Annotated in this window: 96 protein-coding genes and 3 pseudogenes (2 of these 99 cut by a window edge); 41 read left to right on the forward strand and 58 right to left on the reverse strand. The window is 50.4% G+C overall.

Annotated elements, in window-relative coordinates:
- From NT073_RS15395 to NT073_RS15420, 6 genes are all read right to left on the reverse strand, one after another.
- Positions 1-419, reverse strand: the 5' end (the start) of a protein-coding gene (locus tag NT073_RS15395; protein ID WP_297375139.1) for a sialidase family protein. Its footprint begins 766 nt before the window's first position; 419 of the gene's 1,185 nt are visible here — the first part of the coding sequence; it begins with the start codon at positions 417-419; the stop codon falls past the left edge of the window.
- 16 nt (positions 420-435) lie between these two features.
- Positions 436-1,911, reverse strand: a complete 1,476-nt coding sequence (locus NT073_RS15400) for a RagB/SusD family nutrient uptake outer membrane protein (RefSeq protein ID WP_297375141.1) — start codon at positions 1,909-1,911, stop codon at positions 436-438.
- A gap of 5 nt (positions 1,912-1,916) precedes the next feature.
- Complete coding sequence (locus NT073_RS15405) at positions 1,917-4,961, reverse strand: TonB-dependent receptor (RefSeq protein ID WP_297375143.1); 3,045 nt, start codon at positions 4,959-4,961, stop codon at positions 1,917-1,919.
- Between the two features lie 65 nt (positions 4,962-5,026).
- Positions 5,027-5,437 carry a hypothetical protein gene (locus NT073_RS15410; protein WP_297375145.1) on the reverse strand — a complete coding sequence of 137 codons (411 nt, stop codon included), beginning with the start codon at positions 5,435-5,437 and terminating at the stop codon, positions 5,027-5,029.
- A gap of 34 nt (positions 5,438-5,471) precedes the next feature.
- Positions 5,472-5,960 (reverse strand): dihydrodipicolinate synthase family protein, encoded by a 489-nt coding sequence (locus NT073_RS15415; protein WP_297375147.1) that lies wholly within the window; start codon positions 5,958-5,960, stop codon positions 5,472-5,474.
- Between the two features lie 5 nt (positions 5,961-5,965).
- Positions 5,966-7,516, reverse strand: a complete 1,551-nt coding sequence (locus NT073_RS15420; protein ID WP_297375149.1) for a sodium:solute symporter — start codon at positions 7,514-7,516, stop codon at positions 5,966-5,968.
- Between the two features lie 271 nt (positions 7,517-7,787).
- Between NT073_RS15420 and NT073_RS15425 the strand changes: the two genes are divergently transcribed.
- Positions 7,788-8,648: an AraC family transcriptional regulator gene (locus tag NT073_RS15425; RefSeq protein ID WP_297375151.1), complete on the forward strand. Its 861-nt coding sequence runs from the start codon at positions 7,788-7,790 to the stop codon at positions 8,646-8,648.
- Positions 8,649-9,134: 486 nt separating this feature from the next.
- Here the strand turns inward: NT073_RS15425 and NT073_RS15430 are convergent, their stop codons facing one another.
- Positions 9,135-10,760, reverse strand: coding sequence for a PAS domain-containing sensor histidine kinase (locus tag NT073_RS15430; RefSeq protein ID WP_297375153.1), 1,626 nt, complete (start codon positions 10,758-10,760; stop codon positions 9,135-9,137).
- A gap of 1,147 nt (positions 10,761-11,907) precedes the next feature.
- On the opposite strand from NT073_RS15430, the gene NT073_RS15435 reads away from it, so the two are divergent.
- On the forward strand, positions 11,908-12,420 hold the full coding sequence (locus NT073_RS15435) for a BLUF domain-containing protein (RefSeq protein ID WP_297375156.1): 513 nt from the start codon (positions 11,908-11,910) through the stop codon (positions 12,418-12,420).
- 370 nt (positions 12,421-12,790) lie between these two features.
- On the opposite strand, the pseudogene NT073_RS15440 reads toward NT073_RS15435, so the two are convergent.
- From NT073_RS15440 to NT073_RS15455, 4 genes and pseudogenes are all read right to left on the reverse strand, one after another.
- Positions 12,791-12,968 (reverse strand): annotated as a pseudogene (locus tag NT073_RS15440) (integrase core domain-containing protein); the annotation flags it as partial.
- A gap of 424 nt (positions 12,969-13,392) precedes the next feature.
- On the reverse strand, positions 13,393-13,737 hold the full coding sequence (locus NT073_RS15445; protein ID WP_297375158.1) for a hypothetical protein: 345 nt from the start codon (positions 13,735-13,737) through the stop codon (positions 13,393-13,395).
- Positions 13,738-13,859: 122 nt separating this feature from the next.
- Positions 13,860-15,056 (reverse strand): serine hydrolase domain-containing protein, encoded by a 1,197-nt coding sequence (locus tag NT073_RS15450; protein ID WP_297375160.1) that lies wholly within the window; start codon positions 15,054-15,056, stop codon positions 13,860-13,862.
- Positions 15,057-15,099: 43 nt separating this feature from the next.
- Complete coding sequence (locus tag NT073_RS15455) at positions 15,100-15,930, reverse strand: helix-turn-helix transcriptional regulator (RefSeq protein ID WP_297375162.1); 831 nt, start codon at positions 15,928-15,930, stop codon at positions 15,100-15,102.
- 389 nt (positions 15,931-16,319) lie between these two features.
- Here NT073_RS15455 and NT073_RS15460 point away from each other — a divergent pair, with 389 nt between their 5' ends.
- Together NT073_RS15460 and NT073_RS15465 are read left to right on the forward strand one after the other, a co-directional pair.
- On the forward strand, positions 16,320-17,438 hold the full coding sequence (locus tag NT073_RS15460) for an AraC family transcriptional regulator (protein ID WP_297375164.1): 1,119 nt from the start codon (positions 16,320-16,322) through the stop codon (positions 17,436-17,438).
- 127 nt (positions 17,439-17,565) lie between these two features.
- Positions 17,566-19,182, forward strand: a complete 1,617-nt coding sequence (locus tag NT073_RS15465) for a DUF4932 domain-containing protein (RefSeq protein WP_297375166.1) — start codon at positions 17,566-17,568, stop codon at positions 19,180-19,182.
- Between the two features lie 819 nt (positions 19,183-20,001).
- On the opposite strand, the gene NT073_RS15470 is transcribed toward NT073_RS15465, so the two are convergent.
- Positions 20,002-20,859, reverse strand: coding sequence for a mechanosensitive ion channel family protein (locus tag NT073_RS15470; RefSeq protein WP_297375168.1), 858 nt, complete (start codon positions 20,857-20,859; stop codon positions 20,002-20,004).
- 105 nt (positions 20,860-20,964) lie between these two features.
- On the opposite strand from NT073_RS15470, the gene NT073_RS15475 reads away from it, so the two are divergent.
- The 3 genes from NT073_RS15475 (at position 20,965) to NT073_RS15485 (ending at position 23,119) form a co-directional block, all read left to right on the forward strand.
- On the forward strand, positions 20,965-22,131 hold the full coding sequence (locus NT073_RS15475; RefSeq protein ID WP_297377033.1) for a cysteine desulfurase family protein: 1,167 nt from the start codon (positions 20,965-20,967) through the stop codon (positions 22,129-22,131).
- Between the two features lie 91 nt (positions 22,132-22,222).
- Complete coding sequence (locus tag NT073_RS15480; protein WP_297375170.1) at positions 22,223-22,666, forward strand: hypothetical protein; 444 nt, start codon at positions 22,223-22,225, stop codon at positions 22,664-22,666.
- A 129-nt stretch (positions 22,667-22,795) separates the two neighbouring features.
- Positions 22,796-23,119, forward strand: coding sequence for a hypothetical protein (locus NT073_RS15485; RefSeq protein ID WP_297375172.1), 324 nt, complete (start codon positions 22,796-22,798; stop codon positions 23,117-23,119).
- Between the two features lie 89 nt (positions 23,120-23,208).
- Here NT073_RS15485 and NT073_RS15490 read toward each other — a convergent pair whose 3' ends face one another.
- The 6 genes from NT073_RS15490 to NT073_RS15515 form a co-directional block, all read right to left on the reverse strand.
- The gene (locus NT073_RS15490; RefSeq protein WP_297375174.1) at positions 23,209-23,922 is read right to left on the reverse strand and encodes a VIT1/CCC1 transporter family protein; all 714 of its coding nucleotides are present in this window, start codon (positions 23,920-23,922) and stop codon (positions 23,209-23,211) included.
- A 121-nt stretch (positions 23,923-24,043) separates the two neighbouring features.
- Positions 24,044-24,727, reverse strand: coding sequence for a PepSY-associated TM helix domain-containing protein (locus tag NT073_RS15495; protein WP_297375175.1), 684 nt, complete (start codon positions 24,725-24,727; stop codon positions 24,044-24,046).
- Positions 24,672-26,192, reverse strand: a complete 1,521-nt coding sequence (locus NT073_RS15500; RefSeq protein ID WP_297375177.1) for a DUF2271 domain-containing protein — start codon at positions 26,190-26,192, stop codon at positions 24,672-24,674. The genes NT073_RS15495 and NT073_RS15500 overlap by 56 nt, the downstream gene beginning before the upstream one ends.
- 269 nt (positions 26,193-26,461) lie before the next feature.
- Positions 26,462-26,857: a VOC family protein gene (locus NT073_RS15505; protein WP_297375179.1), complete on the reverse strand. Its 396-nt coding sequence runs from the start codon at positions 26,855-26,857 to the stop codon at positions 26,462-26,464.
- A 27-nt stretch (positions 26,858-26,884) separates the two neighbouring features.
- Entirely contained in the window at positions 26,885-28,198 is a 1,314-nt protein-coding gene (locus NT073_RS15510; RefSeq protein ID WP_297375181.1) for a TlpA disulfide reductase family protein, read from the reverse strand.
- Between the two features lie 91 nt (positions 28,199-28,289).
- A complete protein-coding gene (locus tag NT073_RS15515; RefSeq protein WP_297375183.1) occupies positions 28,290-28,889 on the reverse strand; it encodes an NAD(P)H-dependent oxidoreductase in 600 nt (199 codons plus the stop codon).
- Positions 28,890-29,023: 134 nt separating this feature from the next.
- Between NT073_RS15515 and NT073_RS15520 the strand changes: the two genes are divergently transcribed.
- Positions 29,024-29,392 carry a hypothetical protein gene (locus NT073_RS15520; RefSeq protein WP_297375185.1) on the forward strand — a complete coding sequence of 123 codons (369 nt, stop codon included), beginning with the start codon at positions 29,024-29,026 and terminating at the stop codon, positions 29,390-29,392.
- A 101-nt stretch (positions 29,393-29,493) separates the two neighbouring features.
- Here the strand turns inward: NT073_RS15520 and NT073_RS15525 are convergent, their stop codons facing one another.
- Complete coding sequence (locus NT073_RS15525) at positions 29,494-30,615, reverse strand: aminotransferase class V-fold PLP-dependent enzyme (RefSeq protein ID WP_297375187.1); 1,122 nt, start codon at positions 30,613-30,615, stop codon at positions 29,494-29,496.
- 138 nt (positions 30,616-30,753) lie between these two features.
- Here NT073_RS15525 and NT073_RS15530 point away from each other — a divergent pair, with 138 nt between their 5' ends.
- The 13 genes from NT073_RS15530 (at position 30,754) to NT073_RS15585 (ending at position 43,484) form a co-directional block, all read left to right on the forward strand.
- Positions 30,754-32,397, forward strand: coding sequence for a DUF1800 family protein (locus NT073_RS15530; protein ID WP_297375189.1), 1,644 nt, complete (start codon positions 30,754-30,756; stop codon positions 32,395-32,397).
- A gap of 48 nt (positions 32,398-32,445) precedes the next feature.
- Positions 32,446-33,954, forward strand: coding sequence for a DUF1501 domain-containing protein (locus tag NT073_RS15535; protein ID WP_297375191.1), 1,509 nt, complete (start codon positions 32,446-32,448; stop codon positions 33,952-33,954).
- Positions 33,955-34,065: 111 nt separating this feature from the next.
- Positions 34,066-34,905 carry a crotonase/enoyl-CoA hydratase family protein gene (locus NT073_RS15540; RefSeq protein ID WP_297375193.1) on the forward strand — a complete coding sequence of 280 codons (840 nt, stop codon included), beginning with the start codon at positions 34,066-34,068 and terminating at the stop codon, positions 34,903-34,905.
- A 20-nt stretch (positions 34,906-34,925) separates the two neighbouring features.
- The gene (locus NT073_RS15545; RefSeq protein WP_297375195.1) at positions 34,926-35,810 is read left to right on the forward strand and encodes an SDR family oxidoreductase; all 885 of its coding nucleotides are present in this window, start codon (positions 34,926-34,928) and stop codon (positions 35,808-35,810) included.
- A gap of 103 nt (positions 35,811-35,913) precedes the next feature.
- Positions 35,914-36,432, forward strand: a complete 519-nt coding sequence (locus NT073_RS15550) for a DUF4494 domain-containing protein (RefSeq protein WP_012926110.1) — start codon at positions 35,914-35,916, stop codon at positions 36,430-36,432.
- A gap of 114 nt (positions 36,433-36,546) precedes the next feature.
- Complete coding sequence (locus tag NT073_RS15555; RefSeq protein WP_297375197.1) at positions 36,547-36,996, forward strand: hypothetical protein; 450 nt, start codon at positions 36,547-36,549, stop codon at positions 36,994-36,996.
- Positions 36,997-37,074: 78 nt separating this feature from the next.
- Complete coding sequence (locus NT073_RS15560; protein ID WP_297375199.1) at positions 37,075-39,393, forward strand: TonB-dependent receptor; 2,319 nt, start codon at positions 37,075-37,077, stop codon at positions 39,391-39,393.
- The gene (locus NT073_RS15565; protein ID WP_297375201.1) at positions 39,393-39,959 is read left to right on the forward strand and encodes an AraC family transcriptional regulator; all 567 of its coding nucleotides are present in this window, start codon (positions 39,393-39,395) and stop codon (positions 39,957-39,959) included. Before NT073_RS15560 ends, NT073_RS15565 begins: the two co-directional genes overlap by 1 nt.
- 151 nt (positions 39,960-40,110) lie before the next feature.
- On the forward strand, positions 40,111-40,467 hold the full coding sequence (locus NT073_RS15570) for a four-helix bundle copper-binding protein (RefSeq protein WP_297375203.1): 357 nt from the start codon (positions 40,111-40,113) through the stop codon (positions 40,465-40,467).
- Positions 40,468-40,545: 78 nt separating this feature from the next.
- Positions 40,546-41,589 carry an exo-alpha-sialidase gene (locus NT073_RS15575; RefSeq protein WP_297375205.1) on the forward strand — a complete coding sequence of 348 codons (1,044 nt, stop codon included), beginning with the start codon at positions 40,546-40,548 and terminating at the stop codon, positions 41,587-41,589.
- A 16-nt stretch (positions 41,590-41,605) separates the two neighbouring features.
- Positions 41,606-42,025 (forward strand): hypothetical protein, encoded by a 420-nt coding sequence (locus NT073_RS33385; protein WP_366107366.1) that lies wholly within the window; start codon positions 41,606-41,608, stop codon positions 42,023-42,025.
- Positions 42,012-43,052: a hypothetical protein gene (locus NT073_RS15580; RefSeq protein ID WP_366107367.1), complete on the forward strand. Its 1,041-nt coding sequence runs from the start codon at positions 42,012-42,014 to the stop codon at positions 43,050-43,052. Before NT073_RS33385 ends, NT073_RS15580 begins: the two co-directional genes overlap by 14 nt.
- Before the next feature lie 66 nt (positions 43,053-43,118).
- Positions 43,119-43,484, forward strand: coding sequence for a heavy metal-associated domain-containing protein (locus NT073_RS15585; protein WP_297375207.1), 366 nt, complete (start codon positions 43,119-43,121; stop codon positions 43,482-43,484).
- A 71-nt stretch (positions 43,485-43,555) separates the two neighbouring features.
- On the opposite strand, the gene NT073_RS15590 is transcribed toward NT073_RS15585, so the two are convergent.
- Complete coding sequence (locus tag NT073_RS15590; RefSeq protein WP_297375209.1) at positions 43,556-43,936, reverse strand: hypothetical protein; 381 nt, start codon at positions 43,934-43,936, stop codon at positions 43,556-43,558.
- 115 nt (positions 43,937-44,051) lie between these two features.
- Here NT073_RS15590 and NT073_RS15595 point away from each other — a divergent pair, with 115 nt between their 5' ends.
- The gene (locus tag NT073_RS15595; RefSeq protein ID WP_297375211.1) at positions 44,052-44,759 is read left to right on the forward strand and encodes a prolyl oligopeptidase family serine peptidase; all 708 of its coding nucleotides are present in this window, start codon (positions 44,052-44,054) and stop codon (positions 44,757-44,759) included.
- Between the two features lie 11 nt (positions 44,760-44,770).
- The gene (gene kynU / locus NT073_RS15600) at positions 44,771-46,033 is read left to right on the forward strand and encodes a kynureninase (protein WP_297375213.1); all 1,263 of its coding nucleotides are present in this window, start codon (positions 44,771-44,773) and stop codon (positions 46,031-46,033) included.
- Between the two features lie 16 nt (positions 46,034-46,049).
- Here the strand turns inward: kynU and queG are convergent, their stop codons facing one another.
- The gene (queG, locus tag NT073_RS15605) at positions 46,050-46,976 is read right to left on the reverse strand and encodes a tRNA epoxyqueuosine(34) reductase QueG (RefSeq protein WP_297375215.1); all 927 of its coding nucleotides are present in this window, start codon (positions 46,974-46,976) and stop codon (positions 46,050-46,052) included.
- Positions 46,977-47,212: 236 nt separating this feature from the next.
- On the opposite strand from queG, the gene NT073_RS15610 reads away from it, so the two are divergent.
- The 7 genes from NT073_RS15610 (at position 47,213) to NT073_RS15640 (ending at position 55,404) form a co-directional block, all read left to right on the forward strand.
- A complete protein-coding gene (locus tag NT073_RS15610; RefSeq protein WP_297375217.1) occupies positions 47,213-47,833 on the forward strand; it encodes a nucleotide exchange factor GrpE in 621 nt (206 codons plus the stop codon).
- Between the two features lie 94 nt (positions 47,834-47,927).
- On the forward strand, positions 47,928-49,094 hold the full coding sequence (dnaJ, locus tag NT073_RS15615) for a molecular chaperone DnaJ (RefSeq protein ID WP_297375219.1): 1,167 nt from the start codon (positions 47,928-47,930) through the stop codon (positions 49,092-49,094).
- A gap of 615 nt (positions 49,095-49,709) precedes the next feature.
- Positions 49,710-50,186 (forward strand): phosphatidylglycerophosphatase A, encoded by a 477-nt coding sequence (locus NT073_RS15620; RefSeq protein ID WP_297375221.1) that lies wholly within the window; start codon positions 49,710-49,712, stop codon positions 50,184-50,186.
- A 5-nt stretch (positions 50,187-50,191) separates the two neighbouring features.
- Positions 50,192-50,569 carry a GtrA family protein gene (locus NT073_RS15625; protein ID WP_297375223.1) on the forward strand — a complete coding sequence of 126 codons (378 nt, stop codon included), beginning with the start codon at positions 50,192-50,194 and terminating at the stop codon, positions 50,567-50,569.
- Positions 50,566-53,133: a DUF5686 and carboxypeptidase-like regulatory domain-containing protein gene (locus NT073_RS15630; RefSeq protein ID WP_297375225.1), complete on the forward strand. Its 2,568-nt coding sequence runs from the start codon at positions 50,566-50,568 to the stop codon at positions 53,131-53,133. Before NT073_RS15625 ends, NT073_RS15630 begins: the two co-directional genes overlap by 4 nt.
- 18 nt (positions 53,134-53,151) lie before the next feature.
- Positions 53,152-54,438 carry a DUF4833 domain-containing protein gene (locus NT073_RS15635; RefSeq protein WP_297375227.1) on the forward strand — a complete coding sequence of 429 codons (1,287 nt, stop codon included), beginning with the start codon at positions 53,152-53,154 and terminating at the stop codon, positions 54,436-54,438.
- 30 nt (positions 54,439-54,468) lie between these two features.
- The gene (locus tag NT073_RS15640; RefSeq protein ID WP_297375229.1) at positions 54,469-55,404 is read left to right on the forward strand and encodes a phosphatase PAP2 family protein; all 936 of its coding nucleotides are present in this window, start codon (positions 54,469-54,471) and stop codon (positions 55,402-55,404) included.
- Positions 55,405-55,529: 125 nt separating this feature from the next.
- Here NT073_RS15640 and NT073_RS15645 read toward each other — a convergent pair whose 3' ends face one another.
- From NT073_RS15645 to pcaH, 12 genes and pseudogenes are all read right to left on the reverse strand, one after another.
- The gene (locus NT073_RS15645; protein ID WP_297375231.1) at positions 55,530-58,484 is read right to left on the reverse strand and encodes a DUF2723 domain-containing protein; all 2,955 of its coding nucleotides are present in this window, start codon (positions 58,482-58,484) and stop codon (positions 55,530-55,532) included.
- A 181-nt stretch (positions 58,485-58,665) separates the two neighbouring features.
- On the reverse strand, positions 58,666-60,219 hold the full coding sequence (locus tag NT073_RS15650) for a carboxylesterase family protein (protein ID WP_297375233.1): 1,554 nt from the start codon (positions 60,217-60,219) through the stop codon (positions 58,666-58,668).
- 96 nt (positions 60,220-60,315) lie between these two features.
- Entirely contained in the window at positions 60,316-61,203 is an 888-nt protein-coding gene (locus NT073_RS15655; RefSeq protein WP_297375235.1) for an alpha/beta hydrolase family protein, read from the reverse strand.
- 65 nt (positions 61,204-61,268) lie between these two features.
- Positions 61,269-62,222, reverse strand: a complete 954-nt coding sequence (locus tag NT073_RS15660) for an alpha/beta hydrolase (protein WP_297375237.1) — start codon at positions 62,220-62,222, stop codon at positions 61,269-61,271.
- Positions 62,223-62,251: 29 nt separating this feature from the next.
- On the reverse strand, positions 62,252-63,460 hold the full coding sequence (gene pcaF, locus NT073_RS15665; protein WP_297375239.1) for a 3-oxoadipyl-CoA thiolase: 1,209 nt from the start codon (positions 63,458-63,460) through the stop codon (positions 62,252-62,254).
- 74 nt (positions 63,461-63,534) lie between these two features.
- Entirely contained in the window at positions 63,535-64,902 is a 1,368-nt protein-coding gene (locus NT073_RS15670) for a 3-oxoacid CoA-transferase (protein WP_297375241.1), read from the reverse strand.
- Positions 64,899-66,116, reverse strand: a complete 1,218-nt coding sequence (locus tag NT073_RS15675) for a 4-hydroxybenzoate 3-monooxygenase (protein ID WP_297375243.1) — start codon at positions 66,114-66,116, stop codon at positions 64,899-64,901. Before NT073_RS15675 ends, NT073_RS15670 begins: the two co-directional genes overlap by 4 nt.
- Positions 66,113-66,490 carry a 4-carboxymuconolactone decarboxylase gene (pcaC, locus tag NT073_RS33390; protein ID WP_366107564.1) on the reverse strand — a complete coding sequence of 126 codons (378 nt, stop codon included), beginning with the start codon at positions 66,488-66,490 and terminating at the stop codon, positions 66,113-66,115. Before pcaC ends, NT073_RS15675 begins: the two co-directional genes overlap by 4 nt.
- Positions 66,491-66,493: 3 nt before the next feature.
- Positions 66,494-67,234 (reverse strand): annotated as a pseudogene (gene pcaD, locus NT073_RS15680) (3-oxoadipate enol-lactonase); the annotation flags it as partial.
- 57 nt (positions 67,235-67,291) lie between these two features.
- Positions 67,292-68,608, reverse strand: coding sequence for a 3-carboxy-cis,cis-muconate cycloisomerase (gene pcaB, locus NT073_RS15685; RefSeq protein ID WP_297375247.1), 1,317 nt, complete (start codon positions 68,606-68,608; stop codon positions 67,292-67,294).
- 15 nt (positions 68,609-68,623) lie between these two features.
- Positions 68,624-69,145, reverse strand: coding sequence for a protocatechuate 3,4-dioxygenase subunit alpha (locus tag NT073_RS15690; protein ID WP_297375249.1), 522 nt, complete (start codon positions 69,143-69,145; stop codon positions 68,624-68,626).
- 11 nt (positions 69,146-69,156) lie between these two features.
- Entirely contained in the window at positions 69,157-69,864 is a 708-nt protein-coding gene (gene pcaH / locus NT073_RS15695; RefSeq protein ID WP_297375251.1) for a protocatechuate 3,4-dioxygenase subunit beta, read from the reverse strand.
- A gap of 143 nt (positions 69,865-70,007) precedes the next feature.
- On the opposite strand from pcaH, the gene NT073_RS15700 reads away from it, so the two are divergent.
- Together NT073_RS15700 and NT073_RS15705 are read left to right on the forward strand one after the other, a co-directional pair.
- Positions 70,008-70,889 (forward strand): helix-turn-helix domain-containing protein, encoded by an 882-nt coding sequence (locus NT073_RS15700; protein ID WP_297375253.1) that lies wholly within the window; start codon positions 70,008-70,010, stop codon positions 70,887-70,889.
- A 114-nt stretch (positions 70,890-71,003) separates the two neighbouring features.
- Entirely contained in the window at positions 71,004-71,141 is a 138-nt protein-coding gene (locus NT073_RS15705) for a hypothetical protein (protein WP_297375255.1), read from the forward strand.
- Positions 71,142-71,168: 27 nt separating this feature from the next.
- Here the strand turns inward: NT073_RS15705 and NT073_RS15710 are convergent, their stop codons facing one another.
- Positions 71,169-71,411: a hypothetical protein gene (locus NT073_RS15710; protein ID WP_297375258.1), complete on the reverse strand. Its 243-nt coding sequence runs from the start codon at positions 71,409-71,411 to the stop codon at positions 71,169-71,171.
- A gap of 283 nt (positions 71,412-71,694) precedes the next feature.
- On the reverse strand, positions 71,695-71,895 hold the full coding sequence (locus NT073_RS15715) for an FAD-dependent monooxygenase (protein ID WP_297375260.1): 201 nt from the start codon (positions 71,893-71,895) through the stop codon (positions 71,695-71,697).
- On the opposite strand from NT073_RS15715, the gene NT073_RS15720 reads away from it, so the two are divergent.
- Positions 71,896-72,075: a hypothetical protein gene (locus NT073_RS15720; RefSeq protein ID WP_297375262.1), complete on the forward strand. Its 180-nt coding sequence runs from the start codon at positions 71,896-71,898 to the stop codon at positions 72,073-72,075. It begins immediately after the preceding gene.
- Between the two features lie 496 nt (positions 72,076-72,571).
- Here the strand turns inward: NT073_RS15720 and madM are convergent, their stop codons facing one another.
- The 3 genes from madM to NT073_RS15735 all read right to left on the reverse strand — a co-directional run bounded on the left by madM (position 72,572) and on the right by NT073_RS15735 (position 75,279).
- Positions 72,572-73,330, reverse strand: coding sequence for a malonate transporter subunit MadM (gene madM / locus NT073_RS15725; protein WP_297375264.1), 759 nt, complete (start codon positions 73,328-73,330; stop codon positions 72,572-72,574).
- On the reverse strand, positions 73,305-73,700 hold the full coding sequence (gene madL, locus NT073_RS15730) for a malonate transporter subunit MadL (protein ID WP_297375266.1): 396 nt from the start codon (positions 73,698-73,700) through the stop codon (positions 73,305-73,307). The genes madM and madL overlap by 26 nt, the downstream gene beginning before the upstream one ends.
- 94 nt (positions 73,701-73,794) lie before the next feature.
- A complete protein-coding gene (locus NT073_RS15735) occupies positions 73,795-75,279 on the reverse strand; it encodes an acyl-CoA synthetase (protein ID WP_297375268.1) in 1,485 nt (494 codons plus the stop codon).
- Positions 75,280-75,338: 59 nt separating this feature from the next.
- Between NT073_RS15735 and NT073_RS15740 the strand changes: the two genes are divergently transcribed.
- On the forward strand, positions 75,339-75,518 hold the full coding sequence (locus NT073_RS15740; protein ID WP_297375270.1) for a hypothetical protein: 180 nt from the start codon (positions 75,339-75,341) through the stop codon (positions 75,516-75,518).
- A pseudogene (locus NT073_RS33395) lies at positions 75,505-75,966 on the forward strand (type II toxin-antitoxin system VapC family toxin). Before NT073_RS15740 ends, NT073_RS33395 begins: the two are co-directional and overlap by 14 nt.
- Here NT073_RS33395 and NT073_RS15745 read toward each other — a convergent pair.
- From NT073_RS15745 to NT073_RS15815, 15 genes are all read right to left on the reverse strand, one after another.
- Positions 75,900-77,198 (reverse strand): MFS transporter, encoded by a 1,299-nt coding sequence (locus tag NT073_RS15745; protein WP_297375272.1) that lies wholly within the window; start codon positions 77,196-77,198, stop codon positions 75,900-75,902. The pseudogene NT073_RS33395 and the gene NT073_RS15745 overlap by 67 nt on opposite strands.
- 96 nt (positions 77,199-77,294) lie before the next feature.
- Positions 77,295-78,164: an amidohydrolase family protein gene (locus tag NT073_RS15750; protein ID WP_297375274.1), complete on the reverse strand. Its 870-nt coding sequence runs from the start codon at positions 78,162-78,164 to the stop codon at positions 77,295-77,297.
- Between the two features lie 106 nt (positions 78,165-78,270).
- Complete coding sequence (locus NT073_RS15755) at positions 78,271-79,398, reverse strand: alpha/beta hydrolase (protein ID WP_297375276.1); 1,128 nt, start codon at positions 79,396-79,398, stop codon at positions 78,271-78,273.
- Between the two features lie 110 nt (positions 79,399-79,508).
- Positions 79,509-80,618: a 5-methyltetrahydropteroyltriglutamate--homocysteine S-methyltransferase gene (locus NT073_RS15760; protein WP_297375278.1), complete on the reverse strand. Its 1,110-nt coding sequence runs from the start codon at positions 80,616-80,618 to the stop codon at positions 79,509-79,511.
- Between the two features lie 90 nt (positions 80,619-80,708).
- Complete coding sequence (locus NT073_RS15765) at positions 80,709-82,583, reverse strand: feruloyl-CoA synthase (RefSeq protein WP_297375280.1); 1,875 nt, start codon at positions 82,581-82,583, stop codon at positions 80,709-80,711.
- Between the two features lie 49 nt (positions 82,584-82,632).
- Positions 82,633-83,409: a crotonase/enoyl-CoA hydratase family protein gene (locus NT073_RS15770; protein ID WP_297375282.1), complete on the reverse strand. Its 777-nt coding sequence runs from the start codon at positions 83,407-83,409 to the stop codon at positions 82,633-82,635.
- A 24-nt stretch (positions 83,410-83,433) separates the two neighbouring features.
- The gene (locus NT073_RS15775; protein WP_297375283.1) at positions 83,434-83,976 is read right to left on the reverse strand and encodes a DUF3237 domain-containing protein; all 543 of its coding nucleotides are present in this window, start codon (positions 83,974-83,976) and stop codon (positions 83,434-83,436) included.
- Positions 83,977-84,179: 203 nt separating this feature from the next.
- Positions 84,180-87,428 (reverse strand): glycosyl hydrolase, encoded by a 3,249-nt coding sequence (locus NT073_RS15780; RefSeq protein ID WP_297375285.1) that lies wholly within the window; start codon positions 87,426-87,428, stop codon positions 84,180-84,182.
- A 68-nt stretch (positions 87,429-87,496) separates the two neighbouring features.
- On the reverse strand, positions 87,497-88,306 hold the full coding sequence (locus NT073_RS15785) for a heme ABC transporter ATP-binding protein (protein WP_297375287.1): 810 nt from the start codon (positions 88,304-88,306) through the stop codon (positions 87,497-87,499).
- Positions 88,269-89,336, reverse strand: coding sequence for an iron ABC transporter permease (locus tag NT073_RS15790; RefSeq protein ID WP_297375289.1), 1,068 nt, complete (start codon positions 89,334-89,336; stop codon positions 88,269-88,271). The genes NT073_RS15785 and NT073_RS15790 overlap by 38 nt, the downstream gene beginning before the upstream one ends.
- A 113-nt stretch (positions 89,337-89,449) precedes the next feature.
- The gene (locus NT073_RS15795; protein ID WP_297375291.1) at positions 89,450-90,313 is read right to left on the reverse strand and encodes an ABC transporter substrate-binding protein; all 864 of its coding nucleotides are present in this window, start codon (positions 90,311-90,313) and stop codon (positions 89,450-89,452) included.
- A 55-nt stretch (positions 90,314-90,368) separates the two neighbouring features.
- Positions 90,369-92,711, reverse strand: coding sequence for a TonB-dependent receptor (locus NT073_RS15800; RefSeq protein ID WP_297375293.1), 2,343 nt, complete (start codon positions 92,709-92,711; stop codon positions 90,369-90,371).
- A 160-nt stretch (positions 92,712-92,871) separates the two neighbouring features.
- Positions 92,872-93,411: a hypothetical protein gene (locus NT073_RS15805; protein ID WP_297375295.1), complete on the reverse strand. Its 540-nt coding sequence runs from the start codon at positions 93,409-93,411 to the stop codon at positions 92,872-92,874.
- Between the two features lie 99 nt (positions 93,412-93,510).
- Positions 93,511-96,705: a glycosyl hydrolase gene (locus tag NT073_RS15810; protein WP_297375297.1), complete on the reverse strand. Its 3,195-nt coding sequence runs from the start codon at positions 96,703-96,705 to the stop codon at positions 93,511-93,513.
- A 64-nt stretch (positions 96,706-96,769) separates the two neighbouring features.
- The gene (locus NT073_RS15815; RefSeq protein ID WP_297375299.1) at positions 96,770-99,835 is read right to left on the reverse strand and encodes a glycosyl hydrolase; all 3,066 of its coding nucleotides are present in this window, start codon (positions 99,833-99,835) and stop codon (positions 96,770-96,772) included.
- Between the two features lie 334 nt (positions 99,836-100,169).
- On the opposite strand from NT073_RS15815, the gene NT073_RS15820 reads away from it, so the two are divergent.
- The 3 genes from NT073_RS15820 (at position 100,170) to NT073_RS15830 (ending at position 107,111) form a co-directional block, all read left to right on the forward strand.
- A complete protein-coding gene (locus NT073_RS15820; RefSeq protein ID WP_297375300.1) occupies positions 100,170-102,584 on the forward strand; it encodes a TonB-dependent receptor in 2,415 nt (804 codons plus the stop codon).
- 82 nt (positions 102,585-102,666) lie between these two features.
- Positions 102,667-105,903, forward strand: a complete 3,237-nt coding sequence (locus tag NT073_RS15825; protein WP_297375302.1) for a glycosyl hydrolase — start codon at positions 102,667-102,669, stop codon at positions 105,901-105,903.
- 152 nt (positions 105,904-106,055) lie between these two features.
- Positions 106,056-107,111 carry a PepSY-associated TM helix domain-containing protein gene (locus tag NT073_RS15830; RefSeq protein WP_297375304.1) on the forward strand — a complete coding sequence of 352 codons (1,056 nt, stop codon included), beginning with the start codon at positions 106,056-106,058 and terminating at the stop codon, positions 107,109-107,111.
- Between the two features lie 56 nt (positions 107,112-107,167).
- On the opposite strand, the gene NT073_RS15835 is transcribed toward NT073_RS15830, so the two are convergent.
- The 3 genes from NT073_RS15835 to NT073_RS15845 form a co-directional block, all read right to left on the reverse strand.
- Positions 107,168-108,622 carry an adenosine deaminase gene (locus NT073_RS15835; RefSeq protein WP_297375306.1) on the reverse strand — a complete coding sequence of 485 codons (1,455 nt, stop codon included), beginning with the start codon at positions 108,620-108,622 and terminating at the stop codon, positions 107,168-107,170.
- 174 nt (positions 108,623-108,796) lie between these two features.
- Positions 108,797-109,675: a tetrahydrofolate dehydrogenase/cyclohydrolase catalytic domain-containing protein gene (locus tag NT073_RS15840; RefSeq protein ID WP_297375308.1), complete on the reverse strand. Its 879-nt coding sequence runs from the start codon at positions 109,673-109,675 to the stop codon at positions 108,797-108,799.
- 56 nt (positions 109,676-109,731) lie between these two features.
- Entirely contained in the window at positions 109,732-110,232 is a 501-nt protein-coding gene (locus NT073_RS15845) for a DUF4385 domain-containing protein (protein WP_297375310.1), read from the reverse strand.
- A 108-nt stretch (positions 110,233-110,340) separates the two neighbouring features.
- On the opposite strand from NT073_RS15845, the gene NT073_RS15850 reads away from it, so the two are divergent.
- Positions 110,341-110,880: a DUF1349 domain-containing protein gene (locus NT073_RS15850; RefSeq protein ID WP_297375312.1), complete on the forward strand. Its 540-nt coding sequence runs from the start codon at positions 110,341-110,343 to the stop codon at positions 110,878-110,880.
- Between the two features lie 8 nt (positions 110,881-110,888).
- Here NT073_RS15850 and NT073_RS15855 read toward each other — a convergent pair whose 3' ends face one another.
- Positions 110,889-111,527: a pyridoxamine 5'-phosphate oxidase family protein gene (locus tag NT073_RS15855; protein WP_297375314.1), complete on the reverse strand. Its 639-nt coding sequence runs from the start codon at positions 111,525-111,527 to the stop codon at positions 110,889-110,891.
- A 170-nt stretch (positions 111,528-111,697) separates the two neighbouring features.
- On the opposite strand from NT073_RS15855, the gene NT073_RS15860 reads away from it, so the two are divergent.
- Together NT073_RS15860 and NT073_RS15865 are read left to right on the forward strand one after the other, a co-directional pair.
- Positions 111,698-112,456 (forward strand): SOS response-associated peptidase, encoded by a 759-nt coding sequence (locus NT073_RS15860; protein ID WP_297375316.1) that lies wholly within the window; start codon positions 111,698-111,700, stop codon positions 112,454-112,456.
- Between the two features lie 238 nt (positions 112,457-112,694).
- Complete coding sequence (locus NT073_RS15865) at positions 112,695-115,256, forward strand: TonB-dependent receptor (protein WP_297377035.1); 2,562 nt, start codon at positions 112,695-112,697, stop codon at positions 115,254-115,256.
- A 55-nt stretch (positions 115,257-115,311) separates the two neighbouring features.
- Here NT073_RS15865 and NT073_RS15870 read toward each other — a convergent pair whose 3' ends face one another.
- On the reverse strand, positions 115,312-115,343 hold the 3' portion of the coding sequence (locus NT073_RS15870) for an ROK family protein (protein ID WP_297375318.1). It continues 889 nt past the right edge of the window; the window shows 32 of its 921 coding nt (coding positions 890-921); its start codon lies beyond the right edge, outside the window; it ends in the stop codon at positions 115,312-115,314.

Here is a 115,343-nt window from a genome sequence, read left to right on the forward strand (position 1 = left end):
CCGTTTTCTTTGTTGGTTGGTTTAGTCCAGGTATTTCCTCCGTCGGTCGATTTCCGGATGAGAACCGTACCATGATGCCGGTCTGGTCCCAGCAAATAGAGTTCCCCTCGATGAACAAACAGTGAACTCCAGAAGGCTCCATTGATTTCAGTTAGATAACGCCAGGTTTTCCCCTTGTTTTTTGACGAATAAACCCGCGTAACCGCTTGCTGCCATTCGGAACTTTTAGGCCCGAAAAAATCGTGCGAAGCCACATAATCCCCATTTGGCAGCGTCACCAAACTTGGGGAGCCGATGTATTTCTGAGATGAACTGGGTTCGTAGCAAACGATATCACCGGGAACGGTCTGAGCCAGCCCTGTAAACCAACCTGCCAACAGGCATGCCAGGAGAGTTACGTTACGTTTCATTGTTTTCATAACCTGCTGATATGGTTTAATAATTGGGGTTTTGTTTAATGGCCGGATCGGAATCAATGACAACCTGCGGAATTGGGAATAACAGATGGAAGGGCTGGGCATTTTTGCCTCTTGCCTTTGCGTCTGAAATGAATTTTCCGGTCCGTATTAGGTCCATTCGTCTGTGTCCTTCGTTGTAAAACTCGTGACCTCTTTCCAGAAGCATCATATCCCGAAATGCCTCTTTGGTTGCAACATTTTCCAGTTTCAGGGCTGGAAGACCGGCTCTTGATCTCACCTGATTAACCAGTTGAAGGGCTTCTGTACTTGGTCCGTTCAGTTCGTTGAGCGCTTCGGCACGGGACAATAAGATGTCGGCTAGTCTTATTTCGGGAATATCATTTCCATGCGCAGCCCCTACATTATTGGGATCAGACCAGTATTTGAATGAACGGATGTTGTCGCTACCACGAAGCTCAACGCGTTTATCTGAGGTATTCATATAATATGTAATCATCAAAATTCTTCGTTTATCAGCCGCATCAAACGTATCGTAGAACGTATCATAAATTCTGAATTCATTGGGCCAGTTGAGCCAGGTAGACTTAAAAACTTGACCCACTTCGGGTGCTGATTTGAAATCATCCGGAAAAGAAACGTTGCTCCAACTGTTGGCCGTCAGCCGATCAGACGAAGCGATGGCCGGTCTTACCCAAATGTATTCAGCGTTGTTTTCATTTTCGACTTTGAACATGTCTTTATATTCAGCGAATAAGGAATAGCTTTTAAATGAACTCAAAAACTGCGCAGAGACTGTATTGGCTTCAGTCCAGTTCTTTGTATTCAGGTAAAATTTTAGCAGATAGCCAGAAGCCGCAGCTTTATGGGCCCTGTACTTCTGAGCTTCCGCCCCCGGATTGGGTAGGTTTTCAAGCGCAAACTTCAGTTCAGTAGCGATGAATTGCTTAAGCTCGTCTTCTGACGCTCTTGGTAAACTCAATCCCTGCGACGTGCTGGTCCGCAAAGGCACTGTTCCAAAAAAGAAATACAGTTTGTAATAACTCACTGCCCGTAAAAACCGAGATTCGGCTTCGTATAAGACCTTCTCAGAGGCCGACAGGTTTGAGCCCGGAATGTTTTCAAGCAGAATATTGGCATTCCGTATGCACTGATAATAGGAATCCCAATTCTGTATGAGAAAGTCCATATTCGGGTCCCAGTTAAATTCTCTGAAATTCCGGATGGTCGCTTCGACATTGTCGCCACTCTGGTACAAAATATCCGTCATAAACTCCTGAGGCCCCAACACATAAATGGAATTATTGGCATTCATATTGGCGGCCTTAGCATAGGTCTCATACAGGACAGACGTCAGTCCTTCTTTTGTTTTCAGATAGTTTTCAGGCGCTAGTTGTGAAAACACCTCTTCTTTTAAGAAGCCTTGGCAACCGGTGAAAACCAGTGTATTGGCGACTAGTACGCCCACCAATATATTGTGTATCCCTTTTTTCATGATTTTCAAAGATTTACGTTTAGGCCAAACAGGATCGTTCTGGCCGTTGGAAATGCATTCCAATCGATTCTAACGCCACCACCGTTCGGATTTATTGACGGATCATAGCCTTTGTAACTAGTCCACATGGCCAGGTTTTGCCCGGTAACAAACACGCCCAACCCTCTTACCACTGAACTTTTGAAAGTAAAATCATAGCCTAATTTCACCGTATTCAACCGAAGGAAACTGGCATCTTCAACTGTATACGTATTCACTTCTTTCTTGCCCTGTCCCAGCGGATTGATAAAGGATGGGTAAACCGTTGACGGGTTTGATGAAGTCCAACGGTTCAGCAGGGGTTCCGACAGGCGGTTTCTAAGCAGGTTAGCCGGAAAATATGTATCGACCAGGTTATTGTTCAACATTTTTGCCCCCCAGGCGCCATCAAAGAAAATATTGAGATTGAACCCTTTATAGGTGAAGTTATTCGTCAATGACGCCATGAATTTGGGCGCTGGATTCCCGATGACCTGACGATCATCTGCATTGACGATCTTGTCCCCGTTCAGATCCCGATACTTGAAATCGCCCGGTTTCACGTTGTCTTTTGTCGACATAAGATCATCGCCGGTTTGCCATACGCCGTCTATTGTGTATCCGTAGAAGGAATACATAGGCAACCCTTCCCTAATGATCGCCAGGTTGGAGGTTCCACCTGCACTTCCGGTAAAAATGTTATCAATTCCACCAAGATTAAGTACTTTATTCGTCATCCAGGTCATGTTTAAGCTAGTTTCCCAGCTCAGTGGCCCCGACAGGTTGTTACTGCTGACCAACACTTCAAACCCACTATTGCGAACCGACCCTATGTTGGTCATCATGGATGTGAATCCTGTGGTACGGGGGATGGGCAAATTCAGGAGCATATCCCGGGTTGTTTTTGTGTACCAGTCTAAACTACCCGTGATTTTGTTACCCCAGAAACCAAAGTCCAGGCCGAAGTTCAACTGTTCCGACGTTTCCCATTTCAGGTCAGGATTTGGCAGTCGGTTGGGCGTGGTTGTGCTTACCTGCTGATTACCGATGACCGCTTTTTGCCCGGTGGTATACGTAGTGATTGACTGATAGTTGTCGATTGCCTGATTCCCGGTTTGCCCCCAACTGGATCGAAGTTTTAAGGAAGTAATATACTCCGCGTTCTTGATAAAGGCCTCATTTTCAAGCCGCCAGGCGAAAGCGACTGAAGGGAATACGCCATACTTATTATTTTCACCGAACCGGGAAGATCCATCAATTCGCAGGGAGGTAGTCAATAAGTATTTCTCAGCGATGTTATAGTTTACCCGCCCCAGGTAAGACAACAAACTATTTCTGGATCGCGAACTGGTTGCGATAAAACGAGTCGGGTCTCCCAGGCTAAGGTTGTCTGTTTTTGTGGCATCGGAGGGAAAGCCACTGGCCTGTGTTGTTTGATCGTTCGAGTTAAACTGCTGAGCCGTAGTACCAAAAAGAACATTCAGGTCCTGCCTACCAAACCGTTTCTTATAGCTCAGGGTAAATTCAGACAGAAAACTAGTGTTGGTTCCTGACAATACACTGGCAATACCTCCGTTTGCTCTTCCTTCGATGGTTTGTCTGTCCACATACGTATCCCGGCGTTGGGAGGCTATATCCCCCCCCAAGTTTAACCGGGCTGAAAAGGCGTTTAAAAATTTAAACTCTCCATAAATAGTGCCCAGCGTACGGTAAAGACTTGATAAAGAAGTCTTTCCGTTAGCAATGGCCAGCGGATTATCGATGTTCATGTTTTTCGAAAGAACATAGTTATTGCCCTGATCATAAATGGAAAGTGTGGGTTCGTAGGCGATAGCCGCGTAGATTATCCCCGCTCGTTCGTTCAGATCCATCCCGTTTGCTACGTAGGAATCAGCCACGTAAGATGAGGTTAGGTTTGTGCCAATTGTAAAATTCTTGTTGGTATGCTCTAGATTGACTCGGGCACTGTAGCGTTTATTACCTGAGTTTATGAGTACACCATCCTGATCGAAGTAATTCAGGGACGTGTAATATTTAGTGGACTGATTACCCCCTGAAAAAGAAAGATTGTGGCTTTTAATCGGCGCATTTTTATGATACATAGCCCTCAACCAGTCGGTACCTCCCGAAAAATCGCCAATCTTTGAACTGGCACTTCCGGCTCCGGCGTCGATCAAACTGTTCATGGCGGTCTTGTAGTCGTTGGCGCTTAGCAGGTTAATATCGTTCATGATGTTCTGGACGCCGTAGTAAGTATCATAACTGACTTTTAGTCCGCCATCCTTACCTCGTTTGGTTGTAATCAAAACCACCCCGTTTGCTCCTCTCGATCCGTAGATTGCTGTCGCCGACGCATCTTTCAGCACTTCGATAGACGCAATATCGGCCGGGTTAATTGAGTTTAGTGGATTTCTAGCGGTGCGCATTCCCGTAAAATTGGCACCTGTACCGCTCACCGTAGCCGAGTTATCGATTGGAAACCCATCTACAACGTACAGTGGTGAATTGCCGGCATTCAGCGACCCCATCCCTCTAATGTTGACCGTGATGCCGCCACCGGGTTCTCCGCTGTTCTGAATAACCTGAACGCCTGCGACTTTCCCGGCTATTAGCTGCTCGGCAGAGACGTTCACCCCTTTGTTAAAGCTTTTCTCGGTGAGACTCACGACCGACCCGGTTATATCGCTCTTCTTGGCTGTCCCATAGCCAATAACGACCACATCGTCCAGTAACGAGGCCTTTGGTTCAAGCTCTACGTCGATCCTTTTTCGATTGAGGATCGAAATATCTTTGGTTGAAAAACCTACGTAACTAACATAAATTTTACCGTTCAGACTAGGAACGGTAAGACTATACGCACCTTCCGAATTAGTGACCGTTGCCTGGTTGGTTCCTTCAAGTATAATCGTGGCTCCCGGCAAGGGCTCCCTGGTTTTGGCATCAATTACCTTTCCGGTAATTACATCCTGGGCGAAGGCCGTTATTGAAAACAACAGTAGTAGCCCTGCCAGCCTAAATTTGATTCGATTCATGTTTTTCATTGAGTTAAGGAAAGTCGGTTTAGAAATTAATTACGGTTCTTTGACCAGATCACAGTTTATGATTCATAGGCTATCATGGTTAGATTTATTTCCTGTGCCAATTCGTTGAACTGATGGAGCAGCGTATCGAGATCATCGTAATCGCTTGTGTTCCTTACTTCACTGCTATTGCGGCAAATTTGAGAGATCCCCAATCCTCGTTTTTCGAGAATGTACTTTGCACTGGCAGGGTAGGTATCATGCATGACCTCCATGTTTCGCGCAAAAAACTGCTGCACTTTGTCGACTTCTGCGGAGTCGTCGTTGTAATGATTGCACAACCAGACAATTAACTCCGGAAAATAATTTCCCTGAATACAAGATAGGCCTGCCGAACCGGCTTTCATCGAATCGACCGCATGCACCATGTAGGCATCATAGAGGGCAAAGTCCGCTGAGTTTTGGCTGGCCGTAATTTTAGCCCGCACACTTTCTATATTTAAAGACGTGTCTTTATGGTATTTAATACGGCCAGTCCTGACCAGTTTCCCCCTGAAAATCAGGTCTTAAAATCCGTTTATAGGGAACCGGACATTCATAAAACCCAAGAGGAATATCGCCCGTTAACGCAAGCAATTGGTTGACATGGGCTTCGAACACGGCCTCAGATTCCGTTTCTCCGGCCAGCAAGCCTGTAATAACAATCACACTGTCGACTCCTGTAGTATATATTTCTTTTACAAAAGCGGCCTGATTTTCCAGGGTGTCTGGGAACGTACCTGTAGCCACTACGGGAACCCTTCCATTCACTTTTTGCACGATGAACGATACGGATGCCAACATTTCTTCTTTGGAAAGATGATACATTTCACTCGACAGGCAGTTGGCAAAAAGGCCACCCGCTCCGGCTTCGAGGTAGAATTCGATCAATTCTTCCAGAATGTTATAATCAATGGCATTCCCGTCCTGAAATGGCGTGAGCATGACAGGGACGAATTTTTTTGTTTGCATATCGTTTATTGTCTTCTTAGTTTTTGAGAGAGATTACCGGCCAGAAAAATGGATAAAGTGCCCACCACAATAATCATGTTAGCATGGAGCGGATAACGTAAGTAGCTGTACTGAACCGGGAGCAGGTACGAGAAGCTCATCCAGAGAATAACCAGCACACCAAGTATGGTACCCGTAAGCGCGTCTTTATTCGTGACGTTTTTGCTGATTAACCCGAGTAAAAAGAGGCCCAGCATCCCCCCGGCAAATATGCCCGAAAGCGTCCACCAGACATCCAGCAGGCTTTTGACGCCAATCATGGCTATTCCGCAGAGCATACCGATCAGCCCCACGATAACCGTGGCGATGTAAAGAATTTTCAAACTGCCCTTTTCAGTTAAATTCCTATTGAAATAGCGTTTGTAGATGTCTTCGGTAAAGACGGTTGCTGACGCGTTCATGCCGGAACTTATCGTACTCATAGCCGCCGACAGAATGGCCGAGACAATCAATCCTAAAAGACCGGTTGGAATCATATGCACCATAAAGTGTGGCATCACTTTATCGGCATAATCGGATGGTTTTAGCCTGGCTGCCAACTGGCCTACTTCCGCATTATTTATAGCCAGACCGAGTTGCTCAGAAGCCGTCTGGAGTTTAATACTACGGAGCAACTCCGGGTTTTGCATATAATATGTATACAAACAGGTGCCTATACTAAAAAACAGGAGCGATACCGGAACATAAATCCATACGCAAAGCCAAACTGACTTGTTGGCTTCCGCTACGCTGGTCGCTGCGTGGTATCGCTGGACGTAGTTCTGGTCCATTCCGAAATTATTCAGATTGATAAAAAAGCCGTATAGCAGCACAACCCAGATCGATGAATGGATAAAATCAAAGTCTACAGTACCGAGGCTGAATTTATCCTCTGCCAATCCCATAGTAAGAATGTCGTTGAATCCGCCCGGCACTTGGTTTACTACCAGATAGATAATGACAACAGCCCCCAACGTTTTCAAGATACCCTGTACAACTTCGGTCCAGATGACGGCTTCAATGCCTCCCATCACGGTATAGACGACAATACAGATTCCAGTTATCACCATAATCGCCACCATACTATACCCAGTAAGGGCCTGTAAGGTCAGTGAGATGCCAAAAAAGATAGACCCAATCCGGGCTAGCTGCGTAGATAAAAAACAGATCACTACGTAGGTTCTAGCCCAGGTACCGAATCGTTTTTCGAGATTGGTGTAAGCCGATACTTCGCCGGTACTCCGGTAAAACGGGACAAAGTATTTAGTGGCAAACCAGGCCGCTAACGGCATAGAAAGGCTAAATAAAAAGGCATTCCAATTTCCACCGAACGCTTTACCCGGAACGCCAAGAAACGTGTTCGAACTCAGAAAGGTAGCATAAATAGATATGCCTATAGCCCAGCCAGGAATCCTGCCGGAAGCGCGGGTAAACTCATCAGCCGAGGTGTTGCTTCTGGAGAAGTAAACGCCAACCAACACCATTGCAATTAAATAGGCAATAATAATGGCGATGTCTAATAACGGTAAATTAGTCATAGGTTAATTTTTTACAGGCGTAGAACGGGTCGTATTGATAGCCACACCTACCCCATAAGATTCCGCAAAAATTAGCCTGAAGTCTTTACTCCACAACTGCCATGCATAGTTACGTTCCAGCTTTGCATGCTACTTGGAGTAGCACAAATATTGGCTTCTTAGCGGAGAAATGAATTCCTTAAATTTTCCAATTTGTACAACATATTGTCACATTATTTAGGAATATTATTAAATATGAATAATTTCGTATATAACCCAGGGCATACATAAAATGGTACCTAAACTTCATATTGTTCCCAAGCATATAGATAATGCGTTTAGTATTCGGCATGATATAGTGCCCCAGTTTGGCTCTATCTGGCATTATCATCCTGAGATTGAGCTTCATTATCTTATAAAAGGTGATGGTATTCGTTTCGTAGGGGATAGTATCGGCAATTTTCAGCAGGATGATATGATTCTGATGGGCTCCAATGTGCCCCATACCTGGAAGTGTAACAGCCCACATTCTTCAGACTATCATGTGGAAGCGTTAGTGCTTCATTTTCATCCTGACTGTCTGGGAAAGGAATTTCTTAACGTATACGAAACGCAGGGGATTTCTAAACTCTTTGAACAAGCCAAAACCGGGCTGGTCATTAAAGGAAGTTCGAAAGAGAAAATTAAACGGCTTATGTGGCGAATGATACGGGAAACGGGCTTGAATAAAGTTGTTTACCTGCTCAGAATTTACGTCATTCTATTGGAAAGCAGAGAGTACGAAAATTTATCTAACAGTGTTGATTACACAAGATTCAGTCAGATTGACGGGAATAGAATGGAAAAGGTGCTTTCATTCACCTTACAAAATTTCAGAAATAAAATTCTGATTGACGATGTGGCAAAACTTACCAACCTGAGCGTTACGTCGTTTTGCCGCTACTTTAAAATGACGTCAAACAAATCGTACTTTGATTTCCTTACTGAAGTACGACTTAATCATGCCTGCCGGTTACTTATTAAATCGGACTATACGATAGCGCATATTGCCTTTGACAGTGGATTTGAAAATACGTCCAATTTTTACAGGCATTTTAAGAATGTCAAAAGAATTACGCCCAAAGAATACAAGAATCGATTTTTCTCAACCTAAATCGTTACTGAGTTTTTATGAATTTACTTTTCTCCTTCATTGTGACTTAACATAGTATTCATTCTTTATAAAATAGATACATGATGAGCAAAATGCAGATGGTTACTGGCTAATACAGGTAGTTGAGGTAACCGATCGGTAGATAACTGACCAAATTTTTCGTATTAAAAGGTTCGTATGCTACTAATCAGATTGGACAGATATTAAGATCAGAATCTTATAAAACCTCATTAGAAGAGGCAGACACACGAAAAGAGGTCGTCACATGCAAGAGCTAATAATTTATACTTGTTTAACCCGATTCAAACTGTTGCCATCATGTGGCGGAGCCTAGCCACAGGTTTATACACAGCGTGGCAAAATACCCGTTAGTACAACGAGTTTTGCCCGTTGCCTAAACACTCAACCGCATAAAGAAGCCCCTAATTACTACGAAAGTTACTAGGTGAGACGCTTATAAACACGATATGCAAATAGCCCTACAGGTCAGCTTGCGATGTCTGTAGGGCTATTTGGTAAAACGATCGTAGAGGTCGTTCCCTTCCCTTCAACACTTTGAATCCTTAAGCTTCCCCCATGGAGCTCCACAAACTGTCGGGCGATAACCAATCCCAGTCCCGTACCCTGAATTGAGCCGGTATTGCCCGCGCGAAAAAATGGTTCAAATAAGCTTGGCAGATCGCTGGCGGGAATACCAATACCCAAATCGATCACCTGGATAATGATTGCTTCGTCTCCAAAGTGGAGTTCCAGACGTGGATCATGCTGGGAGAATTTTAAGGCATTGGTTAGCAAGTTAATTAAAACATGACCCATCAGTTTTTCATCCAGGAGAGCGCTGCGGGATAGCCCATTCAGAGAAAAGTGTATGACCCGGCCATCAGGCTGATTACTAAAATGCCGGTCAATGATGTATTGACATAACACAGCCACATCGGTCTGGTGCGGATGAAACGCCACTTTCCCTGCTTCAATCGTCCCCACCGTAAGCAGATCGGTCATCAATTCATTCATATGCTCAATCTGATTATAAATATCCACCAGATGTTTCTCAATAACGGGTCTGGCGAGATCCTGAGGTTTGTCCAGATATAGGTTGATTAACTCAGCACTGGTCTGGATCGTTGTCAGGGGCCTGCGAAACTCATGAGAGGCAATGGAGACAAACCGGGACTTGAGTTGGTTGAGTTCCTGTTCCCTACGTAACGATTGGTGCAAAATCTGTTCCTTCTCCCTTTCTGCGGTGACCTCGGTAGCCATAATCATCACCCCCGTAACGGTCCTGCTGGTATCGAGACGGGGGGTAAACACAAAATTGAAGTAGGTGTCCTGTAGCTGCCCATCTCGCACCAGTCTGACCAGATAACCACGGCCAAAAAAGGGTACTCCAGAATCATACACCGTTTCTAGCAAGTCAATCAACCCCTGTTCCCTAATCTCGGACCGTACCTCAATCAATGGCTTACCCATAACCGATGCGCCTTCCCGCCAGATGGCGGACATCGGTTCATTCGCGGCTTCAATGATCATGTCCCGGCCACTCAATAAGGCAATCCCCAGGGGAGCCTGTTCAAAAACGGTACGGAAGCGAAGCTCACTCTGGCGTAGTTTCTGTTGCGCCATAACCAACTCGGTTGTTTCCAGACATGTCGCCAAAACCCCGCCAATTTGGCCGGTATCTGTTCGAACGGCACTATAACCCACCGTCCAGTAGACATCTTCCGTCTGGCCATTCCGGAAGATGGGGAAGAGTTGGTTCTCAACCCAAAGGGGATCCCCCCCTGTCATCACCCGGTCGATTGGCCGTTTGATGGCCCGCCAATGCTCACCCCAACAATCCAGGCCTCGCTGCCCTAGCGCGTCAGGATGCTTCCCCTGATGGCCTAAACTGAGTCGGAAAGGGTCGTTGTAGAATTGAATATATGACTCTCCCCACCACAAAAGCATGGGAAAGGTAGATGAAAGCAGGGTCGAAACGGTAGTCAATAAGCTCAGAGGCCAGTCGTCGGGGTTGCCTGCTGGCGAATCTGCCCAGTTGAATGTCCTGATTAGCTCTCCGACTTCTCCCCCCCCGCTCAAAAAAATCAGTGATTGTGTTTGGTTTTCTGTCATAAACTTGAATGAAGTACTTTAATTAGGTGAATAAAGACATGACACCATATAACTATGGGCTGAAGCAGCAAGTAAGCTCCAGCCATATGTCAAGATTTGATAGTCCTGGTAACCGTTTCGGTGCAATTGACGAAGGTAAAAAATGGTCATAAGTCACCCGGATCAGCTCATCCTACGGTTGTTAACTTCTTGACGAACAGGAGCAGGCATTAGCGAAGGCCATAGGAGAGGGTCAGTAAGCCCAAACTGGAAATAAGCTGAATTGCATTAGCATAAGAGTTGACACGCTGGACTGTTCATACACGTGATAGCAGCTCGTCTGGGGCTAATACTGGAAAGATTGCTAAACAAAAACCAACTGACTAAAGGCTCGTTACTTAAACCGGTGAAATTTGTGTAAGCAATTGTAACACCTAAAAGCTCTCAGAGGAATCAAGAATGATACAATACGGGCTACCCTCCCCCGCGGTATCCGTTCAATGGACAGGGGGTCCTTACAGCGAGGACACTGTACAACGAATCGTTGGTTGTCGGAGGTAGACCATAAAGCTGGTTTGGCGAAGGAGGGTTCGATAGCCATATGGCTGAAGATCAAGTGAAGTTAGGGGATATAAACTTACTTGTAATCGAGAGGTATTAAAGGTAATTAATAAGAATTAAACTAAATAGTAATTAGGCGGTATGCACATAGTTGAATATTTACAAACAAACTTAAAATAGTGAAACATTGCTATGAAGTTGGTTACCAATTAGTAAACGTCCAAATCTGATAGGGAAAGTGAATAATAATCGGATACGAAGGTATTTACCTTCAGGCATATGTGGCAGGCTTGACAGCTATTTCAAGTTTTAAAACTGCCGTCGTTTTCATCAGTCAGTGGCTGATCAAAGGACGTAACAGGTAAGACAAGAATACATACTAACTGAAAAACACGAGTAGCTAACAACTTTGTGATTCAAAAAAGTGGTCCGGCTTAAGAAGGGGCGCAGTATAACCTATGCCTAAAAAAATTACGGGGTTCTGGATCAATTACCCCACATATCGTAGACTCCACTTTACAGAACTAAAATTACTCAGTTAGGTATGGATTTGAATGATTGACGTAGTAAGAAGAAAACAAACGCTTTAATAATCAGTTACTTATATATGAAAGGAAATATATATAGTAACGATGCTAACCTGAAACAATATGCTGATCACCTTGAGGCAGAATATTCTGTTATTCATTCAGCTCCTATTGACTTTTGTATTATTTACATTAGCTCCTCTAAGGGTCTATTTTCTCAAGAACAGTTAACTTCCATCTTGGAAAAAAGCCAACAAAAAAATAGGTCTTTAGGTGTTTCGGGGATTTTGCTGTACTTCAATGGCTCTATTATCCAAGTGTTGGAAGGTTTGGAGGAACGAGTAAAAGATCTTTATAGGGTCATCCAACAAGATTCCCGGCATACTGGCTTGATCTTGATGTACAGTTATCCAATTGCGAAGCGTACTTTCTCAGACTGGTCAATGGGTTATAAAACTCTATTAGCCAGTGAATATAAGCAAGTAAGGGATCAATTTCAATTCGTTGGTGATTCCGCTTTACAGGTGCAAAAGCAAGACAATGTTGTTTTAGCTATACTACAGAGATTTTATTTGAATAATTATCGAAACTGAATTTTGCCCAGTCATACAGTGGGTTAAGACATAAAGGCTGGCACAGGCTCGTCGGCCAATCCTCAATTCCAGGCACTCGTGCCTCTGGGTTTTTGTAGCTGACCAGCAGTAGTAAGCCATACTTACTTCGTATCTAATCTAAACGAGTTCTAGTGAATGTTCACCTATGAGTTTATAGACACATTTGACTAGAGACGGTTTTTACGGCCATTTGGTGGCAAATCCGAAAGGATTCATCAAAAGAAGACGTGTGTTTGATGAAGCATTCAAGCGAACGACTGTGAAGTTGTCCAATGCAAAAGTGGACTTGCAAGAAAATACTGGACAAAAACTTAAGCAACATATTGAAGTTGCCTTTCACTGTATTCAAGGGTGAAAGGTAGCCTAGCGCCGAATGCCTTCGTTTGCGATTATACCACACCGCCGGGCGGTCCCGTTCAATGTATTTAAATAAGTCTTGTTTAGCCAGTTCAGTCGTGGTAAAGCCCTGTTGGTAAAATCAGTTCACTCTTCAACGTTTCAAAAAAACTTTCCGCTACTGCATTGTCTCATCAGACCGCCGAAGCGGCAATTCCAATTTCCATTCATACGTTGCAGGGTGTTCGGACAGCCAGCCAATTTGTTCGTAGAGGCATTGCAGACGTACTGAACACCGCGATCTGAATGGAAGATCAACTTGTTTTTAGCTGCTGTATCTCTTGATGATCTTGAGTCAATTGGGCTTTTTCGCTAGTCTTCGTGCTTGAGATGAATACTCGTTCGCGTCGCCATCGGGTTAGAATTTGGGGCGTAATGGCTAGGCTAATTCAATAGCGGTCTTTTTTAGGGAGCCTTTAACCACCGATAGCTCAAGCTGACTCCACTACCTACCTCACTCTATTGAATTCATAGGCTGGCAAATCTTGCGCCCGGCCTAAATCAAAATACATTCGATCTTCCTTAATGTATAAGGACGGATTCCGCACATACCAATTAATTTTCTCGGGGCTGGGCATTGGTCTGAAGCTGTAAATAGGGTCCTGCTTGGTAGACTAATTTGACTAGTTCATAGTCAACCCTATCAATTTGAGTACCCCCGTCGATTACCCTGATCTGGTTCTCATCGATAAGCAGTTCTACATTCGGTAAATTGGCATTAAGAAGCATGGACGATTGCTTCACCAGCTTCCATTTACCGGGTAGCCATGTTTTTGCCTGTTGCAAATCCAGGGTATAGTCTTTCAAAGGATAGAAAGTAGGATCAATCTGAGTTGTTTTGTGACAACTGATGATACCAAAAGCCAGTAATAGTAGTAAGTTCAGGTTACTATTTTTCATAGGTCAGCAGACAGTGCATTCTCAAATAGGACCCTAAAAAAGAGGATAGGGTTGTATTCTAGCCGTATGCAACTGAATGAGTTGGAGTGTTATTAAAAAAACAGCGTCTCAGCAAAGGCTGGTTAACGTGTATCTGTAAAGTGAATGAGCAGATCCGTAAGCGACTTTTTGTCCACTATGTATTTGTTGCTCAGAAAGACACCTCCCAAACCCGTTCTTGGATTGAAAAACAAAAACGAGCTAACCCCCGGATCGTCTCCGTCATGACCAATGGTCCCATTCACGTACAGATTCCAAAAGATACCCTTGTTACGAGTGGTTAAACGGATGCCTTTGGGTGGAGATTCGTGGGAAAACTGGGGCGTAAACATGGTAGTGTACGATACTCTTTTCAAGAGCTTTTCCCCGCCCTGGTAACCTTGTAATAGTGAAATTAGATACTTACCTAGATCGGATGTATTGGTTCGCAGGCCCCCGTCCGGGTACGTGATCTGATGATAGTAAGGTAAACTCAAAAAGTGATCATCGTAAGGGCGAGCATAGCGCTTCAACCGCTTCACATCTAGAAACCAGCTTGACTGACGCATGCGTAGCGGGCGGAGAATATAGCGCCGGGTAAAGTCGGCATAGCTTATGCCCGATTTGACCTCTACCAGATAAGCTGCCAGCGCGGAGCCAATATTGCTATAGCTCGATGAGCGGCCAGGGGCATCGGAACCGAAATTTTGTTTAGTGTAATACTGCCCATTCTCACTCAGGTAGTCGTACATAAAACGGGGCAGTGAACAATCATTTATTTGCTGGTTGAAACCCAGTTTTTTCAATTTAGCATAGGCCACCGGACTATAAGCCGCCAGTGTGGTATCAAATTGATAGGTGTCATAGAAGATCGATGGATTGTCAACAATACCGGAGGTGTGGTTGGCTAACTGCCGCACTGTGATTTGGCTATTAGGGGCATTCGGATTGACCACCCTGAAAGGCAGGATCGTATTGATGTCGGTGTCTAAATCGAAATAGCCTAATTCAACTGCTTTCATCAAGGCGATAGCCGCGAATGTTTTACTGACCGAGCCAATTGTCTGGATGCTCCGGGTATTGTACTTAATCTGCTTCTCGATGTTGGCATAGCCAAAGCTATGCTGATAGATAATTTTCTTTTGGTTGACTAATACGACGGATAGCCCCGGTAAACTATCCCGCTGATACACCCGTTGCAAGGCCCTGGTCAGCGTATCAAACCGGGACTGACCAAAAGTCATGGATAGGGTAACACTAAGGAGGAGCACTGTATAGATGATAAACTGTTGGTTTCGCATACGATTCGTTTAAGCTGGGCCAAAAGTACTCACCGCGAACCCCTTACAATTGTAAAAAATCGAAATGTGGGGTGACCGGTAGCAGGTAGTTTTGGGATCTAAAGGCGGAGGGCAACTCCCCTAACACCCGTTGATAAGCCCGGGTGAAATGAGCCTGGTCATAGTAGCCATGCCGATAAGCCAGCTCCCCTAAGGTAGTGATTTGCTCACGATGGTGCAGGTCACTAACCACTTGCCTGAGTTGCAGGATACGCTGCATTTCTTTGGCGGTCGGGCCAATCAGACGCCTAAACAACTGCTCCATCCGTCGCTGAGAGTAGCCCGATCGGCGAACCAAATCGGCAATCGTTTCTTGGTTGATGAGCCCTTTCTGTAAGTGATTAAAGGTCCATTGGATGAAATGAGTGTCGGTATTGGGATGTAAGCTGCCAGCAAAAGCGTCATACACCTGGTCTATAACAATCGTCTCATCAACCCCCTTCAGATTGGCCATCGTTTGATAGAGGGGACTATTAACTAATTCCAGACTGACCACATCATTGGTAAACCAGTTAATTGGTGCGTTGGTCATCATCGAGGGCACCCAAGGCTTTAGTTGTACCATAATCGCCTTGGAATAAGGCTTCATTACAATGCTTACCTTCTGAGTAATTTGGCCGGATAAGTAAATGCCAGCCGCCAGATGAATTGGCTTCTCGGCGAATGTTAATGAGACGCCGTTTCCGCTAATGAGTGCTAGTGTACAACAGCCGTTGGGTATGGCACATTGGGGCGATGAAGAAACAGGGTTAAAGCCATGATCGAGAATCCAGAACTTTTGAATAGTGTCCTGATAAGGTTGCCGAGTGGCTATTTCGCGGTAAGTTGGCAGCATTGGGCAATGAGTCATGGAGCAAAGAGCTGTACTCATGGCTCAAGTTACTACGATTTTCGCCACGTCAAGCAAGCAGGTTGGGTGGACATATAGGAAAGCACCTCTGTCTTATAAAAAGGCTCCTATTTGAGATTAAGGCTACTATAGGTCAGCTTCTTCAACGATTAAAGTGAAACTACACCGGGGTAGCGGCTCACAGCGAACCGTGATATCTTGAGCTGTTGATAAAGTTTTCCATAACCGTTTTTTAGATGTGTTGCTCAACGTTACCTGCTTGAGCGAAGCCCCTAAAACACACCCATATCATGAGATAATAACTTGGCCTTACTTTTGTAGCTTATCGACGATCCAATAGACAGATAGGTCGACTCGACTAAGTTGGAACTGGAATGGAAAATTGGAAAGCGATTGCCTTTTTGTTGGCCTTTGGTCAGGGAGTTCTCCTTAGTACATCGCTGATCCTGAAGAATATACGCCAAACAGGAGCGCACTTTTTTTTAGGGATTATACTACTATGTCTTTCCCTGGAAATCTTGAATGCCTGGGGCATGCAGGTGCACTATCATCACTCCCCAACCGCTTTCCCTTTTTGGAATTTTCAATCCTACCTATTGATACCCTTATCGGTGTGGTTTTTCGCTCGGCTGACCACCTCACCCGCCTACATGTTTCGACGTGGGAACTGGTGGCTTTTCCTGCCGGCTGGACTAGAAATCACCATCCGATGGGGAATCAGTCAGTACCAACACATGACGGGCACACCTGTACCTTCGTTGTTGAGCAATCCCGTCTGGTTTAGCCTCACCGAATTGCTGCCAATTCTTGGAATGGTTGTATCGGTTTGGCTGTACGGGGCAAACCTGATTCGCTACCAGCGGGCATTAACGACTGGACAGAGTGTGTTACCCATCCATTCTTGGTTGAGACTCTATGGTTTCTTTTCGTTTTTGGTCATGCTGACACTGAGTTGGGCCGCTGGTGTCTTAGTAAACTGGCCCATTTTTGCGGGTCTGGAGATACTGTTAAGCTTCGTTTTATTCACCTATGGCTACCTCGCCTACTGGGACGTATCGTATTTTCTGCTGCCGCCCTTGCCCAAAACCATCGCTGCTAATAAACCCGAGTTTAGCCACTATGATCCTGCCATCGAATGGCAGCGTATTCAGCACTTATTTGAGCAGGGGACGATCTATGTGCAGCCTAAACTGACTTTGGAGCAGGTAGCTCAACAACTCGACCTACCCGTTCGTTACGTGTCGTATTTGATCAATATGCAGTGTGCAACCAATTTCAATCAGTACGTAAATCAGTACCGGGTGGCCGAAGTAATTCGGAAAATGCATGATCCCAAAGAGCAACACAAGACCCTGCTGGCGTTAGCCTTAGAGGCTGGATTTAGCTCTAAATCAACGTTTAATCAAGTCTTCAAGCAGCATACCCGGCAGTCACCCTCGCAATATCTATCGACTAAAAAGCCTCAAGACCTTAAGCCTTTGCTGCTTAAATAACGCAGTCTACACCGCATGAGCCGACGTCCAGGATCAGGATACTGGACGTCCAGTAATCGGTTTGGAGCGCAAGAGAAGAAACATTCGTGCTGATTTGCCCGCTCATCCCTACTACTAGGCTGTTCGTATGCAAAAATCATTCATCGCTCTCCTCCTGATAGGATCGCTCTGCGGATTTCCCGCACCATCCTGCGTTTATAGTCAACCGACCAGCAACCACTCCATTGGAGTACAAATTAAGCCTAATGTTGAACTCCTGGGTTTTGTGTACTTTCTGGGCTACGAAGGCGCGCAACTTGAAACCCATGATTCGTACCTTAAAAACCGTTCCATCAAACGAAGTGAGTGGTATAGCTACGGGTTCAGTGTCTATCAACATTACAAACGTTACCAGTCCAGCCCGCATCTAGCCCTCATTATGCGGTATGCCGAGCGAATTTGGCTCGACTATCTCCTCAATTTGTTACTCCAGTTAAATGATTTTCCCCATGCGCAATTGAGTGCTCAGATCCAGGAACGCTACTATCTCCGGTTTTCGCCCACCAATGACCCCCAGGAAGCTCAGCGAAATGCCAGCCAGTTTATTGATGCCATGAATCAACTCTATGGGGAAGTTGATTTCGATAGCTATCTGCGCAGCAGCACCAAGCTCTATAATCAGGCGCTGACTCAAGTAAAGCAGGGGTTGCCATGGAAACGATTTATTCCAGCGATAGAAGCCTTCTATGGTCGTCGCTTCGAGCAGTACACATTTGTGCCGAGTCTGACTATTCCAACCGGAATGGGCTTCGGCCTTCAGTATATGTTGGCTCAACAAGACCGAACGTTTCATGTATTTGGCCCCTTCAAACCTCAGCAATTCACCAAGAGGACAACCCTGAACATGGGCTTTGACGATCCGAAGCATCTCCTGGAACTGAGTACCCATGAGTTTGGGCATCCCTTCGTGAATCCCGTGGTTGACAGTCTACCAGCGGAGTTGATCCAACGGACCGCCTATCTCTTTGAGCCAATCCGGTCCTTCATGGCCGACCAGGGCTATACGAGTTGGAAGGCGTGTTTATACGAACACTTCGTACGGGCCGGTGAAATTATTATCGCCCAGAACCTGGGGCATCGCCGGCAAGCCGCCCGATTAAAAGCGCACTACCTCACGAATCGACACTTCATTTACCTCCCAAGCATTCTTACTGAGCTGGATAGCTACAATCAACAGCGTATTTATTTCTACCCACAGGCCGTCAAAAAGGCCATGCATCGGCTAGTAGAATGGGGAAGTCATATCCCCTATAAGCAGGTAAGTCATTCGATACATCAGGACAATGAATGGCTTGGTATTCAAGTGAAGGGAATACGACAAGACGGTGAAAAAATAGCGTACAGCCGAGATTTTCCAGTCCAAAGACTAACAGCCTCCCAACGGGACTCGTTGAAAAACCATGTTCTTGACTCACTTGGGATCAAGTCGGCAAAGGTTGTTATATCGCCTAGTCCCTCGTCAAATGCGGACGTTATGTTTGCTTGTCGCTCCTGCGGTCGAAGAGGTAATTTGGAAGTCTATGGGGACAATTTTGTCGCAACGCGTAAAATTAATGCTCGTCGGGGAGCCAACTACCGGTTTCCCATTCATTTGCGACTGGGGGTGGGCGATTACCGATTAATTTATCGCTCTTGGCTGTCAAAGCCTTTAGAAACTTGCTTTCGAGTTAAATCTGGTTCGCAAATTCTGGTACAAATCAAGTAACCGGTTAAAATCAGTCCAACTGTAGGGAATGGCAATATCACTACCCCGGAGAACTTTATTTTTTATTCATCTCAGCAAACCCTACCTAATAAGACGGAGAAACGTCTATGTATATGCCGTTTTGATTATCTAATGCTTATGGGCCATTGGGTATCGGGATATGAATCCGTCTTCAAGCAAAAGAGGTAATGACGAAGATTCGGGCTTTACAACAAGCTACTCAATCGGTTAGCCATTACTTTAATACCTACTTTTTTGAGGTTTTCCAAGACTTGTTCTTGTGTCATGGCTGGCTTCTTTAGGTAGGATATCTGTTGATAAAAGGCCCTGATGGCCTTTCTGGGATACAGATCGATCAGGTTGGCTATGAACTCGTCAGAGTGCTGGGCTTCGAGATCGAATTGGCTCAATATGGTACTGGGGACGTCCTTGAAACTAGCTGTTACAAGGACGTCGGCCTGGCAACGAATCGCTGCTGCCAGTACGTGGCAATTGTCTTGGTCAGGTAGATCCAGGGAGTCAATCAACGCTTCGTAGTGAATAACGTTCTAAGTTTACACTCGGTATGGTGATTCGCAACGTATCATGAATTAAACTGTACGTACTACAGCCCGTTTACCAGGCAAAACCGGCTTACCTAACAGCGTGCTCCGTACTCCGGTCAACTTTTGCAACAGCCACACCACTCAAACAACAAATCTTATACACACTTAAAACTTTGCATCTTTGATTATCGCAGGAATAATGGAATGGAATTGGCTTCTTGGCATTCATAATAGCCGTACTTTATTACACTTTTCAATTAATAAAATGCTCGGCTCAACTCGTCAAGAGCTTCTGTTTCAGATCAAACGTTTGTCCCGCAAAAACGATCAGGATCTGGTGTTCGTCGAAGGCTCGTTTTACCGCCATGATCGCTTCGCTGAGGGCCGCGTGCGGATTGGTTGCCGTTGGATTGATCCAGAACCAAAGCACGAACTGAATGTTGGCATCGGCGAAGTGGCGGTAGTGTAAATCGACCGGATGATTTTTTAGCACAAACGGCAATTGAGAAACGGCAGCTTTGGCAATTTGCTGGGCGGTGGCCAGATCATCGAGGTACGAAACCCCCGCTGCCAGTTCGATCCGGCGCTGACCAATGCGGGAGAAGTTGGTAATCGGTTTCTGAAAAACGTCTTTGCTGGGGATTTCTACGGTTTGTCCCTGCCCATTGTCCATCACGATCGACCGCAGTTTAATGTCGAGGACTTTGCCTGTGTAGCCATTCGTTTCGACCGTATCGCCCACCTGAATGGGGCGGGCGAGGGCAATCATTGTCCCGGAAATAAAATTGGCGGTTAAATCCTGAAAGGCAAACCCAACGGCCAGTGCAATGACGCCGGCCCCAGCCAGCAGCGATGTAACGGTTTTGTCGAGACCCAGAATCCCCAGCGCGATAAACAGACCGATAGACACGACAACGAACCGCAGCACGGCCCCCGTTAAGTTAATGACCGACTCATTGGTGCTAACCCTTCTCAGTCCGCTTATAAACCCCCGGCTGATCCATCGGGACAGAAACGTAAATAAAACAAAGACGATAATCGCCACGGCCAGTTCGGGTAGATAACGAATGGCGTTGCGTAACCAAAGCGAAAGTTCAGCGTAAATAAGGCCGGGGGCCTGAGAAAAATCCATAAAGTCCAAGTTACAATTGTAGCCGAAGAACGACGCAGGGCGGGATTCTGTTTCATTGGCAGGACCATTCGCCGTATCTTTGTGGGCGAGTTCAATTGACTGATGATGAAACCTACTGCTGCTGTTTACCTTGATAATGCCGCTACTACCCGGCTCGACCCCGAAGTTCTGGATGCTATGCTGCCGCTCTTGACCGAGCAGTTTGGCAACCCATCGTCTATCCATAGTCATGGGCGGACGGTGCGTACCGCTATCGAAAAAGCACGCAAAACGGTAGCCATGCTTCTGAATACATCGCCCGCCGAGATTTTCTTCACTTCGGGCGGTACCGAAGCGGATAACACCGCCATTCGGAGCAGTATCGAAACCTATGGCCTTACCCACGCCATTACCTCGTCCCTCGAACATCATGCTGTGCTGCATACGCTGGAACACCTGGCAAAACAGGGTGTTATTCAGTTGAGTCTGGTCAATATTGATGAAAAAGGTCATATCGATCTGGCTCATCTGGATGAGCTGCTAGGTGCGCATAAAGGGCGTTCGCTGGTGTCGCTCATGCACGGGAACAATGAGATTGGGAATTTGCTGGACCTGAATCGGGTAGGGGACATCTGCCGGACGCACGATGCTATTTTTCACTCTGACACGGTGCAGACCATGGGCCATTTTCGGCATAACCTGCAACAACTTCCGGTCGACTTCATCGTGGGCGCGGGGCATAAATTTCATGGGCCCAAAGGCGTTGGCTTCCTGTATGTCAATGCCGAACGGGTAAAAATTCATCCCTTCTTGTACGGCGGTGCTCAGGAACGTAACATGCGGGGCGGTACCGAAAACGTATACGGTATTGTCGGGCTGGCGAAGGCGCTTGAGATTGCCTACCGCGACATGGACACCCACCGTCAGCACATTACCTCGCTGAAAAGCCGAATGATCGATCAACTTCGGGCCAAAATGCCTGATGTGCGGTTCAACGGTGATTCCGGTGATGTAGACAATAGCCTGTATACGGTACTCAATGTAAGTCTGCCAGCATCTGATATGAGCGATATGCTGTTGTTCAGCCTCGATATTGCCCGGATTTCAGCCTCGGGCGGTTCGGCCTGTTCGAGTGGCTCCAATGTAGGTTCGCATGTGCTGGCCGCTTTACCCGGACTTGACTCAGATCGGGGCTATGTACGTTTCTCGTTCGGAAAATACAATACAGTAGAGGAGATCGACTATGCCGTTGATACGTTAGTTGGCCTGTATCAGAAAGAACTGGTGAAGTAATTTTTAGGCTAGATTGTTGGTCTTTTTATCTATTATATTGATATACTATAAATGATAAATTGACCGTTCTCTGAGAAACGATCGAACGGTCATGAAACGTAGTGTACTACTCAGTCTAATCGGAATTTTTTGCGTTGCAATCGGTGGTGTATCGTGCCACGATAATACCCTGAAACTTCCTGAACCGGCAGCCTCGCTGGAGGGAGCTTATGAAGCAAAGTCGCTGACCGGCCCATTTGTAATCAATGGTGAGACGGTCCGGTTATCACTGAAACGGGTTTCACCCGATTCGGTAGCCATTACGGTGCGTGCCTTTTCGAACGGACAACCCGGCGACAGTGTTTCGCTCGGGAGCGCTATGGTAAATCAGGAATTTCAATACAATTGTGTTGCCTATCGAATTAAGCTATCGCCAGTGCGGACGAATGATGAGTTGCTTATGACGTGCAGTGCAGAAAACATTTTTAACTACCAGTATGTCTTTTCGCTGAGTGGTCGACAAGTGACCCGAGCGGTCAGCTTCAAGCGGATTTAGTAACACCGGCGCCCCGAAGTACCGGAGCCTGGGATTTAGATGTTAGGAACACTTATTGGTTTGATGAGTTGATAGACTTATGTAGGGTGACCTTAACGGTGCTCTGCCTGATGCAAACCAACTCAACTCATGACCATCGAATTATATAAAGCCCCGGACGCTAACAACCCAACCGAACATCCTGAATCGCCTGTGTCCAACGTAGCTGGCGAGCTTCCTGATGATGAGCCGAGTCTGGACTTCGGGAATTTACTGGGGACTTTTTCATCGCGGGAAGATGCCATTGCGCATATCAACCAGCAGGCCACCGATCAGGGATTGGCCGTTCTTGATACCCAAAGTTCCCCATATAACGAATATACACACGTAGAATGGCTGACGGTCATTGTTAAACAGAAAGACCAGTCAACCCAAAACGAAAGCTATTACCTGGTCACAGATGAAGGATATTGAGTAGTGGAGTGGTTGATTGGTAGAGTGGGAAATAGTGGAGTAAAGCACTTGCCAGTTGCTATTTCCTACTCTACCAATCAACCACTCCATTAAAACAGCTTGGCCACACCGAAGGCGGCTGCTGCGGCTAGTGCCCCGATAAACATGACCTTGAACGCACCACCAACGGGCGGTTGTCCAGTGACTTTGCTTTTGAAATAGCCGAAAACAAACAGGCAAATCAGCGTTAACCCGCAGGAGTATAACAGGGCCTCCTGAGGTACACTATTGAAAAAATAAGGTGCCAGCGGCACCAGACCACCCGTAACGTAGGCCAAGCCAATGGTTAGGGCACTCTTCGTTGCCCGGTTGGGGTCGGGCTCCTCAAGACCCAGTTCATACTTCATCATGAAATCGATCCACTTTGTTTTGTCCTTAGCCAGCTCATCGGCGATGGCTATCTGGAGGTCGAGTGGTAAACCCATATCGGCAAATACTTCCCGAACTTCTTCTTTTTCGCGCTCCGGAACGGTTTCAACTTCGAGTACCTCCCGCCGACGCTCCGATTCATAATGGTCGGCTTCAGTGCGTCCTGCCAGATACCCGCCCAGTCCCATGGCAATAGACCCGGCAACGATCTCGGCAATGCCCGCTGTAACGACCAGCGTCGAACTGGCAACCGCTCCACTAAGCCCGGCTGCCAGCGCAAACGGGACTGTCAGCCCGTCCGACATACCAATGACGATGTCCGAAATGAAATCTGAACTACGAAGGTGCTGTTCGTGGTGGGCTCCGTGTGGGTGACTGTGCTGGGCGTTGGTCATTCGCTTTTATGGACTCGATTACGGGAAATAGGGCAGTAAGGTAATCAGGCGAAGCCTTTTTTTGACTTCTCCTGTCACCTTTTTGGACTGACCTACCCAGTTGGGGCTACTGCCGGCTAAGTCAACTCAGGGCAAAAGCATAAATGAGGTAAACGATAAGAAAGCCAAGCCCTGCCAGTACCAAACCGCTGATCCGACGCTTTTTTAGGAACAGAAGCAAAATAAGTCCCGTCGCTGAAATAAGCGTCATGAAAATGGCGGAACCGTCAATCACCCACCCCCATGATTTTCCGGTATCCCGGCCCTTGTGCAGGTCGTTCAGTACGGCCACCATACCCATTCGGGTTTCGGTAAGCTGGTAAGATCCGTTATCCCGCTTCACGACGGCGTCAGCGGTATAGCCCGGCCCCCGGAAAGATACCGATACCTGATCGGTTTCCAGCCGCATATCGCTCACGGCTCCTTTTACTCCGTGGGTGGTGCGAAGGTGTTCGACAATGCCCAGTTTATTGATGGCGGACGTATCGGCGGTTTTTACCCAGATCAGCGGCACTTTGCCGGTAAACTCATTCGTGCTGAACTGGTCGTCGAACCAGTCGGCATGGTTGAGCGTCAGTCCCGTAACGGCAAAAAACAGCACGATCACAAAACTGATCATAGACAGGTAAATGTGTAGCCAGCGCGTTACGGCGGCAATCCGGCGTTTTGCAGCCGTATTGTTCCCTGATTTGGAACGGACGTCGGATGGCTCAGCGGGCATCGCTTTTTTTGCGATAGTCCAGGGCTGCGGTTGTGATTTCGACATTGCCGGGCAGCGACAGTTGTTTAGGTTTTCCGTTAAAATCCATTTGCTGCTTAATGAGCTGGTAAGTACCGTGTTCGCGGGCAGCTTCGATAAAAACCGTGTAGTTACCCTGCTTTACAAACTGTCCGGCGTTATCCTTTCCATCCCAGCTCAGGGTATACGCCCCCGGCGAGCGGGTGGCGCTGGTCACCGAAGCCGAAGCTGCTTCGAAGTCGGGGTTACGGCGCTGGGCGTACCAATCCCGTAATTCGGGGAGCCAGCGCGGTTTGTTATACCAGAGGGCCAGATTACGGACGGGATTCCCTTTCTCATCTTCTATCCAGATGGCCACAAACGGGCGGTGCGAACGGCCGGGAAACTGCGGCAGCTCTAAGCTGATCAGCACTTCCTGATCGGGATTCCAAAGCTTGTCTTTTGTTGGCGCAAGGTGCATCAGACGGGCCGTTGTCAGGTCGCTGGATACCGGGATGGCGGTTGCTTCCCAACCGGGGCTTCGGTGCTGCTGCCCGTTGCTGGTAACGATGAAAAATTCGGTTCCCGGCAGGGTAGCCGCCAGTGCCTCGCTTTCGGCCGGTGTCAGGATGCTGAAGGTCGTTGCCAGTGCGCCTGCCGTCACCGCATCCGGATGAACGACCGTGGCGCTGGCAATGGCATTGGCTGGCTGGCCCGTTCGCGGGTCGACAATGTGCGAAAACCAGTCATCGCCCAACTGAATCCCCCGGCGGTAATTGCCGCTGGTGGCAACGGCCCCGTTCTGCACGGCAAACCGGCTTAGGAGTGCGTGGTTTTCGGCGTCGGCATGTGGATTGGCTACGCCGACGGGTTCTACCCAGTTCCCCCGAACCACCAGATCGCCACCACCGTTGAGCACAACGCCCTGAACATCGGCAACGGAAAGAGCCGCTTCGGCTGCCCGTTCGAGTACGTAGCTTTTCGCGAATGTATGCAGCCGGAGGGGAGCCAGACTGAGCCGCGTTGCCGTTTGCTGAGTCGGATTCAGCCGCCAGTGGCGTTGTTGGGCGTTGTTTACTGCGTGAGCCAAGTCTGCTTCGGCAGGTAGCGTGCCAGTTGTTGCTACACGCTGCCAGACTTGACTGATGGACTCTGCCCCGGCGTTAATAGCCCCTGCTGTTCGGTCAAACCACGCATCGAATTGGGCTAATACGGCAAATAAATCCGCCGAAACGTGGGTTGTAACGTTATCGGTTGCCGCCCAGCGGCTGAATTCGCTTTCTGGTCGATAACTGCTTAATATCTGGCTTAGCCGTTCGATTTCGGTTAACGCGGCCTGCTCGGCCTGTCGGGCTGCCGCCAGTGTGGGGGCAATGGCTTTAATAACGAGCGATGTACCCAACACGTTTTCAAGCTGACTGATATACATGCCAGCGCTTGGGCTGGGAGCTGTTGTGGTTAGGACCGGGGCCATAAGGCTCAACCCGGCCATGCCTATTTTTACCAAAGTCATTTGTTTAGTTGTCTAGTTGAATGGATCAGGCTTTGCAACGCCTTCGTACGGGTGGTGAATGTGCAATAGTCGAGCCGTTTCACAACCAAAGCACAGTCGACCTGACGGGTACGAAAGTGCTATGGTTTCGATAGATCACAAACTAAATCAGTCCGAATGACCTTTTTTGGCGGCTAGGTCGACCTTTTTTTTGCCTGAAAGACACAAAAAAACGGGTGGTTGAAGTAGTTGGTTTGCTCCTTCAAAAGCAACCAGCAGTCGATAGTAGCTCACCGGACTCTGGGCTCAATCATATCCCACAGATTCCCGTACAGATCTTCAAAAACAGCAACGGTACCGTACTCTTCCTCCACCGGGCCACGTACGAAGCGAATGTTGTGAGCGAGCATGCTGTTGTAATCGCGCCAGAAGTCATCGGTGTGAAGGAATAGAAAAACCCGTCCGCCCGTCTGGTTACCCACCCGGCTCTTTTGTTCCTCACCGGAGGCTTTGGCCAGTAATAAACCGGTGCCGGTCGAGCCGGGCGGGGCAACTCGTACCCAACGTTTGGTTTCGCTCAAGGCGGTGTCTTCCAGTAAAATGAAGTTGAGTTTTTGGGTATAAAACCGAATGGCTTCGTCATAGTCATCAACGACTAGCGCAATGTGGGCAATTTGCTGTTTCATTCAGAATTGGTAGACTAAAAAGGCATGTCACTCTGCACTCAACTCCTTTAGTTTGTCTCTCAGTTCATTTCCCCGCAGGTCTCTGGCCAGAACAATGCCGTTTTTATCGAGAAGTACGGATGTGGGATAGCCCGTAAGCGGGTAGGATTCAACAAGTTTGTTGGTTTTGTCGGACAGGATTTGTGGCCATTGTACATCCTGTTTTTTTATGAACTTCGTCAGCCGTTCCGGCGAGTCCTGAGCGATACCAATAAATTCGAACCGGTTTTTATCAAGTCCTGCATACAGCTTTTTCAGATTCGGAATATCGTCAAGGCACCCCTTGCACCAAGTTCCCCAGAAGTCGACGTACACATACTTGCCTTTATAATCCGCAAGAGTGATGGGACGTTTGGACGTAAATTCCCGCTCAGCAAAGGGTTTGAACGGATAGCCGGCCTGTAGCGAGTATTCCTGTTTGCCTTCAACGGCAGGCTCTAATCGTAACACGTTGTTGTAAAAGTCAACCCCCTTATTCTTATAGATAATTCCGGCCAGGCGAACGTTTTCATTGATCTCAATCAATTCGTCTTCAGAAAGACGCTCATTTTTGGATAAAGACGATAAGTCAGCAAGGCCAATAATGTCAAAGTCGGGCCTGGTGAAACCAAAACTAACTGCCAGATTGTACGTGTTGCCGCCACGTTTGAGTGTAGCCTGAGCATACTGCGGGAAATTGTAAAAGAAATCACTTCCGAATGTCTTCACCAACATTGGTAAGGATGCCTTTAGTACCTTCCCTTTTCGGTAAATCTCGTAGTTGATAAGCGTAAGCTTCTTATATGAGAATGGATTTTTACCCTGAATAACTTCGGGGTAAAAAGCTGTTTCGTCACTGAAGTCAAGATTATTGTTTGTGTCAATCATTACGGCCCATTTACCCGCTTGTTCATCGAATCCTCTTAGCGTATAAACATAGCATTTAATCGGTTCTCTGGAAAGTTGGCTGGTATCTGCCGTCAATTTCCAGTATTTCCGAAATTCATTATACTGCGATTTTGTAAACGTTCCCTGAGTGAAATTCTGATAAACGAGCTGGTTCGTGTTTAGCCAAACCATTGCCTTATCGACATTTATCCAGTTAGCCGGGATTCCCCTCACATTCAAGCACATTTTACGCCATGGCTCTTGAGTATCCGGGTTAGTTTGACGCTCGTTACCTAATTTTGAAAAACCCGGATTAAATGGCCCATAACCGTCAACTAACGTAAGGGGAAGGGTTGCCGGAGTAGCCTTCTCTGCCTGGTGGCAACTGTAGAGGACGCTAAAAATCAGCAACAGAGAGAGACTAACCGTTTTCATGAGGAGGATAGGTTTAGGTAAGCAAATAAGCAAAACGGGCACAGAGTTTTCGCTCCGTGCCCGTTTTGCTATCGTACGGTTTTTCAGTACGTTACCTGTCGGCGAGTTGTTCGTTGCCAACCCACCGCTGCGCTACGTTCAGGGTGTACTCCAAAAACGCTTTTGCCGTCCGCTCGTATACTTCATGACCGTAAAAGATGCCGTTTTCATCGATGTTCTTGTCCGTCTCGTGCGACTCGTACAGCTTCGGCGAAATGATGGAGTAGCTGTTTGTGAAGCTGATAATTTTATTCACCACCGTGGTCATATCCAGCGCGGGCTGGCGGCCACCCCGGCCGTTGGAGATACCCACCATGGCAAACACTTTGTTATCGAACAGTTGCTTGAAACCCGGACCGCCCAACTGATGGATGGTGTTGGTGGCCTGTGGGGGAGCCGTCCAGTTGTATTCGGGCATGGCAAACAGCACCAGATCAGCCGATTCCCAGGCGCTGATGAGTTCAGCTTGGAAGGGCGTGAGGGCGTCTTTTTTTACCGATCCCTGGCCAACATACGGTATATCATAGTCTTCGAACGACACAATCGAAACCTCGTGCTGCCCTTCGCTAACCAACAGGTTGCGGATATAGCTAACAAATCGCAGGGAGTTGCTGTTTTTGCGTGATGAAGTAGAAATCAGCGTGATTTTCATTTTTTCAATTCAGTCAATTTGATAGGAAACCGATGTGTTAAGGCTTTAGTTTCAGCCGATAAAAGCTGGCCATCATTGCAACGGACAGCGTAAAGAACGGGTCTATTAGTGCATACTCTTAATGAACACGTACGATGGTTAAGTTACTGCCGGCTCTGCTATTACTTGTCGGTTTTGCCCACGGGCAATCGCCAATGGCGTTTATTCGCCTGGACTCACTACCGGAAGTGCGTTCTGACACGCTTTTTCTGCAGGAGATTCATACGCCATTCAGGCGTTCACCCGGTATGATGCCCACGAGCCGACCGAGAAACTCCTTCTATCGGTATCCAACTGATCTTCCCAATGTGGTGCGGGCTACGCTGGATAATATGCCCGTAAAAGTCCCGGATTCATCCACGTACTACACCATGCTGCGGTCATTAAGACAGCCCTATAGACTGGTTGAACCACCTGCTCCGTTGCCGAAGATGCTGCCGCCAACCCTTCCGAAAAAACATTGAAGAGTGGGGTACAGTCAATCTGATTCGGTTCGGATAAACAAACACCATCTCCAGGAAATGGTGTTTGTTTATCCGAACCGAATCAGACGATTACCGTCTAGTTAGTACGATAACGCCTGTGCCAGGTCGTTGATCAGGTCCTCGGAGTGTTCGAGACCAATGGAGAGACGTAGCAGATTTTTTGGGGTGGCGGAGGTAGGGCCTTCCACACTCGCCCGGTGTTCAATTAAACTCTCGACACCGCCCAGACTGGTAGCACGGGTGAATAGTTTCAGTTTGCCAATAAACTGAATGGCTTCATCGACCCCGCCCTTCACCTGAACGGAGAGCATGGCACCCGGCCCGTTCATCTGCTGGTGAATCAGCGCCCGGTCCGGATGATTAAGTAAGCCTGGGTAATGAACTTTTTCTACGGCCGGGTGCCCATCCAGAAATTCGGCTACGGCCTGAGCCGTCAGACTTTGTGCCCTCACGCGAACGCCCAGTGTCTTAAGTCCCCGGCTCACCAGCCAGCAGTCGAACGGTGAGGGTACCGCCCCCGACAGTCCCTGTAATAGCCGCACCCGCTGCGCAAATTCATCATTTCGTTTAAAGACCAGCGCCCCGCCCAGCACGTCGGAATGACCGCTGAAGTATTTGGTGGTCGAGTGCATGACAATATCGCAATTCAGGTCGAGGGGCCGTTGGAGCACCGGCGTTGCCCAGGTGTTGTCGCACACGCAAAGGGCTCCGGCATCGTGCGCCAGTCGACTTACCGTCAGCAAATCTGTTATAGTCAGCATTGGGTTGGAGGGCGTTTCGCACCACACAATGCGGGTATTCTCGTGGATGGACGACTCAACGGCATCGAGGTCGCTCATGTCGACGCGCGTATATGTCAGTCCCCAGGGGTGAAAAACCTGTTCGAGCAGTGCGGGTGTGCCGTAGTAGGCATCGGTCGACAGAAGCACATGGTCGCCGGGGCGAAGTGCCTGAAAAAGCGTCATGGTCGCGGCCTGACCGGAGCCAAACGCCATACCTACCGCTCCACCTTCGAGTAGCGTAATCGCTTTTTCCAGTGCTTCGCGGGTGGGGTTGTTTGGGCGGGTGTAGGTATACTCTCCAACCAGTTCATTGGTTTCGTTGCGGGCGAACGTAGTGGAGAGATGAATAGGCGGAGCGACTGCTCCGGTTTCCGGGTTGGACTGATGGGTAGCGCGGAGAGCGAGGGTATCGAAGTGCATAAGCGGAAAGAACCGAAAAGCGGCCCATTTTTTGTATACGGAAGTTCAGGAGTTCCTGTGGCCATTACGCCATACGTTACTCAAATAGTTCGCTAGGGTGTTCTTCTTTTTTCTCCCCATTGGAATTAACAGGCTGGAATGACTTTCCTTTCTCCATACACGACGGTACTTACTGCGCAAACAGCAGCGCACCTTCTGCGTCGGGCTACCTTCGGGCCAACGCCGGATGAGATAGCGGATTTTACCGGGATAACCGCTCAGGAAGCGGTAGCACGCCTTCTTGAAAACTGCCGTTATGACACACGCCCACCCGTAGAGTTGAATGAAACGAAAGCAACCATCGGCCAGCCGTTTATGGCCTTGCCTTTCGATCCGGATCGTAATTATGAACTTGGCCAGTGCGTGCGGTATTGGTGGCTGGCGTTGATGACATCGCCGGCTGCAGCCCCTGCCTTGCTGGAAAAACTGACCCTGTTCTGGCAGAATCACTTCGTTGTAACCCGGACCGTTGTGGGCGATTACCGATTTATCTACCAGTATATTCAGTTTATCCGGGCTAATGCGCTGGGCGGTTTTCACACGCTGGTGACTGGCATGACCAAAGAACCCGCCATGCTGGCGTATCTGAACGGCGATCAGAATCAGGTTGGGAGTCCGAATGAAAACTACGCACGCGAACTTCAGGAGCTGTTTACCGTGGGTGCCGTGGACGCCAATGGAACGAAGAATTACACCGAAGATGATGTTAAAGCCGCGGCCAGAGTACTCACCGGCTGGGGCCATACCAACCAAAATGCGGAAGGCTCCACCCACATTACGACCACCTTTACCAACAGCCTTCACGATGCAGCCGACAAGGTCTTTTCGGTTCATTACAACAATACCACCATACAAGGCCGGGCGGCATCCGCATCCAATGGCGACTCGGCGGGCGATGCGGAACTGAACGACCTCGTCAGTATGCTGTTACTGCATCCACAGTGTCCTAGGTTTATTTGCCGGAAACTATACCGCTGGTACGTTAACCCTACCGTTACGGCTGCCATCGAAGCCAATGTCATCGGCCCGCTGGCCGACTTCTTTGCAAGCCCGGCCAATAAGTTTGCCATTGGTCCGGTTATCGAGAAGCTATTAACGAGCCAGATATTTTTTGATACGGCCAACATCGGCACGTTTGTTAAGTCGCCGGCCGAGTTGATTATAGGAAGTATGCGGTTTTTTAACCAGCCCGTTCCAGACATGGTCACGGACTCGGTTGCTTTTCGGAAATATTTCGAATTTGTGTTTTATCAGATGAACGACATGCAAATGGGTCTTATCGATCAGCCTGCCGTGCAGGGATATGACGCCTATTACCAAACAGGTCTTACCCGACTCTGGATCAATACAACGACCATCGGCCTGCGCGGAAATCTGACCGATGCCTACATCTGGCGGTGGCTCGAAATCAAGCCGGGCTATACGCTGGGCATCGACTTACTGGCCTGGATAACGGATAGCCAGCCTAATTTTTCTGACGTTACCGGAACCCCAGCCATTACCTGTGCCGATGTACTGCTGCGTTTACAGAAGAACCTCTTTGCGGTTGATCTCAGCCAGGTCCAAGCCGATTTTCTAATTGATACCATCATGATGCAAGGCGTTCCCCGCACCGATTGGGTATACGAGTGGAACGCCTATCGGCGACAGCCAACGAATGCCGTAAGCCGGTTTGGTGTGTTGTTGCGTTTGCAGAATCTGATGCGATACATGCTTCGCATGGCAGAGTACCACATTTTTTAAGTATCACCGGTAGCCACAGGACAGCATTAGTCACGAACCCTATTAAAAATGAAACGAAGGGACTTTCTTACGGCGGCATCGGCCAGTATGCTCCCGGTTATGCTCGATGGGTTTAGCCTGAAAGGCATGAGCCGACAGTCGGCTTTAGTGCAGTCTCTCTTGCAAACATCGGCCCTTAGCACAGACCGTGTGCTGGTTATTGTGTACCTCAATGGAGGCAACGACGGCTTGAACACTGTACTTCCACTTGATCAGCTATCGGTCTATAATGGACTCAGAAGCAACATCGCCATTCCGCAAAACCGAATTCTGGCTCTCGACGGCAACCCGACAACGGGTTTTCATCCGGCCATGAGTGATATGCGGAGTCTGTATAATGCGGGCAAACTGACGATTGTCCATTCGGTTTCGTACCCGAACCCGGATCTGTCGCACGCTCGCTCAACGGATATCTGGATGACGGGTGTTGATGCCAGCCAAAACGCTACGTCCGGTTGGGCGGGCCGGTATCTGGACAACCGCTTTCCAGATTACCCGAACAGTTACCCGAACGGGCTCATGGAAGATCCGCTGGCCATTCAGATCGGGTACATTACTTCTACGGCTTTACTCGGCAGCCAGCAGTCGATGGCCATTGCCCTCAACGACCCCGATAATTTTTACGAACTGGTTGGGATCAACGATCCGGTTTCGCCCCAGGAAGCCCTGCCGGGAGATGTCGGAGCCCTGCTTTCGTTTATTCGAAAACAGCAGAATCTGGCCGTCGGCTATGCCGAAAAAATTAAAACGGCCGCCGATGCCGGCAAAAATCTGGCCGTTTATCCTGAACCCAATGCGCATAATTCGCTGGCCGAACAACTGAAAATAGTCGCCCGGTTAATTCATGGCGGATTAAAAACCAAGGTCTATTACGTATCGATGAATGGATTCGACACCCACTCGGCACAGGTAGACCCTACCGATACGACGATGGGTGAACACGCTTCCCTGCTGGGTAAGTTATCGGCTGCGTTGGCTTCGTTTCAGCGGGATCTGGAGATGCAGGGGACGGCCAGCCGGGTTATTGGTATGACGTTTTCGGAGTTTGGGCGCCGGGCCAACGCCAACGCTTCGGCAGGTACAGATCATGGCGTGGCCGCACCTATGTTTGTCTTCGGAACCGGGGTGAAGCACCAGACGATTGGCCAGAATCCAGACCTGTCAAACCTGACAGGCTTCTACGGTAACAAGGATATTGGAATGCAGATTGACTTCCGGCGTGTGTATAGCGACATCCTGACAAATTGGTTCGGGGTGGATAGCACAACCACGGCTTCGCTGCTTTTTAGGGAATTTCCGACCGTATCGTTGTTCTCGAATACGATTGAAACGATAGCGTCGGGCAACTGGCAGGACCGGAGCGTCTGGACAATTGGGCGGGTACCACTAGCTACTGAATACGTCAGAATAAACTCAGGACACACCCTCACCGTCGACCGGTCGATTACCGTCAAACAGATCCGGCTGGATGGGAAGCTGAACTTTACCGGACCTTACACCATTCGTATGACCGGCTGATTCCTCTGTCTAACTTTTTTTGCGTTAATAGACACTTTGCCTGATCAAATTGCATTGAATTTTGTATTTACGCTACCTTTACGAAAACTGTATGCAAGCATACTAATGGCTATGAACAGAACGTATCAGTCTTTATCATTCGAGCAGGTCGATGGCGTACTGACCGTTGCGCTGCTCGGCCCCGGCAAAGGAAATGCAATGGGCCCGGAGTTTTGGGAAGAACTCCCCCAGGCGATGGATGAAATTAATCGAACGCCCGACGTTCGGTGTATTGTTTTTCGGGGTAGTGGCGATCATTTTAGCTATGGCCTCAACATTGCCCAGATGATGCCCCGGCTGGGTTCCATGACAACGGGTGCGGTGCTGGCCCACCAACGGGTTGATCTGATGGACCAGATCCGGCAAATGCAGCTGGGATTTCAGAAAATGCATGAATCGCCAAAACCGGTCATTGCGGCCGTTCACGGCTGGTGTATCGGGGGCGGAGTCAATATGATTTCGGCAGCCGACATTCGGCTTTGCTCACGGGATGCACGGTTTAGTCTGCGGGAGGCCAAACTGGCTATCACGCCGGACATTGGCGGTCTGCAATTTCTGCCGACTATCATCGGGCAGGGTTTCACCCGGGAAATGGCCTTTACCGGAGCGGATTATGACGCAGCCTTTGCCGAACGCATTGGGCTGGTCAACCATGTGTACGACACCCCCGACCAGCTTTTTGAAGCGGCTGCCACGCTGGCCCGGCAAATTGCCGATAATCCGGCGACCGCCGTTCAGGGAGCCAAACGGGTGCTGAATTACAGCCTGAACAAATCTATTGAAGACGGTCTGCAATACGTGGCCGTCTGGAATTCAAGTCAATTGCAGTCCAGCGATTTCAGTGAAGCCATGCAGGCAACAGTAGAAAAGCGTAAGGCCGAGTTTAACAAGAAAATAAACAAAGGATATTAGCCAGTACCAAACACAAAACCATGAATGTAAGCGGGATGCTGCGCGATGACGCGCTGAAAGGAAAGACGATTATTGTGACCGGGGGTGGTACGGGCCTTGGTAAGTCAATCAGCCGGTATCTGCTCCAGTTGGGTGCTAATGTAACCATTTGCAGTCGGCGTCAAAACGTGATTGACGAGACGGCGAAAGAACTGATGGCAGAGACCGGTGGTCAGGTGCTGGCCGTGGCCTGCGACGTGCGAAACACGACCGAGATCGAGAACGTCATGGCCCGGACAATTGACACCTTTGGCCGGATCGACGGCTTACTCAACAACTCGGCCGGTAACTTCATCAGCCCAACGGAGCGGTTGTCGTATAAAGCGTTCGATACTATTGTGGACATTGTGCTGCGTGGCACCTATTACTTCACGCTGGCTGTCGGTAAATACTGGATAGAGAACAAGATTCCCGGTACTGTACTGAATATATCGACGACCTACGCCACTACGGGTTCAGGCTATGTGGTGCCATCGGCCGTAGCCAAGGGCGGAGCGCTTATTATGACCAAATCGCTGGCGGCCGAATGGGGCAAATACGGTATCCGCCTGAACGCCATTGCACCCGGTCCGTTCCCCACCAAAGGCGCGTGGGACCGGCTCTTTCCCGAACCATTGGCCAGCATGATGGACCCCACCAGTCGGATTCCCCTTCACCGGGTTGGCGAACACGGTGAACTGGCGAATCTGGCTGCGTTTCTACTGTCTGATTTTTCGGGCTACATCACCGGCGAAAGCATTACCATCGACGGGGGCGAAGTGCTCATGGCGGGAGAATTCAGCCATCTGGAAAAGGTGACTAGCGACCAGTGGGATATGATCGAACAAACGATCAAACAAGCCAACCGGGCGAGTAAAAAAGAATGATGGATAATGACTAATGAATGAACGAGCTAAATGCATTCTTCACTCTTTTTCGGCACCTTTGTGCCTGTAATTCTGTTCTATTAGTGTACTAAAATTCGTTAAAATGCCCAACTGGTTTCTCGGAAAAATCCGCTATCAGCAGCCCATCGACGACTCGAACGTCGGTAGCCGAAATGAAGAGTTTATCAAGCAAAAAACGGTAACGGAGGCTTATCTGGTAGATGCCGTTAGTTATACGGATGCCGAAGGGCGGCTGTATCAGGAAATTGCCGCCAATACACCCGACTTTGAGATTACGAACATCTCGCGTATGAAACTGGCCGATGTTTTCCACATCGAAGACGGTGGGGAAGTCTGGTATAAGGTGAAAGCTATGTTTATCACGGACGATGAAAAAACGGGTAAGCAGAAGAAAACGCCCAGTGTGATGCTCGTTAACGGCGAAAACCCCAAACAGGCTTACGAACGTGTGGAGGAAAGTTTGAAGTCGGCTCTCGATCCGTTTGAGATAACGGATGTCAATACCACGAAGATTCTGGAGATTTTTCCATACAATGAAGAAGAGAAACGAAACCTGCGTCCGCTCAGCGAAGTGTTGAGTCCGGAACCCGAATCCGTTTAATATATCCGACAGAAGGCCATTCTTTACAGAATGGCCTTCTGTTTGTACGAAATTATTGACTTTCAGTGCCAAATACTTGCGTTGAATCTGTCCGGTATAGATATTTGCCTTCGTATGAAACGCACCCTGTCCCAACTGTTCAACCTCCTCATGGCCTTTGTCGTACTGCTGAGCAGTACTGGCTTCGGTTTGGTTGAACATTCGTGCCAGATGCGTGGTAAAAAGAAGACGGTAGTGGTTGCCTTCAGCGACATGAAAACCCAGCAGGGTTGCGCTATCGATAAACAGCCGATGCCTTCGGAACAACCGGTTGTTAAAAAAACGGAGTGCTGCCAGGACGACCAGCGGTTCGAGAATGTTGATATCTCATCGTCGCTGAGTCAGTTCGTCGCCAAGTTCGTTAAACTTGTTGCCGAAACGGTTGTAACTGCTGTTGCCGCCGTTCTGGTGTGGATTATTGACGTTGTTTTTGCTGAGCGTAGTACATCCATTTTCTCCTTTACGTCTCCGCCTTCCCTCTCCGGGCGAGAAATTATCACACTCGTTCGTAGTCTTCTGATCTGATACATTGATTGGTATGCTGTTTGCCCGTTTCATCCTGATGCGGGTTTGTAGTGATTTTCCGTACTCATCAACAATATCATGCGATTCCTTTATTTATGGTCTGTCCTGCTGATAGGCGGGCTGTCTCTATGCGATTCAGCTATAGCACAATCCGATTCAACCATACGTTCAACAGATACTGTTCGAGGCAGCGTTGCTGAACTGGTCAATGGTAAGCGTGTGTCACTTGTGGGGGCTACCGTGTTGTGGGCTGGTACAACGGCGGGTACGGTAACCGACGCCGATGGCCGCTTTCAAGTGCCTGCGTCGCCGGTTTCCCGACAACTGGTCGTTAGCTACGTTGGGTATCAGCCCGATACGGTGTCCGTTACAACTCTTTCTGACGAACTAACCGTGACGTTACGCTCCGAGCGCACCTTACAGGAGGTTACGGTATCTGGCGCACCGGGGCAAATCGACCGGATCAACCCCATACAAACTGAGTTTATCAACCAGCGAACCTTGGCCAAAGCAGCCTGCTGCAACCTGTCCGAAAGTTTTGAAACCAATGCTTCGGTCAGTGTTTCGTATAGCGATGCCGTTACCGGTGCCAAACAGATTCAGTTCCTGGGTCTGGGCGGGCAGTACGTTCAAACCAATGTCGAAAATATTCCCACCGTTCGCGGACTGGCTACCACCTTTGGTCTGAATTACATTCCGGGCACCTGGATCACAAATATCGATGTCGGTAAAGGGGCCGGTTCGGTTGTGAATGGGTATGAATCCATGAGCGGCCAGATGAATGTCGAGCTGCAAAAGCCCGACGATAAACAAACACTGTTTCTGAATGGCTATGTCAACAGTTTCGGGCGTCTGGAAGGCAACGTCAACTGGTCGAAACCGCTCAGTAAAAAGTGGAGTATGGGTATGTTGGGCCATGCCAGCACCCTTCGGAAGGAAATCGACCAGAATAACGACGGTTTTCGGGATTTGCCGCTTTACACGCAGATCAATGCCATAAATCGATACAAATACAGCAGCGACCGGTTTATGGCGCAGTTCGGCGTTAAGGCGCTTTACGAAGACCGCGACGGCGGGCAGCTGTCCTCATTCGACTCGCCCCAGGGCGTAGGGCGTTATCAGTATGGGAATACCACCAAACGGATTGAGTTCTTCTCAAAAACGGCTATTCTCTACCCCAACAAACCGTATCAGGGCCTGGGCTTAATTGTGAATGGTCTCCACCACGACCAGACCGCCCGCCTTGGCTTTAGGCCCTACAGCGGTCAGCAACGTACCATTTACGCCAACCTGATCTACCAGAACATTATCGGCAATACCAATCATGCCTATAAAGCGGGGATTAGTTATTTGCTGGATGATTATCACGAATCGTTAGGCAGTTTACACACAAAACGGACGGAATCTGTGCCGGGTGTGTTCGCGGAGTACACGTATACGTATCCCGAAAAACTGATTCTCGTATTGGGTGGCCGTTTCGATTACCACAATCTGTTTGGTGCACAATTCACTCCGCGTGCGCATCTGAAATACACCATCAACGAGGGACTAGCGGTGCGGGCGTCGGCGGGCCGGGGTTTTCGGGTAGCTAATCCATTGAGTGAAAATATGGGCTTTCTGGTGAGTTCTCGGGCTGTATTTATGTACGAAAACAGAAATGCCGGACCGTTTCAGAACTGGAATCTGGGGCCGCTGAAGCCGGAAGTATCCTGGAACTACGGCCTGAGCGTAACGAAGGATTTTTCGCTGCTTGGCAAGAAAGCCACGCTGGTGCTGGACTACTACCGGACGGATTTTCAGAATCAGCTTGTCGTTAACGTAGAAACATCCTCGCTGCTGTATTTCTATAATCTGCGGGATAACTACCATCATGGGAAGTCATACGCCAACAGTTTTCAGGCCGAGCTGAACGTACAGCCCGCCAAACGCTTTGAGGTGAAGCTGGCTTACCGGCTCTTCGATACGCAGCAAAGTACAGCTATGCCCGCCGGTGACACGGTGCTCTTGCCTAAAATGATGGTGCCCCGCGAGCGGGTACTGCTCAATGTAGGTTACGCACTGCCATTCGATAAGTGGAAATTTGATGCAACTCTCCAGTGGAATGGCCCTCGCCGGATTCATTACCTGCGGGAGGGTTACATACACCAGAACAACCAAAATTCGCCGGAAGATTATTCCCCAGGTTTTTATAATCTGAATGCGCAGGTGAGTCGGGGATTCAGAAGCGGGTGGGAGATTTATCTGGGTGGCGAAAACCTGACCGGATTCCGCCAGTTGAATCCCATTTTTGCGGCTAATAACCCATATGGGTCAGATTTCGATGCTGCCGGTCGGGCCTGGGGACCCGTTACCGGACGCATGATTTACGTAGGTTTTCGATTTAAACCCGTAAACTAATGACACTAACGATTCGAAATATGGTGTGCGACCGCTGCAAGCGGGTTGTGCGCGAAGAACTCGAAAAACTGGGGTTAACAGTAAACCGGGTAGAACTTGGCGAAGTGGATATTGACGCCTTACCGGGAGCCTTATCTCTCGACGCGGTTCGGCAAATGTTGCAGGCGAATGGGTTCGATTTGATCGACGATAAAAAACAGTCGCTGGTCGAACACATGAAAGTGCTGCTCATTAACGAAATCCAGCACTTAAAAGCCGAACGTCAACCCTCCGAGAACTTTTCGACCTTTCTAGAGCGGAAGCTGGGCTATGAGTACTCGTATCTGAGTGGGCTGTTTTCGGCGAGTGAAGGACATACGCTGGAAAAATACATCATTGCCCTGAAGCTGGAAAAGGTGAAAGAGTGGCTGCGGTACGACGAACTGACGCTCAGCGAAATTGCCTGGCGGTTAGGCTACAGCAGTGTTCAGCACCTGTCAACCCAGTTCAGGCAGGTAACGGGCCAAACACCGGGCCAGTTTAGGAAAGACGCTCAGGTAACAAGGCAAAGTTTAGACACCATCTGACAGTGATGTGAAGCGGGTGTAAACGTCGTCGCCGATGACTGTATCTGGGATAGCGTTGTAACGTTCGTCCCGAATTATGTAAAAACCCTATCGGGTATAGGTAGTTATTTTGTCAGACCAACGGTGGTCTCTTAAACTACATTCAACGCTTATGGAAACGATGCAACACAATCACGGCCACACCGACACTTGCTTTGAATGCGCCGAAGCCTGCGAACGCTGCGTAACGGCTTGCCTGGAAATGGGCGACCAGGATAGTAAAGGTCATGATATGACAGCCTGCATTAAACTCTGCCGAGACTGTGCCGATATCTGCACGCTCTGCGGTCGGTTAGATGCCCGGGGCTCTGAGTTCTCCCGCGATTTTATGGCTTTATGTGCCGAAGTGTGCGAAGCCTGCGCCGAGGAATGCGAAAAACATGCCAGTCACCACGCTCACTGCAAAGCCTGCGCGGAAGCCTGTCGCAAATGTGCGGAGGAGTGCCGGTCGATGTCGGCCAATGCCTGATGAATAGTGCCGAAAAAGCTATGCTGTGCTTTTTCGGCACTATTTCCCAACTATACGTTTATAACCCTACCTGTTTGTATGATCCATCTTCTTCTTACGTTTTATCTCTCGTTCACTGGCTTCGTGAAGCCAGCACCAGTCACCAGCACAGAGATCGGGAAGGGTATTCATCCGTCGGTTGCGATGGATCAACACAGCACGGCTCATATTGTGTACGGCCAGGGCGAGGTTCTTTATTACACAACGTTTCGCACGGGCGAACAGGCGGGGACGACTGTAAAAGTAGATAGCTTGCCGGGTTTGCATCTGGGCGCATCGCGCGGTCCGCAAATAGCCGCAACAGCGCAGTCTGTGGTGATTACGGCCCTCGACAAAGCCGGGAATGTATGGGCGTATTCTCAGCGCCGGGATACAGGACAATGGCAGAAACGCATTCGTGTGAATGACGTACCCGACATCGCCAAAGAAGGGTTTGTTGCCGTAACTGCAGGAGCTGACAATACCTACAATGCCGTTTGGCTTGATCTGCGGGATAACAAACGGAATAAACTGGCCGGGGCTCGCTCAACGGATGGCGGGCGTACCTGGTCTGCCAATACCATATTGTACCAGTCGCCCGATGGGACGATTTGTGAGTGCTGTCAGGTATCGGCCGTGAGCCAGGGAAAGCATGTCGCGTTCATGTTTCGCAATTTCGTGAACGGCTCACGGGATATGTACCTGCTGCAATCGACTAATGGCGGTCAGTCGTTTGGAAAGGCAGATAAACTAGGAGCGGGGACCTGGACACTAAACGCGTGCCCGATGGACGGTGGCGGATTAGCCATCGGACCGGATGGGCAAATTTCGACCGTATGGCGACGGGCCGATAAGCTCTTCACCGCTCATCCCGGACAGCCCGAAATCGAACGGACAACCGGCAAGAACCCGAAGATTGCCGCGACCCTGAAAGGGGAGTACATCGTCTTTCAACAGACTGGCCAGCTTTGGGCGATTATTCCCGGTCAGGCGCAGCCAGTTTCGCTGGGATCGGGTGCTTACGCCAAACTAACCCGATTTGCCAATGACCGGGTGTTGTGCCTGTGGGAACAGGAGGGCACAATCCGGGCGGCACTTATTTAATTACATCAACAACGTTATGAACCGGATTCTTTTCAGTCTTTCCCTTAGTATGCTGGCCGGTATGGTCTATGGCCAGCACCAGCATCATGAGGGCATGGATATGTCGAAACACGAGGGTATGAACATGGACAGTACCAGGGGTGATATGAAAACGCTCAACCACGGACTGACAATGGATGCATCCATGCCCGGCATGACGCATTCTCTATCCCGGAACCTGCCCATGAATCGCAACGGGTCGGGCACGTCCTGGCATCCGGACAACACCCCCATGTATGCCTACATGAGCAAGCCATCGCCCAAAGGCTGGAGCTACATGCTGCATTTACGCCATCTACCTGCGCTATACCGGCCAAAACAGCAACAACGCCGATCGACGCGGCAACGGTCAGCAGTTCGGCGCACCAAACTGGTTCATGGGCATGGCCCAGCGTAAAGTTGGCCAGCGCGGCCTGTTTCAGGTGCGGGCCATGATTTCCCTCGACCCGCTGACGGTAGGCAATGGCGGCTACCCGTTGCTGTTCCAAACCGGCGAAACCTACAAAGGGCAGCCATTGATCGACAAGCAGCACCCGCATGATCTGGTTTCGGAGCTTTCGGTGAGTTACAGCCATGCTCTCAGCAAAGACGTTGACCTGTATGGCTACGTTGGCTACCCTGGCGAACCGGCTCTGGGGCCTCCCGCCTTTATGCACCGGATTTCCTCGTTCAACAATCCCGATGCGCCCTTGAGCCACCATTGGCAGGATGCGACCCATATTCTGTTTGGCGTGGCCACGGCTGGCATTCGGTACAAATGGGCTAAACTGGAGGCATCTACGTTCAAAGGGCGTGAGCCGGATGAGAATCGATATAACTTCGACGCTCCCAAATTTGACAGCTATTCGTACCGGCTATCGGTCAATCCCTCGCCCTCACTGGCGCTCCAGTTCTCGCAGGGGTTTCTGCACAGCCCGGAAGAGGCCCATCCCCAAGAGAACATCACCCGTACAACGGCATCTATTTTGCATAGCAAAGGGCTGGGGCCAGCGAGTTACGTAACCTCGGCCTTCGTGTGGGGGCGTAACAGCCATGACGGCTCGGGTGAGAACTCATATCTGGCCGAAAGCAGCCTTCAGATGAACAAAGCCGCCTTTTATGGTCGGTATGAAAACGTAAGTAAATCGGCCGAAGAACTGAACCTGTTTGGTACTACACTACCAGGCGAGGTTGTCGCAAATCGGGCCTATGTGATCAATAACCTGACACTCGGTATGAATTACCGAATTGCGCAGCAGTTGCGCTCCGATCTGGTATTGGGCGCGCAGGTAACGGCTGGTATGCCTGATAAGTCTTTGCAGACAGTATATGGTAAGATGCCGATTTCCGGACAAATCTATCTTCGCCTGTCGCCAAGCCTGATGACGATGCGGAGTATGAGTCATTCGGGGCAAAAACAAATGAACCACAAAATGAGCATGTAAGAGCCGTTCAAAGGCACCATTTCTATTAAATTTTCGTTTTTAATTCACTATAAACCAAGCTAAACCATGTTACGTAACCTGTTTCTGACCGCCCTGACGTCGATGATGCTTATGGGCACTTTGTTTGCCGGTGTACCAACCCGCGATGACAAAGACAAAGAAGTCAAGATCAAGACATCGGCCATCTGTGGCATGTGCAAAGCCCGTATTGAGCGGAATCTGGCATACGAGAAAGGCGTTAAGGAAGCGGACCTGGACGTGAAGACCAAAGTGGTTACCATCAAATACAACTCAGCCAAAACGGATGTGGCCAAGTTGAAAGCCAACATTAGCAAGACAGGCTACGACGCCGAAGAAGTAGCCGCCGATCAGGCTGGTTATAATAAATTGCCAAGCTGCTGCAAAAAAGATGGTGGCATGGAGCATCAGTAAAAATCAGCATTATCATAAAAAATGCCCGAACCCATCTGGATTCGGGCATTTTTTGTTAAGTAAATACCGGATTATTTATTCGTTGTGTAATCAATATAGATTGTTCGTTTCCCATCTTCAGTTGGTCCGTTGATGGACGCTTTTTTGACGTAGTTCCCTTTTTTATTGATCACTTCTTTGGCCGTCTTCTCATCCGTTGTCGGTTTCCCATTGATGATGTAGGTGACAGACCCCGCCGGATAATCAAACAGGTTGAAGACCACTTTCTGCTTCATGTAGTCAGGCTTGCCACTTCCTGGACCGGGAACATAGTCCATGATTTCTTCACGAGCCGGTTTAATCTGGTTATAGGTAGGAAATGAGACCGGGGTGTTTTTCGACTGCCCGAAAAGAGCAGTGCCGGTACACAGTAGCAGACAGGTTAGAAGGGTGGGAATCAGCTGATAGTTCATTGTAGAGCGTTTATGTTTATGGACCCGCTTCCTTGCCTTTCGGTTGGAAGATGCGAGGAGAAGATGGATATACAGAAAAGAAATTTGTGAATCTTTGTCATGTAGTTTACAAGCCATGTCCCTCCTGATTCGCCTTACAATTGTTGCTCTTGGTATAGTACTCCTCAGTCCGGTTGTTTGCGCACAAACCAGCCGGAAAAAATACGAAAAGTACCCTTATCTGATATATACGCCAAAGGGGTATAGCAAGTCCAGGCGTTCTTTGCCATTAGTTATTTATCTGCATGGAGGCTCACAGAGAGGTCAGGATTTAAACAAACTGAAAACCTACGGTCCCCCTTATTTAGTTGAGCAGGGGCATGACTTTAACTTTATCATTGCTTCTCCCCAGTGTCCGGAAGGGAAATTCTGGTCGACGGATAACTGGTTCGACTCCCTTTATGCCGATTTACTGAAGAAATATCGGATCGATACTCGCCGGGTATACCTGACAGGCATCAGCATGGGTGGCTATGGCGTCTGGCAAACTGCGGTTGCTTATCCGAATACGTTCGCGGCCATTGTGCCCCTTTGCGGTGGATGCGATGATTCGACAAGAATCTGTCGGATAAAGCAAATTCCTGTCTGGACATTTCATGGCACTGCTGACGACCTCATTCCAATTTCTGAAACAGAAAGACTTGTTAGGCGGCTTAATAAATGTGGTGGTCAGGTGAAATTTACCCGATTGGCAAACCAGGGACATGACATTCAATACTTGTATGAAAAAGAAACTGCTATTTATGACTGGCTTTTAAAACAGGTCAATACCAATGTCCGTTAGATTTGCATCGCATGACTTACGAAAACTCACTCACTTTCGCTCAAAAACTCGATCAGTCTGACCCGCTCAGATCGTTTCGGGATCGCTTCCACATTCCCCGGCATAACGACCGGGAGGCAATTTACCTCTGTGGAAACTCGCTGGGGCTGCAACCTAAAACCGCTCGGGCGGCTGTCGAGCAGGAGCTGGCCATCTGGCAAAATCTGGGTGTTGAAGGCTGGTTTGAAGTACCCGAAGGAACGGACCAGCCCTGGTTACGCTACCATGACACCTGCAAAAAGGCACTGGGGGAAATCGTTGGGGCAACACCGGCCGAAGTCTGTCCGATGAACGCGCTGACGGTCAATCTACATTTGCTTTTGGCGTCTTTTTACCGACCCACGGCAAACAAGAATAAGATTCTTACGATCAAAGGCGATTTTCCATCGGACCAGTACGCGCTCGAAACGCATGTGAAGCAGCATGGATTACAGCCATCGGAAGTCATCATCGAAATTGCTCCGCACCCCGACGATCAGCTGATTCATACGACGGATATTCAGAACGCCATTGCCGAACATGCCGATTCGCTGGCCGTGATCTGGATGAGCGGGCTGAATTACTATACCGGTCAGGTATATAACATGGCCGCTATTGCCGAAACGGCCAAACGGCATTGCATTCCGGTTGGTTTTGACCTGGCCCATGCTATTGGTAACGTGCCGCTTCGACTACACGACTGGGGTGTCGATTTTGCTACCTGGTGTTCCTATAAATACCTAAACGGTGGACCCGGAGCGGTGTCTGGTGTATTTGTACACGAGAAGCATCATGAGCAGAATTTGCCTAGATTGGCAGGCTGGTGGGGTTATCGGGAAGATCGTCGGTTCGAAATGACACCAGGTTTTCTTCCTGCGCCCGGTGCCGATGGCTGGCAGATTAGCACGCCCAATATCCTGGCGTTATCGCTGCACCGGGCGGCTATTACCATTACAGCTGAAGCCGGTATCGTTGCGCTCAGGCAGAAAAGCGAACAACTGACGGGGTATCTGGAGTACATCCTCAGCCCATTCACGGACATTCAGATTCTGACGCCCGACGATCCCAACCAGCGCGGCTGCCAACTGTCGCTCCTGGTTCGGAAAAAAGGTCGGGAGTTATTCACCTATTTAACGGAACAAGGCATTATTGGCGACTGGCGCGAACCCGATTGCATCCGGCTGGCTCCAACGCCCTTATACAACACGTTCGAGGAGGTCTGGCGTGTAGGCGAAGCACTAAAGGCCTTTCTGTAGGGCCGCCGTTGCAACATTATAGAAAGCCGATATTCCGTTTGAGCCCTTCAAGCTTGGTTCGCTTCACGGCTGACCGCCGGAAAATCTCCCGGAAAACATCTTCTGTAATTTCTTCCCAATCGGTCTTCGTAAATGAGGCCAAATCGGGATGAGGTTCGAAGGCGGGGGTCTGGTGCGGTCGGGCGAAGCGGTTCCAGGGGCACACATCCTGACAAATGTCGCAGCCGAAGATCCAGTTGTTAAACTGCCCTTTCGCTTCGGTGGGAATGGCCTCTTTTAACTCAATTGTAAAGTACGAAATGCACTTGCTGCCGTCGACAACGTACGGGCCAACAATGGCGTCCGTCGGGCAGGCGTCGATGCAGCGGGTGCAGGTACCACAGTAGTCGGTGATGGGGCCATCGGGTTCCAGTTCGAGGTCGAGAATGAGTTCGCCGATAAAGAAGAACGAGCCGATTTCCCGATTGATCAGGTTGGTGTGTTTGCCTACCCACCCCAGGCCAGCGCGTTTAGCCCAGGCCTTGTCCATAACCGGTGCCGAATCGACAAACGCCCGGCCCCCCACTTCACCAATTTCATCGTGGATATACGTCAGCAAATCCTTTAGCTTGTCTTTGATAACGAAATGATAATCAGTCCCGTAGGCATATTTAGATAGCTTAAGGTCGTCATCGCCTTCGGGCAATTTTTGCTCGGGATAATAATTGAGCAACACCGTTATCACCGATTTGGCATCATCCACCAACAAACGCGGATCAAGTCGTTTATCGAAATGATTGGCCATGTAATTCATCTGGCCGTGCATTCCGTTCTTGAGCCAGGTTTCCAGGCGGGGGGCTTCCTCTTCCAGAAAGTCGGCTTTGGCCACACCACAAAAATCAAAGCCCAGGGCAACAGCCCTTGCTTTAATCAGTTTCGAATAGTGATGAGCAGGTTCATGCATGACAATAAATTTTGTTACTCAGCCAATGAAATCTTCGCTTTCCGATCTTGTCGTACCCGCAATCCGTTGTACGACAAACGGAAAACATAAGCGACCCGAATATAAATCCTGCGATTCATACAAATCACCAGATAGCGATCCGGAAATATGTGTCAACTTGTCATGTAATGCGGTTTTGGTCGGTCTTTTGCCCATCTTTGTCTATGAATTTCTGGAAGAGAAATAGAAGCTCAGTAATGGAAAATAAAGACATTTTGGATGAGCAGGCATCCGGCGATCCGCAACAACCTGACAACCTGACAACTGAAAACGTGACAGAAGAAGAAGCCGTATCGGTAAATGGTGGTGAACCAGCCGAAAGCGAAGCAACTCCGTCGTCAGACGATCTGGTGGCTGAAACCGCAACAGCAGATCGTGGTAAGGCCGGCAGTGAATTGGCCGAACTGAAAGATAAATATCTCCGTTTATACGCTGATTTTGAGAACTTCCGTCGGCGAACGGCCAAGGAAAAACTTGAGTTGATCAGCAACGCCAACGAAGGCGTGTTGAAGGCGCTGATTCCGGTTGTCGACGATTTTGAGCGGGCGATGCAATCCATCGAAAGCACCAATGACGTGGCGGCTCTGAAAGAAGGCGTGTCGCTGATTTACAATAAGTTATTCAAGACACTGGAAGGCAAAGGGCTTAAACCAATGATCTCGAAAGGAGAAACCTTCAACGCCGATCTGCACGAATCCGTTACTCAGTTTCCGGCACCCAGCGATGACCTTAAAGGCAAAGTGATTGACGAAATAGAAAAAGGATACTACCTGAATGATAAAGTCATTCGGTTTGCAAAAGTGATTGTAGGAAGCTAACATAATGATTGAATGATAGAATGACTGAATGATAGAATAGGTTGGCATAGGCTATTCTATCATTCAGTCATTCTATCATTCAGCATTGAAAGATATGGCAACGAAGCGCGACTATTACGAAATATTGGGCGTTGACAAGAACGTCTCGGCGGAGGACCTCAAAAAAGCCTATCGCAAGATGGCGATCAAATACCACCCCGACAAAAATCCGGACGATCCCACCGCCGAAGATAAATTCAAGGAAGCGGCTGAGGCTTATGATGTCCTTAACGACCCGCAGAAAAAAGCCCGGTATGACCAGTTCGGTCATGCAGGAATGGGTGGTGCGGCCGGTGGCGGATATGGTGCCGGTGGCCCAACGATGGAAGACATCTTCAGTCAGTTCGGCGACGTCTTCGGCGACGATTCACCATTTGGCAGCTTCTTCCGGGGTGCTCAGGGTGGGGGTGGTGGTCGGCAGCGCGTTCGGCGCGGTTCTGACCTGCGCATTAAACTGAAGTTGAATCTGCAGGAAGTTGCTAACGGTGTTGAAAAGAAAATCAAGGTCAAGCGGCATGTAACCTGTACCACCTGTGGGGGCAACGGGTCCAAAAATGGAACCGCCGTTCAGACCTGTTCTACCTGTAGCGGAACGGGGCAAACGCGCAAAGTGGTGAACACCATGCTCGGTCAGATGGTATCGACCAGCACCTGCCCAACTTGTAATGGCGAAGGCAAGATCGTAACCGATCGCTGCGATGCCTGCTTTGGCGAGGGCCGCGTGTTGCAGGAAGATGTTATTCCCATTAAAATTCCGGCGGGCGTTGCCGAAGGTATCCAGCTATCGGTGGGCGGCAAAGGTAACGTTCCTCCACGGGGCGGTGTAGCCGGTGACTTGCTGATCGTTATTGAAGAAGAAGAAGATGCAGACCTGAAACGGGATGGCAACAACGTCGTTTTCGACTTGTATGTCAACTTCGTGGATGCCGCCATTGGCACCAGTGTAGAAGTACCCACCATCGACGGGAAGGCCCGGATCACGTTGGAGCCTGGTACGCAAAGTGGTAAAATTCTGCGCCTAAAAGGGAAAGGTATAAAAGAACTGAACGGCTACGGACGTGGCGATGAACTTGTTCATATCAATGTCTGGACTCCTAAAATTCTTTCGGCGGAGGAGCGTTCCATTCTGGAAAAACTGCGTAACTCGCCCAACTTCCAGCCAAGACCCAACAAAAATGAGAAAGGATTCTTTGACAAGATGAAGGATTTTTTTCACGGTTGATTGCTGAAACAGCCTAAAACAGAAAGCCCCGATCTCACAGGACCGGGGCTTTCTGTTTTAGGCTAAGTAGTTATCGGTCAGTCTGTTCAGATAGAACTCTTTGCGTTTACTCATCGTTTGTAAATTAATTTAATAGGGAAGAAGATTCTCTTTTGAAAATAGTTAATGAGCGAATGAAGAATGTACTTCTTCTTGTTCACACTGCTTTCGGAACGCTTCGCCTTATTAATTCGACGCTTAGCCTTCAGGCTGGATGATCTAGTTGTGCTATTTACCAGATTTGTAAAGCCAGCTAAAACAATGAGCAATTAGAAGACAGGATTGGTAAATAGGCCCATTTCTGATTTTCCTATTTTAGGAAGACGGGCTCCTGTAAATACTGATGCCAAAATGAACTTTATTTCTGTTTGTTCAATTGATTTAAACAAACGTTTTAAAGCTTTGTTAAACCAAGGCAGTCGAGTGGGTTGGTACTAAAGGGAGTTGTGCCATAGCATAAGAATGTTTAGACAGTTGTTAGCATTAGAGAGTACAGTTTGTTACCCGATGGGGGAGTACCTGATTGCCCATCTGGCGCTGGAGGAATATCAGGATTTAGCCTCAACTGTGTAAGTTATGCATGAACTGATAGCCACTGGCCTGGGAATTGGTTATATCCGCAAAGGTGGGGGCACTGTAGCCTCCATTGCCTGTTGTGGTGTCTGGTATCTGACTTTGCTGGGTACGGCCCAGCCTGGCGCGGTCCAACCTGCCGGGTATACGGTGTTAATTCCTGTTTTGATTACCAGTCTGTTAACGGCGGTTGGCATCTGGTCGGCAACGGTGGTCGAGCAACAGTGGGGTAAGGACAGCTATCGGGTTGTAATCGATGAGATAGCGGGTATGTGCCTGAGCTTACTGTTTATTCCGATTACGGTTAAAAGTCTCCTGGCGGGTCTGCTGTTGTTTCGCCTGTTCGATATTGGTAAACCCCTTGGTATCCGGAAGCTTGAGAAACTACCCGGAGGCTGGGGCGTCATGCTGGACGATCTATTGGCCGGGCTCTACGCGAATGTTTTACTACGGGTTGCCGTGGCATTGAGTATTATATAAAAGTTATGAGAACGTTCTTTAAAGTTCAGGCAACCTCGATGGTCGCTTCGGGATTTGATTTCCTGACGACAGTTGGTTGTGTTAATTGGTTGAACTGCTGGTATTTAACCGCTAGCGTTATTGGCGCCGTTGGGGGGGGGCTGGTCAATTTTGGTATGTCAAAGTCATGGACATTTACGCAAAGTAACCAACCTGTTGGCCAGCAATTCGGACGGTTTGTGCTTGTCTGGCTGGGTAATACCGGTCTCAATGCCGCCGGTCTTTTCATGGTCACCCATTTTCTGGATGTCCGGTATCTGGTGGCCAAAACGATGGTCGCCATTTTGATAGGCGTGAGTTATAACTATTTTTTTCAGAAAGACTTCGTCTTCAGCCTATCATGAGTCAACCGCTCCGCAACATACTCCGCCACTCTTTTATGCTCCTGAGCGGACTACTGTTTTTGAGTAGTTCAATAACTGTCGCTCAGACGACAACCGTTACCGGGACCATCATTGACGGGCCGACGAACAAGCCGCTGCCCTTCGCCAATATTGTTTTTCCGGGTACAACTATCGGAACCACCAGTGATGAGCGGGGGGTGTATACCTTAACGGCTTCCGGCAACTTCACCAAAGTAGTTATATCTTTTATTGGCTATAAATCGATCACCAAAGTTATCACGCCGGGTACTTCTCAAACAGTGACGGTAAAACTGGAGCCTGATTCGCAACTGTTGAATGAGGTGGTTATCAGGAGTGGCAAACGGGAACGTTACCGCAATAAAAACAATCCGGCAGTCGAGTTGATCCGAAATGTAATCAGCCACAAAGAGCAGAATCAATTAGGGAGTTACGCCTATGCTTCCTACGAAGAATACGACAAACTACAGTTTTCGCTCAGTAGCCTGTCGACCAAAGTAGCCGATCGGAAGATTTTTCAGAAATACCGTTTTCTGCTCAACAATCGGGATACAACCACGTTGCCGGGCAAATCACTGCTGCCCGTTTATCTGGAGGAAAAACTATCGGAACACTATTTACGTAAAAGCCCCTCAACCGATAAGGTTATCATTAAAGGCAACAAACGGGTCGACTTTGGTCAGTATTTCGACAGTAACGGCCTCAGTATCTACCTAAATCGGATGTATTCGAAGGTGGATATTTACGCCAATTCGATATTTCTGATGACCAATCAGTTCCTGAGTCCCATTGCCAACAGTGCCCCTATGTTTTACCAGTATTACCTGGCTGATACGCTGGTGGTTGGCAAAACCAAGCTTGTCGGGTTGAACTTTGTACCCCGAAACACCACGGATATGCTGTTTGAGGGAAAGATGTATATCACGCTTGACAGCAATTTCGCCGTACAGAAGATCAATCTGTCTGTCAATCCCAGAATCAACCTGAACTGGGTGCGTGAGTTGCAGATTCATTTGCAGTTTGAACAACACACGGATGGACGCTATTTCCTGAGCAGAAGCGATTTGCTGGCCGACTTTGGCGTTAATAAAACCAAAGGTGGGGGTATTTTTGGCCAGCGCACGCTCTCGTACCGGAATTACAAAACGGATGAGCCGCAGCCCGCTCCGTTCTACAGCGGTCAGCCGCAGGTAGTTGAAGCGGCAGCTGCCAGCCAACCCGATGAGTTCTGGCGAACGAACCGCCACGATTCGCTCTCCGTCGCCGAATCGAAGGTGTATACCAACATCGACAGTTTAAAACGGATGCCCTCCTTCCGGCGAACCATGGAAGCCCTCACGTTTGTGCTGGCCGGGTATAAATCATTCGGTCCCTTTGAAGTAGGACCGGCCAATACGTTTTACAGCTTCAACCCCATTGAAGGATTTCGGCTGCGCCTGGGCGGACGTACTACCCCGGAGCTAAGTAAACGCTATTACGCAGAAACCTACGCAGCTTATGGCTTTAGAGATCAGCGGTGGAAGTACTTCCTGAGCGGAACCTACTCCATCAATAACAAGTCGATCTACCAGTTTCCGCAGAATTACATCCGGGCGAGTTTTCAGCGGGATACCAAGATTCCTGGTCAGGAGCTTCAGTTTGTTCAGGAAGACAATTTCCTGCTGTCGTTCAAACGTGGTGTAAATGACAGATGGCTGTATAACGACACCTGGCGTATCGACTATGTCCATGAGTTCGAAAACCATTTCTCGTATAGCATCGGGTTTAAAAACTGGCAGCAGGCACCGGCGGGAAGTCTGGAATTTAAACGGATTGGCGATGCAGACAACGCTCCCTCGCCAACGCTTACCACATCCGAATTTTCGGTAGAAGCCCGTTGGGCGCCAAATGAGCAGTTTTTTCAGGGGAAAATTTACCGCGTCCCCATCGTTGGTCGCTATCCGGTATTTACCCTCCGGTATACGGCGGGTATCAAAGGCCTGCTAAACGGTGCTTATAATTACCAGAGCCTGACGGGTATTGCCAGCAAACGATTCTGGGTTTCTCCGCTTGGGTACTCAATGGTGACGCTTCAGGGCGGATATATTCTGGGACAGGTTCCGTTTCCTTTGCTGACGATTCACCGGGCCAACCAAACGTACGCGTATCAGTTAAACTCTTACAACCTGATGAATTTCCTGGAATTTGTTAGTGACCACTACGCCAGCGTTAGTATCGATCATTCGTTCAATGGATTTTTCTTTAATAAAATTCCGTTGTTTAAACGGTTAAAATGGCGGGAGGCCGTATCATTTAAAGCACTCTACGGGGGCTTGCGAAGCGAGAATGATCCACACAAAAATCCATCGCTTTACCAGTTTCCCGTCGATGCTCAGGGAATACCCTATACGTATACGCTCGGTAATACCCCGTATATGGAAGCCAGTGCGGGTATTGCGAATGTGCTGAAATTTTTTCGGATCGACCTGGTCAAACGACTCAATTATTTAGATAACCCAAACGTGTCGTCCTGGGGTATCCGGGCTCGTGCGACGCTTGATTTTTAACCCATTCCGCCTTCAACTATGCAACAGGCACTTCCTCTTCGAACAAAACTTCAACTGGGTATCTATACCCTTATCAACCCGTTTGTCCGGCTGTTAATCCGGTTGGGATTAACGCCCAATATGGTAACAACCATTGGATTAGTACTGAACATAGGCGTGGCCCTGATCTTTATTGTTGGTGCCGAGCAGGGAAACCGGGGCGATTTCAGCTACATCGGCTGGGCGGGCGCGCTGGTACTGTTTGCTGGTCTATTCGATATGCTGGATGGGCAGGTCGCGCGGTTGGGTAAAATGAGTTCGCTATATGGTGCCCTCTTCGATTCGGTGCTCGACCGCTATAGCGAACTGATCCTGTTTCTGGGTATCTGTTATTATTTGATTGCCCATCATTATTTCTTTAGCTCGCTCTTTGCGTTCGTTGCCCTGATTGGCTCCATGATGGTCAGTTATACCCGTGCCCGCGCCGAAGGGCTGGGTATTGAGTGCAAGGGTGGCCTGATGCAGCGCCCCGAACGGGTTGTTATCATTGGCGTGTCAGCGCTGGCATGCGGCTGTTTTGCTCCGTTGCTGGGTCATGATTTCAAACTTTACATACCCGGTATTCCGGTACATGTCTTCGAAACCATGACCATTTTTACCCTGCCGCTTATGGTGATGGCCATTATGACCAACATTACGGCTTTCAATCGGCTGACAGATTCCAAAAAGGCACTGGAAGAGAAAGAAAAAACAACCACGCCACCCAAGGCATTTATGCTGGCCTTTTTATTATTTGGCAGTGTAGCTGGTTATTCGCTTCCGGCGAGTCGGGTTGCACCTGAACATCGGCAGGACAAGCCCATGATTTCTTTCCCGACACCCAAAAACATCCCCAATCAGTTATTTTATATTCAGCGGGACCCGAATGTAAATACGATTATCTGCGCCCTGAACCTGAAAAATGGTCAGCTGGATAAGAATGATCCCGTTCATGTTTTCTGGATTCGTTACACCGAGCAGAGCCAGCAACAAGAGCTTTCGTACATCCAACGTACATTTGCTTATGGGGTTAAAGCGCGCCACATGCGGAATGAGGAGTACGAATTGAGCTTTGTTTCCTACAAAAAACTACCGCTCCATCTGGCTAAATCCGGCACCAACGACTATTACGTGTACGCTAATGTAAACCAGAAAAAAGTAATCCTGAAGCGAATCTATTTGCGGATAGAAGGAGGGACTATGTGGATGCCCAACGTAAAGTACATTCAGTTGGAGGGTACAAACGCGCTGACCGGAGAGTCGACCGTAGAGCGCATCATGGTTTAAAGCGTTCCCTGTACCACGGTTCTTTATACCATGCATCAACACCCGGAAGTTATCCGTCCAACCCTTATAAGCCGAATTCTGCCGCTTAGTCTGATCTCACTTGGGTATCTCTTACTCTCTTATGAGCTTGTTGGCTTCAAGTCCGATCAACTCGTGCTCATCGGGCTGGTGAATGGCTTGTATTATGCCTCCGAACAGAGCCGTAAGTTTGTCATCGGCTTTTCGATCTTCATTGTGTACTGGATCGTTTTCGATTATATGAAAGCGTTTCCGAACTATGCGTATAATACGGTACACATCAAATCCCTGTATTTGCTGGAAAAAAATCTCTTCGGCATTCCGTTTGGTACTGTGATGCTAACGCCTAACGAATACTGGCTGGCGCACCGAACGGATTCACTCGCTGTTGTAACCGGACTTTTTTACCTGAGCTGGGTGCCAATTCCACTGCTGTTTGCTACCTATCTTTTCATTAAAGACCGGCCCCAGTTTTATCCCCTCGCCCTAACCTTCGTGCTGGTTAATCTAATCGGGTTTGTCATTTACTATGTTTATCCGGCTGCTCCGCCCTGGTATGTGCAACTGTACGGGTTTACGTTTCACCCGCACACGCCCGGCAACACGGCTGGTCTGGCTCGCTTCGACGAGCTTCTTGGCGTTTCGGTATTCAGTTCTATTTACGCCAAAAGTTCGAACGTGTTTGCGGCCATGCCGTCTCTCCACTCATCTTATCCGGTCATTGTGCTCTATTACGGGATAAAGAACCGAATGGGCGCATTGAACGGGTTCTTCACCCTGATAATGGTAGGCATCTGGTTCTCCGCTATCTACACCAGTCACCACTATCTGCTGGATGTACTGGCTGGAATTACCTGTGCCTTAACGGGCATCACGCTTTTTAATCTGTTGAAAGAGACACGCTTGTTGAGCACCTTTATTCAGAAATTAGTAAGGCTAACGGCATAAGGTTGTAGCCTGGACGTCCACGTCCGGGTAGGATAAAAACTTATTACTGCCTGACGTGGACGTCCAGGCTACAAAAAAGCCCGAACCATATTGTGGTTCGGGCTTTTTTGATTAATCGGGTTTATTCAACCAAATGCGTTGATATGCTTCTGGAAAATCGCTTCGTATTTATTGGCCGCTGCTGTTTGCTTGGCTTCCTTACAGGCTTCGACAATCGTTTGCAGAATGTATAAGTCCGAATCGGGGCTACCAAATCGTCCGTTGCCGCTTTTGGCGTAGGTCAGGTCCTGATCGGCGCGGGTAGCCATTACTTCGGCGATTTCGAGGGCCTTTTTGTTGTCGCCTACTTCAAACAGGAAGCGCACGTAGTTCGACGAAATCTGGTCGTACGGAATCGCCTTGTCCGGAATAACCTTGAGGGAGTAATTAAGCACCTCGAGAGCTTTGTCTTTCCGACCTTCGCGGATGAACTGATCGGCCAGACGGAAAAACGCAATACGGGCTGAAATCACCGGCGGACCTTTGTAGGTTTCGTCATAGTATACATCCGGGTTGTTGAACTCACGCCAGAAGGTTTTCTTCGTCATGTTGGTATACATGATGTCGGAGTTGACATAACCATCCGTTGCGCCCGGTACGGCCACTGGCATGAGCCGATACGCGTAACCTTCCAACTGCATGTAGTTTTTCAGGCTCAGGTAATTGTCACTTGCCAGCGTGCTGGAGAAGTAGATGGGCCGTTTCCAGTTGTTGGTCGCGATCATGTCGAGCATGATCAGGTCAGGCTTGTACAGGTCCTTCTTTCCGATGGTCCATTGCAGCGTATCCTTCATCAGCGGGCGAAGCGCAGCGGGTACAAAATTGGCTTTGTCGACCGCAGCTCTGTCGATGGGCAGGAACAGCACAGACGAAGGCAAAATGCTCGTCATGTCGCCATTGGTGAGTGGTACCTGAACCGCCGGACTGCTCGTCTTGATCAGGTTAATGTATTGCTTGAGGTCGATCCCGTTTTTCACGCCCGGCACTTCGTAGAACGGCACAATGTCGTTTTTGCCTTTGTTGAAATTATCGAATTCGAGGGATATGGGCAACGCTTCCGATTCGTAGGTCTTCCGCTTCATTTGCTGAATGTACCATTCCGTACCCAGCAAACTCAGGTTACACACCCGCACATCGCGCCGGAACCCTTCTACTTCCTGTACGTACCAAAGGGGGAAGGTGTCGTTATCGCCACCGGTAAAGAGCACCGCATTGGGGGCACAGGAGTTCAGTAGGTTTTTTGCAAAATCGACTGATTGGTAACGCTTGTCGCGGTTGTGGTTGTCCCAGCTTTTGGCACCCATCATAACCGGCACCAGTAAGGCAATACCGGCAACAAGACCATTGCGGGCTACGTCCGATTTCAAGACGTTGCGTAGTCCTTCGGCAATCGACATGACGCCCAGCCCGAGCCAGATGGCGAAGAAGTAGAACGAACCCACGTAGATGTAATCACGCTCGCGGGGTTCCGATGGGGGCGAGTTCAGGAAGACTTGCAGGGCAATGCCGGTGAACAGAAACAGAAGCCCGACAATCAGGAAGTCGCGTCGACGGCGGAAATACTGGAACGTAATACCAAACAGACCCAGGATGAACGGCAACATGTAGAAATTGTCGCGGGCTTTATTAGTCTTCAATAAATCCGGCGCATTCTGATCCGTCGACCAGGGGAGGAGGTAACCTGCACCTTCTTCGTCGCTCTCACGTCCGGCAAAGTTCCACATCAGGTAGCGCCACCACATGTGTCCTAACTGATAGTTGAACAAAAACTTCAGGTTATCGCCCATTGTCGGTTTCTGACCTTCTGCCAGACCAAGCATCTGCCGGTAGAGGGCCGGGTGATTTTGCTGACTGCTATACACGCGGGGAAACAGCATTTCGTCGCCGGGCGCATAGACGTACTCCGGCTGATGGTCGAATACCACGTATTTGTTGCCTTGTTTTTTCCACATGGCGGCACCCTGCTTCTGGTCGATGGGGCGGGCCGTGAAGACCGGCCCGTACAGCAGCGACCGACTTCCGTACTGCTCCCGACGCAGATACGACAGGAAGTTCAGCTCATCGCTGGGGTCGTTTTCGTTGATGGGCGGGTTAAAGTCGGCCCGTACCAGCACCTGCATATACGACGCATAACCGATCAGCACGAATGCCAGTGCCAGCAGGGAGGTATTCAGGATAACCCGCTTTTGCCGGGCCGACCAGATGATGCCGTACACGATGGCACCCAGGAAGACGACCGTAAAGACAATAGCACCCGACGTAAACGGCAAACCAAGGGTGTTCACGAAGAACCGCTCAAAGGCAAAAGCCATACCGGGCAACCCCGGAATAATACCGGAGTTAATGATGCCCAGAATAACCAGACCGATACCAAATGCCGTTGCACCCCCCCAGAAGGTTGGCTTGGGGTATTTTTTGAAGTAATAGATGAGTGCCAGTGCGGGCAGGGTTACGAGGTTCAGTAAGTGGACCCCAATGGATAGCCCCGTCAGGTAAGCGATAAAGATAAGCCAGCGATTAGCAGCGGCTTCATCTTCGATGCGCTCCCATTTGAAAGCTGCCCAAACTACGATGGCGGTGAAAAATGACGACATGCCGTATACTTCGGCCTCAACCGCCGAAAACCAGAAGGTGTCGGAAAAGGTGTAGGCCAGGGCACCAACGGCACCGGTACCAATAACCAGCAGCGTATCAGCGGTGGTATAATCACGTTCCGCTTTACCGAGGAGTTTCTGGGCCAGCATGGTGATGGTCCAGAACAGGAACGCAATGGTAAAGGCACTGGCCAGTACCGACGCCATGTTGACCCAATAGGCTACGCTGGTCAAATCGCCGAACGACATCATAGAAAAAAGTCGTCCCAGCAAAAGGAAAAATGGAGCACCGGGCGGGTGGGGTACCTGAAGTTTAAACGAACACGCAATGAACTCGCCACAGTCCCAGAAACTGGCGGTGCGTTCGACGGTCATCGCATAGGTAAAGAGCGCGACGGCGAAAACGAGCCAGCCCGTTAGGGTGTTCAGGCGTTTAAATGATTGCATATAAATGAAGATTAACGAACAGCTTTTGTGTAAGTAGTCGCCAAAAATACGCAAAAAAGCAGCCCGACCGGGTCAGGACGGGCTGTTAAAGTTTGTTAAGGCTACTTGATGCTAGTGTTTTCTGACAGGTGAACGAGTGAAAATCAAGAAAAACAGGCGGGCGTAGGGGGAAGTCCGGCTATCATTTGCTCATGGTCGTTAGTAGAAAATCCAGCGCGGGGCCATCGGGTAGTTGCCCGCTACCTGTCTTCGTATCGAAGACCATAATCTGCTTGTTCGTGGTCGAATAAACAGGCCAGTCAGGAAGTCCTTTGCCGTTGGGATTACCCCTTTTGATGAAATTCACCCAATAGGCCGACATTTCTTTGGCCAGTTGCGCATCGGCCGGCTCCAGCGGGCGGAGCGTCTGGTCGATAAATTTAAGGTTGTCATACGCATAGGCTACCTCACCCGTATGGAACGCGCCGTATCGGGCATACTCACCCGTGGCGGGCACTTTACGGGCAAAGCGATAAACGTAGGCCGTTCTTCCCTGCTGACTCTGGAGCATCGCCCATTTGTAATTCTGAGTACCAAATGCCATATCTCTGGATACCTTCACCTGCGAGGATGCGGCTTCGGTATCGGTCCCGGCCGGATAAAACCTGAGAAAAGTTTCGGTGTTTGCACCGTACTGCTCATTTAATTGCTTCCGATAGGCATCCGCATTCTTTGGAGGCCCAAATGCCATGCCTTCATCTTCATTCCAGCCGGTTAGCAACTGAACGTCGTTCTGTTGCCCGGCAGCAAAAATAGCGGCAATGGGCTGGGGGAGTACGTATCCATCGATAACCAGCCCGCGCCCCTGTCCTTTCTTTAGGATTTCGTCGGCTGGTTTTGCCCTTAACTCGGCCAGCGATGAAGCCCCCATCGACTGGGCCATCTTCATACCGGCTTCTTCGGCCTGACTGAGCGTTGTTGTCGGGCGGGAAAAGTTAGCACCACTTTCGGCAATCGCCTTCGTAAAGAGATTTTTTGCTAACGGAGACGCGACCAGTGCGTTTACACTCATGGACCCGGCCGACTGACCGGCGATGGTTACGTTGGCAGGGTCGCCACCAAACCGGGCGATATTCTGCTTTACCCACTGCAAAGCCGCGATCTGATCCATCAGGCCATAATTTCCGGATGCATTTCGCCCCGATTCTTTGGTTAACTCCGGGTGAGAGAAGAACCCGAATGGACCCACGCGGTAGTTGATACTGACGAAGATTACCCCTTTCTTCGCCGTTGCTTCTCCGTCGTAAATAGGAACTCCGGCACCACCACTATTGAAGCCACCACCATAAATCCACACCAGAACGGGTTTTTTCTCGGTGGCCGATTTAGCGCCCGTCCATACATTTAGATACAGACAATCTTCGCTGATAGGTTCTTTAGGAATCAGGAACTCGGCACTCCACGGGCCAAACGGATTAGGACTGCCCTGAACCGGACTCGACCCGAAAGCATCACATTTGCGAACGCCCGACCACGGAATAACGGGTTGTGGAGCTTTCCAGCGACGGTCGCCAACGGGTGGGGCGGCAAAAGGAATTCCTTTGAAAATACGTACATCGCCGGTTGTGTTCACCGTACCGGAAATCTGGCCACCTGCAACGGTAACGGTGTCAAACTCGTGGCTAATACTCATGAACGATAGGAGCCCAAACAGAATACCGCAGGAAGTGATAAAGGCTAATGATTTTGTTGTCATGAGGTTAAAGGGGATTGTGTACAGGACAGTAGGCTGGGTGGCCGGAGCCATGCGGTCTGGTTCACTACGAGCAAACTTAGTTCACAAGGCAGTAAATTAACGGATAGTCACCTGATTGGCGGTCAGTATCTTGTTGAAAAACAGCATCTGGTAAGGTAAGGCGTTCTCCCAGTACTCCCACGTGTGGGCACCGGGCCGCTCGGTGTAATCGTGCGGTGTTTTGTTAACCATCAGCAGGCGGTGGATTTCCCGATTGCCTTCAATAAGAAAATCATCGACGCCAATGTCGAAAATCAAAGGCAGGTTGTTGGCTTTAAGCTGATCGGTCAGCGTCACCATCGTGAAGCCGGGGTAGGGGGCGTCGCCCTCTTTGGCTGGGCCGAGTAACTTAGCAAAATTCTCGGCGCGGGATTTGGCGAAATCAGCGGGGACTTTCCAGGTGGCAGTGTTGATGTTCATCACCCCGCTCATGCTTCCGGCGGCAGCGTATAACTCCGGGTGTCGGCTAGAGATATACATAGCCCCATGTCCTCCCATCGATAGTCCCGCAATTATGCGCCCTTTTTTCTCCCGGACGGTTCGATAAGAGTTGTCGATTTTGTCAATTAATTCCTTCGAAATGAAGGTCTCGAACTGACTGGTTTTAACGATTGGACTGTCGAAATAGTAACTGGTTGGATCGCCATCGGGCGTCACGATGATAATATTGTACTGATCGGCCAGTCGGTGCAACAGCGTTTTATCCGGGGTTTTAGTCAGCCAATCCCGAAAGTTGCCCGAGCCACCGTGGAGCAGATAGAGCACTGGGAAAGGTTGTTTCGCTTTCCGGTAACGATCTGGTAAAATGACGGCCGCCCGCAGCGTTCGGTTCATGCTGGTACTTGGTACATCGAGCGTATCGACGCGAGCTGCCAGCGAAGGAAACGATAGTAGACAGGCCAGAACAAATACCTTGACGGTACTGATTGTTTTGGGTAATTGCATAGTTTAAAGAGGAAATAAAACGCTGTCAAATGAATGACTATTTGTTTGTATGGTGAAGTCCGGTTCTACTTCTTTTTACTTGCTTCCAGTTGATTAGCCAGAAAGGCCAGTGCCTGATTGTAATAAGTGTCAATCATAACCCCTGGTCCGTGCCCGCCACCGGGCACAATGACAAGTTTACTTTCTACTCCCGTTGTCTGTTGTTTCTCGTACAGCTTTTCGCTCTGGCAGTGGGGAACCAGCGGGTCTTTGTCGCCATGGAAAATCAGGAACGGCGGGTTGCCTTTCCGGACATAACTGATGGGGTTAGCCAGCGCAACCTTGTCTTTGTTTTCCTGAATAGGCCCACCAACGAGTATCGACTCCGGCGATTTGGCATCGTTATGGGGCATCGTACTGCCACAGGCATCCATGATTAAAAAATCCGTAGGTCCGAACCAGTCGACAACGGCATCGACATGGCTGTCGGCCTGGGTGAATTTGCCTAAAGCCCCTTCAATATCTACATCGAGACCGTTTATAGTCTTTTTTTTGATACCATTGGTTGTACCCGCCATAGCGGCCAGGTGCCCGCCCGACGACCAGCCGGTAACACTGATGAACGAACCATCCAGCCCAAGTTTCGGTGCATTGGCCCGAACGAACCGAATGGCGGCTTTCACGTCCTGAATCTGAGCCGGGAACTGGGCATCGGCACTCGACCGGTAGTTAATGCTGACGACGGCAAATCCTTTCCCCAGTAGTTTCTGGCCGATTCCCCCCTCATTGAACGTATTGGCTTTCCAGGAATTGGCCCGCCAGGCGCTCCCGTAAATACAAATAACAACCGGAAACGGAGCCTTGCCCGTTTTCGGTAAATGGATGTCCAGTTTGTGCCCAATCAGGCCATCACCGACATAGTCAAGGTCCAGCCAGTATCTGGACGACTCAATCGCAAGTATCTCAACATTTACTTCCTGATTTTGCGCCATTGTGTTAATTGATAAGAAGATAAGTACTGCGGTTAAAGCTCGTTTCATGTTAGTCAATTATCGAGGAGGTGAGTAGCTTAGACGCGTTCGATCACCACGGCATAGCCCATGCCTACGCCGACGCACATGGTAGCCAGTGCATAGCGTTTATTCTGCTTCGCCAACTCCAGCGTGGCCGTTTGCACCAGTCGCGTTCCCGACATGCCCAGCGGATGCCCCAACGCAATAGCTCCGCCATTGGGGTTGATTCGTGGGTCATTGTCAGCCAGTCCCAGTGCCCGAATACAGGCCAGCGACTGAGCCGCAAAGGCTTCGTTCAGCTCAATCACGTCGATGTCAGCCAACGTGAGGCCCGCTTTTTGCAGTACCTTTTGGGTGGCGGGAACAGGGCCAATTCCCATAATACGTGGCTCTACGCCAACCACCGCTGATGCCACGATCCGGGCTTTGGGCGTCAGGTTGTAACGTTTTACGGCTTCGTCGGAGGCAATGAACATGGCCGCAGCTCCATCATTCAGTCCGGCGGAATTGCCTGCGGTAACGGTGCCTCCCTCTTTTTTGAAAGCCGGTTTTAGCTTTGCCAGCACATCGAGAGAAGTCTGCGGTTTTACAAATTCGTCAGTGCTGAAAAGCGTGGAGTGGCCTTTCTTCGTCGGAATTTCAACACTCATGATCTCCTCGGCTAGTCGGCTCGACTGCTGCGCCTGAGCGGCTTTTTGCTGGGAGTTATAGGCGAATAAATCCTGGTCCTCCCGGCTGATGCTGTAAAAATCAACCAGGTTTTCGGCCGTTACGCCCATGGCGTCTGTTCCGTAAAGGGCGTGCATTTTGGGATTTACGAACCGCCACCCAAAGCTGGAGTCGAACATCTGGGCGTCATTACCAAAAGGTTTCGACGTTTTAGAAATAACCCAGGGGCCGCGGGTCATGTGCTCCATGCCACCCGCAATAAATACGTCGCCATCCCCGGCTTTGATAGCCCGATTGGCATGAATAACCGCCGACATCCCCGATGAGCAAAGCCGGTTCACCGTCTCGCCGGGTACTGTATATGGCAGTCCGGCCAGCAGCAGCGCCATCCGGGCAACATTTCGGTTGTCTTCCCCCGCCTGATTGTGGCAACCGAGTATCACATCGTCGATGGCATCGGCGGGTATATTCGGGTTACGGGTAAGGAGTTCTTTGATCGGTAAAGCCGCCAGATCGTCGGCACGTATGGGCGACAGGCTACCCCCAAAACTCCCTATGGGTGTGCGGATAGCGTCGATGATGAATGAATCTGACATGTGTGAAAGAGCGAACGAATGAAATCGGACCGCTGAAGCGGAATGAATGAGTGAAAGAGCGGTTGGCTTTTAACTCATTCATTCCGCTTCGGCGGTCCGATTTCGCTCATTAAAAATTTTGCGCTTGTTTTAGCCTGTACCTCTTCCAGCGTGGCGCCTGGCATGAGTTCGAGCAGGGTTAGTTTACCATTGGGATAGCCAAACACGGCCAGATCAGTAATGACCATATCGACCACACCGGTAGCGGTTAGCGGCAAGGTGCATTGTGGTACGATCTTGGGGGAGCCATCAGGGTTGGTATGGGTCATGGTGATGATCAGCCGCTTGGCTCCTTTGGCCAGGTCCATCGCGCCACCCACTCCTAGCAGCGGTTTGCCGGGAACGGCCCAATTCGCCAGGTTGGCTGATTCGTCAGCTTCGAGACCTCCCATGATTGCCACATCGATGTGGCCGCCCCGAATCATGGCAAATGAATCGGCACTGTCGAAATAGCTGCTGCCTTTCAGGGCTGTTACCGGAATCTTGCCCGCATTGACAGGATAATCCATGGCTCCACCGCCATCTGCCGGAACCGGACCTACGCCCAGCATCCCGTTTTCGGTATGCAGGATAATCCCCTGTTCTTCCGTGATCAGATCGGCGACGAGCGTGGGAATGCCGATGCCCAGATTGACAACGTCGCCTTGTTTTAGTTCGACCAAAGCCCGACGCGCTATGTTCATACGGGACTCGTCTACTTTCTTGGACGACGACACCGATGCCGAACTGCCGAGGTCTTCCAGCGTGAGGGTGGCCTGTACCAGATAATCGACAAAGCAGCCGGGCGTATGCACGAACTCCGGCTCAATATCACCCACTGGCACAATCTCCTCCACTTCGGCAATGACCAGATCGGCGGCCGTGGCCATCGCTTTGTTGAAGTTATTCTCCGTCATTCGGTATTGCAGATTCCCGGCCGTATCGGCCCGCCACGCCCGAATAAACGCGACGTTGCCCCGAATACTCTTGATAAACACCTGCTCGACCCCATCGATGACTTTTGTTTCGCGGCCAATAGCCAGTGGTGTTCCGGCGGAGGTTGGCGTGTAAAAACCGCCGATACCCGCACCACCCGCTCGGATGGCTTCAGCCAGGGTTCCCTGTGGCAACAATTCGTAATCGACCATGCCGTTTTGGGCTGCTTTGACGGCATCGGGATTCGACGTAAAAAAGGAGCCGATCAGTTTTTTGAGCTGGCCATTTCGTAGCAGACGCCCCCCGCCCAAACCTGTTTCGCCAGTGTTGTTGCCTACGAAGGTCAAGTTTTTTGTGCCGATTTCAGCCAGCGCGTGCATCAGGTGAACAGGGTTGCCAGTCATACCAAATCCGCCCTGCAAGAGCGTGTCGCCTTCTTTAACGAGAGCAGCGGCCGTATGAATGTCTAAAATAGGTACTTTTTTCATGCGTAAGTGGATACAGATGATTTGGCCTCTCCGGCTTTTTTCGCAGCCAGCCCTACGTAATTTTCAGCGACAACGGCTGAGGCCGCCGGGCTGGTAATGAGTTGATTGAAACGGGATGCCTGCAAGTGAGCGTCGAACAGCGACTTGTCTGGATTATGATGCAGCAGTTCGGTCATGAAGTTGGAAAATTCCTGCACTCGCCAAACCCGACGCATACAGCAGGCGGTATAATCAGCCAGTTCGGACGAGCTGCCGTACTGGTACCAGAACATCAATGCATCGAACAATTGACCCGTATCGGCTACGGCCATATTTAGCCCTTTGGCACCCGTTGGCGGCACAATATGCGCTGAGTCGCCCGCCAGAAACAACCGTCCGTATTGCATGGGTTCACTCACGAAGCTCCGCATGGGTGTGATGGTCTTTTCCAGAATCGGGCCTTCGTGCAACGTCCAGCCGGTTGTGCCGAGCCGGAGTTGGAGTTCTCTCCAGATGCGCTCATCGGGCCAGTCGTCCAACGTATCTGTTACATCGCACTGCACATAAAGCCGGGAAATTTCGGGCGAGCGCATGCTGTGCAGGGCAAACCCCCGGTCGTGATAGGCATAGATCAGCTCATGCGTCGAGGGCGGGACTTTTGCCAGAATACCCAGCCAGCAATAGGGATAAATCTTGTCATAAACGGTGGTCAGCGATTCTGGCATTGTCTTTCGGGAAATTCCGTGAAACCCATCGCAACCTGCCACAAAATCGCAGGCCAGGGTATGATTTTCACCGTTGTGAACATAGTGAATCAAGGGTGTACTGCTGTCCAGCCCCTCAATGCGCGTAGCTTCGGCTTCAAATAAGATCGGCTCTCCGGTATCTATTCGCAGTTGAATCAAATCTTTTACGACTTCGGTCTGCGCGTAGATGGTCACGCGTGAACCGCCAGTCAATCCGGACAGATCAATGCGGTGCCGCTGCCCATTGTAACTTAGAATAACGCCCTCATGCACGAGCCCCTGCTGATCCAGCCGGGCGGTGGCCCCAGCTTGCCGTAGCCGATCGACGGTGTTTTGTTCGAGCAAGCCCGCCCGCTGCCGGCTTTCGACGCGTTCTCGTGGCCGGTTTTCGAGCAAAACCGAGCGAATGCCCTGTTGGTGTAGCAGTTGGGCCAGCAATAATCCGGCGGGACCGGCCCCGATGATGCCTACTTGTGTATGATGGGTCATGGCTGTTGATTCAGTATTTCGCTGGTTGCGTGAAACGCTTCATTGGCGGCTGGCAGTCCGCAATACAGGGCCGACTGCATGATAACTTCTTTGATTTCGGCCGCACTTACGCCGTTGTTCAACGCGGCCCGGACATGCATCTGAAATTCGGCTTTGCGGTTGAGCGCAATGAGCATGGCCAGTGTGATCAGGCTGCGGTTGTGTTTGGAAAGCCCCGGCCGCGTCCAGATTTCACCCCAGGCGTAGTTGGTGATGAACTGCTGAAAGTCGGCAGTTAAGTCGGTTATCTGGCTATTGGCTTTATCTACATGCGCGTCGCCCAGCACCGACCGCCGAACATGCATGCCTCTATCAAAGGTCGATTCGCCGACCAGGAAATTGATCAGTACCTGCACGTATGACTGCGGCAGTTCGGTACTGGCCAGATGCCGGGCGGGCAGAATAGCCAGTTGGGCATTGGGGATGTTGTCCCGCAAGAATTCAGCCTGTTCTACGTTCGTTACCGGGTCTTCATCGCCCGTTATAACCAGCGTTTTCACTAATAACTGGCTCAGGTTGTTTCGAAAATCCGCATCCCGAATAGCTGCGCAACAGGCTGAATAGCCAACAACCGGCGAACGCAAAAACATGGCTTTAGTAGCTGCCACTCGCTCCGGATTATTCGTTCGGAAGCTTTCGGTAAACCAGCGTTCCATCGTATCGTCAGCAATGGCCTGCATACCGTGCTCAGCGATGGTGGCGATGCGGCCATTCCAGCGTTCGTCGTTGCCAATTTTAGCACCGGTATTACTGAGCACCAGTTTTTTGAAGCGGTCGGGGTAGTTGATACCCAGCCACTGCCCCGTTAGCCCACCCATCGATAGGCCACAGAAACACGCCTGTTCGATGTTTAGACTGTCCATCAGGTCAATTACATCCTGCCCTAACAGGTCGATGGTGTAGGGGCCTTTTGTGGTCTCGCTACCGCCATGCCCGCGCGTATCGTACTGAAGCACCTGAAAGTAAGGTAGTAGATAAGGAATCAGTTCGTCCCACATCATCATCTCAGCTCCCAGCGAGTTGGAAAGAATCAGCACCGGGCTGTTGGGTGTACCTTGCAGTGTATAGTTGATGGGCATAAGCAAAGAGCGAAAGAATGAATGAGCGAAAGAGTAATTTCAGTAACCTGAAGCTCTTTAGAGTTTATTATGCTTTTTTAAAATCAAGTCAATAATCTCCAGCGCCTGCCCCAGCGAATGTTCCGGCTTGAAAAGCTTGTCCAGATCAGGCACATCAACGGCTTGTTCCCGAAGCACGTCTTTAAGGCGTTTACGTTCCGATACTGCCACCGCACAGGCTTTTTCGACCAGTTCATGGGCGTTGGCTTTGCCCAGTTTAGGGGCCAGCGCCAGCGAAACCGTTTCAGCATAAATTAAGCCGTTGGTCAGTTCGAGATTTTGACGCATCCGGTCGGCATCCACGTCTAGATTATCGAGCAACTCCAATGAGCGTTCAATGGACCCGGCCGTAAGTTGCATAATGTCGGTTAGCACGTCCCACTCCGAATGCCAGCGTCCTGCCGAGCGTTCGTGTTCCTGCGGCATAGCCGACAATAATGTTGCGACAAGATTCGGGATTCGGTTGGCGTTAGCCAGAATGGCCGTAGTGGTGACCGGGTTGCGTTTGTGCGGCATCGTACTGGAACCACCCTTGCCAGCCGCTTTTCCTTCCAGCACTTCGGCAATCTCGGTCTGCATCAGCAACATTACATCGTTGGCGATCTTGGCCAGACTACCCGAGAGAATACCCAGCACAGCGGCCAGTTCGGCTATGTTATCCCGCTGCGTGTGCCAGGAAACGGAAGGCTCCAGCCCTAATAAACTCGCGACCTCCTGATGTACTGCATCTGGAATCGACGCATTGCGGCTGCCCACCGCCCCCGCCAGTTGCAGCACTAGCACCCGCTGCCGACAAGCTGCCAGCCGTTGTTGACTACGGCTGAGACCATCTAGCCACGAGGCCGTTTTCAGGCCGAAGGTGATGGGCTTTGCCTGTTGCAACAGCGTCCGGCCAATCATAACGGTTTGGCGGTGCTCTTTAGTTAGGGTCATAAGCCGGTCTGCCAGCGCCGAAAGTTTGTCATCCAGCCAATCGAGCACGGTTTTGATCGTCAACACGGTAGCTGTATCGACAACATCCTGGCTAGTTGCGCCCAGGTGCACATACCCAGCCGTGGTCTCATCCCGATTTCTGACAATTTCGGTGAGTTGCTTCACCAATGGTATAGCGGCATTTACGCTCAGCGCAATATCTTTTTTGAGCCGTTCGAAATCCAGCGAATCAACGACACAGCAAGCCGCAATCACCTCGGCCGAAACCGTTGGTATCAGCCCGTTTCTGGCTTGTGCTGTAGCCAATGCTGCTTCAAACCGAAGCATGTTGGCCACAGTCGTCTCTTCGGACAATAATGATTGTACATCAGAACTATAAAACAGGCTGGAATACAGGCTCATAGTGAAGGCGACGGATTAGACCTCGAAAAATACGGTTTCCTGCTCACCCTGCATATAAATATCGAACAGATAGCCAGCCGACGTTTTTTTTGCAATGAGCGTTTGGCGTCGTTCGGCGGGGACCAGATTCAAGACCGGGTCCGATTCATTGGCGGCTGCTTCATCGGAGAAGTACAGCCGGGTGTAAGAGTGAATCGGTTGGCCACGCATGAAAACGATGACCGACAGATGAGGTGCCTGTCCGTCTACAGAACCGGGTTTGAGCGTATGAAAAACGAAACGGTTCTGAGAGTCAGTACCCGTCCCGAATCGGCCGAAGTGTTTATTTTGTGCGTCCCAAAGCTCAATCAGGGCATCGGGAATTATGACGCCCACGCCATCGAATACGTTGCCGGTAATTGTAATGGCGTTCGGCTCGTCGAGTGGATTTACAAGCTGATTGCCGATCAGGCTTTTGAAATAATACCCGTATTGCTCCGGCGTCAGTCCGTACGCAAAATAAGGCCCAACGGTTTGTGAGGGTGTTTGTAGTGGCATGGAGTCGATAGTTAAGCCGTTTCGAATGGCGTTGAGTTAGTCCCTCTCAGTACAAAATCGAACCGATAGCCCAAGGCGAAATGGGGTTCCGTAACGCTCAGGTCGAATTGAGAAATCAACAACTGTCGGCCTTTAGGGGGAACGCCCAGAAAGACCGGATCATACTCCAGCAGCGGGTCGCCGGGGAAGTACATCTGGGTAACAAGGCGCGTCGTGATGTTCGGCCCGAACAGCGAAAAGTGAATGTGGTTGGGCCGCCAGGCGTTGTAATGGTTACCCCACGGATAGGCCCCCGGCTTTATGGTGTAAAACCGGTAGTGCCCGTCGGCATCGGTTAGTACACGGCCCGTTCCCAGAAAATTAGGGTCGATTGGAGCGTCGTGCTGGTCTACTTTGTGCACATACCGGCCCGCCGAATTTGCCTGCCAGATCTCGATCAGCGTGTGTGGTATGGGACGCCCGTTTTCGTCCATGACCTTACCATGCACAATGATCCGTTCGCCCAGGGGTTCACCGTTTCGAACGGAATTTCTTGTCAGATCATGGTCAAGCGGACCGACATGGGTTTCCCCGAAAACAGGGCCAGTTAGCTCCGAAAGCGACTGTTTAATAACAACCAACGGTTTTGACGGTGCTCGTAGCACTGTTGATTTGTACTCGGGAGATAAGTAAGGCGGGTGTACCTCCCGGTCGAAATGATTATAGATAAGTTCGCTCATACCGAACGTAAAACGGGTTAAGGAATTCGTTCGACAAAGCTATCTGCACGATGCTAAATTATCTTGGATTAATAAAAATATGACTTGTACAAATCAAACATCTATTGCAATTTAAGGCTGTTATTTAGCTATTTTAAACATACATGTCAATTCGTCTCCGCAATTTTGAAGGCCTATATGGCGATAACCGCCATCCATTTACGGACGGATTCATTCATCATGAATTACTGGAAGTCCGGAGTCAGCTCTACGACTGGGACATCGACGAACACCTGCATACCGATTTAATCCAGCTATTCTTTTTTACCTCGGGCGACGGGGTGCTTGTGTCGGAACTGCGTCGAATCACGCTTACGCCCCCCTGCGTGCTGCTGATTCCGACTAATACGCTACATGGATTTGCCTTTCAATCGAACATGGCTGGAGAGGTATTTACCATATCCGAGCAGTCGCTGGATATTTTTGCAAAAGCGATGCCTCAGCTTTTTCTGGAGATCAATCAATTGAGCCAGTATCCGTTTGAGGGACTTGCCGACGAGTTCGATACGCTGCAATGGATTAAGAATCAGCTAATCCGGGAGGTAAATACTGACAAAGTGGAGAAGAAGGCACAGCTTCATTCGTTGCTTCAACTGTTATTAATCAGCTTGTACCGGATGCGGCAGGAATCTGGTATTGAAGATTCTCAGTCAACAAACCGTACGCTTCAGTATTTCAACGCGTTTCAGAAGCTTATCCGGCAGTCGATCCATGAGTTGAAAACGATACAGGAGTATGCCTATGCGCTGAATATAACCGCCGTTCACCTCAACCGAATCTGCCAGTCGGTCGTCAAGAAGTCGGCCCTGCAAATCGTCCACGACAACCTGACCAACGAAGCGAAGAAGTACCTGCTCAACACAACCTATTCATTGTCCGAAATATCGTATGTACTGAGTTTTAAAGACCCCGCCTATTTTTCGAGGCTCTTCAAAAAACAAACCGGGCTTTCGCCCGGTCAGTTTCGGAAGATGGGGAAGCTATAGCACAATCTCTTTTTGCTCAATAGCTGCTTGTGTCCTGTCTGAGAAGAAGATATGCCATCCCGAAATCTATTTTGAAACACTTCAGTAATTTTCATTAAAAATTTCAGACTATTTATGGTAACGCCATTTGTTAAGTCGTCCGGCCTGGGCTGGGGATTTTCTACTGTGGATATAATTGTGCAGGCTCGCCAGAAGCTACCCCACAGTCGTGTCGATGATGTTGCTGTTTTGGGTGGCCTGACCAAAAAGTAGATGGCTCTTGTGCTGGGCGTCACCTACCTACCCCATATGGGGCGTGGTCGAGTGGACAGCATCGCCAATAAGGATCACACGCCCCTTGAACCACTTGTCGGGAACAAACACAACCTGCATCGGGCGGTAAACGACGCCCGCCCCATCGGTGATCTGCTCTTTCAGATCGGCCACCGGGCTCGTGAAGCCGCCCAGCCGAATACGCATCTGTTCAGCCAGTTCGCTTTCCTCGTAACGGGGTCTATCCAGCTCAAACGAGGTAACGTACATCAGCTCATCGGAGAGCGGGCAAAGACCTGCCGCTTGAAGTTATACAGGCAGACAGTCTGACCCGTAAACTGAGGCTTGATATTGGCAAATACCAGCGAACGCACTTTGGAAAACGTACCATACAAGAGCACCAGCCTCCAGCACGGTCGACACCAGCACTTTATGCAGCGCAATTCGGGCAATACCGCAGTTGGGGGTATTCAGGACCAGCTAGCTGCGCACTTGGGTATACATTTTTATGACCGTTGGGCAGATAAACAATTGCGTTTTCGAAGGGGTACGCCTAATCCGGAAACTTATCGAGGATACCCAACTGATGCATAGCCCGGATCTCGTTGCTCTGGATAATGATGCCCACCCCATAAACGGTCCATACTTCTTTGAGTTCAACAATCTCGGCCTCAATGCCGCGTTGGCTCAGGCTGATAGCGAGCGATAAACCGGCAATTCTACCGCCCACCTCGTACCAGACCGGCGCTACCACATGGCCGACCGTTTTTCCCGCATTGAGCATGTGCTGTTCAAAGGCCCCATAATTCCGGAAATAGCACGGGTTGGGCAGCGGAGCCAGGAGTGTTACCTCAGCCAGTTCATAATCCGGCCGCGCATCCAGCAGCCCATTCAGGATTGGGGCACAGCGTTCATGCTAGTCGATAAGCGTTAGTATATCGACCAGTAATTGTCCGTTACTGGCGTTGGCCAGCTCAACGATACCCTGATCTGTCAGGAGTCCTTAGCGAACCACCCTGCCCTGGTCCATCGAGGACGAGCTGCGAAATGCCCCGCGGAGGTTGGGCGTCGATCTTTTTACCTGTACAGCTGAGTCCGATAGCAAAACCAACGAAGGTATTACCGCGCCGATGATCTTGTTCGCGACAGTTGACTTGATCGCGTTTTCTATAATAAACGCTTTCATGAGGGGGGAGGTATTGTTTTTAGGCCCTGGTAAACCTTTGCCTGGCGAGTGTATGGATGCTTGGCGAGTGTATGGATATACCTTAACTACGCCAAGACAATGATCCGGGTCGAAATGATGTTTATCGAGATCAGGTGGGGCGAGTATGGGGACGGGGTGGATTCCTGATGGCTTTTCCATGGATTGACGGGTAGAGCCTAAGTAAGCCTATTTACAAACCTTCATTAAATCTCATTTAACCCGTTTAGACTATCACCCGCATTAGCAAATACAGCACCGACGGACACGCCAGGCAACCCAGTCCGGTATAGAAGGTAGCCGTCAGTGCACCGTAAGGCACCAGCCTGGGGTCAGTAGCGGCCAGACCCGCCGATACACCGCTGGTCGTTCCCATGAGTCCACCGTAAACCATGGCCGTTTGTGGATTATTGAGCCCGATAAACCGGGCCATAAAAGGCGTCCCGATGGTCACGAAAACAGCCTTGACAACACCGGCGGCAATACTGAGCGCGATCACATCGGAACTGGCCCCGATAGCCGCCCCCGTTACCGGCCCAACAATATACGTGCAGGCACCCGCTCCAATGGTTGTCAGGCTAATGGCGTCGGTATAACCCCAGAAAAGGGCCACGACAACCCCTCCGCTAAAGGAAAGCACAATACCTAAAAACAACGACAGAGCCCCAATCCAGCCTGTACGCTTCATAACGAGAAAGCTGGCACCCATGCCGGTCGAAACGATGGCGAAGTCGCGGAACATGGCCCCACCCATCAGACCGAAACCCGAAAAGACTTTTACGTCGGCAATGCCTTTTTCACCTCCCGAATAAACGCCCCCCGCGTACGCCAGCACCAGCCCCATGATAATCGCAATGGCCGAAGCTGGTATTTTTTTATTGGTCAGCTTGTTGGAAATAATAGCCGATGTATACATCATAAATCCCACAGCCAGAAAGGCGACGACCAACCCATTTTTTTCAAGAAACCGGGTTATAATGTCCATGTTGGTCGACGGGTTGAGATTTGGCAAACTTGGAAAGAAGCGGAATTACAGACAAGCAAATCAACACTGGAACGATACCGGCTACGAGTGCCAGGGAACCGCTGGAAACGGCCACTTTAACGTTTTGGATTGCCGACATGGCCACCACGATCGGGATATACATCTGACTCCAGAACTCGATGCCCCGGTCGGTGAGTTTGTCAGAAAATCCTTTTTTTGTAAACCAGTCATTCAGGAAGATCAGAAGCAACATGGCGAAGCCGACCCCGCCCACATTGGCATCGACGCCGATTAGCCGACCGAGCAGTTCGCCAATCAATTGTCCGGTTACGTAGCAAAAGGCCAGAATGGCCACTCCGTAGATAATCATTTATGTACAAGTTTTTTTAATGTAAAATGAATGATGGATAATGTAAAATGGGCAATGAATAATTAGCGGCCTGCTATACATTATCCATTTTACACTATCCATTGAATAACGGCTTGAGGTCATTCTTGGTGACTTTCCCCATCGCGTTACGAGGCAGGTCATCCGCTACGCGGTACTGCCGGGGCACTTTGTAGGCAGGCATCCGTTCGCGAAGCCAGCTACTGATGTGTTCCGGCAACACCGTTTTATCGTTCAGGATAAGCACAGCCGCCACCAATTCTCCCCACTCTTCGTTGGGAACACCCACAACACTACAATCGCTGACGGCTGAGTGTGTCCGCAGTACTTCTTCAATTTCAAGGGCCGAAATCTTGTAGCCGCCCGATTTGATTATGTCGATGGAGTCGCGGCCCAGCATGCGGTAGTACCCATCTTCGACCACCGCTATATCGCCTGTTCGGAACCAGCCATCTTTGGTAAAGGCTTTTTGGGTGGCTTCGGGACGGTTCCAGTATTCCAGAAAAACGGTAGCGCCTTTTATCTGAATTTCGCCCGGCTGTCCATCGGCTACTTCGACGTTATTCTCATCTACCAGCCGAACCCCAACACCCGGCAGGGGTTTGCCAATATAGCCCACCCGTCGTTCGCCGTCGTACGGATTGCTGATACCCATCCCAATTTCGGTCATGCCGTACCGTTCGAGCAGGGTGTGGCCGCTCACGGTTTTCCACTTTTCCATCACCGACACCGGTAAAGCCGCCGAACCTGACACCATGAGCCTGAATTTAGACAGGGTTTTGGTGATCGTTTGCCGTTGCACATCCGGCAGACTTTCCCAATAGGAAATCAGTTTGAAATAGATGGTCGGTACGGCCATAAAGACATTGATACCTCCTTGCTGAAACGTGTTAAAAACGCCTTCGGCCGAGAAGTTAGGCATGAACTCAACGGTGGCACCCGACCAGAGCGCACAGCAAATCACGTTGATGATGCCATGCACGTGGTGGAGTGGCAACACGCACAAAATGTGATCGCTCGACGACCATTGCCAGACATGTACGAGCGTCGAAATCTGCGCTTCGAGGTTGGCGTGGGTTGTCACAACCCCTTTGGGCAGATTGGTGGTACCACTCGTATACAAAATCATGGCCCGGCGGTCGGGTGTCAACTCAGGCAGTGAATTGGTATGAATAGGGTTACCTTCATTGCCTAGAATAATCAATTGACAGCCTTTTTCTTCTGCCAGAGGAGCCAACTGCGGCCCAAAGGTTTGGTCGGCCACTATGATCCGGGCACCCGTATCTTCGATGACATACCGCAGAGAAGGTAGTGGATACGATAAGGCCAGTGGTACGGCAATGCCACCAGCCCGCCAGATGCCCCACTGCACCCGCACATAGTCGAAACCCGGCGCAACCATGAAGGCGACACGGGCTTCGTTAAGATCGGCCGTGTCGTTTAGCAAAAGGGAAGCAAAGGCGCTGGATGAATCGAGTAGTTGCTGGTAGGTATAGGATTTGCCATCAGATACAATGGCGGTTAAGTCAACGTTTTTCGTAGCGTTTTGTACAAGTTGCATAGAATGTTCAGAATCAAAAACGTAACAAGTTCGTCATATTTGTTAAAACACAGCAACCTATGGTTATTCGTATTCCCAAAGATGCCCCTGCTTCGGCCGTCGACGATGCGTTGAAAACAATTGCCAACCAGCCTAAATTGGCCCGTAAAGGTTTCGACGCTACGAAGTATACAGGAAAGATTAAATTCCCCGTGGATGGACTTACTTATCAAAAGAAAGTAAGAGATGAATGGGAATAGGTCAATTCTAATCGACACAAATGCGCTGATATACTACTTCAATGGGAACGAAAAGGTAAAGGCTATATCTGATGAGATTCTCTATGTATCTGCTATCACTGAGATCGAATTGTTGAGCTTTTCGCAACTCGATAAAGAAAGTGAGTTACAAATCTAATTCTTTCTTGATGACGAAAATTGCCGTTTAGTTGAGTTAATTTCTGCTATTAAAGCGCAGATTATAAAGATTCGCAAGCGCCACCGTATCAAACTACCCGACGCGGTGATTGCGGCTAAGGCCATCTTTTTGGGTATTCCACTAGTAACACTCGCTTCTGTCTTCGTCAGGATTGACGATCTTGACGAAGCCTACTTGAACTGTGAAGACCTTGTTACTCTTCCTCAGCTTATCTTCTTCGACGAAATGTACATCGTCATAATACCTGCAAAAATTGTCGGGACGGCGTAGATCAGGAAGTTCGTCACCATCGACAAGCCCATTCCGATCAATACGCCACCCACCGCCGGACCAATAATGCCGCCCAGTCGGCCAATGCCAATCGACCAGCCTACGCCCGTCGTTCTAAATTCGGTCGGGTACATACGAGCCGCTACGGCGTAGAGCCCAACAAAGCCACCCTGAATACCGAAGCCAAGCAGGGCAAAGACAAGCAGCAGCGTAGATGATCCCATAAAAAGCTGGAAAGCCGCCATGACAACGCCGGTCATGATGAGAAACAAGCCAATCGTTCTCTTAAGACCAAAACGACTGGAAAGATAGCCCTGGGCCGTGATGCCGAAAAATGCCCCTACGTTAAAGATCGTACCGGCGTAAATAGCCAGCTCGATGGGAAGACCGGCATTGGTCGCCAGTTTAGGAATCCAGCTTGTCAGGAAATAGAGGGTCGCAAACGAAAGGAATAAAGCCGTCCATAACTGAATGGTCGGTATTTTGTATTCGTTATCGAGCAGCGATTTAATAGGAATACCGTTGCCTTTCGCGGGTTTATGCGGCAGGGCGTCAATGAGCGAATGCCCCATTTTACCCAGAATGTTATTTGCTTTGTCGAGCGCCCGAGCCGGGTGCGATTTTAGATAGAAATCAAGTGACTCAGTCAGGGAAAACTGAATCAACGGCAGAGCCAGAAAGGTAGTTACGCCTGCAATCTGGAACATGGTTTGCCAGCCCGAAATCGGAATAATCCTGGCCGCTACCAGTCCCGATAGCACGGCCCCAACCGGATAACCCGAAATGACAAAGCTAACCCAGAAGTCGCGGCTCTTGTTGGGCGTATATTCGGCCGCCAGTGCGGCAGTGCTCGCCAGCATGCTCCCGATTCCTAGCCCGCTGATAAATCGAAACACGATTAAGGGAAGGATTCCGGTTGAAAAAGACGTCAGGTAAATACTGATACCCATAATGGCGGCACTAATGAGAATCATGGTTTTACGGCCAATAAGGTCGGCATAGGGGGCCAGAAAAAGCGCCCCGAACGTCATGCCAAACAGTCCGGAGCTGAAAACGACGCCCATCGCTTCTGGTCCTATGCCCCAGTTTTTGGCAATAGCCGGAGCGGCATATGAGATCACCAGGACGTCCATGCCATCGAGCATGTTCATCAGAAAGCAGATGATAATAGTGGCGTATTGTAGCTGCGAAATTGGTCGCTGGTCAATCAGGGTTTTGGCACTTACTTCCATTTTCTCTTCAAGGTAAGGTTAAGGGGGGTATTATTTCGTAGCGCGGTTCTATAGAACCGCGCTACACGTAGAGACGAAGAAGAAACCAATTCCTTTTTACTTTCTCAAGCCCAGCATCTTAATGGCATTCTCTTTTAGAATGAGCGGTTTCACCTCTTCCTTGAAGCCTGCGTCTTCAAAATCCTTCAGCCAGCGGTCGGGCGTGATGAGCGGGAAGTCGGTGCCGAACAACACCCGGTCTTTTAACATGGTGTTGGCATACTGCACTAGTTGCTTCGGAAAATACTTCGGCGACCAGCCGCTGAGATCAATGTAAATATTGGGTTTGTGCATCGCTACCGACAACGCTTCATCCTGCCACGGCCAACTTGGGTGAGCAATGATGATGGGGTTATCGGGGAAGTCAATGGCGACATCGTCGAGGTGAATGGGGTTGGAGTATTCAAGCCGCATTCCCCCGCCCCCGCGAACGCCAGAGCCGAAACCCGAATGTCCCGAATGGAACAGCATCGGCAGTTTATATTCTGCAATAACCTCGTAGAGGTGATAGGCCATGCGGTCGTTGGGGTAGAAGCCCTGCACCGTCGGGTGAAACTTAAAGCCTTTAACGCCGAAGTTCTCGATCAAATTTCGGGCTTCTCGGGCGCCCATGCGTCCTTTATGCGGGTCAATGCTGGCAAAGGCGATCATCACATCGGCGTTTTTCTGCGCCCCTTCGGCCACTTCCTCATTCGGAATCCGTCGTTTGCCCACGTTGAACTCCGAATCGACGGTAAACATCACAAATGCCATTTTCCGCTCCCGGTAATAATCGGCCGTTTCCTGGATGGTGGGGCGGTGGTCCGACTTGAAATACCGGGTAAAAGCCTCATCCAGCTCGGGCCGGAAATCATCGTGCGGATGCCAGCAGGAGGCTTCCGCATGGGTGTGCATATCGATGGCAATAACTTTATCGAGATCAATCATACGTAGTGCCGACCGGGACGGTCGGTTGTAAACAAGTCTTTTTGTTCCCGAGCGGGACGGTTCGACGCATCGACGGTTTGACGCATCAACGGTCGGTGCTATAGGTTTAATTTACAAATCCGGCCGTTGGTTTGGCACCCGTTTTCACCCAGTTTCGAAGGGCGTCGAATGTTTTTCCCGTTTGCTGAGGTGTAAAATTGCAATGGCCCTGCCCGTTGGTGTAGTTGACCGTAAAATACTGATCTTTCCCCTGTTGATGGACCATATTCTCGAAATTCACGACACCATAGGTAGGTGGGATGAGCTGATCGTAGATGGTGTGTAACAACACAACAGGCTTATCAATTTTACCGGTTCGGTCGTATTTTCCAAAAATCACGTTTGGGTCAACGGTGGCGGGTAACCGTTCTGCCTTTTGATTAACGACCAGATCATTCGGGAAACCCGTATAAACCGTGTTTATATTGTCGAACGGGTTCCCTTTTGCTTTCTGGGCAATGTCGCGCAGGACGTTCTCATTGAAAAACAAAGAGAAGGGCAGGTCCTCAAATTTCAGATCAAACCGTTTGGCAAAGGCATACGCCAACACCGAGTCTTTGGCCAAAATCGCTTTTTTAATTGCCGTTGCCTGCGCCACCATTGCCTGCCGGGGTTGCGGCTGATAGGGTTGTTTCAGATCAAAAATTGTTGAGAGGGAAGTAACTACCCCCGGAAACAATCCGTTGAAGGTTGCGTACATATCATACTCTTTTCGGCATTGCAGGTAGGGGCGGCTGGAAAATGCGCAAAGAGCCAGACTTCCATTATAGGCAGCACCGAAGTTTTCGATAGTCGCCAGGGCAACACCCCCACCCATCGACTGCCCAACCATATAGGTTGTATCCGGCTTACCAACGGTTTTTGTGAAAAACTTCCGTAGCTCTTCGGTATCATCAACGGCTTGTGGCATTACAAAGCCCTGATACTGATAATCGGATGCCGCCACAGCGAAACCCCGTTCCAGAAACGGCTTCATCGCGTTAGCGAAGCCAAGGTTTTGACTCTGGTGCGGTTTCGACCCCATGAACTCATAGCCATGCGCAAACATCACCAGCTTGCCTTTCCAGTTGGGTGGATAGAGGATGATGTACCTGGCACCTTTCAGGCTACCTGAATCAACTTTAGCAACCGGGCTCTGGGCAAAGGTATGGGTTATGAAGCTTAGGGTTAGTAGCAGGTAAAGACAGCGTTTCATCCGTTAATCTATTTTAAACATGAGGTAACTTTTCGCTCGATTGGAGCTTGACGGCGAAGCGTCGGTAGTTTCCTTCACCAACGCTTCGCTGTTTAGGCCCTAACGGACATCTAGGCTGTTCCCCACACTTTTACCGCCGTATTGACGACCAGTTCAATTTTTCGCCACTGGTCGTTGTGAGTCAGGTCGTTGCCGTGATGCGTTGACGAGAAACCGCATTGCGGACTCACGCACAGGTTATCGAGGGGCATGTATTGGGCTGCTTCGTCAATGCGTTTGCATAGGTCGTCTATATTCTCCAACTCACGCACCTTTGAGGATACTATACCCAATACCACCATTTTCTCCTTCGGAACGAAACGCAAAGGGGCGAAATCGCCGGAGCGCTCGTCGTCGTACTCAAGAAAATAAGCGTCGACGTTGATTTCGTTGAAAAGCACTTCGGCTACCGGCTCGTACCCACCTTCGGCAAACCAGGTGCTACGGTAGTTTCCCCGGCACAAGTGAATACCCACCGTTAAGTCGTCGGGCCGGTTGTCGATAACCGAGTTGATCAGCGCGGCATAGGTGCGGGGCAATTCGTTCGGGTCTTCTCCCCGGCCAACGGCTGCAGCGCGCATTTTAGGGTCGCAGAGGTAGGCCAGGTTTGTATCGTCCAGTTGCAGATACCGGAGACCCGCTTTGTACAAGTGGTCGATTTCTTCCCGATAGGCTACCGCCAGGTCGTGAAAAAACTCGTCCATATCTGGATATGAATTGATATCGATTGATTTTCGTCCACCCCGGAAGTGAATCATTGTTGGCGACGGAATGGACACTTTGGGGGTTTGTGTCGTAACCGATTTCAGGAAGTTGAAATCAGCCACCTGAATGTCTTTCACGTGCTGAAGCTTTCCCGTTACGCTCAATACGGGGGGCGTGAATCCGTCACTGGCTGCTTTAGCATTGGGGTTGGCGTCGATACCGCCCGTGACCGTTACGCCCGATAGTTCTTTCAGAAAATCAAGATGAAAATAATCCCGTCGAAATTCGCCATCTGTAATGGAGCGCATACCGGTGGCTTCGAGCTTTTTAACCGTTTCGGCAATAGCGGTATCTTCAATGGCCCGGAGTTCTTCAGCCGAAATTTCGCCTTTTTTCAATTTCAGGCGATTCTCTTTTACTTCGGTCGTTCTTAACAGGCTACCAACATGGTCGGCGCGAAAAGGAGGGGTTTTCATGTTTTAGGGATTAGAAATTAGAAGGTGGGAGCGAAGAACAAATACTTAACCAGCGCTAAGATTCTTTGGAGAGTAAACTTTATTTCCCCTTTATTTTTGACTCTTTACACATAGTTCTTCACTCAAATTATACAGTTGATTTAGTAATTCTGCCCGGTGTTTAAGGATAGCCCGCTGATTGAGTGAGCCTTTATCTGTAATCTCCCCCAGGTCAATGGAGGGCGCTTCAAGGGCGATGATAGCCCGTTCAATGCGATCTGAGGTGCCTTTGGCCGTTTTGTTCAGGATAATCAGCAGCGCGTCGACAAAGTCGTTGATCGCCGGATGTTGAAATACCTCTTTATCTGGCAAGTTTGGCGATAAATTGGCTAAGCGTCGGCAGGCATCGGCGTTCAGGAACAGCAGAATGCCCACATGCGCCCGGTCGAGGCCGGCAATAACTACGTCCTGCACGATAGGTGCCCCGGCCGAAATGATTTTCGCTTTGAGAATACCCACATTGACCCAGGTGCCGGTCGAAAGCTTGAAATCTTCGGCAATACGACCATCAAATAGGAGGCCCTGATCGGGATCGTCTTCGCAGCGAAATCGTACCGCATCACCGGTTTTATAATAGCCTTCTTCATCAAACGCGTTCTGTGTGGCTTCCGTATTGCGCCAGTAACCGGGTGTAACGTTGGGTGCTTTATACCGGGCTTCGAGCTTATCGCCGTCGGGCACGAGTTTTACGTCCATGCCCGCCACCGGCACACCGAGTAGTCCCGAAAAGCTACCGCCCCAGTTAGCAAACATGGCCGATGGACCCGATTCGGTACAGCCCAGGCCGGTTATGATTGGAATTCGTTCGCCAATAGTTTCCACGGCCAACTCCTCCAGCCGATTCCAGATGGGTTGCGCCAAACTTGCCCCGGCATAGAACAGCATATTCAGCCGGGCAAAAAACGTTTTACGCAGATCCGGGTCACGCTCGAAATAAGGGATCAGCATTTCAAAGCCTTTGGGGACATTGAAATAGACCGTCGGTGAAATTTCCCGCAGGTTCTGCACCGTGGTTTCGATACCCGATGGGGTTGGTTTACCATCGTCGATGTACAAGGTGCCGCCGTTGTAGAGTGCCAGTCCCAGATTGTGGTTACCTCCGAACGTATGATTCCACGGAAGCCAGTCGATCAATACGGGGGAGGCTGTCGTCATAAACGGAAATACCTGCGTAATCTGCTGCAAATTAGCGCACCACATGCGGTGTGTGTTGATGACGCCCTTGGGTAAACCCGTTGAACCGGACGTGAACAGCACTTTGGCCACCGAATCGGCCGTAACACGGACAAACGCCTGCTCCACTGCTTCGGTTGGTTTGGTGGCAAGCACCTTGTCAAAGCTGGTGTGCTTGTCATCGTTATTAACGGTAATGATGATGGCATCCGGAAACAGCGACTTCGCTAGCGAAAGGGCACGATCGTATACTTGACTATCCTGGGCGAAAATAACCTTGGGCGTCATAGCTTTCAGACAATGCTGCAACCGCCCCAAATCCTTCGAAATTAGGGAGTAAGGGGACGATATTGGGGAGTAGGGGATACCCACATGCACAGCCGCCAGGGCCAAAAGCGCATGTTCCAGGCTATTTTCGGATAAAATGACCAGCGTATCATCCGGCCCCAGTTGCTGATTCAGCAGGTATTGGGCGATGGATTTTACCACAGCCAGCGTCTTTTCGTAGGTGTATTCGACCCATTCACCGGCAGTATTACGTCGGGCCAGAAACGTCTGGGCGGGTTTCGTCTGCGCCCAGTATACGAGCTTTTCGGTAAGCTTTTCAGGATAGCTACCCAATGGTTGTTCAAGCCGCAACCGGATAGACCCGTCGGCATGAAGCGTCTTGTGGGTTTTCGTTGGGCCGAAGGCAATTTGCTTGAACGACATGTAAATAGTGGGATGATAAACCGATAAATCGGTTTGTAACATGAAAATCTTTTGCGCGCTGATTTTCCACAGCTAAAGCTATGGGTTGTTGTTACTCGCCTACTTTTTTTGCTCGTCCTGCCAGAAAATCGCGGAGTCTGTCTTTTGCTTCGGTCGATGATTGGGCTATGGTCGCCATCAGGCTTTCCATCAATAGCCCTTCTGATTGGGAAGAATCCGCAATGCGGGGCAGCACATGCATGAGTGCGTAATTGGTCATGGGTGCATTTTGAGCAATGCGTTTTGCCAGCTCAATACCTTTTGCCAGGCCGTCATTATCCATTACCACATACTGCGAAAGCCCCATCCAGACACCTTCATCGGCCGAAATCACCCGACCCGTATACATCATGTCGGCCATGCGGCTCGTACCAATCAATTTAGGAAGCCTGACCGATGCTCCGCCACCCACAAAAATGCCTCGCTGCCCTTCGGGTAACGCATAAAATGTGCTTTGCTCGGCAACACGAATATGACAGGCTGAAGCAATTTCGAGTCCACCACCCACACAAGCCCCTTTTAATACAGCCACGACAGGCACCGTACCAAACTGAATCCGATCCAGTACCCGATGCCACATGCGGGAGTGGTGCAATCCAGCCACAATATCCCGTTCCTGTAGTTCCGACAGGTCAAGGCCAGCGCTGAAATGTGGACCTTCGGCACACAAAACGGCGGTTTTTACGCCATTGGGAATTGTCGTAAAAACGGTTTCAAGCTGTAGTAGTAATGCATCATTGATCGCATTCCGTTTTTCAGGACGATTGATGGTCACGATCAGTAATTCGTCTTGTTGTTCGACGTTCAGCCATGCTGATGGGTCGGGCATAAAAGAGGGGTTTATTGCGTTTGGCTAAAGGACTTTCCAGACCTGAATAACTACGTTTTCGGGATTGCGGAAGGCTGTACAGATAAAAATAGCGTTGTTCATCCAGTCGTATTTTCCGGCGGGTGCTTCGAATTTGGGAATCGCCCGGAAGTAGTACTCACTCGGACTGACAGACTCACCCCGGCTGATACGAGCCGCTACCTCGGGCGTGGCGACGCGTAAACCCACGTTTTTTATGTAGATGATAGTCCCATCGTTGGTCTTGAATTGGTAATGCGCTTCCAGTTCGGCAACGCCATCTTTTCGGACAATCTGCCAATCGGAGCCACCGGGCAGAATTTCACCCTTCAGACCGGGGCCCTCGACCGTACCGCCTAGTATAGGAATGATTCGACGCGTACCATGCGGGGTTTCGCCGACAACATAGGCCGGTCCAATTTTTACGTTCAACTGCCCGACAAACGATAGACCGGGAGCTGGTGGGGTCTGAACCGGTTGGGCGAAAGCCTGATAGCTACCAATTGCCAGCAGGATATAGATATAGCCATATTTTAGCAGATGACTCATGATAGGAAATAAAAAGACCAGGAATAAGAGCAATAGTAAGGCTTGCAATAGTCTAAAATTATATTGTTAAAGTCTAATCGTTTTTTATGATTCGCCAATAAGGATTACTTATCGAGAGATAAACACGATGGTGGAAAACAAAAGAAAGCTGACAGATGGCTGTCAGCTTTCTACGCGAAGACGTAAAACTGGCAATAAATGCTCTATTGCTTTGGAACTGAAATAGCGATGTCCGGCACCGTAACCTTTTCTAACTGCGCTTGCCGACACTGGTTGTTGAACCGGGCAATATCATTCTGAATCAGCATGTTCATGTCCGTTTTCAGCGGTTGCCAGATAGCGTTCAATTCTGACAGGCGCTCTTTTTGCCCAGCCGTTACGTACGGCGTGTTGACATCCAGCTCGCCTTTGAGGAAGATGTAGTCAGCGCTGAGTTTATTTTCGAAGTTGATCACGTCGTCGTTCGACTGCGACTTTGGCTGAATGACTTTTTCTTCCCACAGCTTGATCTTCTTTGCCAGTGCCCGACCAGAATCCGCAACGGCTTTAAGGTTGGGCTTGTCATCGATCAGGTCGACCAGATCGATGATCTGCTTCTGGGCTTTGCGCATCCGGTTTACGCCGAGGTGAATCTCCTTCACACCATCTTCAATGCCAATCAGCGTTTTCTGCTGCTGCTCGTAATCGGCAGGTGTGGTGTTCAGGCGTGGGTCGGGCAGGATTTTAAATGGTGCAGTCTTCTCCTGCTTGCTAAACCTGATCGTAGCTTTATAGGCACCCGGAGGCAGCTTACGCCCTTTGTAGTTCCCCTCGATAAACACTTTTTCGATGGCTGGTAATGTTTCGGCGCGCATGTCCCACACAAACCGATTCAGGCCCGGCTTCACGGTCAGTGTTGGTTCGGGCGAGGGCCCCCCGGGAAAGGACACAAACTTCTTGTCTTTCTTGCTACTCAACTTTCGGACAACGGCCCCCTGGTCAGACAGGATGTCCATCGTCAGTGTGGCGCTGGTATCCACCTTGGCGGGCAGTTGGTAGTAGATTACTACACCCGTTGCCGGGTTGGTTCCGGCAAAGCCACTTCGTCCGGGACTGCTGCCTGCGTCTTCATCATCGTCGTCTTCGATAATCTTATCCAGCGAACTACCACCCGACACGCGGTAGGTATCTTCCGGCTTGTAAACGAGCAAACTGTCTTTACTGGCTTTCTCATTGAATTGTCGGATGGGGCCGAGGTCGTCCAGAATCCAGAAAGACCGACCAGCGGTAGCCGCAATCAAATCGCCCTGATGGACTTTTAGATCAGTAACGGGGCTTACGGGGAGGTTAAGCTGCATGGGACGCCAGTTGGTGCCGCCATTGTAGGATACAAAAACACCGGTTTCGGTTCCGGCATACAACAGCCCTTTCCGTTCGGGGTCTTCGCGAACGGTGCGGGTGAACGCGCCGTAGGGAATGCCCGTTACAATTTTCGTCCAGGTTTTGCCGTAATCGGCAGTTTTATAGATGGCCGGGGCAAAATCGTTGAACTTATACCGGGTGGTGGCAATGTAGGCCGTGGCCTTGTCATGGGGTGATACTTCGATAGAGTTTATGAGCGTTTCGGGCAAACCCGTCGGCGTCACGTTGATCCAGGTAGATCCCCCGTCGCGGGTGAGGTATACCAGTCCGTCGTCGCTGCCGGTCCAGATAACGCCTTTTTCGGAAGGTGATTCGAGGACATAGGTGATGGTCGCGTAGTTTTCGCCACCGGCTCCTTCGTTGGTGTAGGGTGCCCCGCCCCAGCCGAGTTTGGTGGAGTCGTGCCGGGTCAGATCGGGCGATGCGATGGACCAGCTTTTTCCGAGGTCGGTGGTTTTGAAGAGTCGGTTTCCGGCATGGTAAAAGGCATTCGGTTCGTGTTTCGACCAGATGATGGGTGCGTTCCAGTTGAACCGGTATTTCATGGTCTTGGCCTGCAATGCCTGGTACTGAATGGGCGATACCATGATGGGTTTCCCTTCCTTGGTTTGCTGGTCAAGCACTTCGATGGTGCCCTGATAACTACCGCCCATAACATGACGCGGATCGTCGGGGTTAAAGGCGAGGAACGCACTTTCGCCACCGGCGGAAGCTTCCCAGTCTTTATCGGTGATGCCGCTGCCGTTTGTGCTTCGGCTGGCGATCATGACTGAGGTGTTGTCCTGCTGACCACCGTACACATAATACGGAAAGCGGTTGTCGGCGTTCACGCGGTAGAATTGCGCCGTCGGCTGGTTGTTCTCCGACGACCACGATTTGCCGCCGTTAAAGGAAACGGCAGCGCCCCCGTCGTTACTCAAAAACAGGTTTTTATTGTTCTTCGGGTTAATCCAAAGGTGATGGTGGTCGCCGTGCGAACCGGGAATGGTGGAGAAGGTCTTGCCGCCGTCGATGGATTTCAGGACGGAGGTATTTAGGATATAGACCGTATTTTCGTCGACCGGGTCGGCGTATATTTCGATGTAATACCAAGCCCGCTGAATGGTGCGGTGGTCTTTGCTCACCCGGTTCCAGCTTTTACCGGCATCTTCGGAGAGGAAAACGCCCCCTTTGTCGGCTTTTGAATCGGATTCAATCACGGCGTACACCCGATTCGGATTGGCTTTCGATACCGAAATGCCCATTTTGCCGAGCTCTTTCGGCAAACCCTTTTCGAGCTTCGTCCAGGTTTCACCCGCGTCGGTCGATTTGTAGAGGCCACTGCCTTTGCCACCGCTTTGCACCTGCCAGGGCAACCGGCGGTAATCCCACATGGATGCGTAGAGAATGCGCGGGTTGGTCATGTCCATGCTCAGATCGTTGCAGCCCGTGTTTTCATCCACGAACAGCACTTTCTTCCAGGACTTACCACCATCGGTTGTTTTATAAATACCCCGATCAGGCGAGGAACCGTGCAGGGCGCCCTGTGCGGCTACGAAGGCAATATCTGGATTTTGGGGGTGTACCCGAACGGCGGCAATGTGGCGCGTGAGGTCAAGGCCGAGGTGCTGCCAGGTTTTACCCGCATCGGTCGATTTATAGACCCCATCGCCGTAGGAGGTCATCACGCCACGGGGTGCGTGCTCACCCATTCCTACATACACAACGGCGGGGTCGGATTCACAAATGCCGATAGCTCCGACAGATGACGTTTTAAGCTGCCCGTCGGAGACGTTTTTCCAGGTCATACCGGCGTCGTCTGTTTTCCAGATGCCCCCGCCAACGGTACCCATGTAATAGAGTTGCGGATCGCTGCTCACGCCCGATCCGGCTACGGAGCGCCCTCCGCGAAAGGGGCCGATGTTCCGCCATTTGACGGGCTTAAAGTAAGGGTCGATATTCTCCGCCCCTTCGATACTGGAGGTTGAAACCGGTTTGGCCAGTTTAGGCTTTTGTGCCAGTAATGGACTGATTAATAGGACGGAGTAAAGTATAAGTAAGATAGTTCGCATAGGGAGCCGTTTGTTGAATTGCAGACGGCTAAGATAGTGTAAATCGAGCGTTGGGCCGTTCGGATAAACTAACAAATCATCACCCTGCGCCCGGTTTCGGGGTGTGTGGCGAAATACGGACGAATCCTGAAAACCGCTTCAATCGATTGTTCAGTAAGTACCTTGTCTGGAATCCCCATGTCGTACAGACGGCCCCGATCCATCAGAATTACATTATCGGCGTATTGTAAGGCTAAGTTGATGTCGTGGACGATGACAAACACCACCATATTTTTTGCGGCTAGATCACGCACCATACCCAGAATCTGATGCTGATAATGAATATCCAGGGCCGATATGGGCTCGTCCAAAAAGAGGTACTTAACCGATTCGTCACCGGGCTGGCGGTACAACTGCGCCAGCACTCGCGCCAGATGAACCTTTTGTTTCTCACCTCCGGAGAGTGACGCAAAGGCGCGGGCTTTGAAGGGAAGCATACCAACCAACTCCAGGCAATGGTCGGCAATCATCTTGTCCTGTTCCCTCGGGTTGAGATCGAAATACGGATACCGGCCCATCATGACAACCTCCGTCACACTCAGATCGAAGGGCAGAGACAACAGTTGAGAGAGGACAGCTTTCTGTCGCGCCTGGATAGCGAGCGGAATGGAGAAAAGCAGGGTTTCATCATAAAAGATCTGGCCTGTTTTCGGGATTTCGGTGCCCGTCAATAATTTGAGCAGGGTGCTCTTTCCGGCTCCGTTGGGACCCAGAACCATCGTAAACTTACCGGGTAACAGCGTGAGCGAAACATCGTCGATTAATGTCTGCCGACCAATCTGGAACGACAGGTGTTCGGCTTTAAGCATAAAAACCTCCTTTCTGAAACGAGCGGGCATTGCGAACGAGCAGCCATATAAATACGGGCGCACCCACAAAGGCGGTGATTACGCCAATCGGAAACTCGGCGGGTGCGACCAACCTCCGGGCAATGGTATCGGCCAGGGTAAGCAGGGAGCCGCCCAGCAGGGCCGACGAAATTACCAGAAACCGGTTGTCGGACGTTTTTAACAGGCGCATTAAATGAGGCACCACCAGCCCAACGAACGAAATGACGCCAACCATGGCCGTACCAATGGCTACCAGCAAGGTGTTCAGCAGCAGCACCTGAATTTTGAGCCGGTCGATGTTGTAGCCCAGATGCCGTACTTCATCCTCGCCCAGAATCAGGATATTCAACGCTTTGGTGAACCGTAGCGAAAGTAAAATCCCCACCGAGGTTACCGGGAAAACGATAGCCAACTGCGTCCAGTCGGCCCCCGAGAATGTACCTAAATTCCAGAAAGTAATGGAACGAGCCTGTGGGTCGCGGGCGATGTACGATAGAAAACCTGTTCCGCCGGTAGCGAGGGCATTGATGGCGATACCCGCCAGAATCATGGTCGCCACGTTGACTTTACCGCTGACAGATGCAATCCGATACACCAGCAATGTCGCTACGAAGGCGAAAATAAAAGCAACACAGGGGAGTAAAAACAGGCCTAGCGCGTCGGTAAATGCCCAGTTGATATTCTTGCCCAGTACAAACACCAGGGCAGCACCCAGAGCTGCTCCAGAGCTGGTACCCACAAGCCCCGGCTCCACAATCGGGTTCCGAAAGAGCGCCTGCATCAACACCCCCGACACCGACAACCCAGCCCCAACCGTAGCACAAAGCAGCACACGGGGTAACCTAATCTGTAGAAAAAGTCCCTGCGAGATGGGGTCGACTGTTGTGTCTGACAGCCCAAGGCCGTTGAGCAGAATGTGGTTAATGTCGGCAAACGTCAACTCAACGGCACCAATCCGCAGGGCGGCTATAATGGATAGCAGGAGCAACGCGGTAAGGGTGCCGTACCATTGGCCGGGTGACAGAGGGGGTGTTTTCATAGTTGGCGGGGCTTGTCGGGTTTAGCGGAGTAGTTGAGTGAGTGAAAGTTGGGTCGGGTTCTTTCGGTGGTGTCGGGTCTGAGGACCCGACACCATAAAACTCCACAAACACCCTACTGGTGGATCAACTTCATGAGCAGTTGCACATTCTCGCCCGTGCGGGGGCCGAGGTAGATGAGATCATGTTCTTCAATCCGGTAAATCTTTTTGTTTTTACCCGCTGGGGTCAATGCAATGCCGGGAAGGGTGGCCAGTTTGTCGGCATTGCCCATACGGTCGTAACCGAAATCGGTAACTAAAATAATATCGGGCTGTGCTTTGCTGATGATTTCCGGGCTGAGGGGTTTCATGCCCTTTAGTGTGTCCATCACGTTTTTGCCACCCGCCAGATCGAGCATGTATGAGGCTGTTCCTGCTTTGCCGATAACCAGATAGTTGTTGATGACCCGACCGAAGTGAATGATCGCCACCTTAGGTACTGTTTTGTATTGCTTCACATCGGTTGCTGCTTTGGCCAGGTCGGCATCCAGTTTTGTCTTCAGACTGTCGGCCTGCTTTTGGGCGCCAAACTGACTAGCCAGTGTGTCAAACAATGCTTTAACTTCAGGGATGGTATGGGCGTCTTTGAATACTTTCATCGGCACACCCACTTTTTCCAGTTGGGTCATCACAGCTTCGGGGGCCACGTTGCCATCGTGGTAGACAACGGTTGGTTTGAGGGCAATAATGCCTTCGGCATTCAACAGCCGGTGATAGCCTACTTTCGTCAGCTTCTGCGCGGCTGGCGGATACGTACTCGACAGGTCGACACCCACCAGTTGGTCGCCCGCACCGAGCGCATAAATTAGTTCGGTTAACTGCTTGGCTACGCAAACGATGCGCTGTTTGCCAGTGGTTTCGGACTGGTCTTTCTGGCTGGAGGTACAGGCGGCAATGCCAGCGATGAGGATGAGTATGCTTAATCGGGAAATTTTCATAATTGAATTGGTTTGTGGTTTTATGTAGCCTGGACGGCCACGTCCGCAGGGTAGGCTAAAAAGTATACTTCAGCATAGCGCCCGAATAAAACGTGATTTTTGGGGCCGGGTTGAAGAACAATGGCCGGTTATTGGCCGGGTTGGGCAGATTCAGGAAGATTAGCGACGAGTACGTGCTGCTTAGCATGTTGTCCGAACCAACGTACACATCCAGGCTGAAATGACTCCCCAGCGCACTCCGGTAACCAACTTTCCCATTGACCAGCGTGTACGCTTTGGCAAAATGATCGTTGGCCAGCGTAATTGGCATTTTATCGACGTACATCATCGTGCCGTTCAGGTAGAAACCGGGTCGTACCTCCAGATCGAAACCGGCGTTTAGCAGGTTGGGCGCAATACCCGACTCTTTCTTGCCAGTATAATTGATCGTTTTCGCATCGCCGTTATTATCGCTCCTGTAATCCTTGTAGTAGAAATCGTTATAGGTGTATGACACGAATGGACGAATCAGGGAGATGGCTCCGGTTGTGGGACGGTAGGCATACTGAACCGCCAGTTCAAGTCCGTTATGCTGCACTTTACCCGCGTTGGCGGTCAGGGTGTAGGCGGGCGATGTGGGTGTGGCCGGGAAGTTCTGCGGGATAAGTTTGTCTGTTACGGCCATGCTGAAATACGCAATTTCGTAGGTCAGGGCTTTGGTTAGCAAGCTGCCTTTGCTGCCAATTTCGTAACTGGTACCCGTTTCCGGACGGAGGTTGTAGTTAACTACACCCGTCTGGGCAATCACGACCTGGTTGGTGGCCGGTGCCGAATAGCCCTGACTGGCACTAGCGTAGAGCGAAACCGTATTAGTAACCTGATAAGCAAGCGCCACGCGCGGAGTCAGCACCGGTTTAAAGCGGTTGTAACCCGACGCGTTGACGTAAGCGGGCGTTGTGGTACTGGCCCGCATATCGGTAATACCGTATTCAACATAATTCAGGCCAGCGCCTGCCGATAGCGTGAGTTGCGGTGCCAGTTGCAGCGCTGCCTGAGCGAACACGTTATACTGCATGGCCTGAATTTCGAGGTCTGAGCGAAGGGCGCCCAGAATACCGTTCGACAAACCGTACCCCTTGGCATAGTTGAAGTTCTTCAGAAATTCGGCCCCAATGCTGAACGTCGGTTTCAAGGTGCTGGCATCGTTGGTATATGCGAAGACCGTCCGGCCGCCAAACTTGAACTTGTTGGTTTTGTTGACCCCGGCGGCAAACGGCTGGTCAATGACCTGCCCACCTACGAACAGCGTAGTTCTGTTAGAGAATCGGTCCGTAAACTGGTAGTTGTGGCTGATACCCACCCGCGCACTTTCGGTTTTGATACTGGCGTTGTTGGCAATATAGGCCACTTCGGCTGTATCGGGATGAGCGATCAGGTTCAGGCTGTCCACCTGCCCCGACAGCAGATCATACGAATTGGTGTAGCCCACGAAGACCGACATCGACCGTTTCTGACTCAGGTAGGTGTCGCTGGTAATGTTCAGGAAATCTTTCTTCGAGGTGCCGTGCAGCCGGAACCCGTCGTATTTCTGATGTCCGTAGTTAATGTTCAGGCTGGTATTGTCGGAGCCGGTTTTGATAGATGTGTTCGTCCGGAACAGCCCGTAAGATCCCGCCAGTACCTGTTGGCTGATGCTCGTTTTGCCGATCGGGGCGCGTTCGGTGTAGAAGTTTACCACCCCGCCCAGGGCATTGCCGTACGAACTGGAAGCCGGTCCTTTAAGGATCTCGACACGGCTCAGGTTCGTGAAATCAACATCGTCCAGAAAGGTCGTGCCATCGCCGTCTGTTAGCGGAATGTCGTTCAGGTACGCCTTGTAGCCGACACCGTTAAAGTTTGTCTGGTTGCCATAGCCCCGAATCACAATCCGGTTACCCGCAGCGACGGTGCGCATCTCTACCTTTACCCCCGGAATCAGGTTCACGAAGTTTTGCAGATGGATGCCGCTCGTCCGCTGAATATCGCGACTGGTGACCAGACCAACGGCACCGGCCGTTCGCTGGATCGTCTGGGGCGTTGAATACCCGGAGACGATGACTTCATTGAGGTCGATGTTCGACGATTCCAGTTCGATGGTCAGCGTGCGGGTTGTGGCTTTGATTTTTACCGTTTGAGTCTGGTAGCCAATGGCCGAAATCTGTAGTTGATCGCCTTCGCTGGCACTCAGTTCAAACTGGCCTTTGTCATTGGCAGTCGTACCGCGCGAGCTACCACTGACTAGTACCGAAGCCCCCGTGATGGGTTGCGAATTTGTGGGGTCGACCACCCGACCGGTGATGGTAATTTGGGCATATCCGGCTGTGGTGAGGAGGACTATAAATACTGAAAAAACGAAATAGCGGAGATATATAAATTTCATACAGGCTGTTGATTAGAGACATAAAAATCCTGTTGGTTTTGGGTTTTGCGTAGGGTGTTATAAACGCCATATCTTCAGGATATGGCGTTTATAACACCCTACGCAAAACCCAAAACCAGTCTACTGGCCGAAAGGCCAGATAAGAAAAACGTACAGGAGTTTATGCATTGGGCGGAGGGTAGGGGACCTCCAGCAGCGGGGCCGTGGCGGGCGCGGCTGCGTAAGAAAAGAAGAACTGTTTGTCGAAAAAACGCACAGCCGCCTGAGGATCAACATACCCCTGAAAAGCAGGATTGATAAGGCTTACCCATTTCAGCCGCTTGGTTCGGGTGTTGGAGCGTCGGTAGGGGTGATGGGCGTCTTTGTAGAGCCAGGCCGCTTCCTTATGTACCAGTGTTTCGGCTTTATCCCGGAAGCCATACACAAAGAGTGTATCCGAACGAATTTCCCGGTGGAGTACATCGACCATTTCGCCCTTCCATTCAAATTCGCCTTTGTGAAGCAGCTCAGCCGTTTCGGCGGTCAGGTCGGAATTTGGGACGGCGATCAAAATCAGTTCGTCGGTAGCAAAATAGGTCTGGTGTGCAAAGGCCCATTTCGCCAGCAGTTCCAGCCCGTAATAATAGCCGCATACACTCAGCACTGCCAGCATGGCAGCAGCGAACAAAATTCGGGTGATATGAAAACGGCTTTGAGGCATTGGGCGCAGGCCAGAAGAGGGGGTAGTCACCCCTCCCTTTAAAAAAGGGGAGGGGTCGGGGACGGTCGGCCGCAGCCGTAGGGTAGTTACGCTTTAATCTCAACCATTCGGTCTGATTTTACTTTGAATCGTTGGCTTGAGGTTTTCCAGGGCTTTTAGCTGTTCGTCCAGCGTTTTCGACAGGCTGTTGTACTGGTCTTTTTGCTGTTGCGTTGGTTTCGAATCGTCCGATTCAACGAAGCCGCCCAGAGCCGTAAATTTAGTGTTTAATCGAACGGGGTGGTTCGTTAAATCCTGATTGGCTTTTGCCCGGAACTGATATAGAGCATCTTCAATGCGCAGTAGTTTGTCCTTCAGTTCAATAACCGTCGGGTCGTTAGGGGAGTGGCTGGCGCTGTCGAGTTGCTGGCGGAGTTTCCGAATCGTTAACACCCCATTCCGAAGCTCATTGATACGTTCGCGGATATTAATGAGCATGTCGAACTGTTGTTTAAACTCCTCCGGCGTCGTTTCGATGCGCGGGTCTTTGATGATATCGAACGTCTGCGTGTATGTTTTGCCATCTACCGTCAACTGAACCTTATAGTTACCCGGCATCGCCAGTGGCCCCTTTGCCCGGCCGTGGGTAACGGAATTCTGCAACGAAATTGGGTCAGGGTAGCGCATGTCTTCCCACACGAATGAGTTACCGCCAACCCCGGCAGGCAGCAGGGTTTCCCGGCGTGTGGGGGGTGTCGGTTGGCGCATCTCTGATCGTGCTGAAGAGTCTTTCGACGTCGTAGCTGAAGTGGACACTGGCGCGGCACTTTTATACGATTTGATCAGTTGACCACTGGCATCGAGAAATGCCAGTGAGATTGGGCCTTTGGGCTTCTCTTTCAGGTAGTAAACGACTTTCACGCCATTGGGTGGGTTCTTGCCCAATTCATCGGCTCCGCTGGGTACAGGTTTGATGGCCGGGTCCAGACCCGCTTTGAAGCGGACGGTTGGCCGGGGCTTGAATAAATGAACCGCCGACTTCTGCACCTCGTCCGTCAGTTGATGAAGTACCGTCAGGTCGTCCAGAATCCAGAAAGAGCGTCCGTGGGTAGCCGCCACCAGATCGTTATCCTGAATAGCCAAATCATGGATCGGGACCACCGGCAGATTCAACTGGAGAGGTTGCCAACGGGCACCATCGGTGAATGAAACATACATGCCCTTTTCCGTTCCTGCATACAACAGCCCGCGCCGTTTGGGGTCTTCACGAATCACGCGGGTAAACTCATCTTCCGGTATGCCCTGCGTGATTTTTGTCCAGGTTTTGCCGTAATCGCTGGTCTTGTATAGATAAGGGTGAAAATCGTCCTGTTTGTATTTCAGAGCCGCCACATAGGCCGTTGCCGGGTCGTGCGGAGATGGTTCGACAATGCTGATCCGGGCAAAGTCGGGCATGGCTTTCGGTGTGACGTTCTTCCACGTTTTGCCATTATCAGTCGATACCTGAACGTATCCGTCATCGGAACCCGACCACAACACACCCGCTTTCACCGGTGACTCCGCCAGGGCAAAAATGGTCCCGTACCATTCTACGCCCGTATTGTCGCGCTTGATGGGTCCCCAGTCTTTTCCAATCGACTGGTCGTCCATCGTCGGTGTTTTTTCCAGCGTGGCCGGGTCGGAGCGAGAGAGGTTGGGACTGATCACCTGCCAGCTAGCGCCCTGATCCGTAGACCGGTGTACATACTGGGAAGTAGCGTAAAGAACTTTCGGGTTATGGGGCGAGGTAACAACCGGATACGTCCATTGAAAGCGGTAGGCCAGATCTGCCGAGCCGTAACCATACATGTCGTCCGGAATGACCGACACATCTTTGAGCTGATTCGTTTTCAGGTTCAGGCGGGTAAGCCAGTGGTGATTGGCCGCAAAGATGAGCGTGGGGTCATTCTTGTCGAAGGCGATATAGCCCGATTCACCCCCGCCCACGTCGAAGTTCTGATCGGGGTAGATGGCTCCGTAATCCGAGCGGCTGGGTACCGAAATGGTCGAATTGTCCTGCTGAGCGCCATACACCCGATACGGAAATTTATTGTCGGTAATGACGTGGTACATCTGGGCAGTAGGCTGGTTGTAAATGCTCGACCATGATTTGCCGCCGTCGAAGGTGACCGTGCCGCCACCGTCGTTGGCCTGTACCATTCGGTTGGTGTCGTTGGGGTCAATCCAGAGCTGGTGATTATCGCCATGGGGCGGGTCGACTTTTTTGTAAGTTTTGCCGCCATCTTTCGATTTCCACATGTCGATGTTCAGCACCCAAATGGTTTCGCTGTCTTTGGGGTCGGCCGCGAGGTGATGGTAGTACCAGGGACGTTGAAACAAGTCGGCAAACTGGCTGACAAGCTGCCAGCTCTTCCCGGCATCGTCCGTCCGGTACACGCCCGTCTGTTCATTCTCGGCTTCGATAATGGCCCAGACACGGTCGGGTTTGGATGGCGAAAGGGCCAGTCCGATGCGGCCCCGGTTGGTGCCCGTGGGTAGTCCGGCGTTTCGGGTAATATCGGTCCAGGTGTCGCCCCCGTCGGTCGATTTATGAATACCCGCCCCTGGTCCGGCGCTCCGAACGCCCCACGGAAACCGGCGGAATTCGAAGGTCGATGCGTATAAGGTTTTGGGGTTGGCCGGGTCGATGGTCAGGTCAATGGCTCCCACATTCGGGTTTTTGTAGAGGACTTTCTTCCAACTTTTGCCGCCATCCTGCGTACGAAAAATACCCCGCTCTTCATTGGGACCAAAGGCATGACCTAGAGCCGCTACGTACACAATGTTCGGATTGGTCGGGTCGATGATCACCTGCCCAATATGGTAGGTATCGGAAAGGCCAATGTGTTTCCAGGACTTCCCCGCATCGGTTGATTTGTAAACGCCATCGCCATGCGACAGGTTACCGCGTAGCGTGTGCTCGCCCATACCGACATACAGGATGTTGGGATTTGATTTCGATACGGCAATCGCCCCAACAGAACCCGTCTTGAAAAATCCATCCGATATATTCTGCCAGGTAATGCCACCGTTCTCTGTTTTCCACGCACCTCCGCCGGTGGTACCCATGTAAAACACGAGTCGCTCGGTGGGGTGACCTGCCACACAAACCGACCGCCCTCCCCGAAAGGGACCAATGTTACGCCACTGCATGGCTTTCATGATGGATGCCTGAGCGGGATCCGTAGTCTCTGCTGTGACCGTTTGAGCCTGTGATTTTTGGCTGCTTAGCAGAACCAGCAGACAAATGAAGGGATACGATAGCTTTTTTAACATAGTTTGGGTGATGAGGCTGGGTGAGAGGTTGAGTTTTGGCGCGGGCTTGCGCAAGCCCGCGCTATCACATACCAATATTTTTTGCCGTTTTCGTCTTGAGCAGTGTGTCCAGTTCGGCCAGTTGCTTGTTCAGATCGGCGGTTAGTTCTTCGTACACTTTGTAAGAGCCGTTGGTGGGTTTGGCGTCGCCAGATTCAATGCTGCGCCAGAGAGCCGCCAGCCGGTTGTTGAGCTTGATGGGGAAGTTCAGCGGGTCCTGACCACTTTGGTTCCGAATCTGGTACAGGTTTTCTTCGATGATGCTAAGTTGTTCTTTCAGCTTTTTATTGGAAGGACTGTCGGGTTGTTTGGCTAGCTTCTCCTTCACGGCCCGAATCTGAATCACCGCGTCGTTCGCTTTACTGGTCTCGTCCCGTAGTTTCATCGCTATTTTGAACTGTTCCTGCACATCGGCCTCGGAGACACCCTTTAGTCTTGGGTCAAGCTTGATTTCGAAGGGTTGAGTGAACGTCTGATCGCCCACGGTTAACCGCACCTGATACTGGCCGGGTAAGGCCAGTGGACCGGACGTAGGCCGGGCACCCCACATAATCATCCCTTTGAAATACGTAGCACCGGGGTAGCGTAAATCCCACTCGTAGCGGTTCAGACCGGTGGCTGTCGTAGGCAGCTTTACCGTTGGTTTACCTGCTTCTTCGTCATCTTCGTCAACTTTTGGATAGGTCGGTTTGTTGCCTGTAAACGAGTGGATAAGTGTTCCGGCGGCATCCAGAATCTCAATTTTTACACTGTCCGCTTTCTTTGCAAGATAGTATTGGAAAACGGCAGGCTGCACCCGACGAACGGCATAGTAAGGCTTGAAGAGATGAACGGACTTCTTAGCCAGATCGGACGTAAACTCCCGAACGGGAGACACATCGTCCAGCACGTAGATCGACCGGCCATGCGTACCAATGACAATGTCTTTCTCCGTAACCTGAATGTCTGAAATTTGGGTATCGGGCAGTTTTAGTTGCAGAGGTTGCCAGGTTTCGCCGTCGTTGAAGGACACCCAAATGCCATGCTCCATACCGGCGTAAAGCAAGCCGGGGCGCGTTATGTCTTCGCGAATGGAATGGGCGTAATCATCGGCCCGGAGACCACTGATGATCTTTTTCCAGGTCTTCCCATAGTCATCCGTTTTCCAGAGGTAAGGCGTTCGGTCGTCCATCTGGTAGCGTTTGGCTGCTACATAGGCCGTACCGGGCTTGTGCCGCGACGCTTCGATAATGCTCACGCGGGTATGTTTGGGCATGTCTGGCGGGGTGATTTTCTGCCAGTTCTTGCCGTGATCGCGGGTGATATGAATCAGGCCGTCGTCAGAACCCGCCCAGATCGTGTTGACATCATGGTAAGAGGGAGCCAGCGCGAAAACGGTCGCGTAAATTTCCGGGCCGTTCATGTCCATGGTAATTACACCCCCGGTTTTACCCAGCGTGGCCGTGTCGGCCAGGGTAAGGTCGGGGCTGATTTTATCCCAGCTTTGGCCTTCGTTGGTCGATACCCATACATGCTGCGAGCAAACGTACAGCCGGTTGGGGTCTTTGGGCGAAAAGACAATCGGGTAAGTCCACTGCCAGCGTTCGGGCAGGGCACTGGCGGGTTCGCCGGAGAAGAAGCGCGGGTAGACCTGCACATCACGGGTTTGGCCCGTAGTGCGGTCGTAGCGGGTGAGTAAAGCCCCCTGGCTACCCGCGTAAAAGATGTTCGGGTTCTTCGGGTCCTGTGCAATGTAGCCCGACTCGCCACCGCCCACTTCGTAGGTCCATTCGTTTTTCTTAAGCGAATTACCGCGCGCTAACTGATTGGTCCAGCCTTCACTGGCTACGGCTACGGTCGAGTTATCCTGTTGAGCACCGGCTACATGGTAAGGGAAATCGTTAGTAGCCGTAATGTGATAGAGTTGCGCGGTCGGGAAGTTTTCGTCGGTCCAGGTTTTGCCGCCGTTGACCGAAACAGCCGCACCGCCGTCATTGGACGTAATCATTCGGGTCGAATCAGCCGGGTCAATCCACAAATCGTGGTTATCGCCATGAGGGACCTTCAACGACTTATTGAATTTTACTCCGCCGTCCGACGATTTGAAAAAGTCTACGTTCAGGCAGTAAACGCCGTTTTTGTCGAGAGGATCAGCATAAATACGGGAGTAGTAAAATGCCCGCTGGCGAAGCTTGCGCTCGTCGTTGACGTGTTTCCATGTCATACCGGCATCGTCGGAGCGATATACGCCCCCATCTTCGGCTTCTACGATGGCCCACACCCGATTAGGGTCGACGGGCGAAACGGTCACGCCAATTTTACCGACGGTTCCTTTAGGCATGCCCGGTTTGCGGGTCAGCTCGGTCCAGGTTTCGCCCCCGTCCGTCGATTTGAACAGACCGGAGTCGCCCCCGCCCCCCCACATTTTCCAGGGCTTTCGATACACCTGCCAGATCGAGGCATAGAGGACATTGGGATTGGTACGGTCGATGATCAGATCGACGCCCCCCGCCTTGTCGCTTTTGTAGAGGACTTTCTTCCAGCTTTTGCCACCATCGGTGGTCCGGAAAATGCCCCGCTCTTCGTTGGGGCCGTAGGGGTGCCCCAGCGCAGCCACGTAAACTATATCGGGGTTGGTGGGGTGAATACGGACGCGGGCAATAGCCTGAGTGTTTTTGAGACCAATGTTAGTCCAGGTCTTCCCGGCATTGGTCGATTTGTAGACGCCATCGCCCTGCATGATGTTACCCCGGAGCTGGGTCTCGCCCGTACCGATATACACGATATCAGGATTGGATTCCGCAACGGCCACGGCACCTACCGACGAACTGGTCAACTGGCCATCCGTGACGGGCGACCAGCTAGTGCCGCCATCGGTTGTTTTCCATAAGCCACCGCCTACGGCTCCGAAATAATATTCCTGCTTGCGGCTCGGCGATCCGGCCGACCCCAGCGACCTACCACCACGGGTTGGGCCGATGTTGCGCCAGGCCATGCCTTTAAAAACAGGGTTGATGGCCGTATCGGGCTTCGTTGCTGGCTGACCCCAAAGGGGGATATTAAGTAACAGACTGCAACTAGTTGCCAGAAAGCAAAAGACGAAATACTTCATACATGCAAATGGAATATGATAATACAAGGATTCTTTGTTGTATTGATGTGAGGCCATTTCGAAATGGGTGGGAACCGGAACAGCGGTTAAGGTTACGTCAGACAAACTTAGGAAAGTCCAATCCCAATTCACAGGAATCGCGTTAAGAAAAATATTCTGGTTTTTTAGGTCAGCCCGCTATTTTAAGCTGAATTAAAGGGGATGAATCAATTTATTTTGTTAGCTATTTTCCTGAATGCCAAATAATCGTAAGCTGATTTGATTGTTTTCTGCCAGAAATGAACCCAGTCTTCATAGCTTTACCACATTAAAAAGTTTTAATGTGGTAACGTATATGAAACAGCTTTTAGGTTTAATACTCGGTTTATTGCCTTTTTTGACATCTGCTCAAATACTATTGGTGCGTGATAAGGTTACGCTTCAATTTATTGAGAATGTGGAGGTCAGAGGACTGTCGCCAGGACTATCACCGCCGATTTTTACAGACCGTTCAGGTCGGGCAGATGCATCAGTGCTAACCGGTACCGACAGCGTTGTTTTCCGCCGGGTGGGCTTCCAAACTGTTCGGTATTCAATGCAGCAGCTTCGGGCAATGAATTTTACCGTACTGATGACTGAAAAGCAGTTGGCAATCAATGAGGTTGTTGTGGCCGCCAACCGTACTGCCGAGTCGCTTTCGAAGGTGGCTCAGCCTATTCGAGTCTTTACCCGGAACGAGCTTCGCTTTCTGAATCAGCCAACCTTGGCCGAGGTGTTGCAGCAAAGTGGTCAGGTAGTGGTTCAGAAGAGTCAAATGGGTGGTGGTAGCCCGATTCTCCGTGGATTTGAAGCCAACAAAGTGCTGATGGTTGTCGATGGCGTTCGGATGAACAATGCCATCTTTCGGGGAGGGCACCTTCAGAATATCCTGACTATCGACAATGCCGCCGTGGAGCGGATGGAAGTCGCCCTCGGGCCGGGATCAGTGGTGTACGGCAGCGATGCGCTGGGCGGTGTTATCTACGTACAAACCTTGTCGCCCAAACTAAGTGCGTCCGAAAACACGGCCGTCAACGCCAATGGCTTTATTCGATACGGCAGTGCCATGAATGAAAAAACCGCCCACACCGACTGGAATCTTGGCTTTCGGAAGTGGTCGTTGACAACTAGTGTAACCGGTTCTGATTTCGGCGATCTCCGGCAGGGAAGGCAGCGGAATGCCGATATGGGCCAACTGGGTTTACGGCCATTCTACGCGGGCTTTGAAAACAACACGGATGTAAAGATCACCAATCCTGACCCGCTGGTTCAGACGCTATCGGGTTATAAACAGATCGATCTATTGCAAAAAGTGCTGTTTCAGCCGAACGAACGGATTCAGCACCTGTTAAACGTTCAGTTTTCGACCAGTAGTGATATTCCGCGCTATGACCGGCTCACGGAAGTCGACACAAAAGGGAATCTGAGCCATGCCCAGTGGTATTACGGGCCGCAGAAACGCCTGTTAACATCGTACGGTCTGACAAAACAGTTTATTACCTGCATCGCCGATGAACTCAAATTGATTGCTGCCTACCAGTCAATTGAAGAAAGTCGGCACAACCGTCGCTTCGGTAATTACGGATTGCAGCACCGAACGGAAAATGTGAATGTCTGGACGCTGAACGCCGATTTGAAAAAGAAACTAGCCGAGTCGCATACCCTGCGCTATGGCCTGGAGGGAACCTACAACACCGTTCAGTCGACGGCGTACCGGCAAAATGTACAGACCGGAAAAATAGACCCGCTGGACACGCGCTACCCCGATGGCGGAGCCAATACCCAGTCGTTGGCGGGGTATGTGTCGGGAACGCTGGACGTGAGCCCTCGTTCGACGCTGACCTATGGCGCCCGCTATGCGTATAATCGATTATACGCGAAATTCATCGACAAAACATTCTTCCCGTTTCCGTTTAACGCTATCACTCAGCACTCGGGTGCCGTTACGGGTAGTATGGGTTGGGTAACGCGTCTGCCGGGGAAATGGCAATTGGCGACATCCGTGGCGTCTGGGTATCGGGTGCCGAACGTCGATGATCTGGCGAAAGTGTTCGAGTCCGTGGCCGGAAATCTGATCGTCCCTAATCCCGATCTGAAGCCGGAGCGTACCTATACCTTCGATGCGGGTGTTCGCAAGCAGATTGCCGAACGGGTTTCGCTCGAAGCAGAGGGGTTTTACACGATCTACAACAATGCCATCAACACCCAACCGGGCACGTTAAACGGACAATCGCAGATTGACTACAACGGCCGAACCAGCCGCATCGTTACGCAGGTTAATTCGCAGCAGGCCCGGTTATTTGGATTCAACGCACAGCTTTCGGCCGACCTGACTCAATCGCTCACCCTCTTTGGTACCGTAACCTACACAAAAGGCCGTATTCAAACAGATTCGACGGGCTACCCGCTCGACCACATTCCACCGCTTTACGGGAAGGGCGGAATCCGGCTAACGGTCAGACAATTTCGGGCTGAGGCCAATGTGCTCTTTAATGGATGGAAACGTTTGAAGGACTACAATCTGGTGGGGGAGGATAACATCGTGTATGCGACACCGCAGGGTATGCCCGCCTGGCAAACGGTTAATCTCAGAACCAGCTATCAGGTAAATCGCTACCTACAGGTCCAGGCATCTCTGGAAAATATTCTGGATCGAAACTATCGCGTTTTTGCGTCAGGAATCAGTGCGCCGGGCCGAAATCTGATACTCACCTTGCGGGGAACGTTATAAAAAACAGGTCTGTAGCCGATTTAATGCCTTTTCTCCCTTTCCATGTATTATTTTGCAACATCCCTAACTAACCGAATTTTTCATGGTAAATAGAAAATTTACATTTAGTATAATCGCTTTGGCAATTGTTTGTTCAACTGTCGATCTAGCCTTTGCCCAGCGGAAAAGTAAACCAGTTCTTAAATCAACATCGGCACAATCGACCGACAGTCTCATCAACGGCCTGCGGTGGCGTAACATTGGCCCCTTTCGCGGTGGTCGGTCGCTAGCGGTTTCCGGACATTCGAGTCAGCCGCTTACGTATTATTTTGGTGCTACGGGCGGTGGCGTCTGGAAAACGGTCGACGGCGGAGCCAACTGGTTTATGGTATCGGATAGTACCTTCAAATCCAGCTCCGTAGGCGCGGTTGCCGTGGCCCCTTCCGACCCGAATACGATTTATGTAGGCATGGGCGAAGCCGATATTCGCAGTAACATTGCCAATGGCGATGGCGTCTATAAATCGACCGATGCGGGTAAAACCTGGAAACACATCGGCCTGAAAATGGCCGATGCGGTTGCCAGCATTGAAGTTCACCCGACCAATCCCGATGTGGCCTATGTGGCCGCTTTGGGGAATCCCTTTGCGCCCAATAAAGAGCGGGGCCTGTTTCGTACCACGGATGGTGGCAAAAGCTGGAAAGCCATTTTGACGAAAAACGATAGTACAGGAGCCATTGTCGTAAAACTTGATCCCAACAACCCATCAATTGTGTATGCGTCGATGTGGCAGGCGTATCGGAATAGCTACATGATGAGCAGTGGCGGTAGGGGTTGCGGGTTGTACAAATCGACCGATGGGGGCGACACCTGGACTAACCTGAGCACCAAGCCCGGTATGCCCAAGGGCCTGTTGGGCAAAATTGGCATTACCGTTTCGCCCGCCAACTCGAACCGGCTTTATGCGATGGTTGAGAACGCCAAGGGTGGTCTATACCGCTCCGACGATGCCGGTGAATCGTGGCAGTTGATCAACGAAGACAAGAATCTCTGGCAGCGCCCCTGGTATTACATGATGCTGGCCGCCGACCCGCAGGACGAGAACGGCCTGATCGTGCTGAATGTCAATGCCCTGAAGTCTTACGATGGTGGTAAGACATTTTCGACCATTGGCGTACACCACGGCGATACGCACGACATCTGGTGGAACCCCAAAAATCCACAAAACTTCATCATTGCCGACGATGGCGGTGCCGAGGTGACGTATAACGGGGGGGCTACCTTCTCCGACGTCGACATTCCGACTTCGCAGTTCTACCACGTCGCGGTCGACAATGATTTTCCGTATAACCTGTACGGCGCTCAGCAGGATAACTCGTCCATTCGAATCGCCAGCCGCACCACCGAGTATTCCATTGGCAAGTCGGCCTGGTATCCGGTATCGGGTGGTGAGTCAGGTTACATTACTCCCGACCCAAACAACCCGAACGTGACTTACGGCGGTAGCTATGATGGCCTGATTACTCGCTACGATAAAGCGACGGACCAGAATCAGGTTATCAATGTGTATCCAGAGTATTTCATGGGAGCCCCGTCGTCGGCGCGGAAATACCGTTTTCAGTGGACATACCCCATCGTTTTCTCGCCCCATGACAGCAAAACGCTGTACATTACCTCGCAATACCTGCATCGGAGTACGGACAATGGCCACTCGTGGCAGGACATCAGCCCCGACCTGACCCGCAACGACCCTAAAACGCAGGGCGACACGGGTGGCCCGATCACCAAAGACAATACCGGTGCCGAAACCTTCCCCACGATCTTCACCTTTGCCGAATCGCCGGTTGAAAAGAACATCTTCTGGGCCGGTTCCGACGATGGGCTAATGCACATTAGCCGGGACGGTGGCAAAAACTGGCAGAATATCACCCCCCCGGTGTCCATGCTGCCCGAAATGGCTATTATGAGTATGGTTCACCCGTCTGACCATACAGCCGGGAAAGCCTATCTGGCGGCCAAGCGATACATGTCCGGCGACCGTAAACCGTATATGTTTAAAACGACGGATTACGGCAAAACCTGGACGAGCATCACGGCGGGTATTCCCTCGGACGAGCATTGCCATGTGGTGCGCGAAGACCCGAACAAACCCGGATTGTTGTATGCCGGAACCGAGCGCGGGGTGTATGTATCGTTTAACGACGGCGGTTCGTGGGAGAAGTTAAGTATGAACCTTCCCGTTACCCCGGTGCGTGATTTGCAAATTCAGAAGCGCGAAAAGGATCTGGTCATTGCGACCCATGGGTTGGCGTTCTGGATCATGGACGACATTACACCACTGCATGAACTGATGGACGTGAAGCAGGGCGGTAAATCGGTGGCTCAGATGCATTTGTTCAAGCCCCGTCACGCCTACCGCATGGAAGGTGGTGCAGGCAATGTACGCCGTGGTCGTGCTGCCCCGTCGGACGAAGGCGAAAATGCCCAAAACGGCGTGATTACGCGCTACTACCTGAAAAGCAAACCGACTAAAGAACTGCGGTTGATCTACATGACAACCGCAGGTGATACCATCATCGCGTACTCCAGCACGAAGGATAAAAAAGGGCAGCCGCTCAAAATTGCAAAGGAGTTTTATCAGGACGAAACCGCAACCCGCCCCGGTTCCATACCCGCCAGTTCGGGAATGAATGTGTTCGTTTGGGACATGCGATACCCCGATGCTACCGCCGTTGACGGAACCAACGTGATGTGGACGGGTCGCGGAACTGGCGCCAAAGTGATTCCCGGTATGTATAAAGTGCGGATGCTGCTGGGCGATTCGCTGATCTCGGAACAGCCTATCGAAATCCGGAAAGACCCGCGTCTGGCCATTACAGCCGCTGAGTATCAAGAGCAGTTCGACCTGTTGCAGAAAATCAACGGGAAGCTGTCGGAAACGCACAAAGCGATCAACCAGCTACGGCAGATCCGCACCCAGATCAACGGGTACACGAGCGGAGTGAAGGAACCGAAAGTAGCCGAAAAGTTTAAAAACGCGGCTAAGCCCATTCTGGACGAACTGGACAAGATCGAATCGACGCTGATGCAGCCGAAGTCGAAAGCTCCGCAGGACGCACTGGCGTATCCAATTCGGCTGAACGACAAAATAGCGGGGGTGGCCTCAGTTGTTTCTTCGGCCGATACTAAGCCAACCAAGTCATCCTACACCGCTTACGATGACCTATCCAAGCAAATTGACACAGCGCTGACCAAGCTGAAAGAAGTTATCAATACCCAGGTGCCGGGCTTCAACAAAATGGTAACCGAGCAGCAGGTGCCTGCTATTATTTTGAATTGACAATAGCGGTGTTCGGTGTTTTGTGGTGTCGGGTCCTCAGACCCGATACCACAAAACACACTTCCCGACCCAGCTGTAAATCAACCGGCTGTTATGCAAGTTAAATTACCGCCGACCGTCCCGGTCGGTACTACTCTTAGTAACCAGTACCTATGTTTTCTGACAAAGCTATTTACCGATACCACCGGATTTTTGGTCTGATTGGGGGCCTGTTTATCTTACTCCTGACCGTCACTGGCTCAATTCTGGTCGTTGAAAAGCAGGTGGATGCGTTACTGAATCCCAACCTGACCACAGTACAAACCACCGGTCAACGGCAACCTTACAACCGGCTCGTGGCCACCCTTCATCAGCAATACCCAGCGGCTCAGGTGCGAAACATCCGCCTGTCGGACAGCCCTACCGAAGCCATTCGCGCCGATCTGATGGACAAAGGCGAACGGGTTTGGGTTTCCATGAATCCGTACACCGGAGCCATTATTGGCGCTCGTAATGCCGAGACAACGTTGATCCGGCGAGCGCGTGAACTGCACGAAAATCTATTGTTAGAACCTGTGGGCGGCTTCGTCATGGGACTGGCGGGTATTTGCCTGCTGGGGTCGGTACTGACCGGAACCTGGTACTACCGGCGGTCGCTGCTGAGCGTATTCAAGATTGGCGTACGGTGGAATAAATCGCCCCGAATCGTGTATGCCGACATGCATAAGTGGCTGGGCGTAGTAGCGCTGTTATTCATGCTTATGATGAGCGCCACGGGCATTTTCTTTCACTGGGAGCAAATCGAACGGAAGTTTGGCGATGAACCAAGACCTGAAAACAAGGAGGCTACTCCAATTTCGTTGACTGCTATTCCAGTCGATGCAGCTATGGCTTCGGCGAAGGGGTCTATTGCCGATTTTCAGCCCCAACTGATCGACTTCCCAAAAGCGGGTGACACCACACTGGTCATTCGTGGCAATAGACCCGGTAGTATCCGAATGCTCGGCAAATACAACGTATCGGCAACGGTCGATGCTCGGGATGGGCATTATGTAAGTGGATTCGACGCCCGCGATGCCGATCTGGAATACATTGCCGAACATATTTTTGAAGAGCTGCACTTTGGTCGATACGGCGGCATTATCACACAGGTTATTTATATCCTTCTGGCGATGGCCACCGCTGTGGTAACAGTTACCGGCCTGTTTCTCTGGTATTTGAAGAAGTAATTAAGTCGGTAAGTCAGTAAGTGCCTGACGCGAAAGCAACATCATGCGTCAGCCACTTACCGACTCACTGACTTACCCGACTTACCAACTCTCAGAATCGAGGCTTCGAAAATCCGGAAACGTTCGTCCAAATCCTTCAGGACTCGTTGCTTAACGGGTAGTTCGCTGATAAAACTGTACCGGATGCTGTTATAGACAAATTGTTTTATGTCTGCGTAGGAAATGTCTTTGTACCGCTTGGCCAGCAGCACATATTGTTCTGTCAGACTGGTTCGTAGCACACCGGCATCGTCAGAACTGATTGTAATGGGTACGCCGAACGCTTTGTACAGCATAATCGGGTGCCGATCATCCTTTACATTCAGAATGAACTCATTGCTGGACAGGTTGAGTTCAACGGCAATTTTGTTGCGGCTCATGTAGCGCAACAGGTCATATACATTTTTTTCGTAGGCAATAGCCACGCCATGCCCAATCCGACGGGCACCACCAATGTGGACAGCCGCATTGATATGCCAGGTCAATTCTTCGGGCTTTACCATGCCGAGTACCAGTTCGCCCGCGTGAAGAGCAAAATTGAGGTCGGGGTATTTGCCATGGCAGTACCTGAACATCATCATATGCAGCCAGTAATCGGCCATGGACGTCTCTCCATTTTCGGGCGCAACGATGTTTACTCCCACAATCAAGTCACTGTTCCGGTCTGATTCGCAGGAAAGGAGAAGGCTTTTAAAGAGGTCTACGGGGTCTTTGGAGCGTATGACAAAATTCTGGAATCGAATGGCAAACCGATCATCGTCCAGTTTCAGACTTTTATGATACACGGTGATCAGCGAATCATTGAAGCGTTGGGAATACCGTTTAATGTCCCGGCCCATTATAGCCTGATAAAGCGTATCCAGCAACTGCATCGTCTTTTGTTCGTCTCGTGCCGTCTGACTCTCGTGCAGCAGTTGATTATACTGGTTTAAGTCGGCGGTTTCGATAATGCTCGGAATTGTTGTCAGCATAGACTCGATGTAGCTGACATTCTCTTCTATGGCCCGCTTTTTCAGCTCAATTAATCCCTGGTTGAATGTAGGGGCTACCGCACTTCCGAACTTGCCGAAGGCGTCGAAGAATTGTCTATCGGAAGGGGAGTTGACAGGGTTGAAATCTTTAACAGACCATTGTGCCAAAAGCTTTTGTTTGTAAATCTCCAGTAAACCCTCTGCTTTCAGGGTCGCAGCAGTTGCCCACGGTTCGTTGAGAGATTTATCAGGAGATGCAATTTCACCGGTTGTCCGGTTGATGAAAAAGTTGCGCCCGATTACATGATCAAGATACGTCTCGGCATAAACGGATCCACTGTAGTGATGGTGCAAATCGCCCCCTTTGGGCATCTGAGCCATAAATGCGGTTAGGGTTGCGGTGTTATACCGGATTTTTTCAAAGTAAGCCGATACGTGCTGCGCCTGAACAGTTTGACTGATGAAAAACCAACCGAATGCAAGGAAGAATTTGATAGTCATGGGTAGGTTATCAAGCTAAGTAGGTGGCAAAAAAACAACGCTAAACTATTGAGGGTAAAGTCCCTCAAATCGATTTAGCGTTGGTGATAGGCTGAAGGCAAGAAACGTATTCCGTTTGGTAATTAATTCGTTTACAGACAGAATTCGCCCTTTTCATTACCAGTTTTTCCTACATTAATAGATTTCCCCACGGGCAGCTTTCAGCGTATTCTGCATGAGTGAGCAGATGGTCATCAGGCCAACTCCGCCCGGAACGGGGGTGATGAAGCTGGCTTTGGGAGCTACTTCGTCAAATTTGACATCGCCTTTGAGGGAGAAGCCACTTTTTTTGCTGGCGTCCGGTACTCGCTCCAGACCAACGTCGATAACCACTGCGCCTTCTTTTACCATGTCGGCCGTCACGAACTCGGGTTTGCCCAGGGCGGCTACCAGAATATCGGCGGAGCGGCAAATCTCGGCAAGATTCTGGGTACGGCTGTGGGTAATGGTTACGGTGCAGTTGCCTGGATAGGTGTTCCGTTGCATTAGAATCGACATCGGTAAACCCACAATCTGGCTTCGGCCAACAACCACGCAGTGTTTGCCAGCAGTCTTAATGTCGTAGCGTTTAATCATTTCCAGGACACCCTGTGGCGTGGCCGATATATAGGCGGGCAATCCTTTCGCCATGCGACCGATGTTGATCGGGTGAAAACCATCCACGTCTTTGGCGGGATTAATGGTTTCCATCACGCGGTCGGGGTTAATATGATCAGGGAGGGGGAGCTGGACGATCAGCCCATCCATATCGGGGTTTTCGTTCACCTCACGAACTTTGGCCAGGAGTTCTTCTTCGGTGACCGACGGGTCGAACCGGATGAGGGTAGAGTGCATACCAACCTCTTCGCAGTTTTTCATCTTAGAAGCCACGTAGGTTTCGGAAGCCCCTTTGTTCCCCACCAGAATAGCGACCAGATGCGGAATTTTGCCGCCCTGCTCTTTAATCTGTGCGACCTCAGCCGCGATTTCCTGTTTTATTTGTGCCGAAAGAAACTTACCGTCAAGGAGTTGCATAAGGTAGTCGTCAGTAGTTGGTCGAATCAGCCGCAAAGGTCGCAAAGATTAGGGAACTAGCCGTATTTCTCCTGCCATTCCTTCTTCAGTTTCTTGTACTGGTCATCTTCCCGCGCTTCGAGGTACTTGCCATAAAAGATTCGGGCCGACTCGGCCTTTACGGGGTCTTCTTCGCGGGGCAACTGGTCACGGCCATGTGCGCCGGACTGCCCTTTTTTATCATTAGGTACAGGGCCGTCATATTTCTGGCCGGTCTTGTGGTTCGCGTAACGCCTTGACCGGGTGTAGCCCATTTGTAGAAACTTCCTAGCCATGTCCATGCCGATAAAGTCTCCTTTTTCCTTATAATCGAGAAAGAGCTGGTAAATCTTTTCGGACGATTCACGGGCAATGTCGGGCGTTTTGAATCGCCAGTGGGGCAGGATTTCGTCTTTGTACGGTCGTACAAGCAGTACGCCCATTTCTCCCTTGCCAACGCGGTAAAGTTCGGGTTGTTCGCGAAGGTTTAGTGTTCGGTAGTCAAGGTCGTAGTTGAATGCGCGGTTGTTGGCTGGCATATACGGTCATTTTTGTCGTGCAGTTATAACAAAAAAGAACAGCCAAAGGCTGTAACCGGCTGGTACGATCTGCCTGATTTGCTTAATTTCCCCCAAAATTGACAGTCTATGATTTGGTACAACAAACCGGGCATCTGGTCGGAAGAAAAAGACACAGTGTTTATGCGGGTAGCAGGCGGCACAGATTTCTGGCGGGTGACGCATTACGACTTCATCCGCGATAACGGCCATTTTTACTACCAGGAGGAGAGCGGTGATTTTGTGGCCAGCGTTAAAGTGACGGGGCAATACAAAGCCCTTTACGATCAGGCTGGCCTTATGCTTCGGCTCGATGAGCAGAACTGGATAAAAACCGGTATCGAGTACGTCGATGAACTCCAGAATGTAAGCGCCGTCGTAACCCGCCAGTTTTCGGACTGGTCGGTAAGCCCACAGACCCATCACCCGGAATCGATCTACCTGCGCCTGACCCGCCAGGGCGATTCGGTTCGCATTGATTACTCCTTTGACGATTTTACCTATCAATTGCTGCGACTGGCCTATTTCCCACCTGACGTTCCGGTACAGATTGGCCTAATGGCAGCCGCCCCCGATGGCAACGGGTTCGATGTCGCATTTGAACAGTTTGCGGTGCTGGACATATCCTGAGTAATGATTCAGGGGGCAAGCCACGCCATTCTTGACTCCGGCTCATACTGGAATTTCGCCCGTAACTGGCCTTCCCGACTTAGTCGTAAGTAGTCCATCGCTAATACCCGGCATTCGATCACGGCAAAGTTTGACCGACCTGCTTCGCTTGCTTCGGGTGTTGGCAGACTGGCTCCCAGACCGGGCGGAAAGCCGGGGTAGGGGGTGGGCTGTTCACTGCCCGGCTCCTGCTCAGAAAGGTAATTCTTGCGGCTGCCAGCGCCAACCGTTTGCCAGTGTTCATCGGCAACGTAATCATTGGTATGCAGGTGCGTTTCGACGGTTAGCCGGAGCTGGGTTCGCAGAGCCTCGTCCCAGAAGAGTAGCGTAGCGTTCGGGAATGCTTCGAACTGCATCACCTTAGCGGCCCGAACGTCTGTATGAAACCATACGTACTTGCGGTCGGCATCAACTTTCCGAAGTACCACCGTTCGGGCATCGGCCCCGGTTTCGGTTCGGGAGGCAACAGTCATTGTTTTAAATCCGGGGGCAAGGGGTTTGTCGTTACGCTCGTCGAGTACAGATGCCAGTTGTTGCCAGCTCGTCTGTTCCAGCTCGGTAAGGGAATGGGTTTGGCCGGGGTAAGGCGTGGATTTAGCTAAAGTCATTCGAATGGAAGTAGGCATATGGGCCGTGTACAGGCTGGTAAACGTGTAGTTCCCTTTATTTGTTTGTACTGGAAAGGTATTGGGAAAATGTTGCAATCGGATAACCGGCAGCGGGTTTTATCCGTTTAACGGGTATATTAATTATTGTCTTAAACTCGCTTATCAATCGCATGTGTTTTCATAAATCGCTCAATGTCAAAGCAGAGGAGCTGGAAGCTCGCTATGAGGCTGTGTTGCCGACAACGGCTAACTTTCAGCCCGTTTATCATGCCAATGCTTACAATTTTCCGGTCTGGCCGATTGTTACACGGCAAGAGCCGGGAAAACTGCAACTGATTCATTGGGGGCTTATTCCGCGCTGGGCGCGAACGAAAGAGAATGCGGCTGATATTCGCACGAAAACGATCAACGCCCGCTCCGAAACTATTTACGAAAAACCTTCTTTTAAATCAGCAGCACAGGCTGGGAAACGCTGCCTGATTCCGGTGACCGGCTTTTTTGAATGGTATACTCAGGAGGAGTCCAGTCGGGGTAACAAGAAGTACCCTTTTTACATCTATTCCAGCGATCAGAAAATCAGCTCGATCGCGGGTTTATGGGACGAATGGCCCGATCCGGAAACGGGGGAGCTAGTCCCAACCTATACACTTCTCACAACGGAAGCTAACCCGCTTCTGGCCGCGATACACAATACCAAAAAGCGAATGCCGTGTGTCCTGACTCCCGACGCCGAACATGCCTGGCTGCACGATGATCTGTCGGAAAAAGATGCAGTGGCGTTGTTGGAAAAGCCTTACCCGGCTAGTAAAATGCATAGCTACAGCATTAGTAAACGCATCACATCCAGAAGCGAATCCAGCGATGCTCCGGAAGTGCTGACACGTACCGAGTATCCTGAATTAAGTAGTAATCCTCAGTTGTTTAGCTAGGTAACGGCTCCCGTTTGTCCATCTGTTAACCCGTTTATGTAGAATTAGATTTTATCAGGAGTTTTACAGCGAATTTTGCTCCCTAGGGTAATCTAAGTGTGATAATCCCAAGTTGGCACGTTTAATGTGCCATGCAAAATATTGTTTACAACCTGATATGAAAAAAACAGTACTGTCTTTATGTATTTGTTCTGCTTTGTTAACCGCCCCGAAGCTGGTCTGGGCACAATTTCCGGGAATGCCCGGTGGTGCGCAGCCACCAGCCGCTATACCGGGTACAGCAACAGATAATACGCCCCGTGGAAACGCCAAACTAACCGGTGTCGTAACAGATTCCACAACAGGAAAGCCCGTTGAGTTTGCCAGTATCGCGCTGATCAATGCGCAAACAAAAAAGCCAATTGACGGAACCGTGGCTGATGAGAAGGGTAAGTTTACCCTGAACAAATTGCCACAGGGCGATTTTCAGCTTTTGATTTCGTTCGTTGGATACCGCAACAAAACCATCTCCAGCGTTAAGCTCGACCGCAAAGGTGATATCAATCTGGGCGCCATCAAGCTGGGTGCCGATGTCCGAACGTTGAAAGAGGTAGAAGTGATTGGGCAGGCTTCGCTGGTTGAAGAAAAAGTTGACCGGCTGGTCTATAACGCTGATAAAGACATTACGGCAAAAGGGGGAGACGCTACAGATGTGATGCGGAAAGTGCCTCTGTTATCCGTCGATCTGGACGGTAACGTTAGTTTGCGGGGAAGCAGCAACGTACGGGTGTTGATCAACAACAAACCTTCTACGATTGTGGCTAGCAGCGTGGCCGATGCGCTGAAGCAGATTCCGGCCGACATGATTAAAACTGTGGAGGTCATCACCAGCCCATCGGCTAAATATGATGCGGAAGGATCGGCCGGTATCATCAACATCATCACCAAGAAGACAACCTTACAGGGCTTTACGCTGAACGTTGATTCGGGCGTGGGTAACCGGGGCAGTAACCTGGGTCTGAACGGAAATTTACGGACGGGTAAAATGGGATTCAGCCTGAGCGGTTTTGGTCGGGCGAATTACAATGTTGTCGGTAAATTTGCCAATACACAGCAGACGTTCGGCAGCAAAGGAACAACAACGACCGACCAGACGGCCAACACCCGCAACCACGGTCTGTTTGGTCAGTACACCCTCGGCTGGGACTACGACATCAGCAAGACTAGTTCTATCACAGCCAGCCTGCGGTACGGTGCCCGGAACAATTACCAGAATCAGGATAACTTCCTAACGCGCACGCTCTCGCCAGGCTCCCTTTTTCCCATTGTGTCGGATCGGAATGTATTGACCAAAGACTTGTCCGGTACGGTCGATGCTAACGTTGATTATACGCGCACATTTAAGCCACAGCAGGAGTTGAGCGTATCGGCGCAGTTCAGCCGTAACAACCGTAACAATGACTTTACGGCTGATATTATGAGTGCGCCGAATTTTTCGGACGTTCTGTCCCGTCAGCAGAATCTTAACAACAGCTACAATCAGGAGTCGACCATTCAGGGTGATTATCAAACACCCATCGGGAAGAATCAACTGCTTGAATTTGGTGGTAAGGGTATTTTCCGGCAGGTTGAGAGTGCCTTTAGCTATAATTATGCCGTTGGTTCGGGAGGTTTTATGACAGATCCGTCCCGTGCTGCCAACACGCTGAACTATGACCAGAGTATTGGAGCCGGTTATGTTTCGTATACGCTGACGACGAAAAAGAAATATACCTTTAAGGCTGGCACACGCTACGAACACACTACCATCAATGCCAGCTACAGCCAGAATCAGCCGGGCGAGCAGGGTGGAACGGCCGGTAAAGACCTGGGAATCCCAAGCTACAGCAATCTGGTACCGAGTATCAACATATCGAAATCGCTGAAAGGTGGTAAAACAGTTAAACTGGCCTATAACCGCCGGTTGCAGCGGCCGGGTATTCAGTTTCTGAACCCGAACGTAAACACTTCCAATCCAACCAGCATTACGAGAGGTAACCCGTTGCTGTCGCCCGAATTGACAGACAACCTGGAGTTGAGCACCAGTGCCTACATTAAAAGCGTTTACCTGAATGTGTCGTTGTTTGCCCGCCAGACCAACAACTCCATCACGAGCGTTCGGGATACTATCAGGGCGGATGCCAGTTTGGGTGCTACGTCAACACTGGCGCAGGCTATTCAAACAAGCTACCTGAACATTGGTCGGGAGTCCGCTTATGGAACGAACGTGTTCGGGAATGCAACACTCTTCTCAAAGTGGCAGATTGGTGGTGGGTTTGATATGTATTATGCCTACCTGACCAACAACAATGCGGGGTCGGTCTACAATGCTACAAACTCAGGCTGGGTGACCACGGGGCGCTTTTTCACAAACCTGACCTTGAAAAATGGCTGGGGTGTGCAGGGTTTCGGGTTCATTCGCGGAAGACAGGTACAGTTGCAGGGGTATCAGGGCGGCTTTGCCTTCTATAGCATAGGATTCAAAAAAGACCTGAAAGACAAACGGGGTAGCTTTGGTGTTGCAGCTGAGAACTTCCTCAACCATCCGTTCACGGTTAACTCCGAATCCTCATCTCCCATTTTCGCCCAGTCCAGCACAACAAGTTTGTACAATGCGGGTGTTCGGGTCAACTTCAGCTACAAACTGGGAAAACTCAGCTTCGACTCACCACAGCGTCAGAAAAAATCGATCAACAACGACGACGTAAAAGGTGGTGAAGGCGGTGGTGGCGAACAACAGCCGCAAGCCGCACCAGCCGGTGGCGCCCGTCGGCCACGGTAAAGATAGAAAGTCAGCAAGTCAGTAAGCGGCTACGCTTACTGACTTGCTGACTTATTTACAACAACGCAGCTCCAAATACTCCGGCGC

This window comes from Spirosoma sp., from assembly GCF_026391055.1.
GTDB lineage: Bacteria > Bacteroidota > Bacteroidia > Cytophagales > Spirosomataceae > Spirosoma.

Coding starts and splice junctions, on each gene's coding strand:
- NT073_RS15485 (WP_297375172.1), top strand. CDS start 22,796: ATGACCATCGAATTATATAAAGCCCCGGACGCTAACAACCCAACCGAA.
- NT073_RS15850 (WP_297375312.1), top strand. CDS start 110,341: ATGATTTGGTACAACAAACCGGGCATCTGGTCGGAAGAAAAAGACACA.
- NT073_RS15760 (WP_297375278.1), bottom strand. CDS start 80,618: ATGAAAACCCCTCCTTTTCGCGCCGACCATGTTGGTAGCCTGTTAAGA.
- NT073_RS15820 (WP_297375300.1), top strand. CDS start 100,170: ATGAAACAGCTTTTAGGTTTAATACTCGGTTTATTGCCTTTTTTGACA.
- NT073_RS15775 (WP_297375283.1), bottom strand. CDS start 83,976: ATGAGTCATCTGCTAAAATATGGCTATATCTATATCCTGCTGGCAATT.
- NT073_RS15700 (WP_297375253.1), top strand. CDS start 70,008: ATGTCAATTCGTCTCCGCAATTTTGAAGGCCTATATGGCGATAACCGC.
- NT073_RS15675 (WP_297375243.1), bottom strand. CDS start 66,116: ATGACCCATCATACACAAGTAGGCATCATCGGGGCCGGTCCCGCCGGA.
- NT073_RS15460 (WP_297375164.1), top strand. CDS start 16,320: ATGGAAAATTGGAAAGCGATTGCCTTTTTGTTGGCCTTTGGTCAGGGA.
- NT073_RS15520 (WP_297375185.1), top strand. CDS start 29,024: ATGGTTAAGTTACTGCCGGCTCTGCTATTACTTGTCGGTTTTGCCCAC.
- NT073_RS15540 (WP_297375193.1), top strand. CDS start 34,066: ATGAACAGAACGTATCAGTCTTTATCATTCGAGCAGGTCGATGGCGTA.
- NT073_RS15620 (WP_297375221.1), top strand. CDS start 49,710: ATGCATGAACTGATAGCCACTGGCCTGGGAATTGGTTATATCCGCAAA.
- pcaB (WP_297375247.1), bottom strand. CDS start 68,608: ATGAGCCTGTATTCCAGCCTGTTTTATAGTTCTGATGTACAATCATTA.
- NT073_RS15580 (WP_366107367.1), top strand. CDS start 42,012: ATGGCCCAGCGTAAAGTTGGCCAGCGCGGCCTGTTTCAGGTGCGGGCC.
- NT073_RS15865 (WP_297377035.1), top strand. CDS start 112,695: ATGCCCGGTGGTGCGCAGCCACCAGCCGCTATACCGGGTACAGCAACA.
- NT073_RS15490 (WP_297375174.1), bottom strand. CDS start 23,922: ATGACCAACGCCCAGCACAGTCACCCACACGGAGCCCACCACGAACAG.
- NT073_RS15770 (WP_297375282.1), bottom strand. CDS start 83,409: ATGCCCGACCCATCAGCATGGCTGAACGTCGAACAACAAGACGAATTA.
- NT073_RS15510 (WP_297375181.1), bottom strand. CDS start 28,198: ATGAAAACGGTTAGTCTCTCTCTGTTGCTGATTTTTAGCGTCCTCTAC.
- NT073_RS15445 (WP_297375158.1), bottom strand. CDS start 13,737: ATGAAAAATAGTAACCTGAACTTACTACTATTACTGGCTTTTGGTATC.
- NT073_RS15670 (WP_297375241.1), bottom strand. CDS start 64,902: ATGAAAAAAGTACCTATTTTAGACATTCATACGGCCGCTGCTCTCGTT.
- NT073_RS15750 (WP_297375274.1), bottom strand. CDS start 78,164: ATGATTGATCTCGATAAAGTTATTGCCATCGATATGCACACCCATGCG.
- NT073_RS15575 (WP_297375205.1), top strand. CDS start 40,546: ATGATCCATCTTCTTCTTACGTTTTATCTCTCGTTCACTGGCTTCGTG.
- madL (WP_297375266.1), bottom strand. CDS start 73,700: ATGATTATCTACGGAGTGGCCATTCTGGCCTTTTGCTACGTAACCGGA.
- pcaF (WP_297375239.1), bottom strand. CDS start 63,460: ATGTCAGATTCATTCATCATCGACGCTATCCGCACACCCATAGGGAGT.
- NT073_RS15585 (WP_297375207.1), top strand. CDS start 43,119: ATGTTACGTAACCTGTTTCTGACCGCCCTGACGTCGATGATGCTTATG.
- NT073_RS15555 (WP_297375197.1), top strand. CDS start 36,547: ATGAAACGCACCCTGTCCCAACTGTTCAACCTCCTCATGGCCTTTGTC.
- NT073_RS15450 (WP_297375160.1), bottom strand. CDS start 15,056: ATGCGAAACCAACAGTTTATCATCTATACAGTGCTCCTCCTTAGTGTT.
- NT073_RS15660 (WP_297375237.1), bottom strand. CDS start 62,222: ATGAAACGAGCTTTAACCGCAGTACTTATCTTCTTATCAATTAACACA.
- NT073_RS15710 (WP_297375258.1), bottom strand. CDS start 71,411: ATGTACGTTACCTCGTTTGAGCTGGATAGACCCCGTTACGAGGAAAGC.
- NT073_RS15805 (WP_297375295.1), bottom strand. CDS start 93,411: ATGCCTCAAAGCCGTTTTCATATCACCCGAATTTTGTTCGCTGCTGCC.
- NT073_RS15640 (WP_297375229.1), top strand. CDS start 54,469: ATGCATCAACACCCGGAAGTTATCCGTCCAACCCTTATAAGCCGAATT.
- NT073_RS15815 (WP_297375299.1), bottom strand. CDS start 99,835: ATGAAGTATTTCGTCTTTTGCTTTCTGGCAACTAGTTGCAGTCTGTTA.
- NT073_RS15795 (WP_297375291.1), bottom strand. CDS start 90,313: ATGAAAATTTCCCGATTAAGCATACTCATCCTCATCGCTGGCATTGCC.
- NT073_RS15845 (WP_297375310.1), bottom strand. CDS start 110,232: ATGCCAGCCAACAACCGCGCATTCAACTACGACCTTGACTACCGAACA.
- NT073_RS15500 (WP_297375177.1), bottom strand. CDS start 26,192: ATGACTTTGGTAAAAATAGGCATGGCCGGGTTGAGCCTTATGGCCCCG.
- dnaJ (WP_297375219.1), top strand. CDS start 47,928: ATGGCAACGAAGCGCGACTATTACGAAATATTGGGCGTTGACAAGAAC.
- NT073_RS15570 (WP_297375203.1), top strand. CDS start 40,111: ATGGAAACGATGCAACACAATCACGGCCACACCGACACTTGCTTTGAA.
- NT073_RS15655 (WP_297375235.1), bottom strand. CDS start 61,203: ATGCAATTACCCAAAACAATCAGTACCGTCAAGGTATTTGTTCTGGCC.
- NT073_RS15765 (WP_297375280.1), bottom strand. CDS start 82,583: ATGTTACAAACCGATTTATCGGTTTATCATCCCACTATTTACATGTCG.
- NT073_RS15840 (WP_297375308.1), bottom strand. CDS start 109,675: ATGCAACTCCTTGACGGTAAGTTTCTTTCGGCACAAATAAAACAGGAA.
- NT073_RS15505 (WP_297375179.1), bottom strand. CDS start 26,857: ATGAAACAGCAAATTGCCCACATTGCGCTAGTCGTTGATGACTATGAC.
- NT073_RS15530 (WP_297375189.1), top strand. CDS start 30,754: ATGACTTTCCTTTCTCCATACACGACGGTACTTACTGCGCAAACAGCA.
- NT073_RS15785 (WP_297375287.1), bottom strand. CDS start 88,306: ATGCCCGCTCGTTTCAGAAAGGAGGTTTTTATGCTTAAAGCCGAACAC.
- NT073_RS15625 (WP_297375223.1), top strand. CDS start 50,192: ATGAGAACGTTCTTTAAAGTTCAGGCAACCTCGATGGTCGCTTCGGGA.
- NT073_RS15690 (WP_297375249.1), bottom strand. CDS start 69,145: ATGCCACTACAAACACCCTCACAAACCGTTGGGCCTTATTTTGCGTAC.
- NT073_RS15705 (WP_297375255.1), top strand. CDS start 71,004: ATGGTAACGCCATTTGTTAAGTCGTCCGGCCTGGGCTGGGGATTTTCT.
- NT073_RS15645 (WP_297375231.1), bottom strand. CDS start 58,484: ATGCAATCATTTAAACGCCTGAACACCCTAACGGGCTGGCTCGTTTTC.
- NT073_RS15735 (WP_297375268.1), bottom strand. CDS start 75,279: ATGCAACTTGTACAAAACGCTACGAAAAACGTTGACTTAACCGCCATT.
- NT073_RS15475 (WP_297377033.1), top strand. CDS start 20,965: ATGAAACCTACTGCTGCTGTTTACCTTGATAATGCCGCTACTACCCGG.
- pcaH (WP_297375251.1), bottom strand. CDS start 69,864: ATGAGCGAACTTATCTATAATCATTTCGACCGGGAGGTACACCCGCCT.
- NT073_RS15405 (WP_297375143.1), bottom strand. CDS start 4,961: ATGAATCGAATCAAATTTAGGCTGGCAGGGCTACTACTGTTGTTTTCA.
- NT073_RS15860 (WP_297375316.1), top strand. CDS start 111,698: ATGTGTTTTCATAAATCGCTCAATGTCAAAGCAGAGGAGCTGGAAGCT.
- NT073_RS15425 (WP_297375151.1), top strand. CDS start 7,788: ATGGTACCTAAACTTCATATTGTTCCCAAGCATATAGATAATGCGTTT.
- NT073_RS15495 (WP_297375175.1), bottom strand. CDS start 24,727: ATGTCGAAATCACAACCGCAGCCCTGGACTATCGCAAAAAAAGCGATG.
- NT073_RS15745 (WP_297375272.1), bottom strand. CDS start 77,198: ATGGAAGTAAGTGCCAAAACCCTGATTGACCAGCGACCAATTTCGCAG.
- NT073_RS15650 (WP_297375233.1), bottom strand. CDS start 60,219: ATGACAACAAAATCATTAGCCTTTATCACTTCCTGCGGTATTCTGTTT.
- kynU (WP_297375213.1), top strand. CDS start 44,771: ATGACTTACGAAAACTCACTCACTTTCGCTCAAAAACTCGATCAGTCT.
- NT073_RS15525 (WP_297375187.1), bottom strand. CDS start 30,615: ATGCACTTCGATACCCTCGCTCTCCGCGCTACCCATCAGTCCAACCCG.
- NT073_RS15590 (WP_297375209.1), bottom strand. CDS start 43,936: ATGAACTATCAGCTGATTCCCACCCTTCTAACCTGTCTGCTACTGTGT.
- NT073_RS15515 (WP_297375183.1), bottom strand. CDS start 28,889: ATGAAAATCACGCTGATTTCTACTTCATCACGCAAAAACAGCAACTCC.
- NT073_RS15430 (WP_297375153.1), bottom strand. CDS start 10,760: ATGACAGAAAACCAAACACAATCACTGATTTTTTTGAGCGGGGGGGGA.
- NT073_RS15830 (WP_297375304.1), top strand. CDS start 106,056: ATGTTTTCTGACAAAGCTATTTACCGATACCACCGGATTTTTGGTCTG.
- NT073_RS15480 (WP_297375170.1), top strand. CDS start 22,223: ATGAAACGTAGTGTACTACTCAGTCTAATCGGAATTTTTTGCGTTGCA.
- NT073_RS15545 (WP_297375195.1), top strand. CDS start 34,926: ATGAATGTAAGCGGGATGCTGCGCGATGACGCGCTGAAAGGAAAGACG.
- NT073_RS15825 (WP_297375302.1), top strand. CDS start 102,667: ATGGTAAATAGAAAATTTACATTTAGTATAATCGCTTTGGCAATTGTT.
- NT073_RS15630 (WP_297375225.1), top strand. CDS start 50,566: ATGAGTCAACCGCTCCGCAACATACTCCGCCACTCTTTTATGCTCCTG.
- NT073_RS15800 (WP_297375293.1), bottom strand. CDS start 92,711: ATGAAATTTATATATCTCCGCTATTTCGTTTTTTCAGTATTTATAGTC.
- NT073_RS15565 (WP_297375201.1), top strand. CDS start 39,393: ATGACACTAACGATTCGAAATATGGTGTGCGACCGCTGCAAGCGGGTT.
- NT073_RS15415 (WP_297375147.1), bottom strand. CDS start 5,960: ATGCAAACAAAAAAATTCGTCCCTGTCATGCTCACGCCATTTCAGGAC.
- NT073_RS15455 (WP_297375162.1), bottom strand. CDS start 15,930: ATGCTGCCAACTTACCGCGAAATAGCCACTCGGCAACCTTATCAGGAC.
- NT073_RS15435 (WP_297375156.1), top strand. CDS start 11,908: ATGAAAGGAAATATATATAGTAACGATGCTAACCTGAAACAATATGCT.
- NT073_RS15755 (WP_297375276.1), bottom strand. CDS start 79,398: ATGAAACGCTGTCTTTACCTGCTACTAACCCTAAGCTTCATAACCCAT.
- NT073_RS15560 (WP_297375199.1), top strand. CDS start 37,075: ATGCGATTCCTTTATTTATGGTCTGTCCTGCTGATAGGCGGGCTGTCT.
- NT073_RS15610 (WP_297375217.1), top strand. CDS start 47,213: ATGGAAAATAAAGACATTTTGGATGAGCAGGCATCCGGCGATCCGCAA.
- NT073_RS15535 (WP_297375191.1), top strand. CDS start 32,446: ATGAAACGAAGGGACTTTCTTACGGCGGCATCGGCCAGTATGCTCCCG.
- NT073_RS33385 (WP_366107366.1), top strand. CDS start 41,606: ATGAACCGGATTCTTTTCAGTCTTTCCCTTAGTATGCTGGCCGGTATG.
- NT073_RS15465 (WP_297375166.1), top strand. CDS start 17,566: ATGCAAAAATCATTCATCGCTCTCCTCCTGATAGGATCGCTCTGCGGA.
- NT073_RS15835 (WP_297375306.1), bottom strand. CDS start 108,622: ATGACTATCAAATTCTTCCTTGCATTCGGTTGGTTTTTCATCAGTCAA.
- NT073_RS15780 (WP_297375285.1), bottom strand. CDS start 87,428: ATGCGAACTATCTTACTTATACTTTACTCCGTCCTATTAATCAGTCCA.
- NT073_RS15550 (WP_012926110.1), top strand. CDS start 35,914: ATGCCCAACTGGTTTCTCGGAAAAATCCGCTATCAGCAGCCCATCGAC.
- NT073_RS15790 (WP_297375289.1), bottom strand. CDS start 89,336: ATGAAAACACCCCCTCTGTCACCCGGCCAATGGTACGGCACCCTTACC.
- NT073_RS15720 (WP_297375262.1), top strand. CDS start 71,896: ATGGCCGACCGTTTTTCCCGCATTGAGCATGTGCTGTTCAAAGGCCCC.
- NT073_RS15470 (WP_297375168.1), bottom strand. CDS start 20,859: ATGGATTTTTCTCAGGCCCCCGGCCTTATTTACGCTGAACTTTCGCTT.
- NT073_RS15420 (WP_297375149.1), bottom strand. CDS start 7,516: ATGACTAATTTACCGTTATTAGACATCGCCATTATTATTGCCTATTTA.
- NT073_RS15400 (WP_297375141.1), bottom strand. CDS start 1,911: ATGAAAAAAGGGATACACAATATATTGGTGGGCGTACTAGTCGCCAAT.
- queG (WP_297375215.1), bottom strand. CDS start 46,976: ATGCATGAACCTGCTCATCACTATTCGAAACTGATTAAAGCAAGGGCT.
- NT073_RS15635 (WP_297375227.1), top strand. CDS start 53,152: ATGCAACAGGCACTTCCTCTTCGAACAAAACTTCAACTGGGTATCTAT.
- NT073_RS15740 (WP_297375270.1), top strand. CDS start 75,339: ATGGTTATTCGTATTCCCAAAGATGCCCCTGCTTCGGCCGTCGACGAT.
- madM (WP_297375264.1), bottom strand. CDS start 73,330: ATGGACATTATAACCCGGTTTCTTGAAAAAAATGGGTTGGTCGTCGCC.
- NT073_RS15810 (WP_297375297.1), bottom strand. CDS start 96,705: ATGTTAAAAAAGCTATCGTATCCCTTCATTTGTCTGCTGGTTCTGCTA.
- NT073_RS15855 (WP_297375314.1), bottom strand. CDS start 111,527: ATGACTTTAGCTAAATCCACGCCTTACCCCGGCCAAACCCATTCCCTT.
- NT073_RS15595 (WP_297375211.1), top strand. CDS start 44,052: ATGTCCCTCCTGATTCGCCTTACAATTGTTGCTCTTGGTATAGTACTC.